Origin of the sequence: Allomuricauda sp. ANG21, from assembly GCF_040705235.1 — a bacterium.
Taxonomy (GTDB): Bacteria; Bacteroidota; Bacteroidia; order Flavobacteriales; family Flavobacteriaceae; genus Flagellimonas; species Flagellimonas marina.
On the sequence record NZ_JBFCVT010000011.1, the window covers coordinates 980,413 to 1,092,081 of the forward strand.

At 40.5% G+C, this 111,669-nt stretch carries 97 protein-coding genes (1 of these 97 only partly in view); 55 read left to right on the plus strand and 42 right to left on the minus strand.

Annotated elements, in window-relative coordinates; all coding sequences use genetic code 11:
- The 13 genes from AB1A65_RS13265 to AB1A65_RS13325 form a co-directional block, all read left to right on the plus strand.
- A protein-coding gene (locus AB1A65_RS13265) for a bifunctional alpha,alpha-trehalose-phosphate synthase (UDP-forming)/trehalose-phosphatase (protein WP_366589970.1) crosses the window boundary here: on the plus strand, nt 1-1,798 show its 3' portion. 413 nt of this gene lie to the left of the window's left edge; 1,798 of the gene's 2,211 nt are visible here — the last part of the coding sequence; its start codon lies beyond the left edge, outside the window; the stop codon is at nt 1,796-1,798.
- Complete coding sequence (locus AB1A65_RS13270; protein ID WP_366589973.1) at nt 1,795-3,327, plus strand: nuclear transport factor 2 family protein; 1,533 nt, start codon at nt 1,795-1,797, stop codon at nt 3,325-3,327. The genes AB1A65_RS13265 and AB1A65_RS13270 overlap by 4 nt, the downstream gene beginning before the upstream one ends.
- Before the next feature lie 87 nt (nt 3,328-3,414).
- Entirely contained in the window at nt 3,415-3,918 is a 504-nt protein-coding gene (locus tag AB1A65_RS13275) for a VOC family protein (RefSeq protein ID WP_366589975.1), read from the plus strand.
- A 9-nt stretch (nt 3,919-3,927) separates the two neighbouring features.
- The gene (locus AB1A65_RS13280) at nt 3,928-5,262 is read left to right on the plus strand and encodes a M28 family metallopeptidase (RefSeq protein WP_366589977.1); all 1,335 of its coding nucleotides are present in this window, start codon (nt 3,928-3,930) and stop codon (nt 5,260-5,262) included.
- 42 nt (nt 5,263-5,304) lie between these two features.
- Nucleotides 5,305-6,918, plus strand: a complete 1,614-nt coding sequence (locus AB1A65_RS13285; protein ID WP_366589979.1) for a M1 family metallopeptidase — start codon at nt 5,305-5,307, stop codon at nt 6,916-6,918.
- Nucleotide 6,919: 1 nt separating this feature from the next.
- Nucleotides 6,920-7,495: a YdeI/OmpD-associated family protein gene (locus tag AB1A65_RS13290; protein WP_366589981.1), complete on the plus strand. Its 576-nt coding sequence runs from the start codon at nt 6,920-6,922 to the stop codon at nt 7,493-7,495.
- 135 nt (nt 7,496-7,630) lie between these two features.
- Nucleotides 7,631-10,837 carry a hypothetical protein gene (locus tag AB1A65_RS13295; protein ID WP_366589983.1) on the plus strand — a complete coding sequence of 1,069 codons (3,207 nt, stop codon included), beginning with the start codon at nt 7,631-7,633 and terminating at the stop codon, nt 10,835-10,837.
- A complete protein-coding gene (locus AB1A65_RS13300; RefSeq protein ID WP_366589985.1) occupies nt 10,837-11,547 on the plus strand; it encodes a DUF2490 domain-containing protein in 711 nt (236 codons plus the stop codon). Before AB1A65_RS13295 ends, AB1A65_RS13300 begins: the two co-directional genes overlap by 1 nt.
- A gap of 374 nt (nt 11,548-11,921) precedes the next feature.
- Complete coding sequence (locus tag AB1A65_RS13305) at nt 11,922-12,506, plus strand: superoxide dismutase family protein (RefSeq protein WP_366589988.1); 585 nt, start codon at nt 11,922-11,924, stop codon at nt 12,504-12,506.
- 63 nt (nt 12,507-12,569) lie between these two features.
- Nucleotides 12,570-12,788 carry a (4Fe-4S)-binding protein gene (locus tag AB1A65_RS13310; protein WP_366589990.1) on the plus strand — a complete coding sequence of 73 codons (219 nt, stop codon included), beginning with the start codon at nt 12,570-12,572 and terminating at the stop codon, nt 12,786-12,788.
- Between the two features lies 1 nt (nt 12,789).
- Nucleotides 12,790-13,089, plus strand: a complete 300-nt coding sequence (locus tag AB1A65_RS13315; RefSeq protein ID WP_366589992.1) for a GNAT family N-acetyltransferase — start codon at nt 12,790-12,792, stop codon at nt 13,087-13,089.
- A 178-nt stretch (nt 13,090-13,267) separates the two neighbouring features.
- Nucleotides 13,268-13,795: a sigma-70 family RNA polymerase sigma factor gene (locus AB1A65_RS13320; protein WP_366589994.1), complete on the plus strand. Its 528-nt coding sequence runs from the start codon at nt 13,268-13,270 to the stop codon at nt 13,793-13,795.
- Nucleotides 13,796-13,797: 2 nt separating this feature from the next.
- The gene (locus AB1A65_RS13325; protein ID WP_366589996.1) at nt 13,798-14,592 is read left to right on the plus strand and encodes an anti-sigma factor; all 795 of its coding nucleotides are present in this window, start codon (nt 13,798-13,800) and stop codon (nt 14,590-14,592) included.
- Nucleotides 14,593-14,627: 35 nt separating this feature from the next.
- On the opposite strand, the gene AB1A65_RS13330 is transcribed toward AB1A65_RS13325, so the two are convergent.
- Entirely contained in the window at nt 14,628-15,608 is a 981-nt protein-coding gene (locus AB1A65_RS13330; RefSeq protein WP_366589998.1) for a magnesium and cobalt transport protein CorA, read from the minus strand.
- Nucleotides 15,609-15,677: 69 nt separating this feature from the next.
- On the opposite strand from AB1A65_RS13330, the gene AB1A65_RS13335 reads away from it, so the two are divergent.
- Entirely contained in the window at nt 15,678-16,223 is a 546-nt protein-coding gene (locus tag AB1A65_RS13335; RefSeq protein ID WP_366590001.1) for a mechanosensitive ion channel family protein, read from the plus strand.
- Between the two features lie 99 nt (nt 16,224-16,322).
- On the opposite strand, the gene AB1A65_RS13340 is transcribed toward AB1A65_RS13335, so the two are convergent.
- The 3 genes from AB1A65_RS13340 to AB1A65_RS13350 form a co-directional block, all read right to left on the minus strand.
- On the minus strand, nt 16,323-17,609 hold the full coding sequence (locus AB1A65_RS13340) for a tetratricopeptide repeat protein (RefSeq protein WP_366590005.1): 1,287 nt from the start codon (nt 17,607-17,609) through the stop codon (nt 16,323-16,325).
- Nucleotides 17,610-17,675: 66 nt separating this feature from the next.
- Nucleotides 17,676-18,419 (minus strand): hypothetical protein, encoded by a 744-nt coding sequence (locus AB1A65_RS13345; RefSeq protein WP_366590007.1) that lies wholly within the window; start codon nt 18,417-18,419, stop codon nt 17,676-17,678.
- A gap of 21 nt (nt 18,420-18,440) precedes the next feature.
- Nucleotides 18,441-19,133, minus strand: coding sequence for a DUF4331 family protein (locus AB1A65_RS13350; RefSeq protein WP_366590010.1), 693 nt, complete (start codon nt 19,131-19,133; stop codon nt 18,441-18,443).
- Nucleotides 19,134-19,299: 166 nt separating this feature from the next.
- On the opposite strand from AB1A65_RS13350, the gene AB1A65_RS13355 reads away from it, so the two are divergent.
- Nucleotides 19,300-20,490 (plus strand): LETM1-related biofilm-associated protein, encoded by a 1,191-nt coding sequence (locus AB1A65_RS13355; protein ID WP_366590013.1) that lies wholly within the window; start codon nt 19,300-19,302, stop codon nt 20,488-20,490.
- Between the two features lie 90 nt (nt 20,491-20,580).
- On the opposite strand, the gene AB1A65_RS13360 is transcribed toward AB1A65_RS13355, so the two are convergent.
- The 8 genes from AB1A65_RS13360 to AB1A65_RS13395 all read right to left on the minus strand — a co-directional run bounded on the left by AB1A65_RS13360 (nt 20,581) and on the right by AB1A65_RS13395 (nt 25,873).
- Nucleotides 20,581-21,336: a LytTR family DNA-binding domain-containing protein gene (locus AB1A65_RS13360; protein WP_366590016.1), complete on the minus strand. Its 756-nt coding sequence runs from the start codon at nt 21,334-21,336 to the stop codon at nt 20,581-20,583.
- Nucleotides 21,337-21,351: 15 nt separating this feature from the next.
- On the minus strand, nt 21,352-21,684 hold the full coding sequence (locus AB1A65_RS13365) for a 2TM domain-containing protein (RefSeq protein WP_366590019.1): 333 nt from the start codon (nt 21,682-21,684) through the stop codon (nt 21,352-21,354).
- A gap of 2 nt (nt 21,685-21,686) precedes the next feature.
- On the minus strand, nt 21,687-22,022 hold the full coding sequence (locus AB1A65_RS13370) for a 2TM domain-containing protein (RefSeq protein WP_366590022.1): 336 nt from the start codon (nt 22,020-22,022) through the stop codon (nt 21,687-21,689).
- Nucleotides 22,023-22,031: 9 nt separating this feature from the next.
- Nucleotides 22,032-22,337: a 2TM domain-containing protein gene (locus tag AB1A65_RS13375; protein ID WP_366590024.1), complete on the minus strand. Its 306-nt coding sequence runs from the start codon at nt 22,335-22,337 to the stop codon at nt 22,032-22,034.
- Between the two features lie 2 nt (nt 22,338-22,339).
- On the minus strand, nt 22,340-22,642 hold the full coding sequence (locus AB1A65_RS13380; RefSeq protein ID WP_366590026.1) for a 2TM domain-containing protein: 303 nt from the start codon (nt 22,640-22,642) through the stop codon (nt 22,340-22,342).
- A gap of 39 nt (nt 22,643-22,681) precedes the next feature.
- Nucleotides 22,682-22,960 (minus strand): 2TM domain-containing protein, encoded by a 279-nt coding sequence (locus AB1A65_RS13385; protein WP_366590028.1) that lies wholly within the window; start codon nt 22,958-22,960, stop codon nt 22,682-22,684.
- A gap of 208 nt (nt 22,961-23,168) precedes the next feature.
- Nucleotides 23,169-24,512 (minus strand): 2TM domain-containing protein, encoded by a 1,344-nt coding sequence (locus AB1A65_RS13390; RefSeq protein WP_366590030.1) that lies wholly within the window; start codon nt 24,510-24,512, stop codon nt 23,169-23,171.
- A gap of 251 nt (nt 24,513-24,763) precedes the next feature.
- Nucleotides 24,764-25,873: a hypothetical protein gene (locus AB1A65_RS13395; protein WP_366590033.1), complete on the minus strand. Its 1,110-nt coding sequence runs from the start codon at nt 25,871-25,873 to the stop codon at nt 24,764-24,766.
- 210 nt (nt 25,874-26,083) lie between these two features.
- On the opposite strand from AB1A65_RS13395, the gene AB1A65_RS13400 reads away from it, so the two are divergent.
- From AB1A65_RS13400 to AB1A65_RS13410, 3 genes are all read left to right on the plus strand, one after another.
- On the plus strand, nt 26,084-28,483 hold the full coding sequence (locus tag AB1A65_RS13400; RefSeq protein WP_366590035.1) for a TonB-dependent receptor: 2,400 nt from the start codon (nt 26,084-26,086) through the stop codon (nt 28,481-28,483).
- Between the two features lie 4 nt (nt 28,484-28,487).
- Nucleotides 28,488-29,330 (plus strand): DUF4249 domain-containing protein, encoded by an 843-nt coding sequence (locus AB1A65_RS13405; protein ID WP_366590037.1) that lies wholly within the window; start codon nt 28,488-28,490, stop codon nt 29,328-29,330.
- Nucleotides 29,331-29,417: 87 nt separating this feature from the next.
- On the plus strand, nt 29,418-30,026 hold the full coding sequence (locus tag AB1A65_RS13410; protein WP_366590040.1) for an FMN-binding negative transcriptional regulator: 609 nt from the start codon (nt 29,418-29,420) through the stop codon (nt 30,024-30,026).
- A gap of 4 nt (nt 30,027-30,030) precedes the next feature.
- On the opposite strand, the gene AB1A65_RS13415 is transcribed toward AB1A65_RS13410, so the two are convergent.
- Complete coding sequence (locus AB1A65_RS13415; RefSeq protein WP_366590042.1) at nt 30,031-31,803, minus strand: type IX secretion system membrane protein PorP/SprF; 1,773 nt, start codon at nt 31,801-31,803, stop codon at nt 30,031-30,033.
- Between the two features lie 297 nt (nt 31,804-32,100).
- Between AB1A65_RS13415 and AB1A65_RS13420 the strand changes: the two genes are divergently transcribed.
- The 3 genes from AB1A65_RS13420 to AB1A65_RS13430 all read left to right on the plus strand — a co-directional run bounded on the left by AB1A65_RS13420 (nt 32,101) and on the right by AB1A65_RS13430 (nt 34,255).
- Nucleotides 32,101-32,580 (plus strand): GNAT family N-acetyltransferase, encoded by a 480-nt coding sequence (locus AB1A65_RS13420; RefSeq protein WP_366590044.1) that lies wholly within the window; start codon nt 32,101-32,103, stop codon nt 32,578-32,580.
- A 173-nt stretch (nt 32,581-32,753) separates the two neighbouring features.
- Nucleotides 32,754-33,176 (plus strand): DoxX family protein, encoded by a 423-nt coding sequence (locus AB1A65_RS13425; RefSeq protein ID WP_366590046.1) that lies wholly within the window; start codon nt 32,754-32,756, stop codon nt 33,174-33,176.
- 137 nt (nt 33,177-33,313) lie between these two features.
- A complete protein-coding gene (locus tag AB1A65_RS13430; protein WP_366590048.1) occupies nt 33,314-34,255 on the plus strand; it encodes a LysR substrate-binding domain-containing protein in 942 nt (313 codons plus the stop codon).
- 29 nt (nt 34,256-34,284) lie between these two features.
- On the opposite strand, the gene AB1A65_RS13435 is transcribed toward AB1A65_RS13430, so the two are convergent.
- Nucleotides 34,285-34,482: a hypothetical protein gene (locus AB1A65_RS13435; protein ID WP_366590214.1), complete on the minus strand. Its 198-nt coding sequence runs from the start codon at nt 34,480-34,482 to the stop codon at nt 34,285-34,287.
- A 215-nt stretch (nt 34,483-34,697) separates the two neighbouring features.
- On the opposite strand from AB1A65_RS13435, the gene AB1A65_RS13440 reads away from it, so the two are divergent.
- Entirely contained in the window at nt 34,698-35,885 is a 1,188-nt protein-coding gene (locus AB1A65_RS13440) for a D-alanyl-D-alanine carboxypeptidase (protein ID WP_366590050.1), read from the plus strand.
- On the opposite strand, the gene nudK is transcribed toward AB1A65_RS13440, so the two are convergent.
- The 4 genes from nudK to AB1A65_RS13460 all read right to left on the minus strand — a co-directional run bounded on the left by nudK (nt 35,879) and on the right by AB1A65_RS13460 (nt 39,717).
- Complete coding sequence (nudK, locus tag AB1A65_RS13445; RefSeq protein ID WP_366590052.1) at nt 35,879-36,466, minus strand: GDP-mannose pyrophosphatase NudK; 588 nt, start codon at nt 36,464-36,466, stop codon at nt 35,879-35,881. The genes AB1A65_RS13440 and nudK overlap by 7 nt on opposite strands.
- A gap of 14 nt (nt 36,467-36,480) precedes the next feature.
- Nucleotides 36,481-37,074 carry a gluconate 2-dehydrogenase subunit 3 family protein gene (locus tag AB1A65_RS13450; RefSeq protein ID WP_366590055.1) on the minus strand — a complete coding sequence of 198 codons (594 nt, stop codon included), beginning with the start codon at nt 37,072-37,074 and terminating at the stop codon, nt 36,481-36,483.
- A 2-nt stretch (nt 37,075-37,076) separates the two neighbouring features.
- Nucleotides 37,077-38,777 (minus strand): GMC family oxidoreductase, encoded by a 1,701-nt coding sequence (locus AB1A65_RS13455; RefSeq protein ID WP_366590058.1) that lies wholly within the window; start codon nt 38,775-38,777, stop codon nt 37,077-37,079.
- A 133-nt stretch (nt 38,778-38,910) separates the two neighbouring features.
- Entirely contained in the window at nt 38,911-39,717 is an 807-nt protein-coding gene (locus tag AB1A65_RS13460; RefSeq protein ID WP_366590060.1) for a TIGR00266 family protein, read from the minus strand.
- A gap of 145 nt (nt 39,718-39,862) precedes the next feature.
- Here AB1A65_RS13460 and AB1A65_RS13465 point away from each other — a divergent pair, with 145 nt between their 5' ends.
- Complete coding sequence (locus AB1A65_RS13465; protein WP_366590062.1) at nt 39,863-40,357, plus strand: hypothetical protein; 495 nt, start codon at nt 39,863-39,865, stop codon at nt 40,355-40,357.
- Nucleotides 40,358-40,655: 298 nt separating this feature from the next.
- Here the strand turns inward: AB1A65_RS13465 and AB1A65_RS13470 are convergent, their stop codons facing one another.
- A complete protein-coding gene (locus AB1A65_RS13470; protein ID WP_366590064.1) occupies nt 40,656-41,111 on the minus strand; it encodes a DUF4442 domain-containing protein in 456 nt (151 codons plus the stop codon).
- A 169-nt stretch (nt 41,112-41,280) separates the two neighbouring features.
- Here AB1A65_RS13470 and AB1A65_RS13475 point away from each other — a divergent pair, with 169 nt between their 5' ends.
- The 7 genes from AB1A65_RS13475 to AB1A65_RS13505 all read left to right on the plus strand — a co-directional run bounded on the left by AB1A65_RS13475 (nt 41,281) and on the right by AB1A65_RS13505 (nt 48,252).
- A complete protein-coding gene (locus AB1A65_RS13475) occupies nt 41,281-41,763 on the plus strand; it encodes a DUF4870 domain-containing protein (protein ID WP_366590066.1) in 483 nt (160 codons plus the stop codon).
- A gap of 174 nt (nt 41,764-41,937) precedes the next feature.
- Nucleotides 41,938-42,267: a PadR family transcriptional regulator gene (locus tag AB1A65_RS13480; RefSeq protein WP_207097318.1), complete on the plus strand. Its 330-nt coding sequence runs from the start codon at nt 41,938-41,940 to the stop codon at nt 42,265-42,267.
- Nucleotides 42,268-42,276: 9 nt separating this feature from the next.
- Nucleotides 42,277-44,013, plus strand: a complete 1,737-nt coding sequence (locus AB1A65_RS13485; RefSeq protein WP_366590068.1) for a PspC domain-containing protein — start codon at nt 42,277-42,279, stop codon at nt 44,011-44,013.
- An 85-nt stretch (nt 44,014-44,098) separates the two neighbouring features.
- Nucleotides 44,099-44,821, plus strand: a complete 723-nt coding sequence (locus tag AB1A65_RS13490) for a head GIN domain-containing protein (protein WP_366590071.1) — start codon at nt 44,099-44,101, stop codon at nt 44,819-44,821.
- Nucleotides 44,822-44,932: 111 nt separating this feature from the next.
- Nucleotides 44,933-45,943, plus strand: a complete 1,011-nt coding sequence (locus tag AB1A65_RS13495) for a dipeptide epimerase (protein ID WP_366590073.1) — start codon at nt 44,933-44,935, stop codon at nt 45,941-45,943.
- Nucleotides 45,943-46,989: an aminotransferase class I/II-fold pyridoxal phosphate-dependent enzyme gene (locus AB1A65_RS13500; protein WP_366590076.1), complete on the plus strand. Its 1,047-nt coding sequence runs from the start codon at nt 45,943-45,945 to the stop codon at nt 46,987-46,989. Before AB1A65_RS13495 ends, AB1A65_RS13500 begins: the two co-directional genes overlap by 1 nt.
- Before the next feature lie 60 nt (nt 46,990-47,049).
- Nucleotides 47,050-48,252, plus strand: a complete 1,203-nt coding sequence (locus AB1A65_RS13505; RefSeq protein WP_366590079.1) for an SH3 domain-containing C40 family peptidase — start codon at nt 47,050-47,052, stop codon at nt 48,250-48,252.
- Nucleotides 48,253-48,401: 149 nt separating this feature from the next.
- On the opposite strand, the gene AB1A65_RS13510 is transcribed toward AB1A65_RS13505, so the two are convergent.
- Nucleotides 48,402-49,817 (minus strand): SusD/RagB family nutrient-binding outer membrane lipoprotein, encoded by a 1,416-nt coding sequence (locus AB1A65_RS13510; protein WP_366590082.1) that lies wholly within the window; start codon nt 49,815-49,817, stop codon nt 48,402-48,404.
- A gap of 45 nt (nt 49,818-49,862) precedes the next feature.
- Nucleotides 49,863-52,949, minus strand: coding sequence for a SusC/RagA family TonB-linked outer membrane protein (locus tag AB1A65_RS13515; protein WP_366590084.1), 3,087 nt, complete (start codon nt 52,947-52,949; stop codon nt 49,863-49,865).
- Nucleotides 52,950-53,460: 511 nt separating this feature from the next.
- On the opposite strand from AB1A65_RS13515, the gene AB1A65_RS13520 reads away from it, so the two are divergent.
- Complete coding sequence (locus AB1A65_RS13520; protein WP_366590087.1) at nt 53,461-53,910, plus strand: hypothetical protein; 450 nt, start codon at nt 53,461-53,463, stop codon at nt 53,908-53,910.
- Between the two features lie 78 nt (nt 53,911-53,988).
- On the opposite strand, the gene trxB is transcribed toward AB1A65_RS13520, so the two are convergent.
- The 12 genes from trxB to AB1A65_RS13580 all read right to left on the minus strand — a co-directional run bounded on the left by trxB (nt 53,989) and on the right by AB1A65_RS13580 (nt 66,060).
- Nucleotides 53,989-54,957 carry a thioredoxin-disulfide reductase gene (gene trxB, locus AB1A65_RS13525; RefSeq protein ID WP_366590089.1) on the minus strand — a complete coding sequence of 323 codons (969 nt, stop codon included), beginning with the start codon at nt 54,955-54,957 and terminating at the stop codon, nt 53,989-53,991.
- A gap of 658 nt (nt 54,958-55,615) precedes the next feature.
- On the minus strand, nt 55,616-55,990 hold the full coding sequence (locus AB1A65_RS13530) for a hypothetical protein (protein ID WP_366590092.1): 375 nt from the start codon (nt 55,988-55,990) through the stop codon (nt 55,616-55,618).
- 65 nt (nt 55,991-56,055) lie between these two features.
- Nucleotides 56,056-57,429: a 30S ribosomal protein S6--L-glutamate ligase gene (gene rimK / locus AB1A65_RS13535; protein ID WP_366590216.1), complete on the minus strand. Its 1,374-nt coding sequence runs from the start codon at nt 57,427-57,429 to the stop codon at nt 56,056-56,058.
- A 9-nt stretch (nt 57,430-57,438) separates the two neighbouring features.
- Nucleotides 57,439-58,224 (minus strand): RMD1 family protein, encoded by a 786-nt coding sequence (locus AB1A65_RS13540; RefSeq protein ID WP_366590094.1) that lies wholly within the window; start codon nt 58,222-58,224, stop codon nt 57,439-57,441.
- A complete protein-coding gene (locus AB1A65_RS13545; protein WP_366590097.1) occupies nt 58,224-58,640 on the minus strand; it encodes a VOC family protein in 417 nt (138 codons plus the stop codon). Before AB1A65_RS13545 ends, AB1A65_RS13540 begins: the two co-directional genes overlap by 1 nt.
- Nucleotides 58,606-59,058: an NUDIX domain-containing protein gene (locus tag AB1A65_RS13550; RefSeq protein ID WP_366590099.1), complete on the minus strand. Its 453-nt coding sequence runs from the start codon at nt 59,056-59,058 to the stop codon at nt 58,606-58,608. Before AB1A65_RS13550 ends, AB1A65_RS13545 begins: the two co-directional genes overlap by 35 nt.
- A 131-nt stretch (nt 59,059-59,189) precedes the next feature.
- Nucleotides 59,190-59,513, minus strand: coding sequence for a hypothetical protein (locus AB1A65_RS13555; RefSeq protein ID WP_366590101.1), 324 nt, complete (start codon nt 59,511-59,513; stop codon nt 59,190-59,192).
- 2 nt (nt 59,514-59,515) lie between these two features.
- Nucleotides 59,516-60,490: a deoxyhypusine synthase family protein gene (locus AB1A65_RS13560; protein ID WP_366590103.1), complete on the minus strand. Its 975-nt coding sequence runs from the start codon at nt 60,488-60,490 to the stop codon at nt 59,516-59,518.
- The gene (gene speB / locus AB1A65_RS13565; RefSeq protein WP_366590106.1) at nt 60,483-61,421 is read right to left on the minus strand and encodes an agmatinase; all 939 of its coding nucleotides are present in this window, start codon (nt 61,419-61,421) and stop codon (nt 60,483-60,485) included. The genes AB1A65_RS13560 and speB overlap by 8 nt, the downstream gene beginning before the upstream one ends.
- A gap of 19 nt (nt 61,422-61,440) precedes the next feature.
- Nucleotides 61,441-62,895: an arginine decarboxylase gene (locus AB1A65_RS13570; protein ID WP_366590108.1), complete on the minus strand. Its 1,455-nt coding sequence runs from the start codon at nt 62,893-62,895 to the stop codon at nt 61,441-61,443.
- Nucleotides 62,896-63,378: 483 nt separating this feature from the next.
- Nucleotides 63,379-65,583, minus strand: coding sequence for a molybdopterin cofactor-binding domain-containing protein (locus AB1A65_RS13575; RefSeq protein WP_366590110.1), 2,205 nt, complete (start codon nt 65,581-65,583; stop codon nt 63,379-63,381).
- Nucleotides 65,584-65,604: 21 nt separating this feature from the next.
- Complete coding sequence (locus AB1A65_RS13580) at nt 65,605-66,060, minus strand: (2Fe-2S)-binding protein (RefSeq protein ID WP_366590112.1); 456 nt, start codon at nt 66,058-66,060, stop codon at nt 65,605-65,607.
- A 207-nt stretch (nt 66,061-66,267) separates the two neighbouring features.
- Here AB1A65_RS13580 and AB1A65_RS13585 point away from each other — a divergent pair, with 207 nt between their 5' ends.
- The 4 genes from AB1A65_RS13585 to AB1A65_RS13600 are packed head-to-tail and all read left to right on the plus strand — an operon-like array spanning nt 66,268 to nt 68,698.
- Nucleotides 66,268-67,116, plus strand: a complete 849-nt coding sequence (locus AB1A65_RS13585; protein ID WP_366590115.1) for a methylated-DNA--[protein]-cysteine S-methyltransferase — start codon at nt 66,268-66,270, stop codon at nt 67,114-67,116.
- A gap of 14 nt (nt 67,117-67,130) precedes the next feature.
- Entirely contained in the window at nt 67,131-67,853 is a 723-nt protein-coding gene (locus AB1A65_RS13590) for a 2OG-Fe(II) oxygenase (protein WP_366590117.1), read from the plus strand.
- Between the two features lies 1 nt (nt 67,854).
- Nucleotides 67,855-68,121 carry an Ada metal-binding domain-containing protein gene (locus AB1A65_RS13595; protein WP_366590218.1) on the plus strand — a complete coding sequence of 89 codons (267 nt, stop codon included), beginning with the start codon at nt 67,855-67,857 and terminating at the stop codon, nt 68,119-68,121.
- Entirely contained in the window at nt 68,087-68,698 is a 612-nt protein-coding gene (locus tag AB1A65_RS13600) for an alpha-ketoglutarate-dependent dioxygenase AlkB (protein ID WP_366590119.1), read from the plus strand. Before AB1A65_RS13595 ends, AB1A65_RS13600 begins: the two co-directional genes overlap by 35 nt.
- A 77-nt stretch (nt 68,699-68,775) precedes the next feature.
- Here the strand turns inward: AB1A65_RS13600 and AB1A65_RS13605 are convergent, their stop codons facing one another.
- Nucleotides 68,776-69,798 carry a hypothetical protein gene (locus AB1A65_RS13605; RefSeq protein ID WP_366590122.1) on the minus strand — a complete coding sequence of 341 codons (1,023 nt, stop codon included), beginning with the start codon at nt 69,796-69,798 and terminating at the stop codon, nt 68,776-68,778.
- Nucleotides 69,799-69,911: 113 nt separating this feature from the next.
- A complete protein-coding gene (locus AB1A65_RS13610; RefSeq protein ID WP_366590124.1) occupies nt 69,912-71,021 on the minus strand; it encodes an NAD-dependent epimerase/dehydratase family protein in 1,110 nt (369 codons plus the stop codon).
- Between the two features lie 211 nt (nt 71,022-71,232).
- On the opposite strand from AB1A65_RS13610, the gene AB1A65_RS13615 reads away from it, so the two are divergent.
- Nucleotides 71,233-72,321: a hypothetical protein gene (locus AB1A65_RS13615; protein ID WP_366590126.1), complete on the plus strand. Its 1,089-nt coding sequence runs from the start codon at nt 71,233-71,235 to the stop codon at nt 72,319-72,321.
- A gap of 4 nt (nt 72,322-72,325) precedes the next feature.
- Here the strand turns inward: AB1A65_RS13615 and AB1A65_RS13620 are convergent, their stop codons facing one another.
- Nucleotides 72,326-74,020 carry a S41 family peptidase gene (locus AB1A65_RS13620; RefSeq protein ID WP_366590128.1) on the minus strand — a complete coding sequence of 565 codons (1,695 nt, stop codon included), beginning with the start codon at nt 74,018-74,020 and terminating at the stop codon, nt 72,326-72,328.
- Between the two features lie 171 nt (nt 74,021-74,191).
- On the opposite strand from AB1A65_RS13620, the gene AB1A65_RS13625 reads away from it, so the two are divergent.
- The 10 genes from AB1A65_RS13625 (at nt 74,192) to AB1A65_RS13670 (ending at nt 82,868) form a co-directional block, all read left to right on the plus strand.
- On the plus strand, nt 74,192-75,289 hold the full coding sequence (locus tag AB1A65_RS13625; protein ID WP_366590130.1) for a serine hydrolase domain-containing protein: 1,098 nt from the start codon (nt 74,192-74,194) through the stop codon (nt 75,287-75,289).
- A gap of 88 nt (nt 75,290-75,377) precedes the next feature.
- Nucleotides 75,378-76,463, plus strand: a complete 1,086-nt coding sequence (locus AB1A65_RS13630; protein ID WP_366590133.1) for a histidine kinase — start codon at nt 75,378-75,380, stop codon at nt 76,461-76,463.
- Entirely contained in the window at nt 76,460-77,182 is a 723-nt protein-coding gene (locus AB1A65_RS13635) for a LytTR family DNA-binding domain-containing protein (protein ID WP_366590135.1), read from the plus strand. The genes AB1A65_RS13630 and AB1A65_RS13635 overlap by 4 nt, the downstream gene beginning before the upstream one ends.
- Nucleotides 77,183-77,323: 141 nt before the next feature.
- Nucleotides 77,324-77,659: a YtxH domain-containing protein gene (locus AB1A65_RS13640; protein ID WP_366590137.1), complete on the plus strand. Its 336-nt coding sequence runs from the start codon at nt 77,324-77,326 to the stop codon at nt 77,657-77,659.
- On the plus strand, nt 77,660-78,016 hold the full coding sequence (locus tag AB1A65_RS13645) for a hypothetical protein (RefSeq protein WP_366590139.1): 357 nt from the start codon (nt 77,660-77,662) through the stop codon (nt 78,014-78,016). It begins immediately after the preceding gene.
- A complete protein-coding gene (locus AB1A65_RS13650) occupies nt 78,009-78,215 on the plus strand; it encodes a hypothetical protein (protein ID WP_366590141.1) in 207 nt (68 codons plus the stop codon). Before AB1A65_RS13645 ends, AB1A65_RS13650 begins: the two co-directional genes overlap by 8 nt.
- A 254-nt stretch (nt 78,216-78,469) precedes the next feature.
- Entirely contained in the window at nt 78,470-79,579 is a 1,110-nt protein-coding gene (locus AB1A65_RS13655) for a DUF2911 domain-containing protein (RefSeq protein ID WP_366590143.1), read from the plus strand.
- 179 nt (nt 79,580-79,758) lie between these two features.
- On the plus strand, nt 79,759-80,787 hold the full coding sequence (locus AB1A65_RS13660; RefSeq protein ID WP_366590145.1) for an AraC family transcriptional regulator: 1,029 nt from the start codon (nt 79,759-79,761) through the stop codon (nt 80,785-80,787).
- A 242-nt stretch (nt 80,788-81,029) separates the two neighbouring features.
- On the plus strand, nt 81,030-82,280 hold the full coding sequence (locus AB1A65_RS13665; protein ID WP_366590147.1) for a hypothetical protein: 1,251 nt from the start codon (nt 81,030-81,032) through the stop codon (nt 82,278-82,280).
- A gap of 42 nt (nt 82,281-82,322) precedes the next feature.
- Complete coding sequence (locus tag AB1A65_RS13670) at nt 82,323-82,868, plus strand: hypothetical protein (protein WP_366590149.1); 546 nt, start codon at nt 82,323-82,325, stop codon at nt 82,866-82,868.
- A gap of 438 nt (nt 82,869-83,306) precedes the next feature.
- Here the strand turns inward: AB1A65_RS13670 and AB1A65_RS13675 are convergent, their stop codons facing one another.
- The 5 genes from AB1A65_RS13675 to AB1A65_RS13695 all read right to left on the minus strand — a co-directional run bounded on the left by AB1A65_RS13675 (nt 83,307) and on the right by AB1A65_RS13695 (nt 99,562).
- On the minus strand, nt 83,307-85,127 hold the full coding sequence (locus AB1A65_RS13675) for an SLC13 family permease (RefSeq protein WP_366590151.1): 1,821 nt from the start codon (nt 85,125-85,127) through the stop codon (nt 83,307-83,309).
- Between the two features lie 755 nt (nt 85,128-85,882).
- Nucleotides 85,883-87,694 carry a sodium:solute symporter family protein gene (locus AB1A65_RS13680; RefSeq protein ID WP_366590153.1) on the minus strand — a complete coding sequence of 604 codons (1,812 nt, stop codon included), beginning with the start codon at nt 87,692-87,694 and terminating at the stop codon, nt 85,883-85,885.
- 636 nt (nt 87,695-88,330) lie between these two features.
- Nucleotides 88,331-89,893 carry a SusD/RagB family nutrient-binding outer membrane lipoprotein gene (locus AB1A65_RS13685; protein WP_366590155.1) on the minus strand — a complete coding sequence of 521 codons (1,563 nt, stop codon included), beginning with the start codon at nt 89,891-89,893 and terminating at the stop codon, nt 88,331-88,333.
- A 26-nt stretch (nt 89,894-89,919) separates the two neighbouring features.
- Complete coding sequence (locus AB1A65_RS13690; protein WP_366590157.1) at nt 89,920-93,171, minus strand: SusC/RagA family TonB-linked outer membrane protein; 3,252 nt, start codon at nt 93,169-93,171, stop codon at nt 89,920-89,922.
- Nucleotides 93,172-93,544: 373 nt separating this feature from the next.
- On the minus strand, nt 93,545-99,562 hold the full coding sequence (locus tag AB1A65_RS13695) for a chondroitinase family polysaccharide lyase (RefSeq protein ID WP_366590159.1): 6,018 nt from the start codon (nt 99,560-99,562) through the stop codon (nt 93,545-93,547).
- Between the two features lie 292 nt (nt 99,563-99,854).
- Between AB1A65_RS13695 and AB1A65_RS13700 the strand changes: the two genes are divergently transcribed.
- From AB1A65_RS13700 to AB1A65_RS13740, 9 genes are all read left to right on the plus strand, one after another.
- Nucleotides 99,855-100,343, plus strand: coding sequence for a DoxX family membrane protein (locus tag AB1A65_RS13700; protein ID WP_366590161.1), 489 nt, complete (start codon nt 99,855-99,857; stop codon nt 100,341-100,343).
- Nucleotides 100,344-100,381: 38 nt separating this feature from the next.
- Nucleotides 100,382-101,962, plus strand: coding sequence for a Gfo/Idh/MocA family oxidoreductase (locus tag AB1A65_RS13705; protein ID WP_366590164.1), 1,581 nt, complete (start codon nt 100,382-100,384; stop codon nt 101,960-101,962).
- Between the two features lie 7 nt (nt 101,963-101,969).
- Entirely contained in the window at nt 101,970-103,190 is a 1,221-nt protein-coding gene (locus tag AB1A65_RS13710) for an Nramp family divalent metal transporter (protein WP_366590166.1), read from the plus strand.
- Nucleotides 103,190-104,323, plus strand: coding sequence for a M20 family metallopeptidase (locus AB1A65_RS13715; RefSeq protein ID WP_366590168.1), 1,134 nt, complete (start codon nt 103,190-103,192; stop codon nt 104,321-104,323). Before AB1A65_RS13710 ends, AB1A65_RS13715 begins: the two co-directional genes overlap by 1 nt.
- A complete protein-coding gene (locus AB1A65_RS13720) occupies nt 104,295-105,347 on the plus strand; it encodes a hypothetical protein (RefSeq protein ID WP_366590170.1) in 1,053 nt (350 codons plus the stop codon). The genes AB1A65_RS13715 and AB1A65_RS13720 overlap by 29 nt, the downstream gene beginning before the upstream one ends.
- A gap of 8 nt (nt 105,348-105,355) precedes the next feature.
- Nucleotides 105,356-106,417 carry a hypothetical protein gene (locus AB1A65_RS13725; protein ID WP_366590173.1) on the plus strand — a complete coding sequence of 354 codons (1,062 nt, stop codon included), beginning with the start codon at nt 105,356-105,358 and terminating at the stop codon, nt 106,415-106,417.
- Between the two features lie 155 nt (nt 106,418-106,572).
- Nucleotides 106,573-107,193, plus strand: coding sequence for a hypothetical protein (locus AB1A65_RS13730; protein ID WP_366590175.1), 621 nt, complete (start codon nt 106,573-106,575; stop codon nt 107,191-107,193).
- Nucleotides 107,194-107,240: 47 nt separating this feature from the next.
- Complete coding sequence (locus AB1A65_RS13735) at nt 107,241-108,284, plus strand: LacI family DNA-binding transcriptional regulator (protein ID WP_366590178.1); 1,044 nt, start codon at nt 107,241-107,243, stop codon at nt 108,282-108,284.
- Between the two features lie 341 nt (nt 108,285-108,625).
- Nucleotides 108,626-110,053 (plus strand): L-serine ammonia-lyase, encoded by a 1,428-nt coding sequence (locus AB1A65_RS13740; protein ID WP_366590180.1) that lies wholly within the window; start codon nt 108,626-108,628, stop codon nt 110,051-110,053.
- Nucleotides 110,054-110,505: 452 nt separating this feature from the next.
- On the opposite strand, the gene mobB is transcribed toward AB1A65_RS13740, so the two are convergent.
- A complete protein-coding gene (gene mobB / locus AB1A65_RS13745; protein ID WP_366590182.1) occupies nt 110,506-111,528 on the minus strand; it encodes a MobB family relaxase in 1,023 nt (340 codons plus the stop codon).
- Between the last annotated feature and the right edge of the window lie 141 nt (nt 111,529-111,669).

A 111,669-nucleotide genomic window follows, 5' to 3' on the forward strand; every position in this document is an offset into this window, starting at 1 on the left:
TTGGGTACATGATTACCAATTGATGTTGGTGCCACAAATGGTTCGAGAGAAACGTCCGAACACCACCATCGGGTTCTTTTTGCACATTCCCTTTCCTTCTTATGAAATTTTTAGAACGCTTCCATGGCGTGAAGAAATTTTAGAGGGATTACTGGGATCCGACCTTATTGGTTTTCACACCTACGATTATGAACGACATTTTTTAAGTTCGGTCCGAAGGCTCTTGGGATTGGAAGTAAGCTTCAATGAGATTTTTATGGAGAATAGGGTCATAAAGGTTGATTCTTTTCCCATGGGAATCGATTACAAAAAATTTAAAAATGCCGCAAAGTCCCATCAGCAAAACAACGAAGGAGAGCAAAGTGATCTTCAAAAGCGATTGGACAGTCACAAAGCTTCTGCCCCAGATACCAAACTCATTCTCTCCATTGATAGATTGGACTACAGTAAAGGAATAGCAAAACGACTCAATGCTTTTGAATACTTTCTGAACAAATACCCCGAATATAAAGAAAAGGTTCGATTAATCATTCTTGCTGTTCCATCAAGATCAAATGTGCCTCAATACCAGCTTCTTAAAAGGGAGATTGATGAATTGGTGGGACGAATAAATGGAGAATTCTCTACGGTAAACTGGACACCCATCTGGTATTTTTACCGCTCCATGCCGTTTGAAAACCTCATTGACCTATATACCAACAGTGATATTGCTTGGTTGACGCCACTTCGTGATGGTATGAACTTGGTGGCCAAGGAATACATAGCCACACGAACGGACAAAACCGGAGTCCTGATTTTGAGTGAAATGGCCGGTTCAGCCTATGAAATGAACGAAGCACTCTTAATAAACCCCAACAATTTTGAGGAACAGGCGGATACATTGCAGAAAGCAATCACCATGCCTACCGAGGAACAAATATCGCGAAACACCTTTTTGCAAAATCGATTGGAGCGCTACAACGTTGAGGTTTGGGCCAATGAATTTATGAATGCCCTAAACCAGAAACCTGAATTGGGGCATGCTTTTATCTCCCAAAAAATGACAGATGACCGTTTGAACACAATCCTGAAGAAATATTCCGCTGCAACCAAACGGCTTTTATTCCTTGATTATGATGGTACGCTTTCTGGTTTTCACAAAGACCCACAAAAAGCATCTCCCGATGATGAATTATATGATCTTTTAGATCAATTGAACAGTCAAGAAAACACCACCCTGTTTTTAATAAGTGGCAGGGACAAACAGACTTTTAGCCGATGGTTCCTCCCAAAAAAATACAATATGATCGTGGAACATGGGGTATGGATTTCAAGAAATGGAGAGGAATTTAAGATGTTGGAAAAGGTGAAAGGACAGTGGATGGACAAAATTCGTCCCGTTCTGGAATCTTTTGTGGACCGGACACCAGGCTCTTTTATTGAGGAAAAAAATTACTCCTTGGCGTGGCATTATAGAAACACCGACCCAGATTTTGGCGAAAAAAGAGCTACGGAATTAAATACGGTATTGACCAGTTTAATAGGTAATGACGATATTAGCGTGCTTAATGGCAACAAGGTCATGGAGGTAAAAAGCAGCAATGTGAACAAAGGAAGGGCTGCCACTCGAATGTTGGGCGAAGATGATTACGACTTTGTATTTGCCATTGGCGATGATTGGACCGATGAGTTTATGTTCCAAGACCTACCAGATTCTGCAGTAACGGTAAAGGTTGGACTCAAGAAAACCAAAGCCAAATACCATGTTGAAAACACCAAACGGGTACGGGAACTTTTAAAACGGTTTGCAAAACCATGATGCACCGATTATTCATTCATTTATGTTTTTTGGCCGTATCTGTTTTACACGGTCAAGCCAATACGGAGGTCTATCTTTTTGACCTATCCTTAGAGAATGGGAGTCCAATTTTATCCAACCCTAAGAACATCTCCAATAACGATGGGTATGATAACCAGCCCTCCTTCTGGGATGATGACACGGTACTTTTTTCATCAACTCGAACAGGTCAGACGGATATAAAACAGTTTAACATTACAAAGGGAAGCACCACCAAATGGATTAGTAATACGCCCACTGGAAGTGAATATTCACCCTTACGTATCCCAGGTTCCGCTAACGTTTCTGCTATTCGATTGGATATGAATGGGTTACAAAGACTTTACGAATATGATATTGCCACTGGAGATTCAGAACTTTTGAGCGATTTAAAAATTGGCTATCACGTTTGGTACAACGACGATGTTTTGGTTTCCTCCGTTTTGGTTGAAAATAGAATGGATTTGGTCGTCACCAATTTTGAAGACGGTTCAAATCGCACCGTTCAAAAAAATGTGGGGCGTTCTTTGCATAAAATTCCCGGAACAGATTTGATAAGTTTTATAGGTAAAGAATTATCTGAAAAAGGACTATGGCAAATTAAATCATTAAATGTATCGACCAATGAAATAGACACAATCCTTAACGCTTATTTTCCAATCGAGGATATGGCATGGTTGCCAGACAGAACTATTTTGGTTCCTGACAATAATAGAATCGCCATGTATCATTCTGAAAGGGATAGCAATTGGAACAATTTTCATGTTTTTAATAAAGACCAAGTATATAAAATATCGCGGATAGTCTTGAATCCCAGTGGAAATCGCTTGGCTTTTGTTGCCGAAGAATCGCCACAGGCCATTGTACAAAAACAGGTGGAAACCTTCAACAAACGTGATTTGGAAGGGTTTCTCTCCTGCTATGCCGACAACGTATTGGCCACACGATTTCCAACAGACACCATGTATTTGGGTAAGGAAAAGATGATGGACAGCTACGAACGTTTCTTCCAGAACACCAAAAACACTTCGGTCAAAGTTATAAAACGAATTGTTTTGGGGAACTATGTTATTGATGAAGAAGAGACCCTAGTTGATGGTCGGGAAGGGCATCAGGTGGCCATTTATGACGTCAAAAAAGGAATCATCCAATCCATGTCCTTTATTTTCCCTACAAACCCCACCAACGATTCCGAGGCCGTTGTCCAAAAACAATTGGAAGCCTACAACACCCGTGATATTGACGCCTTTATGGATACCTATTCAGAGAATATCAAACTCTACAATTTTCCCAATAAGCTCCACATTGAAGGAAAAAGCAAAATGCGGGAACACTACAAGACTTTTTTTGAAAATACCCCAGACCTGTATTGTGAAATCAAAAACAGGATCGTTATTGGCAATAAGGTCATTGATGAAGAGTATGTTACTGTAAATGGTTCAAAAATCAGTGCTGTGGCCGTTTATGAGGTGCAAAATGGTGAAATTGTGAAGGTGACATTCATAAATTAAGGGGTAGTTCCAATTGCCCTATTGGTTTTTATTTTGACCCTTTTTTGCTACTTTCATGCGGACTAATATTTCTCAACTAATTCTATAATGAAACGTCTCTTCACTACTCTTGTTTTTTTGCTGTGTACGCTAAGTTTATGCCAAGCACAAAACGAGGTTGACAATCCTTCCATTTCCATAGCCATGATTGCATCAGATATGGATGCGTCCTACGATTTTTATACCAATATCATCGGTATGGTCGAAACCGGAGGTTTCAGTATCGATGGATCTTTTGGTGAAAAATCAGGTTTGACCGGTGGAACTCCATATGATGTCAAAATCTTAAAACTCTTGGATGAACCCCACTCCACGGAATTCAAGTTGGCGTCGTTTGGCAATCCAAAAGAGGAATCCGGTAAGGTTATCCAGGACAAAAACGGTGTGCGTTACATAACCATTTATCTAAAGTCCACGGCTGAAGTTTTGCAGCGAATCAAAGATAACAACATTGAAACCCTGGGCGATACACCCATACAACTGCCAGATGGCAGAAACTTTATACTAATTCAAGACCCTGATGGGTTGTTCATTGAGCTCATCGGAAAATAAATCATACCCATGAAAAAGTTTTACGTACTGCTATTTAGCGTTCTAAGCATATCGGTCCTTACTGCGCAAACTGATACGCGTTTATATGATATCATCAATTCCGTTTCTGCTGAGCGCATTGAAAATGATGTGACCAAATTGGTCAGTTTTGGCACACGGCACACCTTAAGCGATACTATCTCCCAAACCCGTGGTATTGGTGCTGCTCGGCGTTGGATAAAATCGGAATTTGAAACCATTTCCAAAGCTTGCAACAACTGTTTGGAGGTCTTCTATCAAAAGGATTTCATCAAAAAAGGGGACAACGACCGAATCGTTAAGGATGTTTGGATTGTGAATGTAGTTGCCATTAAACGTGGCTCCAAGTATCCAAACCGGTTTATCATCATGAGTGGGGATATCGATTCTAGGGTGAGCGACCCCACAAATTTCACTTCGGACTCTCCCGGAGCAAACGACAACGCCAGTGGCATGGCTGGTACTATTGAAGCCGCACGTGTTCTTTCCAAATATGATTTTGAAAGCAGCATTATCTTTGTGGGCCTTTCAGGAGAAGAACAAGGACTATATGGCGGTAAAGGATTGGCAGCCTATGCCAAAAAAAACAACTGGGATATTGTTGGTATCCTCAACAACGATATGATTGGAAACATTACCGGGGTTGATGGTGTGGTAAGCAATCGCGACTTCCGTATTTTTTCGGAACCTGTTCCCCCCACCGAAACCGAAGAAGAACGGAATGCTCGTCGGTTTTATGGCGGTGAGGTAGATGGTATTTCCCGGCAATTGGCACGCTATGTTTACAAAACTACCAAAACCTACATGCCAGAAATGAATCCCATGCTCATTTATCGTTTAGACCGTTTTGGCCGTGGTGGACATCACAGACCCTTCAATGATGCAGGGTTTGCTGGTATTCGCATCATGGAAGCCCATGAGAACTATACCCAACAACATCAGGACATTCGGGTGGAGGACGGTATTGCTTATGGTGATGTACTTGAACATGTAAACTTTGAATATGCCAAAAAACTTACTTCTGTAAATGCTATTTCACTTGCGTCCATAGCGTGGGCTCCCCCTGCTCCAGAAACTGTTGAAATTGGCGGTATTGTTGAACCTAATGCCAAACTTAGATGGAGTAAAGTAGATGGTACCATGGGATATAAGATTTATTGGAGGGACACCACCTCCCCTACTTGGGATAATTTTAGGTATGTGGGCGATGTTACCGAACATACTTTAGAGGGCATTGTCATTGATAATTTTTTCTTTGGGGTAGCTGCCGTTGGCAAAGACGGACATGAAAGTCCAGTGGTGTTTCCAAACAAAGTTTTTAGATAATTTGTCACTTTGAGCGCAGTCGAGAAGTCTAATTGATTATATATGAAGAAACAGTTTACGCTAGTTGCATTTGTGCTTGGGCTATGCACCCTATCAGCCCAAAGCTTTACACGCCAAGATACGCTTAGAGGAAGTATCACCCCAGAACGGGAATGGTGGGATTTGAACTATTACGATCTTCATGTAAAGGTAGAACCCGAAAAAGAGTTCATTTCTGGGCATAATGTGGTTCGATATGAGGTACTGGAGGCGTCAGATGTGCTTCAGATTGATTTACAAGAACCAATGCAAATCACTTCCGTGACCCAAGATGGCAAAAAATTGAAATTCACCTCCGAAGGCGCTGCCCATTTTATCAAATTAAAAAAAAACCAGGTACCCGGAGAATTCAATGAAATCAAGATTGAATATTCAGGCAATCCCAAAAAAGCAGTTAGGGCACCTTGGGATGGCGGTTTTTCATGGAAAAAAGACGCTAAAGGTAATCCTTTTGTGGCCACATCCTGCCAAGGACTTGGCGCCAGTGTTTGGTGGCCCAATAAAGACCACATGTACGATGAGGTGGACAGCATGCGCATCAACGTAACGGTTCCCAAAGATCTAATGGATGTTTCCAACGGAAAATTGGAAGGTGTGGATGAACATGGAGATTACAGAACCTATCACTGGTTCGTGGCCAATCCCATCAACAACTATGGCGTAAATGTGAATATAGGCAACTATGTTCATTTTGGTGAAAAGTATGAAGGTGAAAAGGGAATGTTAGATCTAGATTACTACGTGCTTCCTGAAAATCTTGAAAAAGCAAAGGAGCAGTTTGTTCAAGTACCTATGATGCTTCAAGCTTTTGAGCATTGGTTTGGCCCCTATCCCTTTTATGAAGATGGGTTCAAACTAGTGGAAGTTCCCTATTTGGGTATGGAGCACCAAAGTTCCGTTACTTACGGAAACCAATATACCAACGGTTATTTGGGAAGGGACTTGTCAGGCACCGGTTGGGGCTTAAAATTTGATTTTATCATCATCCATGAAGCAGGTCATGAGTGGTTTGCCAACAACATTACCTATAAAGACATTGCAGACATGTGGATTCACGAAGGGTTCACAGCGTATTCCGAAAACCTATACCTAGATTATCATTTTGGTACAATAGCCTCATCTGAATATGTTGTAGGAACCAAAGCCAACATACAAAACGATATTCCCATTATTGGACCTTATGATGTAAACACCAGTGGTTCTGGGGACATGTACTACAAGGGGGCCAACATCCTACATACGCTGCGACAATTAATTGAAGATGACGATTTATGGCGCACTATTCTTCGCGGGTTGAACGCTGATTTTTATCACCAAACAGTGACCACAAAACAAATAGAAGATTATCTCAGTGAAAAAACAGGAAAGGACTTAACGGCCTTCTTCAACCAATATCTTAGGACCGTTATGATTCCCAAATTGGAATATAAACTGGAAGGTGACACCATCACCTATCGCTATGTGGATGTTGTTGAGGATTTTGATATGCCCATTCGTGTCTTTCTTGGCGAAAAGCAACATTGGCTTTTTCCCAATTCCGAATGGAAAACCGAAAAACTGGCAAATGACAAGCTGAAATTTGATAAAAACTTTTTGATAGAAACCGAAAAAATCTGATTTGGACCATCTTCCCGAACATTACTTTAAAAATGATGAAGAATGGCGCGAGTGGCTCCATGAAAACCACGATACTTCTAATGGTATACATCTTATTTTTTATAAGGTGGAGCATCACAAAGAAAGTATGCGATGGGAAGAAGCCGTACGTGTAGCCTTATGCTATGGCTGGATAGATAGCACGGTAAAAAGCTTGGGCAATGGCAAACGACGGCAATACTTCTGCCCCAGAAAACCCAAAAGCGTTTGGAGCAAGGTCAACAAGGAGCATATCAAAGAATTGAAATCCAATGGATTAATGCACAAAAGTGGACTGGAAGCCATAAAGGTGGCCAAGAAGAACGGTTCATGGGAGGCATTGGACGACGTGGAAAACGGGGTGGTCCCTAAAGAACTCCAAAAAGCATTGAAAGCGGATAAAACCGCGCTTGAAAACTTTGAAAATTTCACCCATGGACAGCGGAAAAGTTATCTCTATTGGCTAAATCAGGCCAAACGGGAAGAAACCCGACAAAAACGAATTCAAGAAATCGTGGACTTGGCCGCCCAAAATGTAAAATACAGAAACCAAAGATGAGAATGCCCTTTTAACAAAACTGTTAATCCTAATATTATTCAGTTCTTAAATACGTCCATCGCCCTTGAGTTAACATCCCTTTAAGAAATCCACTTTCGGTTTTTGGTATCTTTAGGCGACTAATTAACGCTAAGAATGAAAAAGCCTCTTTTCCTGCTGATGCTTCTCGCATCGGTATCCCTATTTTCCCAAGAATTTTCAATGGACTTGCTCCAAGACCTAAAACCCAGAAACATCGGTCCTGCCGGAATGAGCGGGCGTGTTACCGCTATCGATGTACTTCATAGCAACCCAGATGTCATGTATGTGGGTACTGCTTCTGGAGGATTGTGGAAATCCACATCTGGTGGCATTAAATGGGAACCTATTTTTGACAATGAAGTAACTGCCTCCATTGGAGCTGTGGCTATTCAACAATCCAATCCCTCCGTTATTTGGGTGGGAACGGGTGAAGGCAATCCCAGAAATAGTCTCAATGGTGGATACGGTGTCTACAAATCCTTGGATGGTGGTAAAACCTGGACATCCATGGGATTGGAAAAAACCCGACACATCCATCGGGTCATTATAGACCCCACCAATCCAGATGTGGTTTATGTGGGTGCTATCGGTTCACCATGGGGTGAACACCCAGAACGCGGTGTTTTTAAGACCACAGATGGTGGAAAGACCTGGGAAAAGGTATTGTTCGTCAATAGCAAAACTGGTGTAGCCGATTTGGTCATGGATCCTACCAATACCAATAAATTAATTGCAGCCATGTGGGAACACAAACGCGACCCATGGTTCTTTAAGTCCGGTGGGGAAGGCAGCGGATTGTACATGACCCATGATGGTGGTACTAGCTGGAAAAAAATTACCGAAGAAGACGGATTGCCCAAAGGTGAGCTGGGACGAATTGGTGTCGCCATCGCCCGGAACAAACCCAATATTGTCTACGCTTTGGTCGAAGCAAAGAAAAATGCCCTTTACAAATCAACCGACGGTGGATTTAAATGGGAGAAAATCAATGATAAGAATGATATCGGCAACCGTCCCTTTTATTATTCCGAAATATATGTTGACCCCCAAAATGAAAATAGAGTCTACTCTGTTTTCACCTACATTAATGTCTCTGAGGATGGTGGTAAAAACTTTACCCAATTGATGCCAGCTTATGGCGTAAGCAATGGTGTCCACCCAGACCATCACGCGTGGTGGATTCACCCAGAGAATGGTCAATTTATGTTGGATGGGAACGATGGTGGGCTCAACATTACCAAAAATGGAGGCAAAACTTGGCGTTTTATTGGGAATTTACCGGTGGCTCAATTTTATCATATCAGTACCGACAACGAATTTCCGTACAATGTGTATGGTGGCATGCAAGACAATGGTTCTTGGCGCGGACCTGCTTACGTCTGGAAAGCGCAGGGTATACGAAACAGCTATTGGCAAGAAATTGCCTTTGGCGATGGTTTTGATGTAGTTCCCGACCTAGATGATAGTCAATTTGGCTATGCCATGAGCCAGCAAGGTTATGTGAGCCGATACGATTGGATAACAGGGAACAACTACACCGTTCGACCTACCCCGCCAGACCCGGATACCATGCTTCGCTTCAACTGGAATGCGGCCATTGGACAAGACCCTTTTGACAACAGTACGGTTTATTTTGGAAGTCAGTTTGTACATAAATCAACCGATAAAGGTCTGACTTGGGAAGTGATTTCTCCAGATTTAACGACTAATGACCCTGAAAAACAAAAACAAAGTGAAAGCGGTGGGCTCACCATGGATGCCACTGGAGCTGAAAATCATTGCACCATCATTGTCATTGAACCTTCCCTGGTTGAAAAGGATATGCTATGGGTAGGAACCGATGATGGCCGTGTACATTATACCCAAAATGGTGGAGCTTCATGGACCGAGGTAACCAATAACATAAAAGGTTTGCCAAAAGGCAGCTGGATACCTCAGATCAAAGCATCCCATAACAATAAGGGTGAAGCGTTATTGATCGCCAATGATTACCGAAGGTTTAATTATACGCCCTACGCCTATCGAACCAAAGATTATGGAAAGACTTGGACCAGAATTGTTGACCAAAACGATGTGGAGAGCTATACCCTTTCAATCATAGAAGACCCAAAAAATCCAAATTTGATGTTTTTGGGAACGGACGATGGCCTTTATGTTTCTTTGGATGCTGGAACTCAATGGCAAAAATGGAACAAAGACTTCCCAACGGTATCCACCAAGGATTTGGCCATTCATCCCAGAGAACAGGATTTGGTCATAGGAACTTTCGGAAGGGCTGCTTGGGTACTGGATGATATTCGCCCACTTCGTGAATTGGCCGGCAACACCAGTATTTTGCAAAAAGAGGTAGCTCTTTTTAAAAGTCCCGATGCCTATTTGGCCGCCTATCAACAGCCCACAGGAAGTCGCTTTGGAGGTGATGCCCTCTACAACGGGGAGAACAGGGATTCTGGTGCTATGATTACCTATTACTTGAAAGAAGGAAACAAAAAAGACACAGAACCTGAGAAGAAAGAGGAAAGTGATGAAGCCTCTAAAACGGAAGAAAAATCAAAGGAAAAAACCAAAGATTCCATCTTCTTTGAATTTTACGATAGGGATAGATTGATTCGAACCCTAAAATACAAGACCCCTGAAAAGCCTGGTTTTCATAGGGTGTATTGGAATTTGGATGAAAAAGGTCCCGATTCGCCATCACGGACCATCTCAAAAAGCAAAACAGAGTCTGGAGGAATCAATGTAAAACCAGGCACTTACAAAGTAAAAATCAACTATGGGGAAACATCTGACTCCACTTCAATAACCGTTAAAACAGACCCTAGGTTAAACACCTCAATGGCATCGATCAATGAAGTGTACGCTTTGGGCAAACGGTTGGAAAAGCACACCCAGACCGCCGCAAATGCCGTTGAGCAGTTGGTGGAAAGCAAAAATCTAGCTGAAAAGTATCAAAATGAACTTAAAAACTTGGACAAAGAAAAATTCAAAGAACAGATTGAGGCTTCCAAAACCATAGCCAAACAAATCGATTCTGTGATAGCCCTGTATCTTGGAAAAGAGGACAAACGCCAAGGCATTACCCGAAACCCAGAACCTTCGGTTGTGTTGCGTTTAAATACGGCTGAATCCTACGTTAATTCAAGGAAAACAGGGATTACCAGTACAGAAACCAGATTAGTGGAGTTTGCTGAGGAGGAATTAAAAAACGCCTTGGCCAAAACCAATTTGTTCTTTAGTGAGAAATGGAAGCCCTATCGGGAGTCCATAGAATCGTTGGATTTGTCCCCTTTCAAAGAAACCGAAACCTTTAGTTTAGATTAATGAATAGAATATCAAAAAGAGTAACGACCCTTTTGGTCGTGTTGATTGTTACCATTGGAAATGCACAAAACAATGGAGAAGATGAAATGGGAGCTTGGTATATGTACTTTGGCGCCAATAAAATTGCGGAACGGTTCAGTATTCACACCGAGGCACAGTTTCGGTATTATGAGACCGCCAGCAATTTTAACCAACTCTTGCTCAGAACCGGACTTAATTACCATATCAATCCCAATGCCATTGCCACTGGAGGGTATGCCTTTATTTCAACAGATGGTACATTTGAGGAATTTCCTGATGAAGTCAATAGTAAGGAACACCGGATTTTTCAGCAGTTTATTCTAAAAAACAAGGTCTGGGAATTTCTCTTTGAGCATCGTTACCGATTGGAACAACGCTTCCTCGATTTCGGTGATGCCACAGATACCCAGCATCGAGCGCGTTACCGCATTCAACTGACCTTGCCCTTGACCGATACGTTTTTCTTGAATTTTTATGACGAGTTGTTCATTAATCTGCAGGATGATTTGTTCGGTCAAAACCGACTTTATGGTGCTCTTGGCATAAACATATCGGGGAACAGTAGTGTTCAAGTGGGGTATTTGCGAAATCAATTTACCAATGCCGTTTATGACCGATTTCAAATCGGGCTCTTTTATAATCCTGATTTAAGGGGGCTCTTCAAAAAGAACAACGGGGATAGTGACTAAATTTTAAAGTCGCATGTGGCGGATATCAAAATAATCCAATTCCAACTCAATGGTGGCATTGTATATTTTACGTAAAGACTTTACGTAATCCTTTTGATTGATATACCCCTTTAATTTATTTTGTTTTAACCGACGGTAGCCTTTACAAAAAGATTTTCGCTTTTTGCAATAAATCATAAAGTTGATATAGTTTGAGGCTAAATGCGTCAATTTATTGTGCTTTAGGGTTATAGAAACTGGATATATTTTAATAACGATTCAACTCAAAAAATCGTATGGTCCTAAATAAAAATCAAAAAGTTGGATTGATGGTCTAAATTATTGACATCACTCCAAATATTAAGTACCTTAGATTAAACCTAAAAATACTTACGATGAAAAAATTACAAGCACTTGCACTTGGGTTGGTTTTGGTTACTGCCTTTAGCTGTAAGCAAGCAAAAAAAGAAGCGGAAGAAACTTCCGAAGAGATAGAGGAAGCTGTTGACCAAATGGCTGAAAAAGCAGAGCCAACGGTCATTACCTTTACAATGGAACCCAAAAGCGATAGTGGAGTTAGTGGAGAGGTTACTTTCACCGGAGATGGAGAAGTAGCAATGAAAGCCGTTTTTTCAGGCCTTTCCGAAGGCGAACACGCTATCCACCTTCACGAAAAAGCTGATTGTTCCGCAGCGGATGGTACTTCTACCGGTGGACACTGGAACCCAACTTTCCAACCGCATGGTAAATGGGGGGCTGAAGAAGGGTATCACAAAGGAGATATCGGTAATTTCACTGCGGATGCGGATGGAAATGCCACTGTTGAGTTTAAAACTGACGAGTGGTGCATTGGCTGTGATGACGAGACCAAGAATATTCTGGGCAAAGCCGTAATTGTTCACCAAGGTGTGGATGATTTTACCTCACAGCCCAGTGGTGCCGCTGGTGCCCGGATTTCCTGTACTGGAATCATTCAATAAATAGTATTGAAAGCTGTCCGAAAGGGCAGCTTTTTATTTTTCACTTACCTCAAAACGGATTTTATGAAAGAGAAGAGCTATTCCAATGATGAAATCAGCGTAATCTGGAAGCCCGAACTGTGCGAGCACGCAGGCATTTGCGTAAAAATGCTCCCAAAGGTCTACAACCCTAAGGAACGGCCTTGGATAAAGGTTGAAAATGCCACTACCGAGGAATTAAAGGAACAGGTGTCCAAATGTCCCTCTGGAGCATTGAGTTATACTGAAAACCGGATACAGTAGTATGGAAAAGCAATATAAACTGGTTGATAATGTAGATGCCAAACAATTTCAATTTGATTTGGGTGACGCCATCGCAAAGATTGAATACATCAAAGCCAAAGAAAAAATCTACCTAACCCATACCGAAGTCCCAGCTTCTTATGAAGGCAAGGGTATTGGTTCCGAATTGATCAAACAGACTTTGGAGCATATTAAAGCACAGGATTGGACCTTGATTCCCTTATGTCCATTTGTAGCAGTTTATTTAAAACGACATCCCCAATGGAAAGAATTGGTGATGAAGGGAATCAATATCGAGTGATTCGCAATGTAAACTTTTCTATTTTTTAAGGTTACGCATGGCCTACTCACTACATGCCATTGCAACCCTATTAAAATCAAGAATCACAATGCCAAAAGACATCTCCTTTCATTCTTTTGTCCCAAACCCATAAAAATCAAGAAGCAACTCTATTTTTTATATCTTTAGCTCAATTGCTATGCATCTAGATAACCTCATACAACAATTTCAAGAGAAGGATAAGGTCGCGTTTGAGACGTTGTACAATATGTATGCGGAAAATATTTGTGGGGTCATCAACGTAATCCTCAAAGACCCAGAACGTTCACAAGAACTTTGTCAGGATGTGTTTATGAAGGTTTGGAGCAAGTCTGACCAATATGATGCCTCCAAAGGCCGATTTTTCACTTGGATATTGAATATTGCGCGCAATACTGCGATCGATGAACTGCGTTCAAAATCCCATAAAAACCAAAAGAAAAACCTAGCTGTTGATTCTCTCGTAGGTATTTATGAAAATAGCGAAGACCTAAATGGAAAAATTGATACTATTGGGCTTCAGTCCTTGCTCAAAGGGCTAAAGGACAAGTGTATACTTTTAATTGATATGCTTTATTTTAAAGGGTATACCCAAAAAGAGGCCGCCAAGGAATTGAAAACTCCAATTGGTACCATTAAAACACGAATACGAAGCTGTATTTCCGAAATACGGAAAAACATGGCATAAGAATGGAAGTAGAAAAGTACATAGCATCCGGAATTTTGGAACTCTACGTGGCAGGGGCATTGAGTCCCGAGCAAAACTTGGAGGTGCAGCATTATGCCATTGAATATCCTGAAATAAAAAAGGAGATCGAGGCCATAGAAGCTGCCATGCTGAAACTTACTAAGGCAGCCTCACCGAAAATGCCCGAAAATGCTTTTTCAAAAATTAAGGCTGAATTGGATGATGTGATTCCATTTATGCCTGCATCATCTGAAAAGAAAACACCCTGGGGCAGTTATTTGGGTTGGGCCGCTGCCGTTTTGTTTGCCGCGGGCACACTTTGGATGTATCTGCAGAACACCAGCTTGAAATCTGAGATTGAAATCACCAATCAGGAAATAGAAAGTCTGGAGGAAATTATTTCCAACACCCGTGATGAGGTTGCCGATAAAGAAAATTTGTTACAGGAACTTCGGGATAGAAATGTTACCGTAGTGGCACTTGGTGGCCAAACCGTCTCTCCAAACTCCTATGCAAAAGCCTATTGGAACCGAGAAGAACAGAAGGTCATCATAGATGCCCAAGGGCTGCCAGACCCACCACCTGGATTCACTTACCAAGTCTGGTCCTTAGAGTTGGAACCTTTGACCCCTACCAGTTTAGGATTACTGGATGATTTGGCATCGGATGATACTAAGTTATATACGCTGGAAAACCCAAATGCTTCCGAGGCATTTGGAATTACTTTGGAACCCGAAGGTGGAAGCGAGACCCCTACCCTAGAGCAATTGTACACTTTGGGCGCCGTGGGGGCATAGTGTATATTTAGTTAAGAACTATGTACCTAGCTTTTTCAGAACCATTTTTTCCTTTTGAAAATAATAATGGAAAACAAGGTGACCACCAACATCAAGCCTAAAAGGATAAAATAGCCATAGTGCCATTTTAATTCTGGAATATTTTCAAAGTTCATTCCGTAGATACCGGCCATAAAAGTGAGGGGTATAAATATTACCGAGAAGATGGTCAACGTTTTCATTACCTCGTTCAGTCGGTGTCCCTGAATACTGAAAAAGAGATTTATCTGGCTTTCCAGTTCTTGGATATCCGAATCAATATCATTGGTCAATCCATTGACCTGCTCCCTAATTTCACTAAAATACTTGGTATGAAACCCCTTTACCTCAACACGCTCCAATCGCACTGCAATATCTCTAAGACCATGTGACGCTTTCTTGAATTGATGAATCATGGCCTTGTTCTGTTCCACCTCAAACATAAACTCAGGAGTGGGCTCCAATTGGGTGGCCCTGTCCAACATATTCTCCATGAGAACAATCTCTTCGTATTTCTCCTTGTAATTAGAAATTATGGTCTCTAAAATAAAGTAGAGTAAGTAATCGGCCCGTTTTTTACGGATAATGCCCTTGTTTTCAAAGATTCGGTTTCGAATCCAGTCAAAATGGTCGCCCCATTTCTCTTGAATGCACCATATAAAATCTTTGCCGACCACAAAGAACATCTGCTCTGACTCCAAATTGTGGTTTTCTGTTTTTAAAATACGAACGGCGATAAAGAGCTGTTCCTCCAATTCAATTACCTTGTTGCCCAAATTTTGATTAGCGAACAGTCGAAGCAAAAAATCATCTAATTCATTGCTAATGACCATAGACCTGAACTCATCCATATAGTCGAGCCCATACGTGTTGATCCACGTAATGGTCTTATCCTTTTTGGAAAGCGTACTGTCATCTTCCAAAGAAAACTTCTTGTTGTAATAGTTGTCAAAAGAATAGTTAATGACCCATGTATTATTTTCGAAATCTGTTGCCATTATAGTAAAAGTAAATACGTTCTTTGTAGTTTAGAGTATAAGTTAATTCAAATTTACCAAGTATTCCCAATGATAGACCTAATGTCCTTTAAAACCGAGATTTTGGTGACCGTAATTTTATTAATGGTCATCATAGGCATTAACACGCTCAGCAAAAGGGCCATACGAAGATTTGGCAGGACCAGTTCCATTGATATGAACAGTAGAAAGATTATTTTTTATCTGAGCAACCTTTTGTTCTATGGAATGGCTTTGGTAGGAATTTCTTTGATTTGGGGCGTAGACTTACAGGAATTTTCCCTTTTTCTTTCTTCTATCCTTGCTTTTGTGGGCATAGGATTTGTAGCACAATGGTCCATTCTTTCCAATTTAACGGCCAGTGTGATCTTGTTTTTTAGCCACCCATTACGACTGGGAGACCGCATACGGGTACAGGATAAGGATTTTGACTGGACTGGAAAAGTGGAAGACATCAGTGGTTTCTATCTTTTTATGCGGACAGATGATGGACGTAGAATTACTATCCCCACCAATTTGGTCATCCAAAAGGGAATAGAAATTCTTCAGCATGATGACGAGGAGGAAGAAACTTCAGAAAAAACCTTCGAAGATTAAATGAGATACGCCACGGAAAACCATGGCGTATCCAAAACAACAACCAAGCAATAGCATGAACCACCGCTTTGTTTTCAACAATCTAGAATGCTATTGGTTTTATAATCTTAAAATTTCGGGTTCCATTACCGGCCCCAACTCATAGATGGCACCTACCAATTCTTGTTTCAATTCCTTTACCTTATCACGGTTGCCATTCGCTTTATAAATTTCGGCAGCTTTGGAAAGTATCCCCGGCTCAAATGTTTTTCCGGCGATGTGCTTTTCAACTATCTCCAGTGCTTTTTCTTTTTCACCTTTTGCAAAGTAACTGTATGCCAATAGCCCGTAGGATTCTGGAGTAGGTCTGTTTTCAACTTCCTTTTTGGCCAATTTCATTGCCTTTTCATGTACCTCCATATCAATGTAAAAATCTACGTTGTACGCATTGTACATATCGCCATAATCTTTTCGTTGTACCTTCTTGTAGTAATTGTCCAATGCCTCAAGCTTTAGCACTTCGTTGCCTATAAATTCTGCAATCTCTGCTTTCAGTAAATAATAGTCTGGGGACTGGTGTTTCATGAGAGTTGAATCCAAAATCCGCAAAGCTTCTTCCCCATTACGCTCATGGGAGTACACAATCCAAGCGATTCCCTTCTTTGCATATGCATTTTGAGGGTCTAACTGCAAAGCCCTCAGGTATAGTTGATATGAATCTTCTATTCGACCAGCATGACCGTAAAAATCAGCCAGGTTGGTATATGACCACAGGAGCATACTCTTATTTTTGGAAGATTCTGCTTTTGCTGCTGCTTTTTCCATGAAACGGATGGCGGTATCCAAATCACCTTTGTGATCGTTCCATTTTGCCAACCGTATTAAATATCCAAAGTCTGACATGTTGCCAATACTGTCCAAATAGGCATGGGCTTTCTCATAGTTGCCCAGTTCCATATGTACATCAAAGAAGAGGGCTTGGGTATCATTGACCCCACTTCCCATTTCTCTGGCCTTTTCAGCTAATTGTAAGGCTTCCTTGAATCGATGCTGGGAAATGTAATTTCGTGCCAGAGCCCTATAATATCCAGCTTTTCCCACGGCTGCAATATCTACTGCCTTTTGCAGTGATTGCTCTGCCATCTTTAAGTATTTGATATCACCAGTTCCCTGAAAAAATCTATTGTACTCACTGGCTACGTTACCCAAGCTCAACAACTGCAAGCTATCTGATTTAATCTTTGAGTCCCATAGTTCATAATATTTCGAAGTCGTCTTTACGGGTTCAGCCGCCAAATAGCGATCATAATCTTCATGATTGGTTTTAAACCCCATTTCTTGTTTACATGACAGCAAAACAATTGTCATCAAAAAAAGCAGTGTGTATTTTAATTTTAGTGTGTTCATAATACTATATGTTGTTGTTTTAAAAAAGGGAGAGGACAAGCCTCTCCCCACTCCCTTTCATAGCAATTACTCAGGATCTCCCAAATAAGGGAAAGTTGTAGAAATGTTTGCTGTAAGTCCAACCCCATCTGAGGTAAGTCTTGGCAAATCTGCCATTCCATCATCATCCAAATCCTGACCGCTAAACCGGTCGCCCTCTGCTCCACCGAAGAACAATATGAGCGAGACGTCGATAATGTCATCGTTGGGATGTCTACCAGTAAGGGCCACTTCATCACCATCTGGCACCAAAATTCTGCCGTCATTGTCAAAATCTGTACCTGGATCAAAGTATGTAGTGGGTAAATCTGGAGCTACTTCCAAGACATCGGCCGCCAAAACTGTGGTGAGCGTAGCTGCATCCAATCCCAGAATGTTGTTTTCATAATTGACGTCCGCTGGGTCAAGTCCCAATTTTAGGGCGTAAACATCATGATACTGTTCCAATCTGGCTTGAAAACCAGCCTGAAAAGTAGTTCCCATCTCTGATGGAATAGTGGTGTTGTGCGCATCTTTTACGCTGGGCTCACCCTCCATGTCAAAGCTTAGGGTGGTGTTGATTCCCGGGCGACCCAAATGATCAACCTGCGCATAGGTTCCAGTAAAATCGATGCCCATCATGTCATCATCGTCCATCATCATGTCATCATCCATCATCATGTCATCATCCATGCCCATGCCATCTGGAGTTCCATCATCATTGCTGCATCCTGTTGCCAAACCTATGGTTAGCATCAAGGCCATTAAATATGTTATATGTTTTAGTCTCATGTTATTTTATTTTTTAGAGGTTTATTGCTTTCTGTTTGTGGTCACCCAAGTTTTGTACACCGAAAGTCCCAAGGCGTTGGTAGCTGTAGGCGTACCTAACATGCTATTGGGGATTTCTACTATGATGGATAGGGTATTTGCACCATCAAAAGTGTCAGCTGCCTCTTCTGGTGGAAGAAATCCACCTGGAGCTGAATCTGTTTCAGGAGAGATTACCGCATTGAACTGGAAAAAGTCAAAAAAGAAAGGGTCCTGTCTGGGGCCTGCAAATAATGATACTCCGTCTGATGTGGTCTCTACAATTGGAGTTGAACCTGAAATTTCCACATCTCCCAATGGATAATCCACAAGTACTTGACTGTTTAATCCGGTTTGATCTGGCGTGATTGGTCCAAAAAAGTACATTCTATCATCTCTTGCGATAGCTTGAATCACCAAGTCTTCTACCAAATCACCATCTAAATCTATGTTGAGCTCGGTGAGTACATCTTCATCAAAAGAGCCATAGGCCAGTTCGGGAAGCACATCAGATTGTACATCCACCACAAATACCGTATTGTCTGAGCCCTCGCTGGGCTCAAAGGCATAAAAATCAGCTATGTCCGCTGTGGAGCCTGCTGCTGAGGGTGCATCAATGTGATCTGCTGATACCAATGCAATGACTGTAAGCGCCAATACGCCCAATCCCATTGCGATCTTTGTTGTTTTTTTCATTTTATCTGTTTTAAATGATTCCTACACCCCTACCTACGGAACCTTCTAAAGAGCGGTTTGGTTTTAAAATGTTAAAAAATTCTTAATGAAACGATAATGTGGCTTTTGATCATGGTTCATAAAAAGTCCCATAATTTGCTTTACTTTGACCTGCAAATAGGATACAATGAACCCTTCAGCTTCTGGATGGATCAACAAGTTTGGGCACCTTGTTGATAAGGAAACCGAGATTTATTCTGATTTCGAGAGCTTGTACCAAGAGCTTAAAAGGAATGGTTTTGTGTATGGGGTGCATCTGGATATAGCTCCTTTTATTGAAGTGGAGCATACCCTCAGTGAAGATGAAATTGCCAAGATCAATTTGCTCACAGCACTCTATTTTACCTTTCAATTTGAAAAGAAAGATTCGAATTTTACCGAATTCGTCAATACCATTTTCGAGTATTATCAGGCCTTGGAAGTAGGGCGAATTTCCTTTATCAGTAAAATTTTGAGTGGCTCCAAAACGGAATCGCAATTGGAAAAACTGATTGATTCCAGAATCTATTTGGGAGGGAATGCATTCAATCGTGCCTTTGGAAATAGCCTAACCAATTCCTTGCTTTATGTTGATGTGCTCATTTTTAGGGTGTATCTACAAAACAAAATACCCATGATGGAGCATGCCCAGCTGTTGGAATATGTTACCATCAACATTGCATATCATGCCCTAAACTCCAAAGAGACCCATGAAAAAGATGCCAAATTGTTGCAACTTTTAGCCTCTTCCCTAACCTACGTCGATTTGGATGAAGCCAAATTTGATGGTAGCTATCGTGACTTGTTCAGCAAGAATTTCACCAAAATTGAAAAAGATTATTTTTTGGATATGGCCTGCTTGACCATCTGGGAAGACAAGTCGTTGGACTACACTGAATCTGATTATATTTTCGGCCTTGGAAAAGACCTTGGTAAGTCAGAAAAAGAGGTGCAATCCGAGCTCAATTTTGTAAAGAAATTCTTTGATAACAATAAGGACAAAATTGCCTATTTAAATGATAAAAATTTAGCCGCCCAGTTCTATGACGGTATGTCTAAAAATGTGAGCAAACTTATTCTCAGAAATAGCAAAAGACTCAAAAAAGAGCTTATGGAAAGTCGAGAACTTTTGGCACTCTTATCCAAATCCACCGTCAAAGATTTAAGCCCGAAAGAGAAGAAAAAGGTTCAAAATCAATTGGTGGATATTTTTAAAAGTATCCCCTCCCTAGCCATATTTATGCTACCGGGCGGAGCTGTTTTATTGCCTATTTTTATCAAATTGATTCCAAAATTGTTACCATCCGCCTTTGATGATAATCGTATTGAGGAAGATTAGCCTTTTTCAACCAAAAAACTCACTATAAGAAAAATTTATAGTGAGTTTTAAAATTATTCTATGATTTGGTTTTCATGTCATTAAATATATTTATTCCAACCAAAGCTTGAAGTCTTTTACCCGCTCCCGACTCACGATGATTTCTTGTTCATTATAGCGCTTCATCTTAATTTGAAGCCTAGAATTAGTGTAGGAAATAATGTCGTTTATATGACTAACGTTTACAAAATACTTTCGGCTCACCCGAAAAAAGACCTTTGGGGAAAGTTCCTCCTCCAACTGCTCCAAAGTGGTATCCAACAAATAATTTCTTCCCTCCGAAGTTGCCGCATAGGTGCCCTTGTTTTCGGAATAAAAACATTCAACATCATCTGCATTTACAATTTTTAGATGCTGCCCCACTTTCACCGTAAATCTTTTTTTGTACTCACGATCCAAGGGGTCCGCCAAGAGCTTTTTAATGTCATTAAAATCGACCGATATTTTTTGGTTTTCCGGTTTAAAATTTCGGTATTTTTTAACGGCCTTTTCAAGGTCCTCATCATCGATGGGTTTCAGTAAATAATCAATGCTATTTAACTTGAATGCCTGGAGTGCATATTCGTCAAAAGCGGTAGTGAAAATGATGGCACTTTTTACATCGACAACATCAAAAATTTCAAAAGATAGACCATCTGACAATTGAATGTCCAAAAAAATAAGATCAGGCTGTGGGTTGTTTTGGAACCACTCTATGGATTCGTCCACGGAGTGCAACATGGTAGACACTTCAACGCCCAGTTCTGCCAACAATCTGCTTAATCGTCTTGCGGCTGGTTTTTCATCCTCTATGATGATTACGTTCATTACAGGTAGAATTTATTAATTACGGAAAGTGCTTTCTTCGTTCTCTAAAAATTTTTGAACCTGTCTTGCTTCCCATTTCTTTAAAAAAGGTAACCCAAAAACACAGATTCCATGAACCAACAAGACAACGCCCCATATAATGGGAATGGATAAAATATTCCAATCCAACCACTCCATAAAATGATCATCCGCAATTTGGGTATGCTGCACAATAAAATTCAACATCCTTGTTTTAATGATGATAATGATAGTGCTAAGTACAACGAAAAGTGCAATGTGTGAGTAAAAAGCCTTTAATTGCGATACACGTTTTTTGGCCCTCTCGTATGTGATAGGTTCCTTTTTCATGGTTATTTGTATTTTTTCAATTCCTCTTCGTCTTTCTGCATATACTTTTGGATTTGGCGCTCCTCCCATTTTCTCAAAAAGGTGAATTTATATCGGAATAAATAGACCGTATGCACCGCCAAAATAACCAACCATATCACCAAATGGATGTCCACCCATGTAAAATAGTAAGGTTTTAGTTGAAATTCATCTGGCAGGTAGGGCTGCAACACCCCAAATCTAAATAGATACAAAACGATGTTTACGGCGAAAAAAATCATTAGATGCCTGAAAAAATCCTTTAGTTCCTTGACCCGCTGCAAAGCTCTGTTGTATTTATTGTTCTCTAGATTTTCCATATCCAATTTCTACACGTACTTATCTGCGTCTTTCTTGTCTTTGTCAATATATTTTTGGATTTGACGCTCTTCCCAGTTTTTCCCAAAAACCAGATTGTACCCAAATACCTTTGCTCCGTGCATCGCTAGACCAATACCCCAAGCAAAAGGAGTAATAAAGTGGGGCCACTGCCAAAAGTAATCGGAATGAAGGTATATGTTCACCAAAATAAATGCATTGATTACCGTATAAATGGCCAGATGAATGTAGAACCCTTTTATTTCTTCCACACGCTTTTTGGCTCTTTTGTATTTGTCTTGTTCCAAATTTTCCATGATTACCTCCATTTTTTTGCTTCTTCATCTTCTTTCATAAACTCCTTTATCTTTCTTTCCTCCCAACCTTTCCCAAAGAAAGGATTTAAGTTAAAAGTACCTACGGCATGAAAAAAGACGCCTATGCCCCAACCAAATGCAGCCCATAGAAACCACATATAGCTAAATCCATTGGTAAGGTAATTGATCAATGCCAAGGCAGATATCACCAGTATATAAGACCACAGGTTGGCGTAGAATTTTTTAAGTACATCAACCCGCTCCTTCGCTCTCATGTATTTGCTTTCTTTATCTAAATTTTCCATGTCTTCTGGTTTTGATAGAACACTTAAATATAAGTATTGTTAAAATTTTTCATCGTTCATTAGTTCTTGGATTTTTCGCTCCTCCCAATCTTTACCTAGAATGGGATTGTACCCTCTGGCACACATCCAAAGAAATACAAGTCCAATTCCCCAGCCTACGGCTGGAAACACCACCCAAGGAAAACTGGTGGTCCTGTAGTTTAGGTATGCCAAAATTGGGATGATAACGCAATAGGCCAACAAGCTCGAATAAAAGGATTTGATTCTTTCAACCTTATTCTTTGCTTTACTATATCTTATTTCGTCTGCACTTTTCATGGTGTCCGGATTTTGTTTTTTGATTACAACTCAAAATTCGGAATATGATAGCGCATGGGGAAAAGTAGTTTCGCGAACTGTTGAATTTAAGGGATGAGTTGTCTTGGCGGGTTAAGGGTTAAGGGTTAATGGAGTTGGGTCAATAATGAAGGGTTAAAGGTGGGTCTCTAATCTCTAGTCTCTAGTCTCTAGTCTCTAGTCTGAAAAATCAAAAATCCTCATTGTCCATAAGCTCCTGAATCTTTCGTTCCTGCCAACGTTTGCCCCACAACGGGTTGTACCCAAAAGCTTCCATACCGTGTGCCAATACTCCAAAACCCCAACCTATGGTTGGGAAGAATGCCCAGAGAAAATCCGTGGTCTTTAAATTGATCCACCATAAAAATGGTATCACTATGCAATAGGCTATTAAATTGCTGTAGAATTCTTTAATAGCCTTTACATGTTCCCTGGCTTTAGCGTAGCGCTTTTCCTCAATATAACTCTTCTGGCTAACCGCTGATGATACTTGCTGGGTGAGCATAGGCAGCGCCACACGAAAATCCAACGTAGATTTCTCGATGACCACCTCGCGATCTGTTAAGATATTGTAGCGCTGTTTAATGTTTTGCAGTCCCACTCCACTGCTTTTCTTCACCACTTGCTTTTCCTGAAGATTGTTGCTCACCACTAACATTCCATCTTGCTCATAGACTTTAATGTGCAAGGGCTTAGATGCAGTGACTACGTTATGCTTCACCGCATTTTCCAATAGTAATTGTAAAGAAAGTGGAACAATCTTGGCATCTGGGAGGGAGCAATTTTCCGGAATTTCAAAAATGATACTATCCTCAAACCGCATTTTTAAAAGTCGCACATACGTTCGTGCAAAATTGAGCTCTTCATCAACAGTGACCAAATCCTTGTTCTTTTGTTCCAGAACATACCGGTACACTTTAGACAGCGAAGTTGTGAACCGTTGGGCTTGGTCTGGGTCCTCTTCAATAAGACTGGTGAGTACATTTAAGCTATTGAATAAAAAATGGGGGTCCAGTTGGTTCTTGAGCGCATCAAACCTAGCCGAAGCGGTGCCTGCAATGATTTTTTGCTCTTTTACCCGTTTTTCTTGCCAATTTTTATAGAAATAGACAGCATGGAAAAATACCGAGACCACCATGGTAATTAACAGGGCTACCACATAGAATGCAGGTTCCTCACCCGCTACGAAGGTATCCCAGTCCTTTCCCTCAAAACCCAACCCTACAACAATTCTAATCCATAAAATCCCCAACATGGTAACCAGAACACCCCCTAGAGCACTAATGACCAGCCGATATTTGGCATATCGTTTCCATGTAACCTTTTGGTTCACATAGTCATAATAGAAACTGTTCAAAAACGTAAGTACAATGGAGTAGAAAATGTAATATCCCACCTCACGCATAAGGTTGGAATCAAAGGCCACATCTTTTCCCGAAAGGGCTTCCAGCCCAATAAAGATGATGGCCAATACAAGGCCTACGAGTATAGCAACTGACAGTAGCTTGCCTATATATTTAATCGTCTTGTCCATTCCCGGTATCATTAACACTCCCTCTATTTACATCAAAAAGGGCGTATCATTGCTAAAATTAGCAAAAAGTTTTAACGCCCTTTTCATTGTCTTGACTGATGATTTCTTGATTGATGCTCCAAAAGTGCTCAGAAAAAAGGCTTTTGAAAAGAAAGAAGTACCGAATTGTGGATTTTACTGGACGAACTGTAAACAAAAAAGCCCGACAACCAAATAGCTGCCGGGCCAACACTTGAAAATTAAACTATTTACTATTTAACCTCATACGCTTTATGAATAGCCTCATCAAAGGCTTTCCAATGGGCTTCAGTCATTCTCCCCGGGGTGAACAAACAAATTCCCGTTGCGCCGTTCTCCATGGAGCCTTTGATAGCCTCACCAATCTCTTCAGGAAGCAACCCATGGTTCTCTGGGTCTTTTTCACTTCCCTTTTTCTCTGGCTTAGGACAAATGAACAGACCACTGTAGACCGGAGTTCCGTTTTTTGCCGTAGCCACTTCTTCATTTACCATTTCCCCCACCCATTCTGGACCTTCTAAATAAAAATCGTTATAGTTCATGGGATAAATAGCATCCAAATTCCATTTGCCCCAGTCTTGCCTAACCAATTTTTTGGCTATGGAGGGGCCCGGGAAAACAGCGGCATTTATCTTTTTTCCTTTGGAATGCACCACATCTGCCAAACGGTTGACCATATTGGTAATAAGATCATATCGGAATTGTTTCCATTCTGGAACCTCGGCAGGGTCTTCCGCTTCATTGATATCAATCCCTGTTTTGTCTTCAAAGGCTGATGTGCAATCATCGCAATAGCAGTAATCAAATTGCGGATATTCACGGTCCATGACCAAACCATATTTGTCCCAAAGTCCTCGGGCCAAAATAACATCAGGAAAACGGATGTAATCCAGATGGATGCCATCCACCTCATCTATTTCAGCTACGCTACCATAGAGATCGGCCAAAAAGTCATATACCCCTTCCTTGCTAGGACACAAAAAAGTGTAATGAGGTACATAAGCCGGCTTATCAAAAGCTGATTCCCCTTTTCCGTTGATGGCGTACCATTCCTTCTTTAACTTGGGATTCTCACCCTGCACCATGGTAGGAATCCAAGTATGGAACTCCATCCCGGCTTCTTTTACCAACTTGCCAACACGCTTATAGGTTTGCGGATCATGGCCTCCATTGTACATCAACCCATCCACACCTTTCTCTTTCAAATCTGAAAATTGTTCCGTTAATTCTTGATCGGTTGCCTCACCCGGACCTCCAATCCAAGCGTAAACCGAAATTTTGTTTTTCTCTGTGCATGCTGTCAAGGATAGCACCAAAGCCATCACTAAAAGGAATCTGTTCATTGGTTTGTAATTATGTGTTAAAGGAAATTTAGGGAATCTTTTTCGTCGCCCCTCTGAAACTTAGACGAACAACGTCTCTGCCCAAACGAACAGACTTCTTCCCATGTCAATTTCTTTTTTTTGATCCAAATGCAACCCTCTATCATTTGATTTGTCATTAAGACGAATACATCAAAAAACGAATACCTAATTCTTAAATCAAATCATCAAATGAAACAAAAAAAGAAAGGGAACAGGGCTGCCCATTGGGGCTTGGTCCTAAGCCTTCTATTGGGCACATCATTCTTACAGGCCCAGAACAATTTTACCATTAGTGGGAAAGTCACCGACCAAAGCAATGGGGAGACGCTTTTTGGCACTTCCATCTTTTTGCAGGGAACTGATATTGGTGCCATAACCAATGAATATGGCTTCTATTCCATAAGTGCCCCACCGGGTTCTTATACCCTTATCTTTTCGTATATGGGCTTTAATGAGGTGCACAAACAAGTGGTTTTGTACCAGAATATGACCTTGGATATGGAACTGGTGGAGTTTTCCACGCAATTGGATGAAGTTGAGGTCACTGCAGAAGAACCAGAACGGGCTGTTCTCCGTAAACCCGAGATGAGTGTATCCAAACTCAATATTAAGACGGTAAAACAGATGCCCGTGGTCTTAGGTGAAGTGGATATCATTAAGTCGTTACAGATTCTCCCTGGGGTTACCAGCAATGGGGAAGGCTCCAGCGGATTTCATGTACGTGGCGGTGCGGTGGACCAGAACTTGGTTTTACTGGATGAGGCCATCATCTATAACACCTCCCACCTTTTGGGTTTCTTTTCGGTTTTTAATGCCGATGCGGTAAAGGACCTCAAACTATACAAAGGCGGTATCCCAGCCAGATTTGGTGGTCGAGTCTCCTCTGTTTTGGACGTTCGACAAAAAGACGGGAACAGCAAAAATTTTGAAATGACCGGAGGTATTGGGGCCATTTCCAGTAGATTGGCACTTGAAGGTCCTATGTTCAATGAACATGGTTCCTTTTTGATTGCCGGAAGGGGCTCCTATGCCCATCTTTTCTTAAAATTGGCTGGCGAAGACAATAGCGCCAATTTTTATGACCTCAATTTAAAGACCAACTACAACCTCAACAAAAATAATCGCCTTTATTTATCTGGCTATTTTGGGCGTGACCTTTTTGATATAGGGGGTTCCTTCAGCAGTAGTTATGGTAACGCATCAGGAAACCTAAGGTGGAACCATATTTTCAATGATCGTCTTTTTTCCAACCTATCACTGATTTACAGCAATTACGACTACGAACTCAACATCAACGACTTTGAGTTTGATTGGGTGTCCTCCATCCAGAACTATAATATCAAGTATGATCTGAAGTATTATTTCAACGATGCCTTTAAGTTGGATTTTGGGGTTGGCACCATAAAGTATGAGTTTGATCCTGGACGGATAAAGCCCACAGGTCCAAACTCTGCTATTAATGAACTGCAGTTGGATAAAAAAAGAGCACTGGAAAGCGCTGCTTATATCAACGCGGAGCACAAGCTCACCGACAATCTAACCGCCCAATATGGTATTCGGTTCAGCCATTTTAATCGAATGGGAGGACAACCATTGAATGACTATTTGGATGATCGCCCATTGGTGTACAATAGCACCCTCCGCATTTACGAAAGACAGGACCCTATTGGTGAGACGGTGTACTCAAAAAGTGAAAGCATTGAAACCTTTAGCAATTTTGAGCCACGGGTTTCCTTGGCTTACCAACTTAATGAGTTCTCTTCGGTGAAAGCGGGATATTCCCGTGCGGCACAGTACATCCATTTATTGTCCAACACCACTGCTGTGACCCCCATTGATGTTTGGACGCCCAGTGGCAAATACATCAAACCACAGCTCTCTGACCAATATGCCTTGGGCTATTTCAGAAATTTTAAGGATAAAACGTATTCCATGGAAGTGGAAACTTTCTACAAAACAGTCGAAAACCGGATTGATTACGTTGACGGTTCCGACCTTATCGGCAACAATACTATTGAACGTGAAATACTCTCAGGAGAATCCCGGGCGTACGGACTTGAAGTGTTGCTACGTAAAAATGAAGGGGCGTTCACGGGATGGGTCGCCTATACCCTAGCCAAATCTGAACAACGAACCCCTGGAGGCGATGCCGGTGGACCTGGAATAAATGATGGGGATTGGTACAGCACACCGTATGACCGCACCCACGACATATCCGTAACAGGAGCCTATCAATTGAATGAGAAATGGAGTTTTGGTGCCAATGCCATCTATCAAACGGGGCGGCCTGTTACCTATCCCAATGGGCAATATCAGTATGAAGGGGTTTCCATTGCCAGCTATTCGCAACGCAATGCAGACCGATTGCCAGCGTATCACCGCTTGGATGTATCTGCCACGTATCGACCTAACCGAAGGCCTGAGAAAAGATGGAAGGGTGAATGGGTATTCGGTATTTATAATGTCTTCAATCGAAAAAATGCGGCCTCCATCTCCTTTGGTCAAAATTTGGAGACCGGTGCCAATGAAGCTACCCGAACCGCCATTTTTGGCATTGTGCCCTCTGTAACGTATAATTTTAAATTCTAAAGTGATGAAACCATTTTATATCCTATATTTTTTTCTTTTGCTCTCGATTGCTTCCTGTACCGATGTCATTGATGTTGATGTGCCCGAGGCGCCGCCCAGACTTACCGTTGAAGCTTCCTTGGATTGGGAAAGAGGTACGACTGGAAACAATCAGACTATTTTGTTGCGTACTTCAACCCCTTATTTTGCGGAACAGAAGATAGCTCCCGTCTTGGGAGCATCGGTTCGGGTAACCAATACCGATTCAGGGGCCGATTTTGTTTTTGAAGACCAAAACAACGGTCAATATACCACCTCTAGCTTTATTCCCGTTCTTGGTGACACCTATTCATTGGAGGTTATTTATAATGATGAACTATATACTGCCACCGAGACCTTGGTTCCGGTCAGCACTATTGTTGATGTGTTTCAATCCACAGAAGGTGGGGAAGATGAAGATGCCTTAGAAGTGAACGTAACGTTTGAAGATCCTGCTGGAATAGAGAACTATTACTTTTTACGCTTCCAGAGTGATGCTGACCTCTTCCCAGAGCTGTATTACATCAAAGATGAGTTTATTGATGGAAACGATTTTACCATTTACTATGAAAAAATCGGGGATGAAGAAGGTGATGTACAAGAGTTTCAGCCTGGCGAGACAGTTGCTATCGGTTTTCATGGGATTTCTAAACAATACCACGACTATCTGCGCCTATTGGTGGACCAATATGAATTTGCGGGAAACCCTTTTAGTCCCACTCCTGTGCCATTGGTAGGCAATTGTGTGAATATCGATAACCCAGAGAATATTGCTTACGGGTATTTTCGGGTCACGGAGACCATAAAGACCCAGTACACTTTTGAATAATATTTTGATTCCATAAGGCCCAATTAAATTGGGCCTTTCTATTTGTCCTATCTTTAGCGCGGTAATTTTATTTCTTCAAAATATTTCATGTACACACCTCAACATTATAAGAATGAAGACCTTTCCGAAATAAAGGAATTCTTGGTCAACAACAGTTTTGGCATCTTGATCAATACGGTTGATAGTAAACCTTGGGCCACCCATATTCCGCTGGAACTGGATAAAACTGATGACGGTAAAGACATTCTAGTGGGACATATTGCGAAAGCAAATCCGCAATGGAAACATTTTTCAGAAAACCAAGAGGTACTTTGTATTTTCAATGGACCCCACAGCTATATCTCTTCTTCGTGGTACAAGGAAGAGGAAGTTCCTACCTGGAACTATATTGCCGTTCACGTGTATGGAAAGCTACAAATCTTATCGGAAGAAGAAACCTTGGCCTCTATGCACAAACTGGTGGAGAAGTACGAACAGGGCTCAAAACACCCTATTTCCCTTAAAAATATGTCGCCCAAAACATTGCGACAAGTGAAAGGAGTGGTTGGGTTTCAAATTGAGATAAGCGACATTCAGGCCACCTACAAACTTTCCCAAACTAGAACCGAGGACCATGCCAAAATCATTTCGGAACTCGAAGAACGGGATTCAGGTAGTAAATCAATAGCCTCAGAAATGAAGAACAGAAAACCGTAAGATACTATTCTATATCTTGGAATATGGCATCTGCCCAATTAGAATATCTGGGATTGTCTACGTGCATGATCCAAATCTCATCGCTGTACTTGCCTTTCATTTTGGATTGATAAGCTGCATAGGCATCGTTGTTTTGGTCGTATTTGGCCAAGTACACATAGTTAAGACCGTTATCCGGGTTCTTGAAATACTGCGGATTTAACCCTTGGGCCTTAAGTTTTTCCATAAAACTTTTTAAGTATCGTTCATTTTTGAACACATTGGCCACAATATAATGCCCCTTTCCTACCCCATCCAAACTGATGAATTTTTCTATAGGCTTATAGGCACCACCAGTGAAAGTTCCCTTTTTTTCTTGGGGCTCCTTTTTGACAGCGGTAATGTTGTCTGCCAATTGGTCCTTTTGAATGGAATTATAGATGGAGTCCAAATCCTCATTTTTGGCCAGAAACAATTTTTGGGCTTTTGCTTCAATCTCTGGACGCTCATCGTTCGTCTGCCGCTTAACCATACGCATTACCATTTCAAAACGCTTTTCAAGCTCCTTTTCGCGGCTCTGCTCCATCGAGTCCATTTTAAAAAGCAATTCATCAATCACGGCATGGCTATTCTCTTGTTGTGCTTTTAAAATCGCTATTTGTTCTTCCCAGAAGGCCAAATCCTCTTTGTTCGTAGGGCGTAATGTGGTTTCAACATCCAACTTTCCTTTTTTCTCTTCTTTTTCCTTTTTGGTATCCGCAACCAACCCACCTTCAATGGGTTTTCTAGTTTTGGGGTCATCATCATTGTCCACCACAATATTTCTGGCCATCATCGGCACAAAAGAGTATGCAATTGAAATTTCGTGGGTGACACCTAAATTCAAAAAGTCATTGTTCAGATTTTTCTCGAAGTTGTAACCAAATGAAAGTCTTCTGTTTAGATTGAATCCAGTTCCAGCAGAAGCTCCGTAAAACTGGTCGTAACCTCCTTGAATCCATCCCAGTTTAGGAAGGTCAAGAATAATACCTCCTCCAAAAATGGGGTCTTGGTCTCCTTCAAGTCGTACACGCGCCAAGGGCAGCAATCGACCATCTTCAAAAATCCCGGAGCCGTTAGTAAACTCCTGTGCAAATTGAAGGTGTCCAGAGAAAGTCTTCTGACTTAAATCCGTCAGGGATTTCCCTGAACTTACATTATAATCCAATAAATTATGGGCGAACACCCCAAAATCAAATTTGCCAATAGACAGGTTCAACCCAGGTTGAAACGAAATAATGGAATTATTGGAAGTATCATTTAGCAATGGGTCTTCTTCAATTGTGACCGCTCTATCCGGGTCAAAACTACTCACGTAATACGGAATATTGACCCCAAAAGTGAGACTGCTTTCCTTACCCAGTTGAATACCATGTGCGTAGTTGGCCATTACCCCTAGGTTCGATATCACTCCCTCTTGTTGGTTGTATAGACTGAATCCCACACCAATCCTATCACTTACCTGACCACTGTAACTCAAAAAATAATTCTGGTTATTGTTGTCAAAATCGGCACTTTGGCTTCTATGGAATAGGTTAATGTATGATTTATCCTCCCTGACAGAAGAAAAAGTGGGGTTGATGAGGAACCGATTAAACTTTAACAGGTTCTGAAAAGGAACGTTATAAGTTACATACGGGTTGCTATCCTGAGCGTGAGCCAATGGGCCCAATAACATGCAACATAAAATCAAATAAAAAGCCCGGTCAATTGAAAGCAGGGGTATGTATTTGGAAAATAAAGGTAGTTTTATATCCATAGCCGATGGGGGTTTGTAGGTTAATGTACCTGTTTGGGGCAGGCGGATGTTTTCTGTTTGGTCTCATTAGCAAGATTTGGGAACTTGTAAGAGTTTTACTACTTAAATTATATACAACATTACGTATTTAATCGGTAAACCGCTAATTTTTTCGTTGAAAAACAGGCTTACTCGTTATCTTAAACGTAAACAATCAAAAAAAATTGAGTATTGCCCCTAGAAAAGAGCAGGTTAGATGTATTTTTTTTCGTGTATTCCCACTAATTTTACGACTTCTTATGTTAACTTTTTCGAGCTATGGACCATTCTATCAACATTGTTCCCTATTCAGATACGTATGCCGCTGCCTTTAGGTCACTTAATGAGGAATGGATAAGCAGATACTTTAAAATGGAGGAGATGGACCGTATTTCGCTGTATCATCCAAAGGAATATATCTTGGACAAAGGTGGCTATATTGGCGTTGCCCTATTGAACGGCGAAGCGGTGGGCGTATGCGCACTTATACCCAGCTACAAAAAAGAGTACGATTTTGAACTGGCAAAGATGGGTGTCTCACCAAAAGCACAAGGAAAAGGCATTGGAAAATTGTTGGGGCTTCATATAATAGAAAAAGCTAAATCTTTAGGAGCTAAAAAACTGTATCTGGAGAGCAACCGAATACTAAAACCCGCCCTCAGTCTATATGAAAAACTTGGTTTCAAGGAGATCGTGGGCGCCACTTCGCCCTATGAACGTAGTGATATTCAGATGGAGTTGACCCTATCCGCTTCTTAGCAAATCCATGTGGTCATATCTCGCGCCTAGCCATCTTAACACACAATTATAGGAAGGAAAAGTTCCTTAGTCTATTTTGAAATTTACTCCCCAATGAATCTGCTTTGTCTTTTTCATTTTCATACATCATTAAAAATGAGTATATTAAAGAGTAAATTTTAAATTCAGAAACCATGGGAACAGTTAAAAACCTGAACAAATGGGCCAACGCCCACACCTACTATCCTTTGGACATTCTACGTGTTGCCCTTGGGGTATTTCTCTTTATCAAGGGGATTGAGTTCATGACCAATTATGAACAAATGTCTGAGATAGTTAGGCCCTTTCAGGAAATGCCTGGCGGCATGATTATTTTGCACTATGTGGCCCCTGCACATTTTGTAGGTGGATTTTTAATTGTAATCGGTCTTCTCACTAGATGGGCCGTACTTGCGCAGCTACCCATATTATTTGGTGCCATTATCACCAACTTTTTGGGAGTAATGAATTGGACCAATCTAATTATGGCCATAATACTATTATTGGGTTGTGTCTTCTTTGCTCTATACGGGTCTGGAAAACACTCAGCTGATTATTATCTGAAAATGCAGCAATAATCTAAGTCAACTACAAAAACATAGTAAAAATACCCGCCTCGGCGGGTTTATTTTTTGAACACCATCCAATAATCGTCTCATTTTCTATAAATAAAATTGATAGGTTTTTATATTTTTATGGTTCAAATTTATAGTGTATGACCATAACACAATTACAATATGTCCTTGCGGTTGCAGAATACAAGAACTTCACCTTGGCGGCTGAAAAGAGTTTTGTTACCCAGCCTACCCTGAGTATGCAAGTACAAAAATTGGAGGATGAACTTGGTGTTTTGATTTTTGATAGAGGAAAAAAGCCCATCACTATTACCGAGGTGGGCAAAAAGATTGTGGATCAGGCCAAAAATATAGTGGCCGAAGCGGAACGCATCAAGGATATTGTGGATCAGGACAAAGGGTTTATTGGTGGGGACTACACCCTTGGAATCATCCCAACGGTAATGCCCACACTCTTGCCCATGTTCTTGAACACCTTTATTAAAAAATACCCCAAAGTCAACCTTATCATCAAAGAGCAACCCACAGATGCCTTGATTAGGAATCTTTTAGATGGCCATTTGGATGCTGCCATTGCTGCCACCCCTCTAGAGATTGAATTTATCAAGGAGCGACCTTTGTATTATGAGCCATTTGTAGGGTACGTTCCACAGAACCATAGATTATCCGGTGAGCAATTATTGACAACAGAGCATCTGGACGTCAGTGACATTTTACTCTTACAGGATGGGCATTGTTTTAGAGACGGTGTCATCAATCTTTGTAAATCCACCAAAAACATTCAGGGAGAACAGTTTAAAATTGAGAGCGGAAGTTTTGAGACCTTGGTAAGTCTAGCCGATGAAGGTATGGGCATGACTTTGCTCCCTTATTTGAACACATTACAACTGGAATCTAACAAAAAAAGAAACCTGAAACCTTTCAAAAGTCCGTCCCCTGCCCGCGAAATCAGCTTAATTTATCATAAAAGCGAACTAAAAATACAAATAACAGATGCTCTTCGAGAGGTAATTTCCAGTATTGTTCGAGGAGCTATAGCCTTCCAAGATGTGAAAATCATTAGCCCATTGGCCAAAAATTAAGAGAGCCGCTTTCGCGGCTCTATGTTTGGTTAAACTTTTAATAGTAGTAATGTAGGTTGTAACTCTGGCTTGTCCACAATATAAAACTGTAACCAGATTTTTAATTCTTCAATTTCGCTGGGTAATAACCGGGAAATAGCTTTTTTCAATTCTCTAGAGAAGAGTCTAGCATCAAAACTAACTTTTTGAAGGATAGTCTTGGTGTAATCTAACATTGCTCTGGGCATAGAAATTTGATTAAATTGATTAAGTGGTCTTGCAACTAAATTAGCAAAAAACATGTTTAGATGGTTCTTCTTGCAGTTAAAAATTGGATAATTTCGTGTTAAATTCGATAAACGACCGTATGCACCCTCCTCATTTTCAAAAATTTAAGTTCCTTACCATCATGGTGATAGCAGGATTTTTCCTACTTTCCGGATGTTCTCCAATTCGAAAAATAGTGAAAAGTCAACTGCAAGAGGATGTACTTAAAAATTCCTTTCACGGGTTGGTGGTCATTGATACTGAAACCAAAAAAACAATTTACGCACATAACGAAAATCGCTATTTTACTCCCGCCAGCAACACCAAGATTGCTACCTTTTATGCAAGTACAAAGCTACTTCCCAGTACAATTCCAACCTTAAAATATGCTGCTGTCAATGACACTTTATATATTGAAGGAACAGGTGACCCCTCTTGGATCCACCCCCGTTTGGCTGACAGTACTGCCGTTCGTTGGTTGAAAAATCAAGGAACCCTTGCACTGTACACCCAAAATTCCAACGAATCCCGTTTTGGGCCAGGTTGGGCATGGGAAGATTATGACACTTATTTTTCCCCAGAAAAAAGCACCCTTCCATTGTTTGGAAATGTTGTATCCCTCCACTTTAATGATGAATTAGTTGTATCACCAAACTTTTTTGCGGACAAAGTTCAAGTAAAAGACACCACATTAAAAAGAGATGAGTTTACCAATCACTTTTATATATCTCCCACAGAACAAGACACATTAGAAATTCCTTTTATCACCAGTGGTTCCATTACACAAAAGCTATTGGAAGACATGCTAGGAACAACTGTAGTTCTAACCGATCGTTTTCCGTCAGTTGAAAAGAAGACCCTTTATGGCATGGAAACAGATTCCATTTATAGGGATATGCTTTTTGAAAGTGATAATTTTTTGGCTGAGCAATTGTTGATGGTGGCTTCTTCAACGCTTTCTGATACCTTAAGCACCCAAAAAGTGATTGATCACATGTTGGAAAACCATCTAAACGATTTGGAACAGCACCCGAGATGGGTAGATGGTTCCGGATTATCCCGATACAACTTGTTCACACCCAAATCTTTTGTTCAAATTCTTCAAAAAATCCACAATGAAATTCCCGAGGAGCGTTTGTTCCGTATTTTTCCCATGTGGGACGCTTCAGGAACGGTTGAATATTGGGCAGACTCCTCTATTGAACCCTTTATTTTTGCAAAGTCAGGGTCTTTGGGGAACAATTACAACTTGAGCGGTTATCTAAAGACTAAATCAGGGAAATGGCTCATATTCAGTTTTATGAACAATCATTTTAAAGTCCCCACATCACAAATACGAAGTATGATCTATGCCACACTCAAAGATATTCATAATACTTATTGACCCAATAGCTTGTTAATTTGGGCATATTGCAACAACATAATGGTCTTGGCGTCCTTGATCTCTCCTGTTTTTATCATCCGAAGTACATCCTGAAATTTTAATTCCAAAACTTCAATGTTTTCCGTTTCATCCTCAGCACCGCCACCTTCACTAATCTTCATAGTGTCTTCATATTTTCCAATGAAAAAGTACAGGATTTCAGTTACTGAACCTGGGGACATATACGCTTCAAAAACCTTTTTTACCTCATCAATTTGATATCCTGTCTCCTCCTCCACTTCCATACGTATGGTTTCTTCTGCATTGCCTTTTTCCAAAAGTCCGGCACATACCTCTACCATCATTCCATCTTCATTTCCATTGATATAGGTAGGCATCCTAAACTGACGCGTCAATATTACCTTGCCCTTTTCGGCATTATAGAGCAAAATAGCTGCCCCGTTGCCCCGATCATACGCCTCCCGATGTTGGGTCTCCCATGTGCCATCAGGACGCAAATACTCATAGGTAAACTTGTTCAGGGTATACCAGTTATCGGAAAGAAGTTCCTTTTTTATGTTTTTGATGTGATGATTTTCCACAGTTGCTTTTTAATCTACAGGCTCCAACGGTTTCCCACTTCTGATACCGGTCTACACGGCTCATAATTGCCGGGTATGGGATCATAACTCAACACGTTTTCACCTATTTCCTCCGAAGTAAAATAAGCCCAAATGGCCATTGATTTCAATCCTCTGTAAAATCCGATGGGTTCTTGTTCTCCCACTGAAGTTCCCCAAACTCCGGGATTGAACTTACCTGAATTCGCTTCGGCTTCCTGCAAAACAGCAATTCTATCACTTTCATCTAAGTCAATAAAAGCAGCGCCATACTGCTCCTCACATTTGGCATTGAAAGCAGCGATTTCCGAGCGCATATGTTCCTGTCCTTCGGCATCGTAGGTCCGTGCAATCACCTTGTCCATAAAAATGTCCGACTTCACATCGAGTGCTCCTGGAGTATCGGTACGCGGCAAAATCATATCCACCAAAAGAGAAACCGTTTTTGCCTCATCCTCTGTAAAAAATTCCGGGGTCCAATGCAATCGATTCTCTTCATTGCACGATTGCAAAATGGACAGCATGGTTGGCATCATAAGGGTGGCCCCTGCAAACAATCCGGTTTTTTGTAATGCTTTTCTCCTGTCCATGGTTATAAATTTTGTTTTTTGAGTTCAGAAACGGCATGATTTGCCGCTCTGGCCGTAAGGGCCATATATGTTAGTGATGGGTTTACGCAAGAAGACGACGTCATACAGGCCCCATCGGTTACAAATACATTTTTGGCCGCATGGACTTGGTTAAAACCATTCAATACCGATGTTTTTGGGTCCCTACCCATACGTGCTGTACCCATTTCATGGACGCCATAACCTGGTGGATGCTCTTTGTCAAATCCAATAATGTCTTTAAGTCCGGCTGCTTCAAGCATTTCTACCGCATCTTCCTGAATCTGTTTGTTCAAGGCTTTTTCGTTCTCCTTAAATTCAGCATCAATGGTCAAGGTAGGTTGTCCCCATTTATCCAAAACTTCATGATTTAGGGTGATTTTGTTCTCATGATACGGCAAACATTCCGCAAAGCCCGTAATGAAGAATTCCCATGGTCCCGGTTTTAAAATGCTATTCTTAAATTCAGCTCCAAATGATTCTACATTTGCCGGATTCCCACCTCGATGCGCACCACCCTGATAACCAAACCCACGCACGAACTTATCCGATTTGGACGCTTCATCAATATTGACATATCTAGGGATATAAATCCCGTTGGGCCTTCGGCCCTTATAATATTTATCATCAAATCCCTCAACCTTTCCAATGGCACCAACCCTGTAGGTATGATCCATAAGATTGTGGCCTAATTCCCCACTATCATTCCCCAATCCGTTTTCAAATCGATTGGATTTGGAGTTCATAAGGATTTGGGTCGTACTCAAGGCCGATGCATTTACAAAAATGATTTTGGCTGAATATTCAATATCCTCATTGGTCTCAGCATCAATGATACGGACGCCGGTGGCCTTTCCTTTTTTGTCGTCGTAAATAACGGATTGCACAATGGAATAGGGCCGAATAGTTAAATTTCCTGTGGCATTCGCAGCCGGCAAGGTAGTGGCATTACTGCTAAAATATGCTCCATAGGGACACCCTCTGCTGCATCGGTTTCTATATTGACACTGACCCCTGCCATTATGGGGCTGGGTAAGGTGTGCCACCCGACCGATGGTCATGTTCCGTCCTTTAAATTGTTCTTCTATTCTTGATTTTATGTGTTTTTCCACACAGTTGAGCTCCATGGGTGGCAGAAAATGACTATCTGGCAACTGCGGAAGTCCCAACGCCTCTCCACTTATTCCAGCAAACTTCTCTACATAGGTATACCACGGCTCTATATCTTTATAACGAATTGGCCAATCTACGCCATGACCATCTTTGGCATTAGCCTCAAAATCCAAATCACTCCAACGATAGGTCTGTTTTCCCCACAAAAGGGATTTGCCACCCATTTGATGGCCTCGAAGCCACAAAAATGGCTTCTCCTCGGTATAGGGATTGGCGGCATCATCAGCCCAAAAATGTTCCGTGTCAGTTCCAATCCAACCAGAACGGATGGCTTTATAATGTTTCTTTTTTTGCTCTGGGGTAAGTCCGCCGCGAAGTTCCATGTCCCAAGGGTCTAGGTTCATGGTGGTGTAATCCACTACGTGTTCCACAATTTTACCACGTTCAAGGACAAGGGTTTTCAACCCTTTTTCACATAATTCCTTTGCTGCCCAACCGCCGCTGATACCCGAACCAATAACGATAGCGTCATACGTAACGTCCTTCTTGGCATCGATGTTAAAGTTTGCCATTAATTACTTTGATTGAAAAATAGAATTTCAATCAATATAGCCATTAATCGTTGCTGGAACAAAAGATTTCTCTATCACCAACTTTTTTAACTACTTTATGATAAAAAGTGATTTTGTAGGTCAAGGGTTGTGTTTAAAATCGATTGTCACCATCCAACAAATCGCCAAGACCGCCCAAGATACTACCTTCACCCTTATCTTTTCCACCACCTTTAGGGGCAGCAGCCCAAACCCTGCTAGCCAATCGGCTAAACGGCAGGGATTGAATGTACACCGTACCAGGGCCTCGTAGCGTTGCAAAGAACAAACCTTCACCACCAAAAACGGTATTGCGAATGCCTCCTACAAATTCAATATTGTAATCAACGGTCTGGGAAAACCCAATGATACAGCCTGTATCCACCTTTAAGGTTTCGCCTGCGGCCAATGTTTTTTTCGCCATAGTACCACCCGCATGCACAAAGGCCATACCATCACCTTCCAGTTTTTGCATGATAAAGCCCTCACCGCCAAAAAAACCACGGCCCAACCGTTTGGAAAATTCAATCCCCACAGAAACACCTTTCGCGGCACACAAAAAGGCATCTTTTTGGCAGATGAACTTCCCTCCCTTTTCGGAAAGGTCAATGGGAATAATTTTACCCGGATAGGGCGAAGCAAAGCTTACTCGTTTTTTACCCTGACCTATATTAAGGAAAGCGGTCATAAAGAGGCTCTCACCTGTGAGCAGTCGTTTACCGGCGGAGAACAGTTTGCCCAATACCCCAGAATCTTGATTGGAGCCATCGCCGAAGATGGTGTCCATTTTAATATCGGTGTCCATCATCATAAAACTGCCAGCCTCGGCCACAACAGCCTCTTGGGGATCTAGTTCTATCTCCACATATTGCATTTCCTCACCGTAAATGTGGTAGTCTATTTCGTGGTTTGATTTATTCATCAGATTTAATTGAATTACTATTGATTTTATGTATTGGTCTTGATTTACTTAAACTTGTTACAAACAATAGTAATTCATTCCTATTCTAGTAGGGTTTTTACTATTTAATTTGTTATAATGGAGCATAACCTAATATTTTTTCGCTATGAACGTTTTTAAGGCAAGCCTTAGGATGATTCCTCAAATACTTAAATTTTCCGTATTCAGTTTTATTTTTATTTTCTTAACCAGTTGTAGTAACGATGACGATGACACCTTTGCCAACGTAAGGGTAAACGGGAGCTTGATAACAACCACGCAAGCTGATTTTGTCATTGGAGACCGTTCAGATTTTAATGGTGATATTGATGCCAGCTTCACAGGAAATGGGGGTTCGGCCACACGGGTTTTCAGTTGGAACAACAACCTTACGACTGCAGATTATAATGCCGACATTACTTCTACGTCTGAGGGTAGTTTTCGAATAATTGTTGAGGATTCCGAAGCCACTGTTGTATTGGACAGAACCATTCAAGGCGGCGCAGGACCAGATAGTATTGATGGCGTTACTTCCGCTGGTGTCTCAGGAATATGGACTGTTACCATAATAGTAACCAATTTTAATGGGGATGGAAGCTTTTCGTTAAGTGAAGGTGACTAGTTGCCTTAACCAATCTCTATTTTACACATTATATAAAGCTAATGTAGTTTACGCATTAGCTTTTTTATTTGACAGGGCTTGCAACCAGCCTTAATGTATGGTAGTATATTTTGTGTGCGTTCATGTTATTCGTTCTTCTGTTGATTTGTTTATATGTTAGTTGGTTTGAGGTTTTGTTACAGTTTAGGTTAAATACAAAACCATTACCATTCACCCTTCACCAAGGTCACCCCTTTACCTTCACCGTCCATTCAACCCTTCGACCTCGCTCAGAGTGACAATGACAGATGCTATCTATTTATTTTTTTAGCAGAACTGTCCACTCAAAATGAAAAGTACTCACCTCCACCCCATCTTCATTAACGCCAACCGACTTCATCCAGCAGGTTTGCCCCTCTCCAGTATCAACGGTTTTTTGAATAGCCTCGGCAATTAGATGTCCTTCTTCACAGGTAAAGACGATTCTTCCCGTCGCCTTTTTGGTAAACGTGGCTTTGTTATTGGCTACCAACATGGAGATTTTCCGGCCACTTTTCTGAATTTCGTTCATCACCAAAGCTCCCGTGCTCAACTCGGCCGCCATACCCTGAACGGCCCAAAACATGGATTTAAACGGATTCTGATTAAACCATTTGTGTTTTACCGTAGTTACTGCTCTCTTCTCATCAATAGCCTTGAGTCGTACGCCAGACCACCATGCGGACGGTAGTTTAAAAAACGTAAACGTATTGATTTTACTGGGTGTAAGCACCATATCGTGAATTTAAGAGCTTTAAAAATAGGTAAAATTACAACGAGTTCAATATGTTAAATAAATGTTAATTAATAGTACTTTGTTTTGCATAGTACTGTCTTTTGGATATATATTTGCATCGTAAGCTAATAGGCAAACCAATTTAATTTGTAATTCATCAATCAAAAAAATGGCTACAACATTAACCAAACACGAACGAAATTTATCCGCGATCATTCATGCGTCCACCTTTTCAAAGTGGTTCATTCCTTTTGGGAATTTTATCCTCCCTTTGATTTTGTGGACGGCCAACAAAAAGGAACATGCTTTTGTAGATCACAATGGGAAGCAGGCGCTCAACTTTCAAATGAGCATGCTCCTTTACTCCATTGTTGCAGGCTTGATAAGCATTCCTTTCTTTATCGGTTTTTGGCCCGATGTATGGGATTGGGATTTTTTTGGAATTCACCGATTGAGTGACCTAAACAATATAAACATTAGCATCAGTAGCGATGATTTCAGATTTGGTCGCTTTTTCTGGCCTGTAGGTATAAGCGGCGTCATTCAGGTTGGGTTGGCCATTGTTAATATTGTATATACCATTCTAGCCACTATTAGAACCAATGAAGGGGAGACATTTCGATATCCCTTGACCATAAAATTCATCAAATAATCAAAATAGGAGTTTAATCAACAATCAAAAAACGAAAAACTTGCCCTGAGCGCAGTCGAAGGGTCAATCAATCAAAAATCATCAATCAAAAAACGTTTCCACTCCCCTGCTCATCACAGGGGACTGGAGTGGAAACAAAAAAACGGACAGTTAATTTAATAGAACCATGAAGTTATGAACATAGAAAACACAAAAGCACAGATGCGCAAAGGGGTTCTGGAGTACTGCATCTTGTCCATCTTAAAAGATGATGACAAGTATGCCTCCGAGATTCTGGAGGCCCTTAAGGACGCTAAGATGTTAGTAGTGGAAGGTACCATATACCCTTTGTTGACGAGGTTGAAAAACGCAGGTTTACTCAACTATCGTTGGGAAGAATCCACCTCGGGACCTCCCCGGAAATACTACGCCCTTACCGAAACCGGTAAATTGTTCCTTAATGAACTCAACGGAACGTGGGACGAACTAAGAAATGCAGTCAATCTGGTAACCAACACAAAATAAGTATCAAAAATGAACAAGACAGTAAATATAAATTTAGCCAATACGCTCTTTCATATCGATGATGATGCGTATAACAAGCTGAGACGATATTTGGAGTCCATAAAACGGTCTTTTTCCGGCACTCCGGGAAGCGATGAGATCATTGCCGATATCGAAGCTCGAATAGCCGAACTCTTTTTAGAGAAAATGGAAAACGAACGACAGGTCATCACTCAAAAACAGGTGGACGAGGTCATCAATGTCATGGGGCAACCCGAAGACTACATGGTGGACGAGGACATCTTTGAGGATGAACCCAAAAAGACCTATGACGCTCCTAGAAGCAAGGCAAAAAAACTTTACAGGGACATTGACCAAAAATACATTGGGGGTGTCTGTTCCGGTCTGGAACATTATTTAGGTTTTGACGCCCTTTGGATTCGTTTGATCTTTATCCTTTTGGCCGTTTTCACCGGATTTGGCCTGATAGCCTACATTTTACTTTGGATTTTGGTCCCCGAAGCGGCCACCACCTCGCAAAAATTGGATATGCGGGGAGAGCCTGTCAACATCAGCAATATAGAACGCAAGGTTAAAGAGGGGTTTGATGATGTTGCCGACAAAGTAAAAAACGTTGACTACGAAAAAGTGGGCAACAAGGTCAAAAGCAGCTCCAAGACCTTTTTTGATGCCATAGGGGATATTATCATGTTCCTGTTTAAAGTATTTGGCAAGTTCATTGGCATTTTGTTGATTATCGTTGGTGCAACCGCACTTATAGCATTGTTTATTGCTCTGTTTTCAGTGGGACTGTTGAATGCCGTACATTTTCCAGGAGTTGATTTTTATGAAATTGTAGGCACCACAGGCGTCCCTGTCTGGGTACTTTCAATACTGCTGTTCTTCGCCTTTAGCATTCCGTTCTTCTTTGTTCTCTACTTGGGATTAAAGATTTTGGTCAACAATCTAAAATCTATAGGAAACATTGCCAAGTTTTCACTTTTGGGACTTTGGCTGATTTCGGTTGGAACTTTGTTCGCACTTGGTATTCGCCAGGCAGCTGAATTTGCCAACGTAGGCAGTGTTAATGTGAGGGAAGAAATGGTGTTGGAGAACCCAAATGACACTTTAATCATTAAAATGAAGGAGTCTGCGTATGACCATAACATGGAAAACGTTCATTTTGGAAGAATGTCTTTCACCTATGACGAAAATGATAACAAAATATTGATTTCAGACGACGTCCACATTAAATTGAGAAAGTCTGTGGATTCCATGATCAATATCAACATCCGAAAAGATGCCCATGGAAGTACTTTACTTGCGGCACGGGAACGGGCCAAAGCCATTGATTATGGTTTTTCAATTGCCGGGAATGAAATCATTGTTGATGAACATTTGGTCACCGATGTTTCCAATAAGGCCAGAGATCAAGAGGTGACCACAACCATCTACATTCCCAATGGGAGCGTAGTTCGGTTTGATGAATCCACCAGGGGTCATGTGTCCAGTGGCATCCTTAACGATAAAGGATATTACCGAAGTGGAATTATTGGCTACACTTGGACAATGGGCGAAGACGGCGAATTGAAGTGCCAGAACTGCCCCGATGAACCCGAAGATATTGATGAAGAGGAAGAAGGTGGAAAAATCATCATCAATGAAGATGGTGTGGACATCAATCTTAAAGATCGTGAGGATTCCTTTGAAATGAAAATCAATGAAGATGGCATTAAAGTAAAAGCGGGAGAAAAAAATAACAATTGAGACCCTTTTTTCAACAATTGGGCAACCATTAATTTAGAAGACAAATCAAAAAAACGAATTTTAATCAATCATTAAAACAACAATCATGACAACACTCGCAAGATTAGCAATCGCAGCACTATTTTCACTTTTTGCATCGTCCTGTATGTTCGATATGAACTTTGGCGACGGCAAAAAAGGAAACGGTGAGGTAGTAGAAGAATCCAGAAACATCTCAGAAGATTTTACCGAAGTATCAGCTTCGGAAGGCCTGGATGTTTTTGTAACCCAAGACAAGGAATATAAGATTACCGTTGAAGCTGATGAAAACATCATAGACTTAATCGGAACAGATATCAAAGATGGAAAACTTAAAATCCATGCCATTGAGAACATTGGACGGGCCACCAAAAAGATATACGTTTCCTTACCTACGGTAACAGCGTTAAAAAGTTCCAGTGGTGCCGACCTTATTGCGCAAAATGTAATCGAGTCCGAAACTTTGGAATTGAACGCCAGTAGTGGTTCCGATCTACAGGTTGAAGTTGTGGCACGGGAGGTATCCGCAGATGCTAGCAGCGGTGCCGACATTCGGCTTTCCGGAAGGGCCGATATGCTCTATGCGGACGCTAGCAGCGGTTCGGACATTAAGGCAAAAGACCTTTTGGCCAAGACGTGCAATGCCGATGCCAGCAGCGGGGCAGATATCTCAGTGAATGTTTCAGAATCTTTGGTAGCCGACGCCAGTAGCGGAGCGGATATCAAATATACCGGAGAGGCAAGTGTGCAAACCAAAAAATCCGTTTCCGGGAGCGTACATAAATATTAATTCATTTTTCTCTTTAAATTTGTTGAAAGCCCATTGTTTTTTCAATGGGCTTTTCTCATTAATATATCTGCTCTAAAACCTATATTCGCATAACTGAATGAATACAGTCCTATGCAGATAACCTTGAAGAAATACATTCTTCCACTGGCACACACATTTTCCATTTCCAGAGAATCAAGGGATGAACAAGATACATTGATCGTTGGTTTGACCCTTAATGGAAAAACAGGGTACGGAGAGGCCACCTCCAACCCCTATTATAAAATAACCATTGAAGGAATGATGGCCGAAATACAAGCCGTAAGAGACCAAATTGAAGACTTTGATTTTGATACACCAGAAAATTTTTATGCGCATTTAGAAACCTTGAACCTCCATAAATTCACCCTCTGTGCTTTAGATTTGGCCGCAAATGACCTATATGGCAAACTAAAAGGCAAACCCCTCTACGAAATCTGGGGTACCACTACTGATGAATATCCCATAACCAACTACACCATCGGCATTGATACCATCGAAAAAATGGTGGCCAAATTAAAGGAAAAACCATGGCCACTTTACAAAATAAAATTGGGCACCAACGAAGATGTGGAAATTATTCGTGAGCTGCGCAAACATACAGACAGCGTATTCCGAATTGATGCTAATACGGCATGGACCGCAGACGAGACCATAAAAAATGCCCCCTTGTTAAAAGAACTTGGCGTTGAGTTTTTGGAACAACCCTTAAAGGCAGATGATTGGGAAGGAATGGCCTTGGTAAGGGAACAATCGGTTTTGCCCATTATCGCAGATGAAAGCTGCATTATAGAAAGTGATGTGGAAGCTTGTGCTCCTTATTTTCATGGTGTCAATATTAAACTGACCAAATGTGGAGGATTGACCCCGGCCAGAAGAATGATTAAAAAAGGTAGGGAACTTGGACTCCAATTAATGGTAGGTTGTATGACGGAGTCCACCGTTGGCATTTCAGCCATTGCACAACTTTTGCCACAATTGGACTATGTGGATATGGATGGCGCCATGCTTCTAAAAAGAGATTTAGCTAAGGGAGTACGGATATTGAACAATGGAAAAGTAATATTTCCGGAGCTACCTGGTAGTGGAATAGAATTGCTCTAATGGCCTACCCTATCCAAAACATACCCGATAGAACGGTTTCAATTAATGGCAAGCCCCATCTGTATTTTGGGGGAACCGCCTATTTAGGACTGCAAAATTATACACCATTTAAAGAATTGTATCTAAATAATGTTTCCAAATACGGGATGCACTATGGTGCATCAAGAAAATCGAACGTATCCCTCGATATTTATGACAAATCCGAAAACTTTTTGGCAAAATGGGTCGGCAGTGAAAGTTGTTTGACCATGTCATCAGGATACTTGGCCGCCCTATTGGTGGTGCAAATTTATTTGGAAAAAGGTCACCCGGTTATTGCCGCACCTAATGCCCACGCTGCACTGGTTACTCATGGCGTAATAAAAACCAAGGGCTTTGAAGAACTGAAAGAACTAATTAATAATACTGTCCGTGAAAATTTGTTGTCTCCTGTGGTTGTATTTGACACCATAGATTTTTCAGGAGAGCACTATCCAAACTTCAAGAGGTTGAAAGAACTTCCATTGGACAAGATTATTTTGGTAGGAGACGATTCACACGGTATTGGAGTTGTTGGCCATCAAGGAAATGGATGTTTTAACACACTTAAAGCACTCAACCCTTACAAATTGTTGGTTTGCTGTTCGTTGGGAAAGGCGTTGGGCATACAGGCGGGTGCCATTTTTGGAAACAACGACGATATCAAAACCCTACGATCTACCTCTTTTTTTGGTGGTGCAAGTCCAGCATCGCCATCATTTATAGCCACTTTGCTGGATGCACAGAACATCTATTTAGAGCGAATGGATAAACTCAAAGACAATTATGTTCATTTCAAATCCCAAGTTCGGAATGTATCATTTTTTATGCAGATGGAAGGACATCCCACCTTTGAGTTCCAAGATGAAAAATTAGCTCTGGAACTAATAGATAACCGTTTTATTTTCACCAATTTCCATTACCCAGATGACACTGGTCCCCTAATAAGTCGTATTGTGCTCAGCGCTTATCATACAACCGAAGATATTGAGACCTTGGCACAGCGTGTGAATGCGCTTATTGGTTGATTGGAATTTCTAATGAATTTATTAATTTATCATATATAGTTAAACCCATAAAATTAGTGTATGAAGCTGCCTTCTATTTTAAAAAATGGCCTATTCCCTTTCGTGTTGTTTACCTTTTTTGTTTTGGCGTGTAAAACGGAAAAAAGCGCAGACACGAATAATGTGAACCAAGTTATTTCATCTGTTCGGGCAATGTATGCTCCCGATAAACGTGTGGCCCTGTTTGATGTTCAATCAAAGGAAAATACGGGAGAATTTACCCTGATTGGAAAAACCAATATGCCCGAAGCAATAAGTACTTTGCGAAACATGTTGGATTCGCTTCAGATTTCCTATACTGACAGTATTCAAACTCTTCCTGCCGATGACTTGGAAGGAAAAATATACGGTGCCATTGCCCTTTCCGTGGCGAATATTAGGTCAAATCCATCACATTCCGCCGAAATGGTCACGCAAGGTACTTTGGGCATGCCCCTGAAAGTGTATCAGAAAAACGGGAGTTGGTATCAAATCCAAACTCCGGATAAATACTTGGGATGGGTAGACAGTGGAGGTGTTGAATTGATGGATAAAACCCAATTTGATGCTTGGCAGAACGTAGAGAAATTGATCTACACCAAAATATACGGTAACGCCTATACCAATGCCGATGAATCCTCTCAGGTCGTGTCCGATTTAGTGGCCGGAAACATTTTAAGCTTGGTGGTAGATATTGAAGCCTTTTATAAGGTAAAATATCCCGATGGCAGAACAGCATTCGTAAAAAAGTCGGAAGCCTCAACTTACCAAAATTGGAAATCGTCCTTGGAACCGACCCAGGAGACATTGGTGGAAACATCCAAGACCATGCTTGGTGTGCCCTATTTGTGGGGTGGTACTTCCATTAAGGGTGTAGACTGTAGCGGTTTTACAAAAACCATCTTTTTTATGAACGGAATGATTATACCCAGAGATGCGTCACAACAAATCCATGAAGGTATTCTGGTTGATGATTCCAGGGATTTTGACCAACTCGTGCCAGGTGATTTGCTCTTTTTTGGCGAAAAAGCAACGAAAACAAGTCCAGAGCGGGTTATCCATGTGGGGATGTGGATTGGCAACAATGAATTTATTCATTCCGCTGGGAGTGTTCATATCAGTAGTGTAGACAAGGATTCCGAAAATTTTGATGCATACAATTACAACCGGTACTTGAGAACCAAGCGTATCCTAAACCAAAAGGATGATGGCCTTCTGTACTTGACGGAAGAGGACGTTTTTTAAATTTAAAAGAAGTGTACCATTAAAAAGGCCATCCGATCGGATGGCCTTTTATTTTTATGGATTCTTGACTCCTTTAAGTGAATCCTTCATATCAAGAAACCGTTTAGGTCAATACATCTATGCCACTAAAGCAGATATTGTCATAGACATTATTGAACATCCCAGAAAATACGATCTAATAACGTAACATCTGGAACATTGCTTCCGTTTCTACTGATTTCATTATCAGGATATGCCAATCTACGAATAAACTGTCCGTTTAAATCTGGGTTAAGATTGGTGGGCAAATCCATATTATCGTATTGATAATCATACCGCCGGGCGTCATTCCAAGCTTCAGGATGAAGAAAGAGAGCTACCCATTTTTCCTTAAAAATATCGTCTATGGTGAATGCAGCCACACCCATTCCAACACTTGGATTGTTAATATATGCGTCGATTTCCACTTCTGGAACGGATAGCATTTCCATATGTGCCCGTATACCATCCAAATAAGCTTGATAAGATCTTGTTTTATCAGCTGTAAACGTTGCTTCAGCTTCTATAAACTTCTGTTCACTGAAGGTCGCTATCAAAACTGGTGAGGCAAGCGATGTATAAAATTGACCTTCAATGAGCGTAGATCTTGCGCCAGATGGAGGTGCGTCTCCCCTACCTGCTCCATTTACAGTACCTACATATTCATCATCGTCCGTTGCACCTACCATAAGAGGCAATCTAGGGTCTTCCACACCAAAAGTGGTACCGTCAGTAGCCTCAATAAATTGTTCGGATATCCATCCCCCCAAAAGTAAATCCGCATTATTTCTTGCCACATTAAACCAGGGGTTGACAGCTTCATCAAAAAAGGTAACATCCGCATTCTCCGCATTGGAAGAAAAGCTATTGTCCAATGCACTTATAAGCGCATTGGCATCATATCCTGGCAATCCACTCAAGTGAAGCATATATCTGGCTTTCAACATATTTCCAAAAGAAATCCAATTTTCCACATTTCCGCCATATATGAAATCATCGTCCCCCAAAGAAGAGGTCGTTGAACCTTGAAGATTGGCGATACCATCATCCAGATATTGAATTATAAGTTCATAGAGCTGCGTATCCTCATCGTATGCCGGCGTAACGGTCTCAAAATTGAAACTCTCCGAAAAAGGCATATCTCCAAAAATATCCACACCCATGCCTAAATTCAGGGCCATCAATATTTGTGCTGCACCTTGATAGTGTCCGGCGCCCTGTTCTTCAGATTTTTCAATCAATACCGTAAGATCTGTCATGACATTATACAGATTAAACCATGTTGAATTGAAACTTAGCGGCTCCATAGTATCAGAAGCGCTTGCTGGATTTGGGGAAGCCAAATATTGTACATAATTAGACGTTATGTCTCCCACACGGAATACATTTAAAGCCGATTCATAGGAGCTATTGATCATCAAACCTGAAATCGGTGCATCGACAGGGTTATTTGGATTCTCATTGACATCCAAATATGAGTCACAGGACGAAATCAGAAAAATTCCTCCTACACTCAATATTTTAGTAACTAAATATTTAAATTTCATAAATCTATTTTTTTAATGAACATTTTAGAATTGCGATCACACGATTTACAATCCCATATTCAATGTTAAGAAATAACTTTGTGTCCCTGGGAATCCAAGACCAGTAAACCCTACAGCATTTCCACCTGCTCCCGCGGAAAACGATTCTGGATCAAAACCGTCCCATGGGGTATAGAGAATAATATTATTTGCAGATGCAGAAATCCTAAACGTGGTAAAAGGGGTCTTGTCCAAAAGCTTCTTGTCAAAATTATAGCCCAAGGTTATGTTTCTTAACTTGATAAAACTTGCGTCCTGTACAAAGTTCTCACTAACACCCCTGTAATGGTTTCTCCAAAAACCTGCTCCATAGTCTACGCCGTCTGGGCCTACGCCCTGTCCGAGCCAAACTTCCTGTGTATTTGGAGATCCATTCTCCAATACCCCCTCAAAAACCCTAAAGTCATTTCTAGCCGCTGTATATTCCGCTTTACCAAATGCAGCAAGAAAGTTATCGAATTGATTATATTGCTCCACATCGGCCCTAAAATCTATTAGAAAGCTTAGATCAAAATTCTTGTAGTTCAATTCATTTCTTAAACCTCCTATGAATTTTGGCACCGCGTTGCCCAAAATCAATTGGTCCCCGTTACGTACTGGAAATCCATTCTCTCCGATTACAATGGGTAAACCCCTATCCAAGAAAATAGCATCTTCGTCAGCGCCTAATCTTTGATAACTGGTACCATAAAGGTTACCATAGGCTTCACCTTCAATCAATCGCATACTTACCGTACTTCCGACATAACCAAATTGACTTCCTACAAAAATTTCATCAATCCCTTCACGAATTGCTATTATCTCATTGTTATTGACTGAAAAGTTTGCCGTGGTCGTCCAATTGAAGTCTTCTCCTCTTATGATATCAGCACTAAGCACTACTTCAAAACCGCTATTTTCAATTTCTCCAGCATTGGTGATGAAGGATGAAAAGCCTGTGGCATCAGAAATTGGCACTGGAATAATTTGATCTTCGGCATTGTTTTTATAGTACGTAACATCCAGATTCAATCTACTGTCGAAGAAAGCAAGTTGTGCTCCAAATTCCAATGATGTATTTAGCTCTGGTCTCAACGCTGGATCACCAAATTCACTGTCTCTACTAAATCCTACCTGTCCATTTAAAGGAAACTGACTGGGTGAAACAAAGAAAGATCCCAAAACATGGGGATTGGTATCTTTTCCCACTTGTGCCCAAGAGGCCCTGAGTTTACCAAAACTCAACCAAGATGGAACTTCAAAATGATCGCTGAAAACATATCCCAAACTTACGGAAGGGTAGAAGAACGAATTGTTATCTTTTGGCAAGGTCGATGAAATATCATTTCTTCCTGTGACATTCAGGAAGAGATAGTCGCTGTAATTGACCTGTAAATCTCCATAAAATCCAACCAGTCTTCTTATGCTTTCTCCTTGACTATTGAAATTTTGCCTGGTATTGCTTACATTGAAAAAATCAGGTATCACAAAATCCACACCTCTCAAGGTAACCCTGTCGAACCTTCTTTCAAAAATATCATTACCCAATCGCAATGTAGTATTCCAGTCGTTACCGAATTTCTTTTTTAAAGTGATGTAAAAATTGGAAGTCAAATCCCTGCTGTTAATCCTTGTCTCCTCAATGAATCCTGTAGAGCTCAAAGGTACTTCACCATCAATCCCTTTAGGACCCGGTGTAATTTCGGTTCTTGAGTCATTATACGTATCCACTCCCAAACGATAGGAAACCATAAGCCAATCTGTTGGGTTATAATTTAAATTCAGGTTTCCAATAATCCTATTAACATCATCTTTATAAGTACTGAAACGTGCATCGTAGATAGGGTTGGTGTTTCCGTAAGTCCGCATGGTCCCATCTGGATTGATATAATCACGGACATCCTGTGTTTCCGCCCAATACATCATACGCTCCATGAATCGGTCATGGGGCACACGATTCCCCCCAGAGTTGGAATAGTTTACCGAACCGCTAAAATTGAACTTTTCGCTAAGTTTAACTGTACCCGATATTTTTGCCGTTGTCCTATCCCAATCACTGAACGGAATAATACCTTCTTGCTTAAATCTACCTAGCGAACCGTAGAAAGTGACATTTTCACTGCCCCCAGAAATGCTTAATCCATGGTCTGTTTGCACTCCTGTATCAAATGCACGATTCCAGTTATCTTGATATTTGTGTCCGGGAACAGTCTCAGCAACCTCCGAAATTGGAGCCCCCCAGGCTGGCCAGAAACTATCCGGTTGATACTCCCCGCTAAAACCTTGGCCAAATTCGTCTTGCAACTCTGGCAATCGATTTAATTCTTCAAACCCAACAGAGGTATTTATGTTGACCCTTAATTGGCCCGCCTGACCTCTTTTGGTAGTAATGATAACCGCTCCGTTAGCAGCCCTAACACCATACAAAGCCGTTGCCGCAGCACCTTTAAGGATTGACATGGACTCAATATCCGCAGGATTTATATCCGCAGCGCGATTCGTCAAACCTCTTGGTGTGCTACTTCCATTGAAAGCACCTGCTTCAACCGTGGAATTGTCTATTGGCACACCATCAACAACAAACAAAGGTTGGTTGTCTGCTTGGGGATCTAAAGAGTTGATTCCCCTAATGATTATTCTGGCACTTTGTCCCGGCGCACCTCCCGAGTTTGTAATTTGCACCCCGGCCACTTGCCCTTGCAAAGCACTTACGGCATTGGCCTGTCTTGTTTTAGTAATTGATTCTGCATCAACACTTTGCACAGAATAGCCCAAAGCTTTTTTCTCTTGCGTAATACCAAAGGCAGTTACAACTACCTCGTCCAATTGTGTTGAATCTTCTTCCAGAACAACGTTGATCGTTGATACGGAACCTACCGTGACTTCTTTTGATTTCATTCCCAAATAGGAAAAATTCAATACTTGTCCAGTGGTAGCATTGATAGAATAGTTACCATCAAAATCTGTGGTGGTGCCGTTACTTGTACCACTCACCACAATTGTAACCCCAGGCAACGGAGTACCCGAAACATCGGATACGGTACCCGAAATGGTTTGGCCAAAGGCAGCAATACAAGAAAACACTGCAATACATGTTAAATAAATGTTTCTCATTATTTTTATTTGAGTTAGTTCACCTGAAATTTGCTTAATTTTTTTTACATATCAAACATGGTGACTTATAAATGTTATTTTTTACAGGTTTTTCTTTTTTGAATTCCATAATTATCCATTAAAAGTGCTTTTTTTTGAAAATATCTCAACTCACTAATGAAATTTTCACACCTGCCTATTTACTAGCAAAGCACAGTTAAACCATAGATTCAGCTTTTTCGTTGAAAACTAATTTTCTCATTAACTATAAATTTGTTTTATACCGTTAAGATGGACAATTTAAAAGGTAGGACATTACGAATAACTCGGTTCTGGGAGCGTTCATAAATATTGATTAACGCAGCGAATTTACACAAGCACTTTTTCATTTTCATACAGCCAAAGGTCCGATCATTTACGAAGCCTTTTTCATTTTGAAACATCTCTATTTTAATCGGTCTATTTTTAACTATTTGCTAAAATTATTTGTATCTTATTAAGGGAAATGTAGTCTAACGCTAAACTAACAACTATGAAAAAAATATTGGGATTGGCCATTTTAATGTTGATTTTAATCTCGGCCACAAGATTTACAGCTCCAAAACCAGAAACCATGCATTCGATTGAAGGTACATGGGAATTGGAAAGTTTTTACAGATATGATGATGGAGTGAATGTCTCCGATACCATGCCCAAAGCCGAAGGGTACCGCCAAGTAAAGATGTATTACAATGGAAAGGTGATGTGGTCCAGATATGTACCCAACGATAACAATGGAAGATTTGGTTATGGTTCGTATTATATCACAGATGATGAACTCCATGAAACCATCATCTATGGCGATGCCGAAATGATGAAGGCCTTGGATACCTTGACTGAATTTGTTTTTAAGCTTGACTTACAAAATGACACCTACAGTCAAATAACCTTGGACGAAGACGGCAATAAAACCTTCTCTGAAAATTATAAACGCATTGATTAAAAGAGAATATGATGAAGCAAAAAAGGCACTGATATGTTCAGTGCCTTTTTTTATTTTTTGAAATACCAAGAAGTAAGTTTACGTAGTCACCGTCTCCTTGCTCTCCACAGCGGCTAAATACCGTTCTGCATCCAATGCAGCCATACATCCGGTTCCTGCCGCAGTAACGGCCTGACGATAGATTTTGTCTTGGGCGTCCCCACTGGCAAAAACCCCAGGTCTATTCGTCTTGGTGGACTTGGGCTGGGTTATGATGTAACCTGTCTCATCCATATCCAATTGGCCTTTAAAAATATCGGTGTTGGGTTTATGGCCAATGGCAATGAAAAGTCCGGTTATGGCAATCTCCTCCTTCTCTCCAGTTTGATTGTTTACTATTCTAAGCCCCTCCACTACTTGGTCACCTAGAACTTCATCAACCTCTGTGTTGTATTTTATTTCAATATTGTCAATACTGTTAACTCTATGCTGCATGGCTTTGGATGCCCTCATATAGTCTTTACGTACCAACATGGTCACTTTTTTACAGATATTGGCCAAGTAAGAAGCCTCTTCAGCAGCGGTATCCCCGGCTCCAACAATGGCCACTTCTTGTCCTTTGTAAAAGAACCCATCACACACTGCACATGCTGAAACCCCACCTCCACGCAAGCGTTGCTCACTGGGAATGTTCAAATATTTGGCAGAAGCCCCGGTTGAAATGATGACAGTCTCTGCTTCAATCTTGGTAGCGTCATCCACGGTAACTTTATGGATTCCACCAAACTCATTGCTCAATTCAACAGCGGTGATCATTCCTATTCGTACTTCAGTACCAAATCGCTCAGCCTGCTGCTGCAATTGAATCATCATGGTAGGCCCATCTATCCCTTCGGGATATCCGGGAAAATTGTCCACTTCTGTTGTGGTAGTTAGCTGTCCACCAGGCTCCATTCCCGTGTACATTACAGGTTTCAAATCAGCCCTGGCCGCATAGATAGCCGCAGTATAGCCGGCCGGTCCGGACCCAATAATCAATGTTTTTACTCTTTCCGTTTGTTCTGACATAGCAAAAATCTTCCTCTGTTTGTTATCTTACAAAAGTAGGTTTTTTGCAAAGAACCTTACAAAGAGACCGTGTCGCATATCTATCGTTTTTTTTAAAAGATGTGAACAATGTAAAACGAAAACGGTAAATTTTGGAGCAAAATAAAAAAGAGCCCATGGGAAAGGCTCTTTTTCGTTAAATAAGTAGGTCAAGTTATGAAAAAAATTGCTTGATCATAAAAACCGTTACAACCAAGGGGCTCAACCTCAAAACCCCCTGGCGCAACGGGAACCTCTTTCAAAAAAGACAGTAGGTTAAGATCAGGTAAAATACCTTACGGTTAACTCATCTTAATTTTCTGGAGGTTTGTGCTATAACTACAAAGAGTTTTGCTTTTGTTGGGGTAAACTTACCATGATTTATTTTCAGATATGCTCCCAATTAATAAATGGGGCATATCTGTTAACGAATGCCCGTTTTGAGTTCATACTTTTTTTTGATGCGGTATAAATCCAACTAAAATGACCCTGAAAACGACTTCTAAATGCATAAAATCTGTAGGGGAATACAACTGCCATTACCTATGCGATACTAAAACATATGGGGGAACAGCAAAAAAGAAAAGTAGTGTGATTGGAAATAAATTAAAAAAACCTCCTTTAGGAGGTTTCAATAACTTTATATTCTGATGGGTTCTTTGTTGGTCAAATTCACATCCCTTAGGAGGGTATCGGTGAACTTGAAATGTCCCTTGGTAGTGATTATTTTAAATCGGTTGGACCTAAGACGTGCCACAGTGTCCAATAGCAGCCATTTTGATTTCAACTTACTTGGGTCAAACGACTTTAGACTAATATCAAAAAAATATTTTCTACCATTCTTGTGTGCTGATATATCGGCCGAAAGATTAGTTCCGCCCTTCTTCTTTACAAAAGTTTTTGGAGATTCATAACCGGGCAAATCTGTTTTTATATTGGTAAAACCTCTTTCCTTGAGGTAGTTTATAGCCCGTTCTAAAAAGTCTTTGTGTTCATCTATTTCTTTTCCAACCATACCTTGTAAGATAAAAGAAATGATGAGAAAAGCAAATTATTTAACAAGAAATTCCTTAGAATCAATCAATTATGATATTTCAACTTGCGCTCTATGGTCTCAATCATTACATTGGCGATGTCCATTCCTGTTGTGTTTTCAATGCCCTCCAAACCAGGGGATGAATTCACCTCCAATAACAGCGGACCTCTATTTGAACGGATGATGTCTACCCCGGCCACATCCAGATTGAGGACTTTGGCAGATTTAACTGCCAGCTTCCGCTCTTCTGGTGTTATTTTAATCTTTGATGCCGCACCACCTTGATGGATATTGGCCCTAAACTCTCCTTTTTGTGCCTGGCGCTGCATGGAAGCCACCACCTTTCCGTTCACTACAAAGCAACGTATGTCCTGACCATTGGCCTCTTTTATGAACTCTTGGACCAAGATGTTGGTCTGCACACTTTTAAAGGCATTGATTACACTTTCGGCAGCTTTGTTCGTCTCCGCCAACACTACACCTTTACCTTGGGTGCTTTCTAGCAATTTTATGATCAATGGAGAGCCGTTCACCATTCGTATGAGGTCTTTGGTGTCCATGGGCGACTTGGCAAAACCTGTGATGGGAATATGGATGTCATGCTTGGAGAACAATTGCGATGCAAATAGTTTGTCCCGTGACTTGCTAATGGAATCTGCAGAATTTAAACAATAGACCCCAAGGGTATCAAACTGTCGTAAAAGGGCACATCCATAAAACGTGACAGCGGGTTTTATTCGGGGAATTACTGCATCGAACTTGTCCAAAATATTGCCTCCGCGATAGCGAATCTCAGGAGAACTTGCATCCAACTTCATGTAGGCATTTTCCACATTTAAAAAGACCACTTTGTGTCCACGCATTTCCCCGGCCTCAATAATTCTCTTATTGCTGTACAATTCAGGATTACTGGCCAAAAGCCCCAAGGTCAATCCTGATTTCTCATTCATATAGGGACGGTACTTTTTGGTAATTTCATCCGAAGAGATATCACCTTGACAAAAGCTTTTGGATGGGTCTACCAGATAGCGGGCACTTATGGCTTCCCGCCCCAACAGCATGCGATATTCCATGGTATCGCGATTGGCCAAGGTAAGCTCAATTTCAAAGGTGTTTCCTCCAATAGTGACCGGTGTTTTTATTACAGGGCGTTCCTCTGAAATGCCTAGGGAACTCTTTACACTCCTTACATCATACAATTTGGCCTGACAAAGTATTGAAATACTGCGGTTATCCTGAATTGGGTTGACCTCAAAACGTACCCAATCCTCCAAACCCTTAGTAAAAATCTTTACTTTGCTCGCCTGTATGGAGGAGGTTTTTGCTCCAGAATCCACTCGGGCCTTGATGGCCGGAATGCTCATATCATCCAATCGGCACCATTCCTCGCTGCCCAAAATGTTAGTACTGTCCAAAATAATCTATTATTAGTTTATCAATCGCATTATAAATAGGTCCATAACCTCAACCAAGATTAAAATAATAATGATCCACTCCAGTCTACTGCTTTCCCTGTGATCCATGATATCTTTAAAAAGGCTCAGGTTCTCTTTTATAATGTATCCTTGCTCCCTAATGGTACGATATCGTTCCTTTAAATCAAAAATTTGTTTTAAGTTTTTGTCCAATCGGTCCAAATCCTCATCTTCCCAAGTCACTTCATGGGAGTCAAAAATATACAGGTTTTCCGAAATTTGGTTGTTGATGTTGAGCACACGCCCAATATGTCTTTTTAATTTCTTGCCACCAAGATCCAGTTTCCCATGAAGCTCCAAATGATTGGTATGCTGTCGGGTCTCCTTCATTATCTGGTCCGAAAGACCTGAGAAATAATCCAATGCCACAGATTGGGAAAGATGCAACAGCGTTAAACGCATGGCCTCTATATCCGATTCGGGCAAGATGATTTTATTATTGGTTACTTTGGGCTTTACGTTGCCTTTGGCCAATTCAACCTCAATTTCTTCGGTAAGTTCTGACTGCTGCCAAACCACACAAAATGGTTTTAGTTCTTCGGTAATTGTGGTAATCGATGCTTCATCCAGCCCATAAAAAGATACAATGCCATATCTGAAAATATACACGTATCCCCCTTCATCGGAATAGAACAGTTCATCCCGATCACCAAATAGCAGCTTTTTATGAATCGCCTGCCTACAGCCCGAAATATCTATACTCCCTGCTAAGTGAAGTGCTATGGCCTTAAAGTCCATTATTCTGTTGCAAAGATCTCTGTTGCTTGTTTAAAGCTTTTAAATTCAACCATATACCCATTGGGATCTTGCACAAAAAATGAGAGATGCTCCCCAACCTTATCCTGCATAAAGGTGGCCTCGGTGGTTATTTCCAAATCCATTTGGGAAAGCCTTTGGTACAGTTCCGCCCAATGGGAAACAGGTACAATGACCCCAAAGTGGAACGATGGCAGGATGTAATCTTCCAACCGATAATTCTTGAAATCGAAGTTGAAGTTTCCCGATTGGGTAAAGGTCAATTGATGACCAAAAAGGTCAACGTCCAACCATTTTTCAGTATGACGCCCCAGGTTTGCCTGGATGACTTCCTGATAGAAGGTCTTGGTCTCGGTGATATCCTTACATGGCAAGGCGAGATGGAACTTGACCTCCATTTTTTCCTGTTTTCTTTGATTTTCTTCCAAAACTTTTAAAATATGATCTTACGGCCAACCTGTCCGACTTATCCATAAAGGGCAAGGATTCTTTCCAATCCATCCAAAAGGCAGCTTCAAACTTGTGCTTTTCCTTTACTTTGATGGCAGACGGTTGGAGTTGAATGAGAAAATAATTTTTAATTATAGCTCCGGTCTTCCCTTTTTTGATGTGGGACAAATAGAACTGGACGTCACCGGGCGCTAGTCGCAGTTTAATTTCTTCTCCCACTTCCCTGATCAGGGTCTCTTCTTCCGTCTCCTTCTTTTTCTTTACCCCCCCTGGCAAGGTATACCGCAATGGTTTACCCACTTTTTGCAGGACAAGCACCTTGTTCTTGTGTAAGGCAATCAGACGTGATTTGACCACTCTTTTCATATTGGTTTATTGATGCGAAAGTGCAAGCAATGCCCGCACTTTCCATAATTATTACCTCAATTTAAGTCAACTATGGCATATTGCCATATTGTTTATCACTTTTACTTCTGAATTTTTAATTTGGTGTTAGATCAGTCCTCCTCCTCTGCGCTTTCTTCCAGTCCTTCTGTATCCAACGATCGCTCTTCATCGCTTTCGTCATCATTGTCGTCATTTACATCATAATCCTCCATAGCCATGACCAAGCGTTTGCTCACTTTAATTAAATATGCAGTGTCCTCGGTGCGCACCTCAATGCATTCCACCACTTCATTATCCGCATTTCGGTAGGTAACGATGTCATCATCGTCATACCCGTCTGGATATTTTTCTACCAAGAGGTTAAGGACCTTGTTATCCAACTTCTTGTAATCCACAATTACGCGTTTTAGCGCCAAAGTTTGTCTGTTTTTCATTATTACATGTTTAATAAGTAGGCAAAAATCAGTGGCGCTACAATGGTTGCATCTGATTCTATTATAAATTTAGGGGTGTGGATGTCCAGTTTACCCCAGGTAATCTTTTCATTGGGAACGGCTCCCGAATACGATCCAAAACTTGTTGTGGAATCACTTATCTGACAGAAGTAGCTCCAAAAAGGAATATCGGTCTGCTCCAAATCTTGATACAACATAGGCACGACACAGATAGGGAAATCACCCGCGATTCCTCCTCCTATCTGGAAGAACCCTATCCCCTTATCGGAGTTTTTAGAGTACCAATCCGCCAAAAAGGTCATGTATTCAATTCCAGATTTTACGGTACTGGCCTTAAGATCACCTTTAATGACGTAGCTTGCGAAGATGTTGCCCAAGGTGCTGTCTTCCCATCCGGGGACCACAATAGGAAGATTTTTCTCCGCTGCAGCATACATCCATGAATCCTTTATGTCAATTTCATAGTATTCTTCCAAAACTCCGGATAGCAGAAGTTGGTACATGTATTCGTGGGGGAAATAGCGTTTACCTTCATCCTCGGCCTTTTTCCAAAGTTTAAAAATGTGTTTTTGCAACCTGCGGAAGGCTTCTTCCTCTGGAATACAGGTATCCGTTACCCGATTTAATCCCTTTTCCAACAAATCCCATTCGTCCTGGGGGGTGAGGTCCCGGTAATTTGGCACTCGTTTATAGTGCGAATGTGCCACGAGGTTCATTAAATCTTCTTCCAGATTGGCACCGGTACAGGAAACAATGTGTACTTTATCGGCACGGATAATCTCGGCAAAAATCTTGCCCAGTTCGGCGGTGCTCATGGCGCCTGCCAAGGAAACGAGCATTTTAGATCCTTGGTCCAATTGTGCTTCATATCCTTTTGCAGCATCCACTAGGGCTGCAGCATTGAAATGAAGGTAATATTTTTCAATAAATTTTGATATTTCTCCTTTTTTACTCATCGTAATCGTCCGTTATTGTGTTGGATTTCTTGAAATCTTCGTCGTCCCCAACAAACCCATCTTCGATATATTCATTTTTTTCGTTGAACCGGTAGCTCAACATTTTATAATATAATTTGGCCGCCAAAAAATCTGAAGAACGGTCGTTTGCATTGGGGCATAGTTCAACAATATCAAAACCTACCACATTTCGTTCTTCAAAGACCTTCTTTAAAAATTCCAACGTTTCATACCAAAAAAGTCCACCTGGCTCCGGAGTTCCGGTGGATGGCATGATGGATGGGTCCAAGGCATCCAAATCAAAAGTAATGTAGACATTGTCTGTCATTAAATCGATAACGTTGTCCATCCAGAAATCGTCTGTCACCATCTCATGGGCAAAAAACACTTTGTCCCGGTCCATGACCAAGGTTTCGGAGTGGTCCATGCTTCGAATACCGACTTGAATGAGATTTGTGGTTTCATTGGCCTCATATAGGGCACACGCGTGATTGTATTTAGAACCTTGGTATTCTTTCCGCAAATCGGTATGGGCGTCAATCTGAAGCACAGTGAGGTCATCATAATATTCATTGAACGCCCTAATGGCACCAATGGAAATGGAATGCTCTCCTCCTATCATTGTTACCACTTTGTTCCGGTTGATGTACTCCTTTACCGTTTTATGCACAGCACTGACCATGGACTCGGGCGAAGCAAAATCAGTAAGGGCATCCGCCAGATAAACACCGACTTTGTAGACTTCGCTATCCGTCTCAATGTCATATGTCTCCATGTTTTCCGAGGCCTCCAAAAAGGCCTCTGGCCCTTTGTCAGCACCTTTGCCCCATGTACTTGTCCCATCGTAGGGAACGGGTAACAATACTACTCTGGCCTTTTCAGCCGATCCATATTCCTTTGGAATACCGGCATACATTCTATTCGTTTTCATTTTTTAAACTCGTTCGTATTCAGTTTTTACTGGAAACCAGCATTTTTTTGTGGTCCAATTGACCATTATCATCTTTCTTTGGTCCATATCCCAAAATGGACAGGAATTCTTCAGCAGTTTGTTGTTCTGCAAATACAGAACTCTTCAAGTTACCGTTCTCGTCTTCTTGAATTAAGATGTGCTTGGGGTGCGGAATCAAACAGTGCTGCAATCCACCAAAACCACCAATGGTTTCTTGATAGGCGCCTGTATTAAAAAATCCAATGTACAAGGGTTTATCCCTTTTATACTTAGGCATATAAATAGCATTCATGTGCTGCTCCGAGTTATAATAATCATCACTATCGCAGGTCAACCCCCCAAGTAGTACACGTTCATACTCCTCATTCCATCGATTTATGGCCAAGGTGATGAACCTTTTGCTAATGGCCCAAGAATCGGGCATGGTAGTAATGAAGGAAGAATTGATCATGTTCCATTTTTCCCTATCGTTCTGTTGTTTTTGATAAAGCACTTCATAAATGGTTCCCCCGCTTTCGCCTACAGTGAAACTTCCAAACTCAGTAAAAATATGAGGCACTTCCACGTCGGCTTCATCACAAGCTTGCTTTATCTGATGAATGATTTCATCCACCATATATGCATAATCATACTCAAAGGCCAGAGAGTTTTTAATGGGAAATCCACCCCCAATGTTAAGGCTATCCAAAGTTGGGCATACTTTTTTAAGGCTGATGTACACCTTTAAACACTTTAAAAGTTCGTTCCAGTAGTAGGCTGTGTCTCGAATCCCTGTGTTTATGAAGAAATGCAACATTTTCAGCTCTACCTGATCATTGTTTTTGATAGATTGGTTGTAAAAAGGAACTATATTTTTGTAGCCGATGCCCAATCTAGAGGTATAGAACTCAAATTTTGGCTCTTCTTCGGAAGCAATCCGGATGCCTACCTTAAATTTACCATCAATGGCTTCGCTCAATAGCTCTATTTCTTCATAATTGTCAATGATCGGGATACAGTTTTTATGTCCCTCATTGATTAATCGAGCTATATTCTGAATGTATTGATCTCGCTTGAACCCATTGCAAATCACATAGGTATTCTTGGATATTTTACCGTTCTTTTTTAGCTGCTCCACGATATTGATATCAAAGGCCGATGACGTTTCAATATGAATGTCGTTTTTAAGGGCTTCTTTAAGAACATGCTCAAAATGGGAGCTTTTAGTACAATAACAGTAGTGGTACTTTCCTTTATAGTCATGTTTGGCCATGGCGCTACCAAACCATCCCTTTGCCCGTTGAATATTCTTGGAAATCTTGGGTAGATAGGTAAACTTTAAAGGAGTTCCATAGCGTTGCACCAAATCATAAAGGTCTATGCCGTGAAACTGTAATTTGTTTTCCTTTAGTTGGAATTCCTCTTGTGGAAAATCATAAGTCTGATCGATCAAGTCGATATATTTTGTTTTCATCTATATTTCGCGTTTGTAATAAACTTGTTTTAAAAATTAAATAGCGGATTGCTGCTAATTCTCAGATGCGAAATTCGAATACGGTATAGGCCACAAAGAAAGAGCTCCGTGAGAAATCACGGATTACGGAGTGCATTTCGGAAGTCAGCCCTAGAATTCGGTGTCTTATCCGTAAGACGGCTGTTTGGGTAGACCTCCTTATTCCCAAAAGCCCGAACATGAAAAAACTTTTCAACGATATAGGCAATGCGTCCTTTTGTATGGACTCATTCAAGGGGTAAACATAAACAAAAAATAAACACATCAACTTTTTTAATGAAAAATTATTTATCAATACAATTGATTGTAAATCAATAATTTATCTTAAAAAATTTGCATCAAACCAAAAAGGGTCCTTTGTTCAAAACCTAAAAATACAGCTACAAAAGGATAAATTTATAGTGCATTTTTTACTCAAACACAAGACCCATTATAAAAATATCTTTAGCCCACCAATGGCGGTTTATCATTTATCAAGGGCTGACTGTAATGTCGTCTACCTGTAGCCTTGTACATTGCATTGGTCAAGGCTCCTATAATTGGTGGCAACGATGGTTCACCCAAACCTGTTGGATCAATCCCATTGTCCACAAAAAAGGTCTCTATTTCTTTTGGTGCCTCCATATTTCGGATGAGGCGATACTTATCAAAATTGGACTGCTCAGGTACGCCATCCTTAAAGGTCAATGCACTATAGGTAGCATGACCAATACCATCCACAATTCCTCCTTCAATCTGGTTTTTGGCGCTCAATGGGTTGATGACAATTCCACAATCCACAGCACACCAGACTTTGTCAATGTTGGGCGTATCTCCGTTCATGGTCAAATCCAACACCTGTGCCACGTAAGAATTGTGGCAATAGTACGCGGATACGCCACGGGATTTTCCGCTGGTACCGTCTGCCCAGTTGGATTTTTCTTTCACCAATTTTAATACGCCTGCATAACGTTCTGGATCATAATCATTTTGCTCAGGATCACCAACAGGGTTGGAGATGGCACGATCAAACAATTCCAATCGGAATTCTATGGGGTCTTTTCCTGCGGCTTCAGCCACTTCATCCATAAAGGCTTGTTCAGCCCCGGCAATAAAATTGGAGCGTGGGGCACGCCACGCACCTGTGGTAACATTGGTTTGCAAACTATGTTTCTCGGCAAGGTAGTTGTCCACCGCACCCGCAGGAAAACGGTTTTCAAAAACGAGGTCGTCATTGGTTCCTGCCCCACGTACATGCCATGCAATCAAATTACCATTCTCATCCAAACCAGCTTTGTACTTTACTTTGTAGGAAGGACGGTAAGTGCCCTGGGTCATATCATCCTCACGGGTATAGACCAATTTTATAGGTGCACCCATTTTTTGGGAGATTACGGCGGCTTCCACGGCAAAAGTACCATATAAGCGACGGCCAAATCCACCTCCCATTCGGGTCATCATAATATCAATTTTCTCCTTGGGCAACCCCAATCTGGATGCCAACGTAATTTCTAAAAACTCTGGAGTTTGGATAGGACCCAATAATTCCGCCTTGTCTGCTGAAACATCTGCAAAGAAATTCATGGGCTCCATGGTATTGTGGGCCAAAAATGGAGCACTGTAGGTACTTTCCACAATTTTGGCGGCTGTTTTGAATGCAGCATCAACGTCGCCATCTTTTCGCGCAGCTTCTTTTGGAGCGGTTTTCAATAATTCAGAAATTGCCTCGTCATGATAGGCAGTACTTTCCAGTTTGGAATCTTCCTCCCACTGTACCTGCAACGCCTTTTTAGCCTGCATACATTCCCATGTACTGTTCCCGACCACTACGGCCAATTCAGCAATGGCTCCTCCATCGGACCATTGTTTTTCAAGGTCTTCGGGATATACTTCAATTGGGAACACATCCTTGATTCCCGGCATCGATTTTATGGGTTCGGCATCCATACCCTTCAATTTCATACCAAAGGCAGGTGGATGGACAATCATTGCGATGAGCATTCCTTCGCGATGCACATCGAGACCATACAATGGTTTTCCAGTAACAATTTTCTCGCCGTCAACATTCCTACGGTCGGTTCCTATTATTGTAAAATCCTTGGGGTCTTTGAGTTCGACTTCTTCGGGCACTTCGATTCCTGCTGCTGCGGAGGCAATTTCTCCATACCCAGCAGATTTACCACTGGCTTCATGGGTAAGCATTCCTTCCGAAGTGGTGATTTCACCCACCGGAACTTCCCAAGCTTTTGCAGCGGCCTCCTTCAACATTTGTCGGGCAGTGGCACCTGCCATTCGAAGTCCTTCCCACCCTTGACGAATGGATTGACTTCCTCCGGCCAATTGCCTTGTGAATATATCAGTATTCAATGGAGCCTGTTCTACCATGACATCTTTCCAAGCCACGTCCAACTCCTCAGCCACGATCATCGGCATGGCCGTTTTTACATTTTGTCCTATTTCTGGGTTGGGCGACATGATGGTCACCAGACCGTTATCCCCAATCTTTAAAAATCCATTGAGTTCAAACCACTCTTTGGGCATACTGTTAACTTGCTCCGGAGTCATTTTACAGGAAGCTAGCCAGTTAAATCCAAGAACGAGTCCCCCACTGGCTAAACCTGTGTTCCGTATGAAGGCACGTCGTCCAACTTTTGTCTTTATAAGCGTCATGATGTATGTTTTATAGGAGGGTTATGATTTTGATGCCGTTTTAACAGCTTTCCTAATTCTAATGTAAGTTCCGCAACGGCAAATGTTGCCGTTCATTGCCATTTCAATCTCTTCGTCCGTGGGACTCGGATTTTGTTTTAATAAGGCCGAAGCAGTCATAATCTGCCCAGCTTGGCAGTAACCACATTGGGGCACATCTTCTTCAATCCAGGCTTTTTGTACAGGATGGTCTCCATTCTCCGATAATCCTTCAATAGTGGTAATCTCTTGGTCGCCCACAGAGGATATCGGTAGCGCACATGATCTTGTGGCCGTACCATTCAAATGGATGGTGCAGGCCCCACATTGTGCAATACCGCAACCGTATTTGGTTCCTACTAGTTTTAAATTGTCTCGCAAAACCCAAAGCATGGGCGTGGATGGATCTACGTCCACCTCCTGCGTTTTTCCGTTGATGTTGAGTGTAAATGTTGCCATGTTGTTTAAAAATTCCCTTGAATTTATGGGTTTTTCGGCAAAGACCGATTCCAAATAAGTGCATCTTGAAAAAAATTAACATTATATTCTTAAAATCTTGATAATAAGGTGCAATTTGCACCTTGCTCGAAGATAAAAATGAGCAAGATTCGGGTTTCGTGAACCTTGGATGCCTCATACTTTTGTTATCAAAATGATTTGTACGCCATGACAACACAAGCCACATACAATTACAATAGGATAGCAAAGGCCATTGAATTCATTACTTCGAACTTTAAAGAGCAACCTTCTTTAGATGAGATTGCCGAATCGGTTCATTTGAGCCCGTTCCACTTTCAACGTCTTTTTACGGATTGGGCAGGTGTAAGCCCAAAAAAATTCATGCAATACATTAGCCTTGAATATGCCAAACAGCTATTGAAGGATAGACAGGCTACCTTATTCGATACGGCCCAAGAAACGGGCTTTTCAGGAACGAGTCGACTCCACGATCTTTTTGTCACCATTGAGGGCATGACCCCGGGAGAGTATAAAAATGGAGGTGGAAATCTAACCATAAACTACAGTTTTGCTGAAAGTCCTTTTGGTACTTTAATTGTCGCCTCAACCCCGAAGGGAATTTGCCATATGGCTTTTATTGACGATGAAAAGAAGGGACTGGAAAATTTAAAACTCCGCTTTCCGAATGCACAGTTCCACCAATTGTTGGATAAAAATCAACAGGATGGACTGTTTATTTTTCAGCACGATTGGAATCGATTGGACCAAATTAAACTGCACCTCAGCGGCACTCCTTTTCAACTAAAAGTTTGGGAAACCCTACTCAAAATACCGCAAGGAAGTTTAACCACCTACGGTGCCATTGCCCGGAAAATTGATAGTCTAAAAGCATCAAGGGCGGTGGGCACAGCCATCGGAAGCAATCCTGTTGCTTTTTTGATTCCATGCCACAGAGTGATTCAATCCTCTGGACAAATTGGCGGCTATATGTGGGGCAATACCCGAAAGAACGCCATTATTGGTTGGGAGGCAGCACAAATAAACATTGCACAATAACAGCCATGAACCTTATGGAAAATACAAGGGAAGTCCAGCTTCAAGTGGAGTCCATTGATTGGACTTTGGTACACGACAGTTTACACCAAAAAGGATATGCGTCAGTTTCAGGTTTTTTGAGTACCACAGAATGCGAGGAATTCGTACAACTGTATCAAGAAACTGATGGGTATCGAAAAACGGTAGTGATGGAACGTTATCGTTTTGGCTTGGGGGAGTACAAATATTTTGATTATCCACTTCCCGAGAAAATCCAAATGCTCAGAGCCAGTCTTTATCCCCATCTGGTGCCTGTTGCCAATCTTTGGATGAAGACCCTGAAAATTGACAAAACTTTTCCTGCCACCCATCAAGGACTATTGGAGCAATGTAAAGAGAAAGGGCAAATGAAGCCAACCCCTTTGATTCTTAAATATGGGAAAGGAGGTTTCAACACCTTGCACCAAGACTTGTACGGAGATGTTTATTTTCCCATACAGGCACTACTAATTTTAAGCAATCCAGAGGTTGACTTTTCTGGTGGAGAATTTGTAATGACGCAACAAACCCCTCGGGCACAATCCAAAGCCATTGTTTTAAAACCAAAACTAGGCGACTTACTTTTCTTTACTACCAACTTTAGACCGATTAAAGGGCAAAAAGGGTATTACCGCGTCAATATGAGACATGGGGTTAGCGAGGTCACTCATGGAAATCGATATGCATTAGGGATTATTTTTCACGATGCCGCCAGTTGACATGGAACAGCATTCCTTTTTAAGTGAATCAACCGTTTGGCTTGGCATCAAAAATGAAAGAATAGTATTCGGAGGCAACAAAAATTTAAAGATTTACGGCACCCTGAAATGTGCTTCAGGCAAGCGTATGAAACGTGAAAATAGAGTTTTCTTCAGTTCTGAAAAAGAGGCCCTATCTTTAGGGTATCGACCCTGTGGGCATTGTATGAAAAAGGCCTATCAAAAGTGGAAAAATGGATTTATTCAGCAGTCAAATAGACCCAAATAAAAACTGGTTACCGTTTGATGGTACAGTCAATTACCACGGTTCAATCATGGATTTTGATGCAGCGAACAGCTTCTATGAAAAACTGCTGCGCGCGATTACATGGAAAAACGATGTGGCCATTATCTACGGAAAACGCATTGAAACCAAACGCAAGGTGGCCTGGTATGGTGACCAACCTTTTGAATATACCTATTCCAAAAACACGAAAAAGGCCTTGCCCTGGACCAAAGAACTTTTGGAGTTGAAACAACTGGTGGAAAGATCAAGTGGGGAAACCTACAATTCGTGCTTATTAAATCTGTATCACACAGGAGAAGAAGGCATGGCCTGGCATAGCGACGCTGAAAAGGACCTTAAAAAGGATGGTGCCATCGGTTCGCTGAGTTTTGGGGCCGAACGGAAATTTTCCTTCAAGCACAAAAAAACCAAAGAAAAAGTGAACCTCCTTTTGGAACATGGCAGTTTGTTGGTGATGAAAGGCTCTACACAGACACATTGGTTGCACCGCCTCCCTCCTACCAAAGTTATTCACAAACCGCGGATCAACCTTACATTTCGTACCATAGAACCCTCATAATTCCGTAATTGGAGACTGTAACCTTGTTGAAAATAAGCTTTTTGAAGTCCCGCCTGAGTACCATTAAAATGCTACATTCATGAATTCAACAGTTCCGCAGCAGCCCGATTTATGGCATGGATATCTTTGGATTTCCATTTTTCAATATCGGTTACAAAATCTTCATTGAACATAGCCTCGGAAAGCTTGTGTATCACTTTATAGTTTGCTACAGAATGGGCAACCTCACTTTCTTCAGCAGCATTTAAAATAAAGAAGGAAATAAGGTTATACATAGTTTCCTTTGCCATTGATAACTCTGTGAGCTTACCTCTATATTCCATCTCGGCATTGGGCATATCTGGATACTTTTGGTGGTCCAAAAAATGTCGTGCCTCATGTGCAATAAGGCTTACCTTAAATTCTTCAGAATGTATGTCGTAGCTGTCATCTACGTAATAAATTCCGTCATCTTGTGTCCACCCCCCAGAGAAATGGGAGCCCAAAGTAGCATACTCTGTCCAACCTTTGGTTACAAAATCATCCAGACCAACCACCTTCACGTCAAATTCATTGCCATCCAAAACAACCGTATAGATAGAATCTTTTTGCGCACCCCATATTACCAAATCCACATAGGGATCTAACTTGCTCACCCTATCCCGCGTATACAATCCTTCAGAATGAATATATTCACTCAAAATAGTGCCAATATTATCAGGACCTATCTTGGTTTCCCGTGCTTTAGGATAATTTTGCATCAAATGGGGTATTACCTTGCCCATTAGCTCTCTTTCATATTGCTGACCCTTATTCAAAAGAGATTTGTGCCAATAATCCCTAAAATAGGAAACCAGTTCCTTCATCCGTTCATCTTTTATTTCTGTGGAATCAATTTCACCTTCAAAGCGTTTCAAGAAATGTGTTTTGAACTCTTCGTCCTCTGAATTCAATTCCTTTTTCCTTTTTAAAATTTCCACTGCAGGAGACACAGTGCCATCCAGACAGTATGCGTAGATTTCGTCATAGGGCAAGGTAGGTTCTTCTGCTTGGGACTGAACGGAGCTTATACTGAAGCCTGAAAGCAACATACCCAAGTATAGTTTGGAAGATAAATTCATTTTGCGATAGTTTTATGATTAATGAATGGATAAAGTACAAGGTTGTCAATCAAAAAAGGTTGAAGTGTGATGAAATACCCATTTTTAGAAGGCAAATAGCAGTTTTAGGGATTTTATTGCCCTTTTTTAAAAAGCATATACTCGTTTAAAATTTCCTTTTCTGCTTCAAAAGAAATTGCATTGGTGAACAAGTCCACATTTTCTGATTTGTTTTTGAAAGTTTGTTCAACCCATTCCATAGTATCAGTAAAGGTTTTATGGATATTGGTGAAATCAAGTCCATGTGCCACAGCCTTTGCGTTGCTGATCTGCATAAAACCAGGGTCTTCGGATAATGGTACCCAAAGGGGCAAATCTCTCATGGATTGCACTCCTTTCTGCCTTAAAAATGTTTCATCCACCCAAACCAATTCAGCTTTGGGATTATAATGACCCCTGCATTGTTCCAAAAAGTGCTTCCAAATAAGTTTTTGACGGGGACCAGTAGTATTATAGGTGCCTTTTAGACCCCGAGCAATACATTTGATTGCGAAATTACCAACATCCGTTACATCAATAAATTGAATGGGGTCATTACCATTCCCTGGCGCCAGTACTTTACCGCCTTTTTTAATTCGGGTCAACCAGTAGGCCAGATCCATTTCAGAATCTCGCCAACCCTTAATGGGTCCTGGCCTTAAAATGGTATGACTATCCGGAAACCGTTTTCTGACCAATCTTTCTGCATGCACTTTTTCTTCGTAGTATTCCCACTTGCCTTTGTCACTTCTGGGCTCTAAAACTTTCGAATTTTCATCGAGACCCACGGTTTGAAAATGATCGTAAACCGCAATGCTGGATATAAAAGTGTAGTGTTTGCAATAGCTTTTTAGCACCTTGGTTGCATCATTCACCATGTAGGATTCTTCGGGCCAAACATCAATCACAAAATCCCAATCTTCATTTATCAAATCCTTGTATGCCTTTTGCCCAATGGTCCTATCTCCTTTTATCAATCGTACGTTGGGGAACAAATCTGGATTTGAAATCCCACGATTAAAAAGCGCTATGTCGAACCCTGCTTTTATGCCAGCATTCACAATTGCTGGCCCAAGAAACACAGTGCCCCCGAGCACCAGCAGTTTCTTTGATTTAGGTTTTGCTTGGGTACATCCTAAAATACTGGTAGCCAACATTGTAGGAAGTCCCCAACCAACTTGTTCCAAAAAGAATCTTCTTTGCACTTTTTTGGTATTTATCAGATAGTTACGCTTTTAAATCAACCATTTAAAATTCATGACGTCAACCAAACAAATAGCTTACCCAACTTTGGATTTCTGTGATTTGGACCGATGCATACCATAATTGTGGTATTGGTAATTTCTTTCGCAGCGTTGATACCATATCCTTTCTATCCCCAAAAAAGGAGATTTCTTTTGACGAAAAGTCAGACCAATGAAAAAAGTATTTCTGTTCCTAAGTATCGCCTGTACTCATATTTCAATTGCCCAACAAATAGATTTAAATGAATCAAATTGGCATTTCGATTCTGAAGACCATAAAATACTTGTACATGAGGGACAAAAAAGTTTAATGCTCACTGATGGTGTGGCAATTCCCAAAGGGATCAAACTTGAAAACGGTATCATTGAATTTGATATGTTTTACAGTGATGAAATGTCCTTTCCGGGTATACTTTTTCATAGGGAAGATGATAAGAACTATGAGGAATTCTACCTTAGACCCTGGTTATCTGGAAATCCGGATGCAACCCAATACTCACCTTTGTACAATGGCTTCTCTGGTTGGCAACTATACTATGGTGAATCGTACGCCAAAGCCGTGGAACTTCCTTTTGAACAATGGGTTCATTTTAAGTTGGCCATCAAAAACAACCTCATGGACATCTACATTGGACATGTGGATGAACCCACCTATACTGTGGAACTCAAAAGAGCGTTCGTTGATGGAGGATTGGGATTCAAAAATGCTTTTGCTCCTGCATATTTTGCCAACTTAAAGGTTGTACCTACAGATGATGTGATGATAAAGGGTACGCCGGTACCCGAAAAAGCCATGGCTGAAGGTACGGTTAGCTCCTGGGAAATATCTCCTGCCTTTGCAGAATCAGCACTTAAAAATACCACTACATTGCCCAATGATTATGCCTCTCGAAGCTATAAAACGGTAAGCGTAGAAAAAACCGGGGTTTTGAATATTGCGCAGTATACCGAACGACAGCCTGACGAAAACACCGTTTATTTAAAGTTGGATGTTTCATCAGGTGAAGAACAAACCCTGCCCTTTGAATTTGGTTTCAGTGATCGTGTTAGGGTATACCTCAATGGAGAGTTACTGTATTATGCCAGTGACGTTTGGCAATCTCGGGATTACAAATTTTTAGGTACAATTGGTCTCCATGACACCTTGTTCTTGCCCTTGAAGAAAGGAAAAAATGAAATTGTTTTGGCAGTCTCTGAATCTTTCGGTGGATGGGGTTCCATAGCAAGGTTTCCATCCATGCCCAACATAAAACTGCAATAAGTGGTTATCGGTGGATTCGAAGTGAGTCTATTGTTCCTAGAATTTTTTCCTTATCTCCCACACTTTGGATAATATCTGGAATGACGCCCACATTATCCCAATTGTTGTCCGTTACCGTATGGATTTCTTTTGAAATAGGAATTTCGGCAATGATTCCATCCCCAATAATGGTACGTTTAGGACTTTGGGTTGCCCCGTAAGAGGTTTCCCCAATTATTCTACCAATCTTAAACGTCTGCATCATATAAGCAAGTTGCTCAGCTTCATACGAAGTTTCATCATTGATAACAACATAAACCTCAAGATTTTGATCAACCCGTATGGGATTATTTGGCACCTTAACCGTTAGGTGAGTCCCCATGGTTTGCTTCGTATACAATGGTTGGTCTGGCGTTAGAAAAAAAGACATCATATATCTGTTGAATTCAGGGTCTCCTCCCCTACTTTCCTTGAGGTCGATAATAAGGGCTTCTTTCTTTTGTGCAGTCAACATCATTGTATCCAGGTTTGGTTTCACGGCAGCCAATTCTGGGATTTTATCCATTCTTAAATAGATATAATTTCCAACATCCTCTGGATATATTGATATGTTTGTGGCATTGACTTCTTTTTTTTCTTGAAGGAACATATATTCCAATGGGTCGTAAAAAATTCGGTGCTGATGCTCCCCGGTCAGATTCAGTATCTCTCGATTGAGTCTACTTGCTAAAATTCCAGGTGAAAGCTCCTCCGCAAATTCCCCGTTCAAAAGTTTCAACTGTAGCCCATGCTCTATTTTGGCCACCACAGTACTGTCTGGACAAGTCTTTTTTAGTTCAGCAAGATAGGTGTTGATTACATCCTCAATACCCGCCTTTGGCAAGGGAAAAACCTTGGTTGCCTTACTGATCTGTGCAATGTGGGTAGGCTCATCAACCATCTCAAAGTTTGTAACTGAATAATTTACCTCGGTTCCAGCTCTACTATCCGTCCAATTTTGAACATAACGGAAAGGTCCGTTGTTGGCATATGAATTCACTTTTCTAGTAATTTCAACTTCGCCCATTTGGGGGTGAAAAGAGTTAAAAACCATTCCTTCCAAAAGCAAAGTTTTTGTGTTGATGAATAGCTTTAGGGTTATCTGAGAACTTGGACTGAAGGCGGTTACCACATATGCGTTTTGAGCGTTGAATTGGGTCTTCCCGTCCAATTTAAAGTTGTATCCCGTTTGTTTTAGAAGTAAAACAGGATTGGCCATGGTAAGCTCGGTAGATTTCCAATTGTCATAAACCGCTTTGGGAAACTCTTCCCAAAAAACAATCTTGTCCTCGTCAAAATCCTTGTTTGATTTCAGTTTCTTCAATTGCTCATCGGTCAAGGAGAAGTTAGTGACCAAAAAAGCCTTCTCATCAAACATGAGTTTGCTGAACGATGGCAAATAATCACTCGGGTATTCAGATTTCAGTTCCATCTGGTCAAACACATAATACGATTTGCCATCAGTTGAAACTGAGAAAGGGACATTGATGCCGTACCGTTCTATTTCTAGATTTCCATTTAAACAATATGCCTTGGAGTCAAGGTCTCCATCAAATCCGGTAGTGGCCAAATGATTCTCAATAATTAAATCTACCGCCTTGGATTCATTGCATGAAGTGAGGCAAACCCCAATCAGAACGAAAGTAGCACAAGAATTCAGAAGCAATTTATCCCATTTCATTTTCGAAAATCAATCAGGATAAATGTAATTAAAATGATACATTTTTCAATTTGGGGTCTTTGGCTCGGATGAATCACAAAATTGCATGGTTGCCATAGCTTTGGCCCATTTTTATACCAACTTTTTTTGAATTATAAGCTGCTGTGGTTCATTTCCCAGAAAATATATATCATGCGCAACACATCAAATCAAAAAAACATCTTTAAAATATTCGTCTTTGCACTTGGCTTGTTAATGCTATCATGTTCCGGTTCTGATGATGGCGAAAAAGAATCCGAGGTAAATTTTGTGCAGGTCATTTTGAATGATTATGAGTCCTCTTTTACCAAGGGAGGGGCCGTAGCATACATCTTGCAAGCTGACGGAACAGTAACTTCCGGAGCCATTGGTGAATCTGAACCGGATGTCCCCCTAGAAGTTGACATGCGCTATGCCATTGGCAGTACAAGTAAAACTTTTACGGCTATTTTGATTTATAAACTGATTGAGAGTGGCGACCTTTCGCTAACCTCGACCATTGCCGAGATAGTCCCTGAAATTGTGACCGATAAAATTCCGGGCACTATTACCGTAGAGCAATTATTGAACCACAGTTCGGGTCTTCACCACCCCCTTCCCGGCAGTGATGGCCTATTCAATTATGTAATCAATAATCCTTCAGAAGAAATTACGTTTGAAACTTTTGTGAGCTTTATGGACCTGCCTGACAATGAACCCGGTGAGATTTATTCCTATTCCGATGCCAATTTTAAGGTTTTGGGATTGATGGTGGAAAAAATCACAGGAAACAATTTTTCAACACAGTTAAGTCAAGTTTTATTGAATCCTCTTGGACTGAGCAACACTTATATTGGAACGTCCATCGCACAACCCAATCAAGCGTTCAGTTGGGTAAATGAAGAATCTCTAAAAAGCCTAAACCGTACCGCCGTAGAAAGCATGGGAACCTATACAGGAAACATTTGGGCGTCCCCAGCAGATTTGGCAAAATGGTTCAAAGTCATTTTTGAAGAAGGAATCATCAATGCCAGTTCTTTGGACGCAATGACAACCTTCCATCCTGGAACAAGGGGTGTCACCTACGGTGCGGGCATGTTTAGAGAAACCCTTGGGGGCAAACAGATATACTGGTATTCCGGGTTTACCATTGCTTATGGAACGTACTGTGGCTATATTCCCAGCACAGGCGATATAGTGGTGGTCATCAACAACCAGTTCAATTTTGAAGAAATAACAGCTGTTGTTGCAGATCTAGTGGAGCAATTGTAATGTAAATCAATGAATTTGCCAATACCAAGAAATTGGCACTCATCCCATTTTTTTGGTACTTTAAGATGGTTTTTCGTAGTTGGCCCTTATGGCAAGACGTACTTTGGTCAAAATAATACTGCACCTGCTCTTCTGGACGGGCTGGGTTTTGTTTTTCCATAAAATACTGGTTTTGGAGGTCATCCCTAACATAGAAATCTATGGAGATTTAGGAAATCGAGTACTGGACGAGGTGGGCAGTACCTCAGCAGACCCCTTGCCCTTACTCATTGTTGGAGCTTTTTTTAAGGCCATGGCAGTGTACTTTATCCTATATGGCATAGTGCGGCGTCATTTTCAAAAAAATAAGGTAAGCTTTATACTCATGGGGCTCGGAGTATTAGGAGTTGCATTTTTTGTGGAGTCGCTGGTTGCAAAAATCATCATAGACCATTCCAATAATTATGAAAGCATTCACCTGGATATTTGGAACAACTCCAATATGACGCAGTACCTCATCCTCTCCATACTGCTCATTTCATATTTGGTGATAGAGCAACTGATTCTGTTGGACAGGAAATACCTTCAAATGGAAAAAGAGAAGTTGAAAAGTGAGCTGTCATTTTTAAAATACCAACTCAATCCCCATTTATTGTTCAATACACTCAACAATCTCTTCTCTATGTCGCAGGCCAGTGGAGCCGATGAGGTCTCGGATGGTATCCTTAAACTCTCCGGAATTATGCGGTATATGCTATATGAAAACAAGGAATCGCAAATACCATTGACCAAAGAAATCGACTTTTTAAAACAATATGCTGATTTACAATTATTGCGAGTTACGGATGAGCATAAAATCCAGGTTGACTTTACCATTGAAGGAGACACCTCCAGAGCAATGATTCCAGCTTTTGTGTTGGCCCCATTTCTTGAAAATGCATTCAAACATGGGGTAGATACCACCAAATATTCAGAAATTGATGTGTTTTTGAAGGTTTTGGATGATAAAATTCAGTTTGAAGTCAGAAACAAGATATTCCGAAATCAAAAAAAACTCCGCTCAAATGAGGGTGGAATTGGCATTGTCAACTTAAAAAAAAGATTGAAAATTCTTTTTCCAAATGCTCATGAATTGAATCAGTATGAATTGGATGACCATTACATCTCCAAACTAACTTTGCATACCAAAACATGATGACCTGCGCAATCATAGAGGACGAAATACGAGCCAAAGAGGTTCTTGAACGTTATATTGACAAGGTGGATTATCTAAACCTTGTAGGCTACTGCCAGAACGGATTGGAGGCTTTGGACAAAATCCCGAAATGGAATCCTGACATTATCTTTTTGGACATCAACATGCCCAACCTCAATGGGTTGGAACTTCTTCAAATTTTAGGCCACAGGCCCAAAGTAATCATTACCACCGCGTATTCTGATTATGCCTTGGAAAGTTATGAGTTTGAGGTTGTGGACTATTTATTGAAACCCGTGGAATTCAACAAGTTCATGAGGGCCGTGAATCGTGCTAAAGATACCACTTCAAACTTGCACTCGGGACAGCGTGTTTCATCCGAAAAAACGAATGATGGCCCGTACTCGCTATTTAAATCGGGGAGTAAGACCCATAAAGTGTATTATAATGACATTCTGTACTTGGAAAAAGATGGCAATTATTTGGAAATCCATTTGGTGGACGGCCAAAAAATATTGATTCGCAGTAACATGAGCGATGTCATGAACTTGGTACCAGAATCTCTTTTCCAACGTGTACATAAATCGTTTGTGGTAAACATCAATGCCGTTGAAATCATAGAAGTGAATAAACTCACTCTAACAAATCGGCATAAAATTCCGTTGGGAGCATCTTTTAGACAGGCCTTGAATAATCGTATTGAAAATAGGCAGCAATAATCTCAATCGTGTTCTATTATTGGCTTAAGTCAGTACGGATTACCCTGAAAACTGATTTGAGTCAATCATTAATTGCATTGCACTAATACCTCACCGGGAAAGCTTATAGTTTTGAATTGAATCAATAAAACATTAAAAACCATGAGCGATAGCAGTAATACAATTTTAGGAATATTGGCCGGAACGGCCATAGGAGCAACTCTAGGAATTTTGTTTGCTCCAGATAAAGGAACGGCCACCAGAAAAAAATTGGTGGAACAGTCCAATAGCTTGGTAGATGATGTGGCACAAAGTACCACGCAATTAAAAAACCAAGTTGTTGAACAATTCAGTTCCAAAAAAAATTCTTTAGAGGATGAAGTGGAATCTTTGGTAACCTCCGCAAGTTATAAAGCCGATGATGTGATTTCCACATTGGAAGCTAAATTGAAGGAGCTAAAGGCCAAAAACAAGAAACTACAAACAGCCGCTAAATAAATGAGCTCCCTAAAAAAAATAGGTAAAGTCACCACAGACTCAATTGACAACTCCCAAGAGTACCTTAAACATTCTTGGGAGTATTATAAATTGAAGCTGTTCATGCATACGGCCGAACTTAGCATTGGCAGCATAAAGTTGGCGTTCTTCTCTATTTTGGGGATAATGGCCATTGCTCTATTCTCCATTGCACTTGCCATTTATTTGGGCGACGTTCTCGAAAATTTGGCCTTGGGCTATGTGCTCACCGGCGTTCTGTACATCGTGTTGATGTTTGTGATTTACGCCTTGTTCCGAAAGAAAATTGAAAAAAGAATCATTAAAAAACTATCAAAAACCATTTTAAGGGATGAGTAGGACCGATTTTGCATCCATGGAAGAAATTAAGCAGGAGTTAAAAATCTTGCGGCTCAAGAAAGACATTAACTTAGAGTCACTTAAATCGAACAAGAATGCCATCGAGGACTTCTTTGAACCCTTGACCGTGGCCAATCGAATTCTTAGCCCAATAAAAGGTTTTCTATTTGCCTACCTTCTCAAACGACTGTTTAGATAGAAAAACAACACGTTTCTCCTTAAGCCACTTTAATGCTTATGGGGAAATTCTTGTTTATTTTAGAAAGCAAAAGTGCCCCATTTACCGGTTTTGTCAACAAATCATTGACGCCCAATCTAAAAATCTCCTTGCGGGTATCACTGGTATTATCCGCTGTAAGCACAAATCTAATCGGTTAAATTTCTCCAGTTTTCTTAAATCAAGAACGCAAACGATACCAATCCGTGTACTTTTCGCAAAATTGAAAATGTATTATGAGAAAAATTATTTTGCCAGCATTGGTACTGTTAGGGTATATGGGTTTTGCCCAAAACAACCCATTCCACACCCTTAATTTTCCTAGTGCAAGTCCACAGGTTATTGAAATGCAAAAGTTGGGTATCACTGAAATTAAAATCAATTACCATAGTCCAGCCCTAAATAACCGAGATGTTTGGAACGACCCCAATGTTATTCCACAAAATGGGGAGCCCATTGCGTGGAGGGCCGGAGCCAATATGAACACCACCATAGCATTTAGCACAGATGTACTGATAAATGAAAAACCTCTAAGTGCTGGTACATATGGCTTCCATGTAATTCCCAAGGAGGGTACCTATACTTTACTGTTTGCCCATAACAACAATCAATGGGGCAGTTATTACCTGGATTTGGAAAAAGATATATCGCTCAGCGTTGATGTTGAAGCAGAAGCTTGCCCAAAAACCGAGCAACTGGATTATGAATTTTTAAACCGGACCGAAAACAGCGTTGTAGTTGGTCTGGAATGGGGTGAGCAAAGACTTCCTTTTACCGTTAGTGTTGATTTAAACAAAACAGTGGTTGAAAGTTTCAGGAATGAACTTAGGGGATTGAACACATACCGCTGGGAAGCCTGGAACGATGCCGCCATTTGGTGCCTTCAACACGACACCAATCTTGAGGAAGCTTTGGAATGGGCAAATCGTTCCATACATGGCGGATTTAATGGCTTTGCCGCCAACAAAAACCTAGCTAATCTAGAGACCAAGGTTCGTTTGCTTCAAAAGTTGAATAGAACCATTGAGTTAAAGGAGACGGTTACCGATGCGCTTACCTTGGAAGCCTCGCCGTATGACCTTAATGGGTTCAGTATTTTTCTATTGCGAAATGGCTTGTACGACGAGGCGTTGTCCATGACAAACCATGCATTAAAGCTGCATCCCGATACATGGTTCCTACAGTTAAACCATGCCATTGCCCAGTTTTTTGCTAAAAAGAAGAGTAGAAAAACCACCATACTCTTGGAAAATGCCCTAAATAATGCACCTGAAGGCTATAAACCCCGGGTAAAGGAAATCTCAGACGAAATAGAAAAGGGCACCTTTACCTTCGGGCAAAGGTAGTTTTCAATAAAGCCTTCCAGTACTGTACCATTCTCGCCAAAATGGTCTATTTAAAGGTTTTGATTTAACATCAATACCCAGTATTTTAGAAAACTTTGCCATTCTTTGGCCAAGATTGTTAAAGTTTGTAACAAATGGATAGAGTAAGGGTCTCATTCATATAAAACTGGGTATTGTAAATGGAAAATTCACCCATGCAAATATGGATTGCTGCGTTCTGCACCTTGGCCATTTTAAATTGCCTTTTCTTGGTGGTTCTACTGCTCAAGAAAAGGCCTTACAATTCATCTGCGGACGGTCTTTTAGCCCTTTTGTTATTGGCCATGTCGCTTAGAGTAAGTAAGTCCATCTTCTACTACTTGTATCCAGAGATCTCATCGTTTGCCATTTCGGTTGGATTGATGGGAAAGTTGGCCATAGGTCCACTGTTGTTCTTGTACATGAAAGCGAACCATTCCAACACAAAATTGAGAGGGTGGAATTTATTACATTTCATACCATCTTTTATCGCCATTACTATAGGATGGGCCTTGAACATCCCTGAACTTGCTTTGGGGTATTGGTCCGGCACACTGATCTTGGGTGTTTACCTTGCGGTGTCCTGGTGGAAGTACTTGCGGCAAATGGATTCTGTGCAACAAAGCTCTGTTACCATCACCAAATCCTTCTTGGTTGCAGTAAGCATTGTATGGGCAACATTTGTGTTTCAAATCTTCTCTGGTGGAATTGAAATGTACACGCTTGGGACTCTAATGGCGTCAATAGTGCTGTATGGATTGATTTTTAAGGTAGCTCTTTTTACGGTGAAAAAAGCAAAAACCAATGGTACTAAAGCTGTTCTATCCCGACAAAAGTTGGAGCGTGTAAAACGATTGATAGAAGAGCATTTTACCCATGAAAAGGTCTATCTTGATTCGAATATCAATCTCAACGAATTTTCCAAGTCTATAGAGCAACCGACCTACGTGGTCTCGCATACCATCAACCAAGTATATGGTAAAAAGTTCCCTGAGTTTGTAAACTCATATCGAATTAAAGAGGTAAAACGCATATTACTGAACCAAGTCCTTTCAGATTATACTATTGAAGGTGTTGCTTATGAAGTAGGTTTTAACACCCCCTCTGCCTTTTATAGTGCCTTCAAAAAAGAAACTGGGTGCTCGCCCAAGGAATTCATTGGAAAAGAAAAGGAATATAGTATGCCTTGAACGTTTAGAGTCAAACTAAAAACGCTTTTAACCCAATATCAATTTACCACAAGAGAAGAAATATAATTATGAAAACTCCACACACCAATATTTTTTTCAATATAGGTTGATTTCATGAACCGAGATCAACATTAAAATTTATCCAAATAATTGTCCTCTTTCCAATAATCTAGAGAGTATTGATCAGATGAAATATCATATTTGAAGTCACTTTATCATCAACAAAAACAACGTCGAAATTAATGCGAGCAAATAGAAGAATCACTTTTATCTTCATGCTGATGGGTATGGGCCTATGCTCAGCACAGCATCAACCAAATGATTACAGAAGTGAATATTACGCGGTTTTACCGTTTTGGGAATCACCGTATCAGCCTGTAAAAGGAGCGTGTCCCATCACCGAAGAAGAAGCCTTGAAACGCATTCATCTGAAGGTGGATTATAATGCGAACAACCAAGTAATTGCCACCCACGTTAAACTTGGTAATCATTATAAAGAATTTGAAGGCCGGTTTGGAAACCTTAATATCAATGCACCACTTACCAAAATGGTTTATCATGGGAATGAAGAAATTCATACTTTTTTTGACCGTTTTAAGAATCAAATTGCTGTAATGGGGAACGTTTATCGCAAAACGTATGAAAAAGATGAGCATGGGAGAAACATAGCTTTGACCTTTGCCGATGAAAATGGAGAGATGGCAGCTGATTGGTTTGGGGTGGTTCGTTATACATGGACACATGAGCCTGATGGCAGTATCATTGAGGAGCGTTTGGATGAAGATGGAAAACTTGTTCCATTACGGAGCGATTTCCAGTTTCTACGTACCAGGATGATGTTCAATGAACAAGGATATTTTGGAACAATCCAGAATATAGATTCAACGGGCAATCTGGTCAATACAGACAGTGGAGCGGCTGTGTTTCAATACTTCTATGACCAACAAGGTCGATTTAATCGTTGGGAGGTTTTTGACAAGGATGGGCAACGTGCGGTAGGACCCTCGCATACTTCTGGGGAGCAAAATACATGGTATCCGTATGACCTAAAGGATATCATCTTCTTCAATCAAGAATTAAATCCTGCGACCCATTGGTCTGGTGCCCAGCGTTGGCATTTTGAGATTGATGCATATGGGAACAAAACCTCTCTAGAATTTCAAAATAGTAAGGGAGAACCTATGAATGCCAATGGAGGATACGCAAAATACGTAGCGGAATGGACCTCTGATGGCCTACATCTGGTTTCAGAGTCTTATTTTGATAAAGACGGGGCAAAAACCGTTCATAAAATCGCTGGAATGCACCGCGTGGTTTATGTTAGGAACGCGGTAGGACTGATTACAGAAAAACGGTATTTGGGAACGAGTGACAAACTCATCAACAGAAATGATAATGGCATCGCTGTGGAAAAAATACAGTATGATGAATATTATAGGAGGACGGGCACTGCGTTTTTTGATGAACAAGGCAAGCCCGTTCAAAATCCATGAACCATGGTTATATTTGAAAGTCATCAATTAAAAAATAATTGCATGAGAAAACTCGCTGTTCTATTTTCTGTTTTATCCATCTTTTTGGTAAAAGCCCAAGATGCCGAAATTCCACAAAAAATGAAAGACTTGGCTTTTATGGAGGGTACTTGGTCTATTGAGAATTTTTCAAATAAAAAGGACAAAGGCTGGAGCAGTATTGGGTCTTCTTGGGCAAATATTATCTTGGAGCATGATGGTAGATTTATCAAGGAGCAGGCGAAGTATTTGACTGATTTTGGGGAAATAAATATGATTACCCATATAGGTTTTGATAGCAGAATTAATGGCTACAAGCTATCTGCCATGGACAAAGAATATGGCCTCATGGATATTTACTTTGGCGAATGGGTAGATGACAAACTTGTTTTCACAAATCTTGAATCCGATAAACCTGTAATCATGGGTGATGGTCAAGAGTTATCTTTTAGGCTTTCGTACATGCATGTGGAAAGTAATGAATTCACCCATATGGTGGAAGGAACTTTTGATAAGGGTAAAACATGGTTTTCTTTCTCCAAAAGTGTGTACACCAAATCAAAAGATTAAATTCCAATTCAACCGTATTCAAAAAAAGTTTCGAATAAGGGGAGTTAAAAAAGCTGAACAAATATTCAGCTTTTTTGTCGATACGACCGAATCATCGACAAATCTTTCTATCAAAAAATCAATGTTTTAACTATGAATCTTGAAGGTATTCCCGTTTAGAGCACGGGGAGCAAAAAAACAACTTTTTAATATAATTATGATAGCTTAAAGTTACAATAGTATCTGTACTAAATAATATTTTCTGACACACTGAGATATGTGCTCGGACGAATTGGTAATCGTTCAAGAAACCAGATTGATAATAGTAAAAGATTTTCAGAAGTCTGTACTAAAGATTGGGTATTTATATGCCAAGCAAGTCACAACTAATGGATTTACTGTTCTGCAAGCGATTATCGTCAATTTTATCGCCTGTCTTTCAAATAATATATCAATCAATTACAACATCTTTACCAGAAGTACAGTGGCCACAATCCAAAGTAACAGCGACAAGATGCCACCAATGATCAAAAAGTGTTTGAATTTATAATTACCAATACTGTACACAAGGGTATTGGTTTGATAGCCCACCGGAGTAAAAAAACTAAAATTGGCTGCGAATATCACAGCGAGAATAAACGGTTTAAAGTCAAGGTTCATGCCTTGAGCCACGGAAATGGCAATCGGTGTCATTATAATGGCCGTTGCATTGTTGCTGACCACCCCACTCATCACCATGGTCACGAAAAACAAGGTGCCAATGGCCATAAAATTGGGTTGGCCACCTAAAAAGTTCAACAACTCCTTGGATACCCAAACATCGGCACCCGAATTGTGCATGGCCACACCAAGGGGAATCATTCCGGCCAATAGAAAGAAAATTTGCCAGTTTACTTTTTTATAAACCGTGTTCAGGTCCAAGTTTTTTGTCAGCAACAGAAGGCAGACACCAGTCAAAGCACTTAACATAATTGAAAGAAGACCAGAAGCGGCCAAAGCTATCACCAACAACAATATGGCCAAGGAAAAATATCTTCTAAAACGGGAAGCTTGGTTCTTGGTTTCAAATTCTTGTAAAACAATCACATTTTCCAAAGCCTCCAAAGCACGGATATTTTGCTTTTCCACTTGTACCAATATCCTATCCCCGGGTTTCAAGGCCAATTTATCCATACTACTACGAATGTACCTCTCTTTTATATTAGTGAGCGTCTTCCGTTTTTTTATGGCAAGGGGAATCGCATCTTGTAACATCGAATATCGGATGTTGCCCAATGTCTTCCCAAGGAAGGGTGAACCGGGAAGCATCAATAGCTGTACAAAGACCTGCTCCCATTCGTTTGACCCACTCTCCCTTTCTTGTCCGTCTTCGAGTGAAGATTCAAAAAGGTTTTTCTTTTCGTGCAAACTCAGGTTTTCCGATTTGTTGAGTCGGGACAGATTCTGCAGATCACATATCAACAAGATTTCATCTCCCGTTTTTAAGGTTATGTATTTTCCAGGGGAATTGTGCGCTTTGTTATTTCTAGTGAGCTTCAACAATGAAATTTCTGGGTTTTCGAAGAGAAAGGTTTCTTCAATTTTTTTTCCTACCATTTGCGATCCTTCATTGATTCGAACAGTGGTTATATAATTGTTCAAGTCGTAATCCTCATCAATGTTTTTGCTTTTTCCCCAAGGTAGCCATCGTAAGGCAAGGGTTAGATAGACTATTGATATGGAGAGAAAAACCAAACCTAAAAGTGTGAATTCAAAAAATGTCAATTTCTCCATACCTAGATTTATAGATACTGAATTGACAATCAAATTTGTTGAAGTACCCATCAAAGTACACGACCCTCCAAGGATTCCCGCAAACGAAATAGGCAACAGCAGTTTGGATTTTGGGATTTTGAATTTTTCGGAAAGTTGGTTTGTTATCTTGATAAAAACGATAACCACCGCCGTGGTGCTAATAAAGGCTGAGATACCCGCCGTAACGAACATAAAAATCGGTGCCATAAAATATAGAGGAAGTGATTTTACCCTTCCCATGCCCGAAGTCAACCAATTGATCACCCCGTTTTCTTCCATTGCAATGGCCAATATCATAAGTGACAAGACAGCGATTGTAGCACTGTTCGAGAAACCGCTTATCGCTTCCTCAGGCGTGACCAGCCCCAATAAGGCAAGCGAAACAATGATGAAAAAGGCAATCTTATCAACCGGAAATACCTCAAATGCAAAAAGGATCACTGTGGTCAGCAATACAAGAAACACAAGAATGATTTCGGTAGTCATAAATCAATTAATTTGCCTTGATTAAGGTAGAAATTGTTTAATGAAATAAATTGAATTTTGAGATTATAATTTAAATGGGGCATTTTAATATTCTTTTAAGCTAACTTTTGGGCTTAACCGGAAAAAAGCAGGTCTTGGGCGAAGAGGACGATTTGGGATCGAATGGTCTAAACTAATCTTTGCAAAAAATCCTTCATTTTAGAAAAATTGCAGGGAGAGAAGAGGTATTAGCAGATGTATTAAACGAAAAAAAGAACTGTTAATCAATTGATTAACAGTTCTTTTAAGTTTATCTAAATTAAGACTCGTCGGGATGACTGAATCATCGACAAAATTCTATATTATTGAAAATCATTGTTTTACCACTGCAATCCTAAGGATATTCCCGTTAAGAACACGGAAAGCAATAAACAACTTCTAAATACAAATTTCATGTGTTTCAACACTTCAAAAATAAGTATTTATAACAATAAATTAAACCTATCCGTATAACTTACTGTAGCCCTCCCCAAAAATCAGGTACTATGAAGAAAATACAATCTTCCTAGAACCAGATAGTTTCCGACATCAAGCATTACGAATCAATCGGTAAAATGAACCTGATTTCATGGGGACTATCCATAGAGCTGCATATTACAATCATATGAAAAGAAATTCTCTTTCAAACGAACTCGCTCGGAATATTAAATAAAACTCATCTAACCCATGATTCAAGAAAAGAGTTGTAACAATGCACCAATAAATCTACAAAATTTTTATAAAACGATTCCATTCATACGTTTCCAAGTTTTGAATAATAAAAATCCTGAAATAAAAGCAAGTCCAGTAAATATTAGGGCAGAATCAGTATGTCCATATATCCAGTAACCTGTAGCGAACATAATTGAAAAAATTAAAGCGCAACCAAGGGACATAGCTACAAGCCCTTTTAAAACTTGCCCTTTTTCACTTGTTTCCTCAATTTCGACATTTTCAGATTTTGCCTGATTAACAACTTTTGACCATCCAGGACCACCTGGTTGAATCTTTTGATAAAAACTATAGAGTACTTCCATGGGTTCAGGGGGTGTTAAAAAAGTAGCCAGTATCCATATAATTGTAACAACTATTACTACAAATGGAATTTCAAACCAGTTGGGAAATATACCTGCTTCAGAATCAAATAAGTAAGGCCCTACAGGTGTTATCTTTAAAATAATAGTCATAAGAATTGATGCAAACATTGCGGTAATTTCTGTCCAAGCATTTATGCGCCACCAAAACCACCTTAAAATGAAAATCAATCCTGTTCCTGCACCGAACAACACCAACATATCAAAAATCTGAATAGCATTCTGCATTGTTAGAGCTAGTAAAGCACTTAAAGCCATTAGCACAACTGTAGATATCCTTCCGACGGTAACTAACATTTTTTCTGAGGCTTCCGGATTTATCAGTTGTTTATAAAAATCATAAACCATATAAGATGCCCCCCAATTTAATTGAGTAGAAATTGTACTCATATATGCAGCCACTAAAGAGGTCATCACCACACCTAATAAGCCACTTGGCAATTTGGTCAACATAGCCGAATAGGCTAAATCGTGTCCTAATTTATTTGAAGGTACATCAGGAAATGCTTCAGAGATACTAGCAACATCTGGGAATACCACCAAAGATGCTAAAGCAACTAAAATCCATGGCCATGGTCGTATGGCATAATGCATAATGTTATAAAAGAAGGTAGCTCCTATGGCATGTTTTTCATTCTTAGCAGCCAACATACGTTGCGCTATATAACCTCCCCCCCCAGGTTCTGAGCCAGGGTACCACGAGCTCCACCATTGTACCGCTAAAGGAATGATCAGAATGGTTATAATAGCCTTCTTATCATTTAATTCAGGTAAGATATTTAGTTTACCTTGGACAACTTCATTGTTCATCAAATTCTGTATACCACCCACCTCAGGTAGATTAATCAAATAATATGCGGCTCCAATTGCTCCGGCCATTGCCACAAAAAATAAAAGGAAGTCTGTATAGACCACACCTTTGAATCCTCCCAAAGCACTAAATGTCACAGTAACAACACTAGCTCCGACTACAGTCTGCCATGGGTGAAGGCCCAACATGATACCTCCAATTTTTATAGCGGCAAGGGTTACTGCAGACATTGTTATAATGTTAAAAAAAACTCCTAAATAAATAGCTCTAAATTTCCTTAAAAAACTTGCCATTTTACCCCCATATCGCAGTTCATAAAACTCTAGGTCAGTATTTACTCCTGATTTTCTCCATAGTTTAGCGTATATAAAAACCGTTAACATTCCAGTTAACAAAAAGCACATCCAACTCCAGTTACCCGAAACCCCATAATTTCTCACGATATCAGTAACCAAATTAGGGGTGTCAGTTGAAAACGTAGTAGCAACCATTGAGAGACCTAGTAACCACCACGGCATAGTTCTTCCTGAAAGAAAATATTCAGAAGTACTTGCACTAGCCTTCTTGGAGACAAAGAGTCCAATTCCTAACACGAGTACAAAAAAAACAATCATAAAGCCATAGTCTAAGGCACTGAGTTCCATAGTATGTTGCATTTGTATTTTCACTTACAGATATTTTTAGTATTATATTTTTAAATTGAGTAACCTTCCTCTTTATGATAGTTTATCCAAATTATGGGCTTTAACAGTAGTGTTGTTTTCAACAAATAAAACAACGTCATTGTCTTCAGCTAACTAAAAGTGAATCTTTTAATGGAAAATCTTCTATTAGAAGATTATTGTTTCTTCTTTCAAATTCTTTATGGAATATTTTAAAGAAACAATAGTCCCAGACTCCCCTTGAAATATCCAATGGGATAGACATACAAAAACCTATCATTATTGATAGTTCCAACAGCATTTGCTTTTACCATTTATAATTAGGATAGAGGTACTTAAGAACATTGAAGTCCTATGTGTAATTTATTAATAAATGATACTGGCGCCACACCAATTCAACTTTGTGAACATACATAGCCTGTCACATAACTAAATAAGAACCGAAATGAATTGTAACAACAAGGTATTAATTAAGGAATTTCACCTCCATAGTTATCGTATGGCTATTTTACCTCAACAATTGTGTCCATGTTGGGTAAAGGATAAGTAGAGAGAAAAAATACCAATACTGAAAATCGTATTGGTATTTTTAGAACTCAAAACTAACTAATCAAACAACTATTTTGCATCCCACCAAAGCTTGGTGCTATTCTTATCGCCTTCAGCCATAAGTGATATGGCAGCTTGTACCGCTTCACCATTGGTGTCAAACTCACTTTGTACATAGACCATTCTTCTCATGATTTCATCTGCAGCAACATCAGGGTTTTCTGATTGTACCCTTGTATATTGTCTAGGATAGCCCGTTCTTCGCAATTCTGCCCAAGATTCCCAACCATTGGGGTATATTGCAATCCATTTCTGTGTAATAATCTGTTCAAGCTGAATCTCAGCATCATTTGAAAAGGCCACTGTAATATTACTGGTAGGTTGTGCACCAGGCTCATAGGCGACAGGTGTAGCTGTGCTATTAATGTAGGCTTCAATGGAAACGGAATTGGCAGAAGTTTTCTGGGTAAGTGAAGCACGTATCCCTTCTTCATACAATTCTTTAGCCGTTCCACCCATGGCCCAACCTTCCAATGCACCCTCAGCTCTTAGAAAGAACACCTCTGCCGCATTCATTAATTCGATTGGCGGATTTATACCCCCTTTGGCAACATCAATAAACTGAGTTCCCAAATCTGAATGATTTGCATTCTGACTTGTTTCCAATGCAACTTTGGGCTGGCCGTTGAGTAAGCCTTCATAAGGACTACCATCGCCATCTGAATCACCATCAATGGCCGGGGCAAAATACAAAGACAATCGAGGATCTTGGTATCCTTCAAGGATACTCTCTGAAAGGGCGCTCATTCTGAATTCTCCCCAATCGGTAATAGTTTCCAAAGGATTTCTATTGACTTCATCTACTTCAACAAAAACATTATCTTCATTAGACATTATTACCCCGTCGCTGATTGCTTTTTCCGCTTCAATTTTTGCTTTAGCTGGATCTACATATTTAATCCGCATTGCCAAGCGTAAGCGTAAGCTATTGGCAAAGGTCAACCATCTTGATGCATCGCCGCCCAACATTCTATCACTTCCTGTAAAAGATGACCCCGACTGATTTGCTTTTAACTTGGCTACGGCATCATCCAAGGTGGTGAAAAAGTCCATATATATAGACTCTTGTGAATCATAAGGAACGGATAGCTCCCCATTTCCAAATTCGGAATAAGGGACAGCTCCCCAATAGTCTGTTATTCTATGGTATGCGTGGACACGCAAAATTTTTGCCATTGCATTTCCTACTTCATTGCCATTTGCTTCGGTGAGGTCTTCAACAAGCTTGATCTGTGGTGCAGCTTCACCATAAAAAGAAGACCATGCCAAATCTGCCCAACGGCCTACTTGAACATATCTATCCGAGTCGAATCCTGAATGCGTCGTAGCAAAATATTGACACCATATGTCTGAGAACAGGTTCTGAGTGATTTGGAAGCGCCAATGTAATCCATTTACGGAAACATACTGGGCCTGGGCAAAGGCCTGCCCTTGCAAAATCTGGCTTTCTTCCAATTTTCCTAAATCTAAGGCCAATGGGTCTATGTTCAACTCATTAAAGTCATCTGTACATCCTAGAAATAGACTAGAAGACACTAAACAAAGGCTTAATTTTATAAATAAGTTTTTCATGTGTTTTCTTTTAAGAATTACAATTTTTAAAATCCAATCTTTACGTTCAATCCAAGACTCCTGGTCGATGGTGGCGCAAAGGATTCAAATCCGTCAGCACTAGTACTAGTGTTGGTAATTACCTCTGGATCAACAGAAGCCTTATTGGATATGAAAAAAAGATTTCTACCAACTAGTGAAAATTTAACCCTGTTCAAAAAAGTTTTATCCAATATGGATTGCGGCAGGCTATATCCTAATGTAATTTCTCGCATGCGAATATTGCTTGCATCTTCTACGAATGCCTCGCCAACAGGAGCGTTACGGCCTCCTATTTTTGCCCAAAATTGTTCTGCGGTAATATTGATGTCATTGGATGTGCCATCGGCTTTGACAACATCTAAGTCTGAGAAAATATTTTCACCAAAGATTAGGCCCCCATCCCTTCCTGCTAAGGTTTTGGTCAATGCACCATCTGAAGCTAAAATTGCATTTGTAAAGGAACCAATTTCACCGCCTTGCCTTATATCTATTAAAAAGGTCAAGCTAAAATTTTTGTAGGAAAAATCATTAAAAATCCCCCCTAACCAATCAGGATTAAAATTACCTATCAAAACCTCTTGACCAGTAGTGGTTTCAGGAGTGCCATCAGCTGCTACCAATACCTCCCCCTGGTCATTTCTGGCAAAACCTCTCGAATACATATTGCCCCATTCATCACCCACATTTAATTCAAACCTTCTAAAGAAATCTCCCCCAAAACTTAAAGTTTCCAATCCTTCTGCAAGTTCCAAGACTTCACTATCGTTTTTGGTAAAGTTTAAAGTTGCATTCCAGTTAAAATCTGAAGTACGCACCGGGTTTACAGTCAAAATGATTTCGACACCTTTGTTCTGAATATCGGCACCATTAATAAATCGCGTGGCTACTCCTGACGCTGTCGGCACTTGTTGACCAAATAGTTGGTCGATACTGTTCGTCTTATAATAAGTGAAATCAACACCTAACCTACTATCCAAGAACCTGGCATCAAAACCTAATTCCAAAGAACGTGTTCTTTCTGGTTTTAGATTTTCGTTAGGAAGCACCGTACCTAATTGAATGAACCCTCCTGGCTGGAGATTGGCAATTCTGGTCAGCCTAAAAGGGTCGGTGTCGTTACCTACTTCTGCATACGAAGTTCTTACTTTAAAGTATGAGACGGCCTCTGGTAATTTTACCAAATCCGACAATAATCCACTTATTCCTATGGAGTAATAGTCAAAACGGTTGTTGTTTTCGGGTAAGGTAGAACTCCAATCACTGCGATAACTGGCATCTAGAAATAAAGCTTCTTTCCAGGAAACCAACCCATTTCCGTAAAGGGAATTTACCTTTTTTCTGTTAATATCCTGTTCGGCCGTTAAGTTTTGCGCATTGCTGATGGCAAAAATATTTGCAGCATTAAGACCGTTGTTTTGGGTACGGACGTACTTGTCCGTAGCATAGCGGTGGTTACCACCTGCATTCAGGCTCAGATCAAAATCTTGGTTTAATTCTTTTGTGTAATTCAAGAGAAAATCAGAATTCCATTCTAAGCTGGTACCATTTCTAGTTATATAATCACCATTATCTGCAATGATATACGAGTCGTTATGTAATTTATCTTCTCTAAAGGTCGTTCTCTGATCAGCTGCGGTTCGAGCCAGTAGACTTATCTCATCGGTAATATGATAATTTAACGAAACATAACCGAGTACCCTATTGGTTACGATATCCTTTAGGTTTTTGTTAACGGTCCAATAGGGGTTTGCGCCTCCATTGTTTCCGGGATCCCAATAATTTTGTCTCACATTACCATCATTATCAACATATTGATACACACTTACATCTTCAGTTCTTATATTTCTTGGTAATCTATAAGCATGACGCCATGGATTGGAAAAGGCTTCGCCAGTATCCAAAGAATTGTCTATTGCGGTTCTTATATAGTTAACCCTGGCACTCAAGTCCATTTTTTTGTCCAGTAGCTTGTTGTCTATCTTAAGGTTGATATTATGCCTCCCCATTTCATTTCCAGGCACAATACCTTTTCTACTTTCATTGGTATAACCGAAAAAAGTACTTGAATTTTCGCTTCCGGTTCTTACGGATATATTGTAGGCCTGATTTAATCCGGTTTGCATAAAATCATTTATGTTGTTTGGTTGAGCGGAGTATGGAATATCTTGTGTTATATCAGGGCTTGGCGACCAGTTGGTAACCAAAGAACCGTCTAGGGACGGACCCCAAGAACCCAATGACCCGGGATTGTAAACACCATTGCTACCTTGGCCATATTTATTTTGATAGTCAAAAAGAATATTACCGACCTGAGTCGTCACTGTGCTGCTAATATCAATGGAAAGACGTTCCGAAACACCAGACTTTGTAGTGATGATAATGGCTCCATTATTGGCTCTAGCTCCGTACAACGCAGCTGCATTCGCACCTTTTAGAACATTAATGGAGGCTATATCATCTGGACTTAAATCCGATATATCCCCCCCTAAAGGAACACCATCTACTATATATAGGGGTTGACTGCTACCAGCGATAGACCTATTACCTCTAAGGACCACTTTGGAAGCACCACTGACACCATTCCCCGATGTTTGAATGGATAATCCTGCTACCCGTCCTTGAAGACTGTTTACCAAATTGGTTTGGGCCCTGGCTTCATCAATTCCTTCGGTTTCCACTTGTTGGGTGGCATATGTCAGAGATTTTTTCTGCCTTTTAACCCCCAATGCGGTTACCACAACTTCATCTAATTGGCTGGCATCCTCCTCCATGGCGACATTAATGGTAGATGAGGCACCAACGGTTATTGTTTGGCTTTTAGTTCCGATATAGGAAAATATTAGCACATCGCCAGCACTTGCCTCAATAGTATAATTACCATCGAAATCGGTTTGGGTTCCTTTAGTAGTACCCTGTACCAAAACGTTTACCCCCGGTAATGGAGAACCATCAGTAGCACTGACAACCGTTCCGTTGACCACTTCTTGGGTTTCTTCTTTTTCTGATCTTTCTATTATATTTTCAGGCTTGGAAACAACTTCAATAGTGGTCTTTATTTTGTTAAAATTCGAAGAAGCTTCCCTACTTGAATGGTTGGATATACCAGAAGTGGAATTCAAGCCTTGTGACGATAGCAACTTGCTAGTCTTGTCTACAGCTTTTAGTGTAGACTTGTTCTCAATTTTATCAAGGATATTTAATGCCTTTAATTGATGGGAGTATTCCCAATCTCGGTAAGTATCCTTAATACTTATCATATTCCCTTCACTTGCGATTGCAAAATAACAGGACACCATTAGTAGGATGCATACCTTCGAGAGAATTGCGACAGTTTTAAAAAGTTTTAATTTCATACCTTTGTTTAGGTTTAGTTGATATACTTTGATTGAACTTTTTTGATGATAAGTTTGTCTCCGAGGAAAGTTCCATTTTCATTGGAGCAAACTTATTTTTTACGGGTAATCTTTCATTTCATTAATTTTTAGAGTTAGTAATTCTTATAAAACGTTATTCTTGGTATTTTTTTCATGAGCCTTGGCAACGTAAAATTTGTTCGTAATTACTTACTACAATACATCCCAGTTGTACGTTATTTTGTTTCCCTCGAGAGCTTTTGGTAATTTTATCATGTCACTTTTTAATAATTTTCTTAGTCTCTATAGTATTGCCACTTTCCAATCGAACAATATATATACCTTGGGGTAACATTGAGAGATCGAGTATTGGTGTATTTTGATTTTTTTTAATTTTTGTTTTGAATACTAACCATCCCGTCAAATTGAATATATCTACTTTCAGTACCCCCTTGAAGTTGTCAGGATTGTAATTAATCAACAACTCGTTCTCAACAGGATTGGGTGAAATGATAAAACGTTCAATTTCTTCTGGAACTGTTTCCACTGGTTCTTCTTCCAAAACTTTGATGGTGAATACCTGGCTGTCAATCAATGGTTTGCTTTTCTTATCCGTAGGCTTTAATATGGCTTGGACCTCTATAGTCAGCTCATTAGATATATAAAAATCCAACACCTTGTTGGTGATCAGTTTATTTCCAACAATTTTAAAGGATTCTCCCGGGTTCTTTATGAGCTTAAATTTTGAAGCTGTAACACTATCATTTGCAATGCTTAATTCTCCTATTATTTCACGGATAGGCTTGCTTTCATGGATAGTATTATTACTTAACGTTATAGGCAGATAGACTGCAGATTTAGCACTGGAACTACCTTTAGGTATAAGATTGGCTTCAACGGATAAGCCTTCAACACAATCAAACTCTATAACCGTGTTGGTTGTATTGGAAACAATGCTATATTTTTCAGGGGTCTCATTGGCCTCCCATTCCCCAGCAATGGTAAGTATAACCTTTACTAAAACGCTTGCATCGGGTGTACCTTTTCCCGTATCATTGGGAAGATTTAAATCTGGATTTACCATACTAACCACCATCTCATTCCCAGTATTCTTTACCATTACCAAGGCAGGGTGACTGGTTGATAACAAATCGCCATGTGCAATGCTACTGTTAGGTTCAAATAATGAATAGCCGTATATGCCTGTTGGCACATCTTTGATTATATGTGCCAGACTATCTTTTTGATATACTTTGTACAGTGCCGTAACACTATCTTGCATTTGGGTATGAAAGTTCTGAATTCCTGTGGCATCCGTATCCAGTAAAATGGCATATTCATAATCGGCATTTCTTGGTGCCGTACCATGATCTAACCATGCAGCAGAGTAATTGCCCTCATTAAACCTCTTGGTGTCTTTATGCTTTGATTGCTGTAAGGATCTCTTGATATGAATTGTTTGATCACCCCGCACATAATAACCGGTTCCGTAAGCATCCAATAACCAACTGTCTGCAGGTTCTGCTATTTCTTGACTATAAGGGAAAGCCGTAATGGCTGTACTGCTATTAACCCAGGTCGGCGTGTTGGTGGATGGTAAGGCACCTTGAAAAAGTACGGTTTCCGTTGAAGAGGTCAAGGTATTGTTTCTAATATTTGAACCAAGACATATGATTCTGTCATCAAAGGAAAAAACAGATTTTCTGGCAGTAAAATTCTCATCATAGTTTACATTGTCATTTTCTCTTAATACCATTCCGAATGCTCCATAAGTGCCTTGAAAACTTACCGATCCAGCAAAGGCTTCTTTTGACCTTTCCAGAAAGCTGCTTTTTACAGGACTTTCCAATTTGTCAATGGATTTATAGATTATTGTTGCCCCTGGGATACGGTTCCAGTCAAAACCATTTTCTACAAATCCACTGCCACTTTCGCCTATAGAATCTATTACCTGTATGGTACCGTAGCTTAAATAGCGGCCATACCTATTTTCTTTTTGATAAAGTTCTGCGGCCCATACATGTTTGTTGTAGCCCTTTATGGTCACCATTTTTTGTTGCCAGCGGTGTATGCCTAACGCACCGTAGTTAAAGGACCAATTACCATTGGGTATAGTCTCGGGGGAAGCGGTAAACTCGGGCGTGCTGCCCCATAGTCGGACATATGCCCGGGCAAATTTATCATTGACCGGGTCTTCTGAATCAGGGTCCCCTGCCAGAGCCATGTATTTATACGCCTTTTCTACATCAAGTACACCGTATCCATCCAATGGATGCCTGCCTGAAATTGCCATACCCCATTGCTTGTTTGAATAAAGATTCATTGCATACAATGCAGTGTTAAAATTGGTGTGTTTGGCTGAATCAACAGCAAAGGTCGTTCCACTCAAAAAGTACAGTAATGCCCCGGCATTATTAAAGCCATGAATACCATATGCGGGATAAAACCCATGATGGTGAAATGTTGACCCGTCTGTTTTAAAGGCATCAAAAGTGCCAGGAGCATTGGTAAGGGCATTGTTAAGCCATCTTTGAATACCTTTTAAATACCTCGCTTTTTCTGGGGTATCATCGAGTGCCAAGACTACTGAGAACCTTGGAAGAATTGTGGTGTTCAATGCATCAATATCTGCCCCAACATATTGTGGAGTTTCCCAAAGTTCCCCCATACCTGTGATCCATAGGGCCGTATTTTGCAATTTTTCGAGCAGGTTGGCAGCATCCAGTTCATCTTTCATCAGAGGAATGGAAAAGGCGATATTCCTAAAGCTAAAGCCAATATGCGATAAAGTGCCCATGGCACTACCAGCGGCAAAACCCTGGTCCATAAAATACTCGATTAAATCGAGGTACATCTGCTTACTTTCAGTATCACCATTGATTTTATAATCTTTGGCCAGCGTTAAAATTATTTCATGAATTCGCTGTAATGAAAATGCACTTGGATCATAACTGGTTGAGGTACTTTCCAATACAAAATCGTTTATTGCGAATAGAGGCGCTCCAGTTATGGTGTTGCCGTTCCGAACAATATTAAATTCATTGAACTTATTCTTGGCTTCTGAGATTTGTTCAGATGAGGGGGCGGCTGCCAGATAATCATCCAAATACCGTGTTTCAAGCAAATCGAAAGCATTCTGCTCTTCGGTTGTAACACTTGGGGATAAAGGAATATCAGGGGTCAACTGGTCCCAATGATATAATTTAAGCCATTGATTGGTAGAATCGGTATCGATAAATGGCATCTGGTAATCTGCAAGTAACCGCGCACTCATACCTCCGTAACCCGCCGCACTATTTTTACCAAACTCGCCAAATTCTATTTTATCAAAATATAAGGTGCCCGCACTAACGCTATCAGGAGCTTTTATTTTCATGTTGATCAAATCGTCATTTGCCTTAGGTCCTGACATATCTTCATCAAACCTAACCCATATCGCACGCCATCCTTCAAAAGCTAGATTAAAGGTGAATTCATATTCAACCTGTGTGTTGCTTTCGTACTCAAACGCCAACTGATCATTGTTTGGTACTGAATTGTAAACCCAGAGCACCATCCCTCCCCTAAGTCCGTCAACTCCTGCTGAAATGTTTTCAGGATTACCAACCGTTATTTCCGCCCCTTGCTGCCAATCCCATTTAAGGGATTGACTGCCTTTTTTAAAATGGTCATTGCTCATGGACAGGCTTGAACCTGAGGTCGTAGTCCAGTTTGAAGGTACAGAAGTTTCCAAAATATTTGGCCCGCCACTGGCTTGGGTTAAAGTAAGAAACTCTATATCGTCAACCATATAGGTTCTTAAGGCATTGCCCGTACCATTGGCCGTAGCCTTAAAACCGATATTCACCGTTTGACCATGATAAGCCGAAAGATCGATAATTCCGGATTCTACCCAGCTAATGTCACCTTCTGAAGGCTCGGAAAAGGACAGGGGAGCCCATGTAGCGGTTGAGACATTCCCTGCATAATTTGTGGAAATATGTAAGCTCAAATCATTGGATACATCATCACCATCTTTATAGGCCGAGACAAATTTTAATGCAATCGAATCGGTAATATCCAAGTTTACCATAGGGGAAATCAACCAATTCTCACTTGCCGTTGTTGAATTTCCTTGTATTTGTGGGAAGCCATAGGTATGGTATTCCCACTCATTGACTGTGGCATTTATGTTGGCCGTTGACCAATACCCTATATGTCCCTTGTCAAATTCATCCTTGTAAGGAGGATTGATAATAAAAGGTTTTTCCTTTATCTGAATATCATCCACATAATAATTCCGGGTAGCATTCGTAGAGCCATCGTGTGTTGTCTTAAAAGCAATATGCACCCTTTCTCCATGAAAGGCATCTAGGTCTATCAATCCGGAATGGTAAAAAATAAAGTCATTGGTGGCTGGCTCGGTAAAACCCAAGCTGGTCCAGGTAGCGGCATTCACATCCCCTTCATAATCTTGAGATATTAAAACTGAAAACGTTGTGGCATTATCGGTCCCGTATTGCTGTGCCATTTGAAAGTCGAGGGTGCTGGCCTGGCCCACATTCAAATCGAGAAGTGGCGATATAAGCCAATTTTCACTCACCACACCTTCATCTTTGTTGCCTTGTATTTTGGCAAACTTATGTCCAGTGGGGGCATTGTAATACCATTCATTATAGGTCACATTCCCACTAGTACGAACAGACTCCCATTGACCCAAGCTTCCAGATTCAAAATTCTGAAGATGGGTTAACTGATGCAATGTGGGTTTCTCCTTAACATTGATATTGTCTACATGAAAATTGCGAGTGGCATTATTGGAACCATCCGAGGAAGCTTTAAAAGCAATATGTACGATGTTACCCTTAAATGCCGAAAGATCTATAAAACCCGAACTGTACCACGAATAATCATTTGTAGACGGCGCAGTAAAGGTCAATTCCTGCCAAATGGCCTCATACATATCTCCATTATAATTGGTTGAGATCCATAAAGACAACCTGTTGGAGTTATCGGTTCCATACTTTCGCGCAGAGTCAAATATCAATTCGCTATCGTATGGCTCATCTAAATCAATAGCGGGAGAGATCAACCAATCTTTGCTTGATATCCCTTCATCCTTATTCCCAGTAATTTTTGCATAATTGCCAAAACTATCGGAATTATGATACCAAAAGTTTACCCCCTCTTGATCAAGAGGCGCCCAATGCCCCAATGAACCATCTTCAAAACTTTCACTATAAGGAAGGCTGGCAACATATTGAGAGGTTGTAATATTAATATCATCAATATGGAAATTGCGGGTAGCATTGGATGATCCATCTGAGGTGGCCTTAAATGCGATTCTCGTACCAGACCCCTTATAAGCATTTAAGTCTATTGAGCCAGAAGAGTACCTTTGATAATCCGAAGTGGAGGGTTCTGTATACGCCAATTCCACCCAAGATGTGGTAGTAACATCTCCCGAGTAATTGGTTGTTACCCAAAGCGTCATGTCATTTGAGGCATCTGTGCCCCATTTGTGGGCCGATAAAAATGAAAGGCTCACATTGTCCAATGTTTCCATATCCAATGGAGGGGAAACCAGCCAATTTTCTGTGTCACTACCATGATTTTGGTTCGTATTTATACGTGCGAACTGACCATAAGTACCATCCAATCGATATTCCCAAACACTTGCCCCGCCGCTAACCTGTACGGATGTCCAATCACCCAAACTGCCCCCTTCAAAATCTTCGGAATGGGGCAAAGCAGCCATTTCACTTATTTCAATATTATCTAAACGCCAATTTCTTGTAGCATTTGCAGAGCCGTCGGAAGTAGCTTTAAAGGCAATGTGAACCAGTTGGTTCTTATAATCACTCAAATCGACCCATCCAGAAGTACTATAAGGATCATTCCAGGAAGCGGCCGGGGAGGGGAGGTCATAGACCAACTCCTCCCAGGTGGAGGCCGATACGCTACCACTATAATTGGTCGATACCATAAGTTGCAGTTGGTTTGCAGTATCAGTTCCGTATCTATATAATAATTGAAAGGCAATCTTTATGTTTTGGTCGGTAGACAGGTCTATTTGTGGGGATACCAGCCAATCTTCATTAGTTTCACTCGAGCTTTTAAAGTCTGCATAACCATTCCCGCTGTAGGTGTTTTGAATCCAAGTCGAATTGCCTGCTACACTAACTTGTGTCCAATCGTCCAATCCTGTTTCAAATTGCTGCGAAAAAGGCAAACTTTCTTGTCCAAATACAGAAGTGGTTATAATAAAACAGCATATCAGTATTAGTGAAGAGTTGGTTTTTTTTGGTGTTTTCATTATTAAGTCACACATGGTTAATTGAATTTTTATCTACCTGTTTCTTTTATTGGCTTACACTCTTATTCCTTATTACAGAATCGTTAAGTTTTTATTAAGAAACATTCAAATATTAAAAAAAATTTTTGCTCGAGCACATTTTTTTGTGCTCGTGCAAATTTTTGTTTGGAATTCTCTCAGTATTTTATACATTTGAAAAATGTGCTCGAGCAATTTTCTTAAAGAATCGACAAAAGAATCCATCTGTCGGTAGTATAAAGAGGCGCTTGACTTAATTTTTTAATAGGTAATTATGAATGATTTCACCACCAAACAATTATTTACCATAGCCCTGTTGCGAATTTTAATTGGATGGCACTTGTTATATGAAGGGCTAGTTAAGTTTATTAGCCCTAACTGGAGTTCTTATGGCTTTTTAAATTCAAGTAAGTGGATATTTTCGAGTTTTTTTCGAACCATTGCTGCAAGTGAGCCCCTTTTAAAAGTAACCGACATAGTAAACATTTGGGGGTTGTTATTGATTGGCTTACTATTAATACTTGGCATATTTCAAAGAACAGTGGCGTTTATGGGCTCTTTACTTTTGTTTTTGTATTACATAGCAATGCCTCCTCTGGTGGGAATAGATTATTCCATACCTATGGAGGGCAGTTACATGATTGTAAATAAAACACTAATTGAGGCAGCTGCCCTCCTTGTCGTTGGAATGCTATCTACCAGCAATTCTTTGAATCTTCGACTCTCTCTTCAAAAAATAAGAACCAGATTGAAAAATACATAACCATTATAAATACCAAGTTGTAATTAAACAGTAGATCCATGAATAAAAAGAAGGCTCAAGAAAAGGATGTAAAGCCGCCTGTTTCAAGAAGAAATATCATCAAGGGCATAGGCGCAATTTCAGTTTTGGGGGCATTTGGGTATAACTTCTCCAAAAGTCTTTCCCCTAAAAAGGCAGAAAAAAAAGATGTATTGGCAGAGTTAGGATTTACTAACAATGTTTCGGAAGACATTGGCGAAAATAACAATGGCAATAGTAGTGAAACGGTTCGAATGGGTATCATAGGAACAGGCCCCAGGGGAATGGAAATATTGCTATCACTTGGTTACCGGCCTAAAAAAGAGCTCGATGAGTTGTCAAATAAGAATATGGGCGAAATTGAAGATTGGGTGCAAAATGATGATTTAAATGTAGAATTGGTTGGTATTTGCGATGTGTTCGACGACCATGCCCACCTAGCGCTCGATGCCTCACAAAATTCTAGACATTCATACAAGGGTGGAACCTCGTTGAACCAAGCGATCCGTTATAAGCACTACCGTGATTTACTCGACAACAAAGACATCGATGCTGTGATCATAGCTACTCCCGACCATCATCATGCACAAATGACCATTGATGCCATTCAAGCCGGTAAGCATGTTTACTGTGAAAAAGCATTGTGTAGGACTGAAGAAGAGGTGTTTCAAGTTGAGGAGGTGGTTAAAGGTAGCGATAGGGTTTTTCAATTGGGGCATCAGTATACACACAGTCCTGTTTTTAAACACGCGAAAGACTTGATTGACCAAAATATATTGGGACCTGTTACGTTGGTTGAAACCACAACTAATAGAAATACTGCCTCCGGAGCTTGGATAAGACACAAAAATGAAAATGGGACTTTAAAGCCAGGGGATGTCAATTCTATAGACTGGAATCAATGGTTGGGCACTAGTCCAAAAATACCTTTTAGCTTGGACCGGTATTACGGGTGGACCAAATGGTTCGATTATGGAAATGGTCCTTGGGGACAATTATTCTCACACGAATATGATGCCATAAACGGATTGTTGGGTTTGGGAACCCCTAGTTCTTGTGTAGCTTCCGGCGGTGTCTATTTCTGGAAAGACGGAAGAGAAACCCCTGATACCTTTAATGCACTTTTTGAATACCCTCACAAGGACTTAAGTTTAATGTACAGCTTGTCATTATCTAGTAGCCATACCAGAGGGCGTGTAATAATGGGGCGAGACGCCACTATGAATGTCGGTGGTTCTTTGGTTGTTACTGCGGACCCATCCTCTGACCGGTATAAAAAACATATTGAAAGTGGAAATTTTGACTTATTAAATCCAATATACGAACTAGGGCCGGACGAACCGGATATGGATGCGGTTTCCTCGGCTACGGCTAAATATTATGCGGATAGGGGTTTATCCAAAACTACATTCAATGGAAAAAACATAGACTTAACCTACTTACATCTTAAAGATTGGCTAAACGTAATAAGACATGGTGGAAACACAAAATGTAATATTGATTTAAGCGTAAAAGAGATGATAACCATTTTAATGGCAACCAAATCTTTTAAAGAGAAAAGAAGGGTAACCTGGGATTCCGTAAACCGAAAAATCATTTAAAAAAATAGTGAAACTGAAACTAATTCAAATTTTAAAATCAGTGGGGCCTGCCTTTATTATGGCCTCGGTGGTAATTGGACCGGGAAGTATCACGGTTGCTTCCAGTGTTGGCTCAGAATCAGGATATGAATTGTTATGGGTCATTGCTATTTCCACTTTATTGATGGTGGTATATACAAGTATGGGCGTTCGGTTTGGACTCACAAATGAAACTTCTTTTTTACAGACGGTAGCCAATAACTACAGTAAAAAATTTGCTGTTTTTATTGGGTTAGCTGTATTCTTTGCAGCCGCAAGTTGGCAATTTGGCAACAATCTTGGAATAGGTATAGCCATGCACGAAATTACAAATGTACAAGCATATGTCTGGCCTATGGTATTTACTCCCATGGGGATAGTCCTCATCTTTTATGCCAAAAACCTATATAAAATATTGGAAAAACTAATGATGATTATGGTATTGATCATGATTTTGTCGTTTTCAGTTAATATCATTCTGATAAAGCCTGACCTTTTTGAAGTTTCAAAAGGGTTTATTCCATCAAAATCTGACCTTACAGATTTAAATGTGATAACCGCATTGGTAGGGACAACCTTTGCTTTACCTGCTGCAATGTACCAAGCTTATTTGGTAAAGGATAAAGGTTGGGGAACCAATAATTTAAGAGAAGGGGTAATTAGTACTAACATGGGAGTAGTGACACTGTCCTTAATAACAATGATGATTGTTATCACCTCAGGAGCCACTTTGTATCCGAATATAAGGGTAAACAGTGCCGCCGGTATGGCTTTACAACTGGAATTGCTTTTTGGATCATATGCCAAGTATATTTTTAGTATTGGGTTATGCGCAGCAGCATTTTCCTCTTTGATGATCAATGCCGTTATCGGAGGAGGGTTACTCGCCGATAGTTTAGGCATGGGCCGTTCAATGAATACCAAAATGCCAAGACTATTCACCGCTATTATTTTGACTATAGGTATGATAATTTCGGTTTTTTTTAAAGGGAATGTCATTTACGCAATGATTATGGCCCAAGCTTCTTCCATTCTGGGTGTGCCCTTTATTGCCATTGGTTTAATACTGGTGTTGAACAATAAAAAAATAATGAAGAATGAGACGAATAACTGGAAAGAGAACCTGTTTGCAATAGTTGGATTCTTTTTGATTTGCATAATGGTTTATTTCATGTACCATAAGTTAATTCAGCATATTAGTACTTTATAATGAATGTAATTAAGTTAACAAAAAAGCTACTTCGTTTTAATACAATAAACCCTCCGGGGAATGAAGCGGGCATTGCCAAATATATCGGGAACATTCTTGCCGAAAATGGTTTTGAAATAGAATATCCAGAGCACTGTGCAAACCGTCTAAACGTCATTGCAAGTAGAGGGATTTCAGACTTGGTCCCTCCCATAATTTTAACAGGGCATCTTGATGTGGTACCATTAGGAGAAAAGGATTGGAGCTACAGTCCGTTTGAGGGGGATATCAATGGTGATAGATTATACGGAAGAGGCGCCACGGACATGAAAGGAGGGGTTGCAGCAATGATTATTGCAGCCATTGATGCTTTTTCTTGCAGTACACCTATAGGGGGCATCAAACTGATTTTTACAGCTGATGAGGAGTTGGGGTGCCATGGAGCCAAAAAGTTGTTTGCCTCGGGTTATGATATTGGACAGGCCAGTGCCATAGTTGTTGGTGAACCCACCTCTAACAAACCGTTAATTGCACATAAAGGCGGGCTGTACATGAAGGCGAAAACTACTGGGGTTACGGCACACTCTTCTATGCCTCATCTCGGGGTGAATGCCATATATAAGGCAGCAAAAGCCATAGTTAAAATTGAAAAAATTGAATTTGATGTAGAAAAAGACCCTATTCTAGGGGCACCCACCCTTAACATTGGCAAATTTGAAGGAGGGCTCAATTTAAATTCGGTTCCAGATTATGCAGAGTTTACAATTGACATCAGGTCCACTACCCAGTTTAAAAATGAAGATGCGATGAATGCAATACAAAATCAAATTGGCCCTGATGTTGAAATCGAAAAGATTGTCGATTTAAATGCCATATCCACTAATGAAAACAATCCATTTGTGAAAATGGTCTACAGTGTGTGTGGAATTGATCCATCCAAAGATGAAAGCCCCAAATCTGCCCCCTATTTGACCGATGCGGCAGTGCTTACACCATGGCTAAAGAACGCTCCCACAGTAATACTTGGACCAGGGGAGCCTTCGCAAGCGCATCAAACAGATGAATTTTGCTATGTCCATAAATTAAAAGAGGTGGTAGAGCTTTATAAAGAAATAATAATAAATAATGCAACATTACATATTGATGAACTATAAGGAGAATTTTGAATGTGAGGAAGCTTTGGAAGAAGCTATTTCTAGACCTTCTGAGGCCTTGATTGAAACCATGAAAAGCATTGAGGGAGACATAATGTTTCTTGGAGTCGCTGGAAAAATGGGGATATCAATGGCTAGAATGGCAAAAAGGGCCTGTTTGGAAGCTAAGCTGCCTAAACGAATTATTGGCGTATCACGTTTTAGCAATCCAGAATCCCAAAGATATTTAGGGGAAATAGGGATTGAGATCATAAAAGGCGATTTACTTGATAAAGATTTTATGAGTTCTTTGCCAGAAGTGCAAAACGTTATTTTTTTGGCTGGAATGAAATTTGGTACAGATGGAAATGAGGCACGTACTTGGGCCATTAACTCCTACCTGCCAGGGCTTGTGGCAGAGAAATTTAAAAACTCCAGAATCTTGGCCTTCTCAACCGGGTGTGTATACCCATTGGTTGATGTCAAAAGTGGAGGGTCAAAAGAATTGGATTTTGTGGGACCTGTCGGAGAGTATGCACAGTCATGCCTAGGTCGTGAGAGACTATTTGAGTTTGGCTCTACCAAACACGGAACCCCAGTTGCATTAATTAGACTGAATTACTCTGTTGAGATGCGGTACGGGGTTTTGGTAGATATTGCAACGAAGGTGTATAATGAAGAACCTATTAACATTTCAATGGGTTACGCCAATGTTATATGGCAAGGAGACGCCAATGATATGATATTACGTGCATTAAAGTTTTGTGGCTCTCCGGCAAGATATTTAAATATAAGTGGTCCTGAGACATTATCTGTACGGGAGGTGGCCATCAAATTTGGCGAGCTGATGAACAAGAACGTGGTAGTAAAAGACTCGGAAAATACGACCGCATATCTTGTCAATTGTTCACAAGCATATGAGCTGTTGGGTAAGCCAAAAACAGCACTCAATCAAATAATTGTATGGACAGCCAATTGGATACTGGCAGAAAAGAAAACCCACAATAAGCCAACACGCTTTGAAGTCAGGAGCGGTAATTACTAAGATATTTCATGAAAAAAGAACTTCCAAGAGAGATAAAAGAATTGCTGAAGAAAGGTGTGGTTATACCTGCACATCCAACTGCGCTAACAAAGGATTTAAAATTAGACCATCAGAGACAGCGAGCTTTAAGCAGATATTATTTGGATGCCGGCGTCGGTGGGGTTGCGGTAGGAGTGCATACAAGCCAGTTTGAAATTAGGGATATTGGCATATATGAGGAGGTTTTACGCTTGGCCTCAGAAGAAATTGATGTGTTCACTTCCAAAAACAATAAAACAATAATCAAAATTGCCGGTGTTTTGGGGCGTTCAGAGCAAGCCAAAAATGAAGCAAAGATGGCACTGAAGCACAACTACCATGCAGCACTGATAAGTTTGACTGCCTTAAAAGGTCAATCAAACCAAGAACTCATTGCGCATTGCAAATCTATTTCCGAAATAATTCCTCTAATTGGGTTTTATTTGCAGACCGCAGTGGGGGGGCAAGTGCTCGATACTGATTTTTGGAGGGAATTTTCTAAAATAGATAATGTAGTTGCAATAAAAATGGCCCCGTTCGATCGTTATAATACCCTCGATGTAATCCGGGGGGTCGCAGAATCTGGCAGGGCAGGGGATATTGCACTTTATACAGGAAACGATGATAATATTATTGCCGATTTGTTGACTACTTATGAAGTGCCGGTTGGCGATAACATCATTTCATTGGAAATTGTTGGTGGCTTGTTAGGGCATTGGGCAGTTTGGACCAAGAAGGCAGTTGAAACATTTGAAAGAATAAAGAATGTCAACACCAATGATATAGGTAAGTTATTGACTTTAGGCGCCAAGATTACAGATGCCAATGCTGCCATTTATGATACGCGAAACAATTTTGTGGGATCAATAGCTGGTGTTCATAAAATTCTTGTCCGTCAAGGTTTTTTAGACGACATAACAACCATAAACCCTAAAGAGTCTCTGAGTATAGGTCAAGAGGAAGAAATCAATAGAGTATATTCCATTTATCCTGAATTGAATGATGATAAATTTGTAAGTGACAATATTGATAAATGGATGGGTTTAAATTAAATCGAGCTTAAAAGTTGATTCATATTCAACCTTGTTATTGGTCAAGATGCTCTTGGAAAGGCAAAAGATAACTGTTTGTCATTTTGACAACAATTAAAATATAATGGAGAATGGTTACATCTTACATGGCTTAACAGTCGATTAAACAATTTATTATGAAATATATACTTTACATTTTGATAGCATTGCCCTATTTGGCCAATGCACAACTACAGCGACCCAGTCTATTCTTAAGGGAAGATTTCAAAAAAACACCAGCTCAGATTCCTGTTTCACAAGACCATATCGAGAATAAAAATCTTATTATAACTCTGTATGGCAAAGGTGCCGATTCCATAAAAAAAAGCCATCACGACAAACCCGATGACGACCCATTTTATGTATGGTCCGGTTTATGCAAAGACACTTGGGCTGTAACACTGAAACACAAAAGTAAAAATGTAGACCTCTCAAAGCAGGCAAAGATAAGATGGAGATCAAAACAATCGGGTTTTAGGCAGTTACACATTATTTTAAATTTAGCCGATGGAACTTGGTTGGTTAGCAAAGAATCAGATTCTTGGTCTAATGATTGGCGGGTCAAGGAATTTAACCTTACAGATATTCAATGGCTGTCGCTTGACATTGCAACAATTAGCGAAAAAAATCCGGTTGAGAATCCTGATTTAAGCAAAGTTGTTGAAATTGGTTGGACCGATTTGATGAAAGGTGGTGGGTCCGAAGCCTGTTCCAGACTAGATTGGATAGAAGTGGAAGGGTTTTCGGTAAACAAATGATTAGTAAAAATAACTTATTGAAAAAGGGGTTAAAGTAAATAAAAACAATGCAATATACCATTAAAGATATCGCGAGATTGGCGGGTGTGTCGAGAGGTACTGTTGATAGAATAATTCATAAAAGGGGACCGGTTTCACCAGCTACCTATGAAAAGGTTATGGGCGTGCTAAATGAAATTAACTATGTTCCAAACATTGTTGGCAGGGCTTTAAAAAAGAATAAAAACTATAGAATTGCTGTTTTTATCCCTGATCATACCATTGTTAAGTATTGGGAGGAAGTGGTTACGGGAATAAAGAAAGGAGCAGAGGAGTTCCAGTATTTTGGTATCAGTGTTGAAGAAACGTATTATTCCTCCTCTAATACCAAAGTTTTTGAGGAGCAAGCCAAAGCCATTCTTGACAGCTCTCCAGAAGCGGTGTTAATTGCTCCAATTTTGTTGGAAGAATCCATTTCGTTTATAAAAGAATGCTTAAAAAGGGAGATTCGTGTAGTTTACATCAACACACAATTGCCAAGCATAGATACGGCTTATTATGTAGGAACGCAACGTAAAGTCAGTGGCCGGGTAGCAGCTAATTTATTTGATTGTTTTATTGATGATGGTAACATATTAATTTTAAATCTCAAAGGTGAAATTGAAAATCCAATCCATATGGAGAGGAAAGAAATAGGTTTTAGGGAATATTTTGAGGAAAAAAGCCGTTCTATAAAATCCATAGAATCCATATCCATAGAAAAGGAAAGCACTAACCTAGATCAGATAGTTAATAATTTCGTTTTAAGCGATGACAGTAAAAAGGGAATTTTTGTCTCAGGGTCTCATGTCCATCGAGTAGCAAAAATTGTAAGAGAAAATAACTTGAACGTGTTTTTGGTTGGTTTTGATTTGATACCACAGAATATTGAATTTTTAGAACAAGGAACAATCCAATTTTTAATTCATGAAAAACGAAAAAATCAAGGGTATTTAGGAATCAAATATTTAGCAGAATTTTTCTTATATGGGAAAGAAGTAAAACCACATTCCTATTTACCCGTGGATGTAGTAAACCGTGAAAATTATAAACTTTACCTATCCATGCCTTAAATCAATTGCATTGATTTGTTTAGAAACACAAAAACTATTGAGACAATTAAAAATATTACAAAAAATTAAGGTTTTTAGTTTATTTCTTACTTAAAATCCGATAAGTAATTCAATTTGTGCTTATCAGGAGAAATAAAACGGCTTGACTACGTTAGATAATTATATTCTACTACTGATAATCATTATCATTTATCATCATAGATTCAAAGGGTTCATTTTAATTAGATATTCGAGAAATTGGCTCCAAACAATCCTGATTGGTTGATATTTTGAATGACTGTAATAAAATTGAAATCTCAGATGAATCCACAACTAATTTAAATCGAATTAACCAACAAGGGATGGAGTGTATAAGCATATTTGAAATGCTAAAAATTGGTGTAGGGCCTTCCAGTTCCCATACCTTGGGCCCCTGGAGAGCGGCTGAACGATGGCTGGGAGAACTAAAACAAGCCGGGAAATTTAAAAAAACCAGGTTTGTAAAGGTATATGTTTACGGCTCCCTAGCCCTTACAGGAAAAGGGCATGCCACGGATTATGCCATAATGCTTGGTCTTTCGGGAGCCGATCCTGAACATATCCCTGTTGAAGATATCCATCAGACCGTGGCAAGGATTAAAAACGAAAAAACCCTTTCCCTTGCCAAGGAATTGCCTCTCCCGTTCGACCCTGACATTCATATCATTTTCAAACGGGAGTTTCTCCCCTTTCATGCTAATGGGATGGAATTTGAGGCGCAATTTGCTGATGGCTCGGTATTGTCCGATACATTTTATTCCATTGGCGGAGGATTTGTAGTAAAGGAAGAACAGGTTTACACAAGCCACAACAAAAAGGTATTCAGAAGATTTCCATTTCCAGCGCAGAAAGGAACAGAATTACTGGCACATTGCAAAGAAGAAAGACAATCTATATCTGAAATAGTTTTAGAAAATGAACGCTCATTGCGAAGCGATGAAGAAATCGATGCTAAATTAAAACGCATTTGGGATACGATGCTAGGTTGCATGTACAAGGGATGCCATACAGAAGGTAATTTGCCAGGAGGGCTCAAAGTCAGGCGGAGGGCCTATGACCTCTATTTTGATCTTATGACAGTGCAAAAAACTTATAATACTCCAGAAGAATGGTTACAGAGTATCAGAAAAACCAAAGTGAAATTCCGCGAGATATTGAAATGGGTAAGTTGTTTTGCACTAGGTGTAAATGAAGTTAATGCCTCACTGGGACGAGTAGTTACGGCTCCAACAAATGGTAGCGCTGGGGTTATCCCCGCAGTACTGATGTACTATATGGTAATCGACAACCATAAGGCAAATTTTGAACATGTAAAAAAATTTTTGTTAGTTGCTGGGGAAATAGGAAGTATCTTCAAAAAAGGGGCTACGATTTCCGCTGCGATGGGTGGGTGTCAGGCAGAAATCGGGGTCTCGTCAGCTATGGCCGCGGGGGCACTAACCGAATTATTGGGGGGATCTCCCGAACAGGTTCTTATTGCTGCAGAAATTGCGATGGAGCACCATTTGGGATTGACCTGTGACCCTATTGCTGGACTGGTACAAATACCCTGTATTGAAAGGAATTCTATGGGGGCCATAAAAGCTATCAATGCTGCAGAGCTAGCTTTGCAAACCAAGCCAGAGAATATAAGGGTACCATTGGACAAAGTGGTTAGCACTATGTGGGAAACCGCCAAGGATATGAGTTCCAAGTATAAGGAAACTTCTGAGGGTGGGCTTGCAGTTGAAGTTTTCTTGAGCGACTGCTAATTGGATATGAACGAGGGTCAAATAAATATTTTTAGAGCCTTAAGCATTTTTCCACTTATCATTATTAAGTAAAGTTCAGATAACAATGGACAGAACCCTGTGTAATCACAACTTTGAACTAAGAAAACCATCGCTCAAAAACAACTTTGTGGATACACAACGGCTATATTTGCCTTTGTAGTTATATCGAACTCACGTTAATTTATAAAGATTGTCAGATTAAGTCTTAACTATTACATATTGTGAGAATTCAACAATTCCACCAAAACCAAATTAAAATTCTGATCATAGTGCTTTTATTTTATTAGAGCGAGCAAAACATGGTTTTGCGCTGCAAGCGTCCCAAATACTTACCTCCAACTTTTGCGCATGGATCCTATCGGGTTTTTGTAGTGTTCCGGTAGATAAGCGTAAAGCAAAAGCCCGATAGGCCGCAACCTACTTTTTGGGTTTCAGTAGCCCATATCCTCACCCGCTCCCCTAGCCTTATCAATACCCCTTCCAAGTGCTTTGATGATCTTGACCGCCATTTGCATTTTATTGGTCGGTATGCTGGGTGCTTTGACTCCCATTGTCTTAAGGAGTTTAAAGGCTATGTCCTTTTTCTTCGTGGGCAATCCCATTACCTTGGCAAAGAACTTCCCCGGTTCCTTGGCATGTGCCTTTCTCCCTACATAGGATTCGACATAGTTCCGTTTGAATCCCGTTGTCCTGTCAAAGGTCTTCTCCGCAGCTTGGTAAAAACTATCTCTATCAAACCCTCTTTTTATGGTCTTTCCGTTCAGTTCCACTTCGGATGCCTTGTGCTTGGCCATGGGGGACAGCGTATAGGTGTTAGTCACGTCTCTTCTGCTGACTATGATATGGATATGGGTCTGTGGCCCCTCCTTTTGCATTCCTGCGGCCACAAGCTGCCCGTTCTGTTTATGGGGTGCCACTCTTTCCTGCTCTTTGATCCTTTTTTCAAGCTCTTTGACATTGCCGATGGATTCGCCCCGTTCCACTTTGCGAATCTCATTTCTGAGCCTTGCTATCTCCCCTCGATAGGGAGCATTCTCCTGTACCTGTTTGTCAAAGCCCCGATAGGTGCGCTCATGTTCTATCTTGGCGTAATATTTCAGGTTCTCGGCCTTGACCTCTTGGTTGCGATGGAAACTCTTGGCATAGTCGTCCATGAGCTTCCTTGTGTATTCCCTTAACAGGTTTGGGTCATTGCCTATGGACTTCAGTTCCCTTTGGTTGGGGCTGACCACTATTGAATAGAATTTTGGGTCTTTCTGCCTTAGTTTGGCCGTATTGGCATCTATTTCATCGACGACCGTTTGTGGGCTAACGCTGTCATTTTCTTGATCAAAGAATTCTTCCCTAAGTTCGGGCGACCTATCCTTGTTTTCCTTTTCCAGATAGTCCACATAGTTCCCCACACTGGAGTTATAGGTACTGCCCATTTTCTGTGCCGATATGGTAAGGTACATGGCTGTTATCTTAATTGGTATTTTAAACTTTCAAAATCCCCGATGCCCATATTGATCTTGAGATATGGCTTTCCCATCATAGGCTCCACCTTCTCCACATTGTCGATGAATTCAGTACAACGCTTTTTATATTCTTTGAAT

Coding starts and splice junctions, on each gene's coding strand:
- AB1A65_RS13655 (WP_366590143.1), top strand. CDS start 78,470: ATGAGAAAAATTATTTTGCCAGCATTGGTACTGTTAGGGTATATGGGT.
- AB1A65_RS13640 (WP_366590137.1), top strand. CDS start 77,324: ATGAGCGATAGCAGTAATACAATTTTAGGAATATTGGCCGGAACGGCC.
- AB1A65_RS13365 (WP_366590019.1), bottom strand. CDS start 21,684: ATGAAAAAGGAACCTATCACATACGAGAGGGCCAAAAAACGTGTATCG.
- AB1A65_RS13520 (WP_366590087.1), top strand. CDS start 53,461: ATGAAAAAAATATTGGGATTGGCCATTTTAATGTTGATTTTAATCTCG.
- AB1A65_RS13680 (WP_366590153.1), bottom strand. CDS start 87,694: ATGGAACTCAGTGCCTTAGACTATGGCTTTATGATTGTTTTTTTTGTA.
- AB1A65_RS13350 (WP_366590010.1), bottom strand. CDS start 19,133: ATGAAAAAAACAACAAAGATCGCAATGGGATTGGGCGTATTGGCGCTT.
- AB1A65_RS13555 (WP_366590101.1), bottom strand. CDS start 59,513: ATGAAAAACAGACAAACTTTGGCGCTAAAACGCGTAATTGTGGATTAC.
- AB1A65_RS13500 (WP_366590076.1), top strand. CDS start 45,943: ATGGCCTACCCTATCCAAAACATACCCGATAGAACGGTTTCAATTAAT.
- AB1A65_RS13725 (WP_366590173.1), top strand. CDS start 105,356: ATGAAAAAAGAACTTCCAAGAGAGATAAAAGAATTGCTGAAGAAAGGT.
- AB1A65_RS13370 (WP_366590022.1), bottom strand. CDS start 22,022: ATGGAAAATCTAGAGAACAATAAATACAACAGAGCTTTGCAGCGGGTC.
- AB1A65_RS13380 (WP_366590026.1), bottom strand. CDS start 22,642: ATGGAAAATTTAGATAAAGAAAGCAAATACATGAGAGCGAAGGAGCGG.
- speB (WP_366590106.1), bottom strand. CDS start 61,421: ATGAAAACGAATAGAATGTATGCCGGTATTCCAAAGGAATATGGATCG.
- AB1A65_RS13310 (WP_366589990.1), top strand. CDS start 12,570: ATGAAAGAGAAGAGCTATTCCAATGATGAAATCAGCGTAATCTGGAAG.
- AB1A65_RS13400 (WP_366590035.1), top strand. CDS start 26,084: ATGAAACAAAAAAAGAAAGGGAACAGGGCTGCCCATTGGGGCTTGGTC.
- AB1A65_RS13300 (WP_366589985.1), top strand. CDS start 10,837: ATGAATAGAATATCAAAAAGAGTAACGACCCTTTTGGTCGTGTTGATT.
- AB1A65_RS13460 (WP_366590060.1), bottom strand. CDS start 39,717: ATGAATAAATCAAACCACGAAATAGACTACCACATTTACGGTGAGGAA.
- AB1A65_RS13420 (WP_366590044.1), top strand. CDS start 32,101: ATGGACCATTCTATCAACATTGTTCCCTATTCAGATACGTATGCCGCT.
- AB1A65_RS13670 (WP_366590149.1), top strand. CDS start 82,323: ATGAGAAAACTCGCTGTTCTATTTTCTGTTTTATCCATCTTTTTGGTA.
- AB1A65_RS13575 (WP_366590110.1), bottom strand. CDS start 65,583: ATGACGCTTATAAAGACAAAAGTTGGACGACGTGCCTTCATACGGAAC.
- AB1A65_RS13475 (WP_366590066.1), top strand. CDS start 41,281: ATGGCTACAACATTAACCAAACACGAACGAAATTTATCCGCGATCATT.
- trxB (WP_366590089.1), bottom strand. CDS start 54,957: ATGTCAGAACAAACGGAAAGAGTAAAAACATTGATTATTGGGTCCGGA.
- AB1A65_RS13705 (WP_366590164.1), top strand. CDS start 100,382: ATGAATAAAAAGAAGGCTCAAGAAAAGGATGTAAAGCCGCCTGTTTCA.
- AB1A65_RS13595 (WP_366590218.1), top strand. CDS start 67,855: ATGGAACAGCATTCCTTTTTAAGTGAATCAACCGTTTGGCTTGGCATC.
- AB1A65_RS13630 (WP_366590133.1), top strand. CDS start 75,378: ATGGCAAGACGTACTTTGGTCAAAATAATACTGCACCTGCTCTTCTGG.
- AB1A65_RS13485 (WP_366590068.1), top strand. CDS start 42,277: ATGAACAAGACAGTAAATATAAATTTAGCCAATACGCTCTTTCATATC.
- AB1A65_RS13510 (WP_366590082.1), bottom strand. CDS start 49,817: ATGAAATTTAAATATTTAGTTACTAAAATATTGAGTGTAGGAGGAATT.
- AB1A65_RS13345 (WP_366590007.1), bottom strand. CDS start 18,419: ATGAGACTAAAACATATAACATATTTAATGGCCTTGATGCTAACCATA.
- AB1A65_RS13390 (WP_366590030.1), bottom strand. CDS start 24,512: ATGGACAAGACGATTAAATATATAGGCAAGCTACTGTCAGTTGCTATA.
- AB1A65_RS13330 (WP_366589998.1), bottom strand. CDS start 15,608: ATGGCAACAGATTTCGAAAATAATACATGGGTCATTAACTATTCTTTT.
- AB1A65_RS13690 (WP_366590157.1), bottom strand. CDS start 93,171: ATGATAAGTATTAAGGATACTTACCGAGATTGGGAATACTCCCATCAA.
- AB1A65_RS13660 (WP_366590145.1), top strand. CDS start 79,759: ATGGAAAATTCACCCATGCAAATATGGATTGCTGCGTTCTGCACCTTG.
- AB1A65_RS13320 (WP_366589994.1), top strand. CDS start 13,268: ATGCATCTAGATAACCTCATACAACAATTTCAAGAGAAGGATAAGGTC.
- AB1A65_RS13600 (WP_366590119.1), top strand. CDS start 68,087: ATGGATTTATTCAGCAGTCAAATAGACCCAAATAAAAACTGGTTACCG.
- AB1A65_RS13540 (WP_366590094.1), bottom strand. CDS start 58,224: ATGGACTTTAAGGCCATAGCACTTCACTTAGCAGGGAGTATAGATATT.
- AB1A65_RS13495 (WP_366590073.1), top strand. CDS start 44,933: ATGCAGATAACCTTGAAGAAATACATTCTTCCACTGGCACACACATTT.
- AB1A65_RS13665 (WP_366590147.1), top strand. CDS start 81,030: ATGCGAGCAAATAGAAGAATCACTTTTATCTTCATGCTGATGGGTATG.
- AB1A65_RS13295 (WP_366589983.1), top strand. CDS start 7,631: ATGAAAAAGCCTCTTTTCCTGCTGATGCTTCTCGCATCGGTATCCCTA.
- AB1A65_RS13735 (WP_366590178.1), top strand. CDS start 107,241: ATGCAATATACCATTAAAGATATCGCGAGATTGGCGGGTGTGTCGAGA.
- AB1A65_RS13375 (WP_366590024.1), bottom strand. CDS start 22,337: ATGGAAAATTTGGAACAAGACAAATACAAAAGAGCCAAAAAGCGTGTG.
- AB1A65_RS13395 (WP_366590033.1), bottom strand. CDS start 25,873: ATGAACAGATTCCTTTTAGTGATGGCTTTGGTGCTATCCTTGACAGCA.
- AB1A65_RS13275 (WP_366589975.1), top strand. CDS start 3,415: ATGAAACGTCTCTTCACTACTCTTGTTTTTTTGCTGTGTACGCTAAGT.
- AB1A65_RS13455 (WP_366590058.1), bottom strand. CDS start 38,777: ATGGCAAACTTTAACATCGATGCCAAGAAGGACGTTACGTATGACGCT.
- AB1A65_RS13470 (WP_366590064.1), bottom strand. CDS start 41,111: ATGGTGCTTACACCCAGTAAAATCAATACGTTTACGTTTTTTAAACTA.
- AB1A65_RS13335 (WP_366590001.1), top strand. CDS start 15,678: ATGATAGACCTAATGTCCTTTAAAACCGAGATTTTGGTGACCGTAATT.
- AB1A65_RS13530 (WP_366590092.1), bottom strand. CDS start 55,990: ATGGTTGGAAAAGAAATAGATGAACACAAAGACTTTTTAGAACGGGCT.
- AB1A65_RS13675 (WP_366590151.1), bottom strand. CDS start 85,127: ATGACTACCGAAATCATTCTTGTGTTTCTTGTATTGCTGACCACAGTG.
- AB1A65_RS13650 (WP_366590141.1), top strand. CDS start 78,009: ATGAGTAGGACCGATTTTGCATCCATGGAAGAAATTAAGCAGGAGTTA.
- AB1A65_RS13715 (WP_366590168.1), top strand. CDS start 103,190: ATGAATGTAATTAAGTTAACAAAAAAGCTACTTCGTTTTAATACAATA.
- mobB (WP_366590182.1), bottom strand. CDS start 111,528: ATGTACCTTACCATATCGGCACAGAAAATGGGCAGTACCTATAACTCC.
- AB1A65_RS13480 (WP_207097318.1), top strand. CDS start 41,938: ATGAACATAGAAAACACAAAAGCACAGATGCGCAAAGGGGTTCTGGAG.
- AB1A65_RS13410 (WP_366590040.1), top strand. CDS start 29,418: ATGTACACACCTCAACATTATAAGAATGAAGACCTTTCCGAAATAAAG.
- AB1A65_RS13515 (WP_366590084.1), bottom strand. CDS start 52,949: ATGAGAAACATTTATTTAACATGTATTGCAGTGTTTTCTTGTATTGCT.
- AB1A65_RS13545 (WP_366590097.1), bottom strand. CDS start 58,640: ATGGAGGTCAAGTTCCATCTCGCCTTGCCATGTAAGGATATCACCGAG.
- AB1A65_RS13450 (WP_366590055.1), bottom strand. CDS start 37,074: ATGGACAGGAGAAAAGCATTACAAAAAACCGGATTGTTTGCAGGGGCC.
- AB1A65_RS13285 (WP_366589979.1), top strand. CDS start 5,305: ATGAAGAAACAGTTTACGCTAGTTGCATTTGTGCTTGGGCTATGCACC.
- AB1A65_RS13415 (WP_366590042.1), bottom strand. CDS start 31,803: ATGGATATAAAACTACCTTTATTTTCCAAATACATACCCCTGCTTTCA.
- AB1A65_RS13645 (WP_366590139.1), top strand. CDS start 77,660: ATGAGCTCCCTAAAAAAAATAGGTAAAGTCACCACAGACTCAATTGAC.
- AB1A65_RS13685 (WP_366590155.1), bottom strand. CDS start 89,893: ATGAAAAACTTATTTATAAAATTAAGCCTTTGTTTAGTGTCTTCTAGT.
- AB1A65_RS13490 (WP_366590071.1), top strand. CDS start 44,099: ATGACAACACTCGCAAGATTAGCAATCGCAGCACTATTTTCACTTTTT.
- AB1A65_RS13615 (WP_366590126.1), top strand. CDS start 71,233: ATGAAAAAAGTATTTCTGTTCCTAAGTATCGCCTGTACTCATATTTCA.
- AB1A65_RS13505 (WP_366590079.1), top strand. CDS start 47,050: ATGAAGCTGCCTTCTATTTTAAAAAATGGCCTATTCCCTTTCGTGTTG.
- AB1A65_RS13425 (WP_366590046.1), top strand. CDS start 32,754: ATGGGAACAGTTAAAAACCTGAACAAATGGGCCAACGCCCACACCTAC.
- AB1A65_RS13405 (WP_366590037.1), top strand. CDS start 28,488: ATGAAACCATTTTATATCCTATATTTTTTTCTTTTGCTCTCGATTGCT.
- AB1A65_RS13720 (WP_366590170.1), top strand. CDS start 104,295: ATGCAACATTACATATTGATGAACTATAAGGAGAATTTTGAATGTGAG.
- AB1A65_RS13305 (WP_366589988.1), top strand. CDS start 11,922: ATGAAAAAATTACAAGCACTTGCACTTGGGTTGGTTTTGGTTACTGCC.
- AB1A65_RS13740 (WP_366590180.1), top strand. CDS start 108,626: ATGGAGTGTATAAGCATATTTGAAATGCTAAAAATTGGTGTAGGGCCT.
- AB1A65_RS13430 (WP_366590048.1), top strand. CDS start 33,314: ATGACCATAACACAATTACAATATGTCCTTGCGGTTGCAGAATACAAG.
- AB1A65_RS13620 (WP_366590128.1), bottom strand. CDS start 74,020: ATGAAATGGGATAAATTGCTTCTGAATTCTTGTGCTACTTTCGTTCTG.
- AB1A65_RS13695 (WP_366590159.1), bottom strand. CDS start 99,562: ATGAAAACACCAAAAAAAACCAACTCTTCACTAATACTGATATGCTGT.
- AB1A65_RS13435 (WP_366590214.1), bottom strand. CDS start 34,482: ATGCCCAGAGCAATGTTAGATTACACCAAGACTATCCTTCAAAAAGTT.
- AB1A65_RS13355 (WP_366590013.1), top strand. CDS start 19,300: ATGAACCCTTCAGCTTCTGGATGGATCAACAAGTTTGGGCACCTTGTT.
- AB1A65_RS13700 (WP_366590161.1), top strand. CDS start 99,855: ATGAATGATTTCACCACCAAACAATTATTTACCATAGCCCTGTTGCGA.
- AB1A65_RS13385 (WP_366590028.1), bottom strand. CDS start 22,960: ATGAAAAGTGCAGACGAAATAAGATATAGTAAAGCAAAGAATAAGGTT.
- AB1A65_RS13325 (WP_366589996.1), top strand. CDS start 13,798: ATGGAAGTAGAAAAGTACATAGCATCCGGAATTTTGGAACTCTACGTG.
- AB1A65_RS13570 (WP_366590108.1), bottom strand. CDS start 62,895: ATGAAAACAAAATATATCGACTTGATCGATCAGACTTATGATTTTCCA.
- AB1A65_RS13270 (WP_366589973.1), top strand. CDS start 1,795: ATGATGCACCGATTATTCATTCATTTATGTTTTTTGGCCGTATCTGTT.
- AB1A65_RS13360 (WP_366590016.1), bottom strand. CDS start 21,336: ATGAACGTAATCATCATAGAGGATGAAAAACCAGCCGCAAGACGATTA.
- AB1A65_RS13625 (WP_366590130.1), top strand. CDS start 74,192: ATGCGCAACACATCAAATCAAAAAAACATCTTTAAAATATTCGTCTTT.
- AB1A65_RS13315 (WP_366589992.1), top strand. CDS start 12,790: ATGGAAAAGCAATATAAACTGGTTGATAATGTAGATGCCAAACAATTT.
- AB1A65_RS13280 (WP_366589977.1), top strand. CDS start 3,928: ATGAAAAAGTTTTACGTACTGCTATTTAGCGTTCTAAGCATATCGGTC.
- AB1A65_RS13585 (WP_366590115.1), top strand. CDS start 66,268: ATGACAACACAAGCCACATACAATTACAATAGGATAGCAAAGGCCATT.
- AB1A65_RS13560 (WP_366590103.1), bottom strand. CDS start 60,490: ATGAGTAAAAAAGGAGAAATATCAAAATTTATTGAAAAATATTACCTT.
- AB1A65_RS13340 (WP_366590005.1), bottom strand. CDS start 17,609: ATGAACACACTAAAATTAAAATACACACTGCTTTTTTTGATGACAATT.
- AB1A65_RS13550 (WP_366590099.1), bottom strand. CDS start 59,058: ATGAAAAGAGTGGTCAAATCACGTCTGATTGCCTTACACAAGAACAAG.
- AB1A65_RS13730 (WP_366590175.1), top strand. CDS start 106,573: ATGAAATATATACTTTACATTTTGATAGCATTGCCCTATTTGGCCAAT.
- AB1A65_RS13605 (WP_366590122.1), bottom strand. CDS start 69,798: ATGAATTTATCTTCCAAACTATACTTGGGTATGTTGCTTTCAGGCTTC.
- AB1A65_RS13465 (WP_366590062.1), top strand. CDS start 39,863: ATGAACGTTTTTAAGGCAAGCCTTAGGATGATTCCTCAAATACTTAAA.
- AB1A65_RS13590 (WP_366590117.1), top strand. CDS start 67,131: ATGGAAAATACAAGGGAAGTCCAGCTTCAAGTGGAGTCCATTGATTGG.
- AB1A65_RS13580 (WP_366590112.1), bottom strand. CDS start 66,060: ATGGCAACATTTACACTCAACATCAACGGAAAAACGCAGGAGGTGGAC.
- AB1A65_RS13635 (WP_366590135.1), top strand. CDS start 76,460: ATGATGACCTGCGCAATCATAGAGGACGAAATACGAGCCAAAGAGGTT.